This is a genomic window from Aquirufa sp. OSTEICH-129A (assembly GCF_054558355.1).
On sequence record NZ_JBPXKC010000003.1, the window covers coordinates 173,014 to 288,356 of the forward strand.

The 115,343-nt window shown below is 38.2% G+C and carries 91 protein-coding genes and 1 tRNA gene (2 of these 92 only partly in view); 41 read left to right on the forward strand and 51 right to left on the reverse strand.

Going from position 1 to position 115,343, the window contains the following annotated elements; genetic code table 11:
- The 4 genes in view from SKC36_RS07275 to argH are tightly spaced (at most 5 nt apart) and all read left to right on the forward strand, a layout consistent with a single transcriptional unit that may run on beyond the window.
- A protein-coding gene (locus SKC36_RS07275; RefSeq protein WP_459453481.1) for an N-acetylornithine carbamoyltransferase crosses the window boundary here: on the forward strand, positions 1 to 762 show its 3' portion. It extends 213 nt beyond the left edge of the window; only the last 762 of its 975 coding nucleotides appear in the window; its start codon lies off the left edge, out of view; it ends in the stop codon at positions 760 to 762.
- A 4-nt stretch (positions 763 to 766) separates the two neighbouring features.
- A complete protein-coding gene (argB, locus tag SKC36_RS07280) occupies positions 767 to 1,552 on the forward strand; it encodes an acetylglutamate kinase (RefSeq protein ID WP_459453480.1) in 786 nt (261 codons plus the stop codon).
- Positions 1,553 to 2,641 (forward strand): M20 family metallo-hydrolase, encoded by a 1,089-nt coding sequence (locus SKC36_RS07285; RefSeq protein ID WP_459465424.1) that lies wholly within the window; start codon positions 1,553 to 1,555, stop codon positions 2,639 to 2,641.
- Between the two features lie 5 nt (positions 2,642 to 2,646).
- On the forward strand, positions 2,647 to 3,990 hold the full coding sequence (gene argH / locus SKC36_RS07290) for an argininosuccinate lyase (protein ID WP_459465426.1): 1,344 nt from the start codon (positions 2,647 to 2,649) through the stop codon (positions 3,988 to 3,990).
- On the opposite strand, the gene SKC36_RS07295 is transcribed toward argH, so the two are convergent.
- A complete protein-coding gene (locus tag SKC36_RS07295) occupies positions 3,976 to 4,563 on the reverse strand; it encodes a riboflavin synthase (RefSeq protein ID WP_459465428.1) in 588 nt (195 codons plus the stop codon). The two genes, argH and SKC36_RS07295, sit on opposite strands and share 15 nt — an antisense overlap.
- A 49-nt stretch (positions 4,564 to 4,612) precedes the next feature.
- On the opposite strand from SKC36_RS07295, the gene SKC36_RS07300 reads away from it, so the two are divergent.
- Complete coding sequence (locus SKC36_RS07300; RefSeq protein WP_459465430.1) at positions 4,613 to 5,221, forward strand: DUF1684 domain-containing protein; 609 nt, start codon at positions 4,613 to 4,615, stop codon at positions 5,219 to 5,221.
- Here the strand turns inward: SKC36_RS07300 and SKC36_RS07305 are convergent.
- The 3 genes from SKC36_RS07305 to SKC36_RS07315 form a co-directional block, all read right to left on the reverse strand.
- Positions 5,218 to 5,934: a head GIN domain-containing protein gene (locus SKC36_RS07305; protein WP_459453474.1), complete on the reverse strand. Its 717-nt coding sequence runs from the start codon at positions 5,932 to 5,934 to the stop codon at positions 5,218 to 5,220. The genes SKC36_RS07300 and SKC36_RS07305 overlap by 4 nt on opposite strands.
- A gap of 65 nt (positions 5,935 to 5,999) precedes the next feature.
- Positions 6,000 to 8,432, reverse strand: coding sequence for a PspC domain-containing protein (locus SKC36_RS07310; protein ID WP_459465432.1), 2,433 nt, complete (start codon positions 8,430 to 8,432; stop codon positions 6,000 to 6,002).
- A gap of 12 nt (positions 8,433 to 8,444) precedes the next feature.
- Positions 8,445 to 8,786 (reverse strand): PadR family transcriptional regulator, encoded by a 342-nt coding sequence (locus SKC36_RS07315; protein ID WP_223143286.1) that lies wholly within the window; start codon positions 8,784 to 8,786, stop codon positions 8,445 to 8,447.
- Between the two features lie 141 nt (positions 8,787 to 8,927).
- Here SKC36_RS07315 and SKC36_RS07320 point away from each other — a divergent pair, with 141 nt between their 5' ends.
- From SKC36_RS07320 to porT, 4 genes are all read left to right on the forward strand, one after another.
- Positions 8,928 to 10,139 carry a sensor histidine kinase gene (locus SKC36_RS07320; RefSeq protein WP_459465434.1) on the forward strand — a complete coding sequence of 404 codons (1,212 nt, stop codon included), beginning with the start codon at positions 8,928 to 8,930 and terminating at the stop codon, positions 10,137 to 10,139.
- The gene (locus tag SKC36_RS07325; protein ID WP_459453470.1) at positions 10,136 to 11,062 is read left to right on the forward strand and encodes an AEC family transporter; all 927 of its coding nucleotides are present in this window, start codon (positions 10,136 to 10,138) and stop codon (positions 11,060 to 11,062) included. The genes SKC36_RS07320 and SKC36_RS07325 overlap by 4 nt, the downstream gene beginning before the upstream one ends.
- A gap of 72 nt (positions 11,063 to 11,134) precedes the next feature.
- Positions 11,135 to 11,860: a bifunctional demethylmenaquinone methyltransferase/2-methoxy-6-polyprenyl-1,4-benzoquinol methylase UbiE gene (gene ubiE, locus SKC36_RS07330; RefSeq protein WP_459453469.1), complete on the forward strand. Its 726-nt coding sequence runs from the start codon at positions 11,135 to 11,137 to the stop codon at positions 11,858 to 11,860.
- Between the two features lie 4 nt (positions 11,861 to 11,864).
- The gene (porT, locus tag SKC36_RS07335; protein WP_459453468.1) at positions 11,865 to 12,530 is read left to right on the forward strand and encodes a type IX secretion/gliding motility protein PorT/SprT; all 666 of its coding nucleotides are present in this window, start codon (positions 11,865 to 11,867) and stop codon (positions 12,528 to 12,530) included.
- Between the two features lies 1 nt (position 12,531).
- Here the strand turns inward: porT and SKC36_RS07340 are convergent, their stop codons facing one another.
- Together SKC36_RS07340 and SKC36_RS07345 are read right to left on the reverse strand one after the other, a co-directional pair.
- Entirely contained in the window at positions 12,532 to 13,452 is a 921-nt protein-coding gene (locus SKC36_RS07340) for a DUF4249 domain-containing protein (RefSeq protein WP_459465437.1), read from the reverse strand.
- Position 13,453: 1 nt separating this feature from the next.
- Positions 13,454 to 15,829, reverse strand: a complete 2,376-nt coding sequence (locus SKC36_RS07345; RefSeq protein ID WP_459465439.1) for a TonB-dependent receptor — start codon at positions 15,827 to 15,829, stop codon at positions 13,454 to 13,456.
- 198 nt (positions 15,830 to 16,027) lie between these two features.
- On the opposite strand from SKC36_RS07345, the gene SKC36_RS07350 reads away from it, so the two are divergent.
- Both SKC36_RS07350 and nagB read left to right on the forward strand, forming a co-directional pair.
- A complete protein-coding gene (locus SKC36_RS07350; protein ID WP_459453465.1) occupies positions 16,028 to 16,234 on the forward strand; it encodes a helix-turn-helix transcriptional regulator in 207 nt (68 codons plus the stop codon).
- Positions 16,235 to 16,243: 9 nt separating this feature from the next.
- Positions 16,244 to 18,145, forward strand: coding sequence for a glucosamine-6-phosphate deaminase (gene nagB, locus SKC36_RS07355; RefSeq protein WP_459453464.1), 1,902 nt, complete (start codon positions 16,244 to 16,246; stop codon positions 18,143 to 18,145).
- A 9-nt stretch (positions 18,146 to 18,154) separates the two neighbouring features.
- Here the strand turns inward: nagB and SKC36_RS07360 are convergent, their stop codons facing one another.
- The 5 genes from SKC36_RS07360 to SKC36_RS07380 all read right to left on the reverse strand — a co-directional run bounded on the left by SKC36_RS07360 (position 18,155) and on the right by SKC36_RS07380 (position 26,855).
- Entirely contained in the window at positions 18,155 to 21,079 is a 2,925-nt protein-coding gene (locus tag SKC36_RS07360; RefSeq protein WP_459465441.1) for an FAD-binding and (Fe-S)-binding domain-containing protein, read from the reverse strand.
- Between the two features lie 15 nt (positions 21,080 to 21,094).
- On the reverse strand, positions 21,095 to 21,763 hold the full coding sequence (locus SKC36_RS07365) for a lysoplasmalogenase (protein ID WP_459465443.1): 669 nt from the start codon (positions 21,761 to 21,763) through the stop codon (positions 21,095 to 21,097).
- Between the two features lie 2 nt (positions 21,764 to 21,765).
- The gene (locus SKC36_RS07370) at positions 21,766 to 22,776 is read right to left on the reverse strand and encodes a glycosyltransferase family 2 protein (protein ID WP_459465445.1); all 1,011 of its coding nucleotides are present in this window, start codon (positions 22,774 to 22,776) and stop codon (positions 21,766 to 21,768) included.
- Entirely contained in the window at positions 22,724 to 24,316 is a 1,593-nt protein-coding gene (locus SKC36_RS07375; protein WP_459453460.1) for a glycosyltransferase family 39 protein, read from the reverse strand. The genes SKC36_RS07370 and SKC36_RS07375 overlap by 53 nt, the downstream gene beginning before the upstream one ends.
- Positions 24,317 to 24,407: 91 nt before the next feature.
- Positions 24,408 to 26,855 (reverse strand): ribonucleoside-diphosphate reductase subunit alpha, encoded by a 2,448-nt coding sequence (locus SKC36_RS07380; RefSeq protein WP_459453458.1) that lies wholly within the window; start codon positions 26,853 to 26,855, stop codon positions 24,408 to 24,410.
- Positions 26,856 to 27,372: 517 nt separating this feature from the next.
- Between SKC36_RS07380 and SKC36_RS07385 the strand changes: the two genes are divergently transcribed.
- From SKC36_RS07385 to SKC36_RS07405, 5 genes are all read left to right on the forward strand, one after another.
- Positions 27,373 to 27,618 (forward strand): type B 50S ribosomal protein L31, encoded by a 246-nt coding sequence (locus SKC36_RS07385; RefSeq protein ID WP_109323601.1) that lies wholly within the window; start codon positions 27,373 to 27,375, stop codon positions 27,616 to 27,618.
- A 71-nt stretch (positions 27,619 to 27,689) separates the two neighbouring features.
- A complete protein-coding gene (locus SKC36_RS07390) occupies positions 27,690 to 28,826 on the forward strand; it encodes a putative sugar nucleotidyl transferase (RefSeq protein ID WP_459465447.1) in 1,137 nt (378 codons plus the stop codon).
- A gap of 27 nt (positions 28,827 to 28,853) precedes the next feature.
- On the forward strand, positions 28,854 to 29,987 hold the full coding sequence (locus SKC36_RS07395) for a DNA polymerase III subunit (protein WP_459465450.1): 1,134 nt from the start codon (positions 28,854 to 28,856) through the stop codon (positions 29,985 to 29,987).
- 2 nt (positions 29,988 to 29,989) lie between these two features.
- A complete protein-coding gene (hemC, locus tag SKC36_RS07400; RefSeq protein ID WP_459465452.1) occupies positions 29,990 to 30,916 on the forward strand; it encodes a hydroxymethylbilane synthase in 927 nt (308 codons plus the stop codon).
- Between the two features lie 17 nt (positions 30,917 to 30,933).
- Complete coding sequence (locus SKC36_RS07405; RefSeq protein WP_459465454.1) at positions 30,934 to 31,839, forward strand: SDR family oxidoreductase; 906 nt, start codon at positions 30,934 to 30,936, stop codon at positions 31,837 to 31,839.
- Here the strand turns inward: SKC36_RS07405 and obgE are convergent.
- Both obgE and SKC36_RS07415 read right to left on the reverse strand, forming a co-directional pair.
- On the reverse strand, positions 31,836 to 32,921 hold the full coding sequence (gene obgE, locus SKC36_RS07410) for a GTPase ObgE (RefSeq protein WP_459453453.1): 1,086 nt from the start codon (positions 32,919 to 32,921) through the stop codon (positions 31,836 to 31,838). The two genes, SKC36_RS07405 and obgE, sit on opposite strands and share 4 nt — an antisense overlap.
- Positions 32,922 to 32,940: 19 nt before the next feature.
- A complete protein-coding gene (locus tag SKC36_RS07415; RefSeq protein ID WP_459453452.1) occupies positions 32,941 to 33,510 on the reverse strand; it encodes an adenylate kinase in 570 nt (189 codons plus the stop codon).
- Between the two features lie 264 nt (positions 33,511 to 33,774).
- On the opposite strand from SKC36_RS07415, the gene SKC36_RS07420 reads away from it, so the two are divergent.
- The 4 genes from SKC36_RS07420 to SKC36_RS07435 all read left to right on the forward strand — a co-directional run bounded on the left by SKC36_RS07420 (position 33,775) and on the right by SKC36_RS07435 (position 40,614).
- Complete coding sequence (locus tag SKC36_RS07420; protein ID WP_459453451.1) at positions 33,775 to 37,029, forward strand: SusC/RagA family TonB-linked outer membrane protein; 3,255 nt, start codon at positions 33,775 to 33,777, stop codon at positions 37,027 to 37,029.
- A gap of 33 nt (positions 37,030 to 37,062) precedes the next feature.
- The gene (locus SKC36_RS07425) at positions 37,063 to 38,838 is read left to right on the forward strand and encodes a RagB/SusD family nutrient uptake outer membrane protein (protein WP_459453450.1); all 1,776 of its coding nucleotides are present in this window, start codon (positions 37,063 to 37,065) and stop codon (positions 38,836 to 38,838) included.
- An 82-nt stretch (positions 38,839 to 38,920) separates the two neighbouring features.
- A complete protein-coding gene (locus SKC36_RS07430; protein WP_459453449.1) occupies positions 38,921 to 39,847 on the forward strand; it encodes a TolB family protein in 927 nt (308 codons plus the stop codon).
- Between the two features lie 35 nt (positions 39,848 to 39,882).
- Complete coding sequence (locus SKC36_RS07435; protein WP_459465456.1) at positions 39,883 to 40,614, forward strand: nitroreductase family protein; 732 nt, start codon at positions 39,883 to 39,885, stop codon at positions 40,612 to 40,614.
- Here SKC36_RS07435 and priA read toward each other — a convergent pair whose 3' ends face one another.
- The 13 genes from priA to sucD all read right to left on the reverse strand — a co-directional run bounded on the left by priA (position 40,615) and on the right by sucD (position 55,241).
- The gene (gene priA, locus SKC36_RS07440) at positions 40,615 to 43,116 is read right to left on the reverse strand and encodes a replication restart helicase PriA (protein ID WP_459465458.1); all 2,502 of its coding nucleotides are present in this window, start codon (positions 43,114 to 43,116) and stop codon (positions 40,615 to 40,617) included.
- Between the two features lie 59 nt (positions 43,117 to 43,175).
- Positions 43,176 to 43,769, reverse strand: a complete 594-nt coding sequence (gldD, locus tag SKC36_RS07445) for a gliding motility lipoprotein GldD (protein WP_459453446.1) — start codon at positions 43,767 to 43,769, stop codon at positions 43,176 to 43,178.
- Positions 43,770 to 43,778: 9 nt separating this feature from the next.
- The gene (locus SKC36_RS07450) at positions 43,779 to 44,549 is read right to left on the reverse strand and encodes a lysophospholipid acyltransferase family protein (RefSeq protein ID WP_459453445.1); all 771 of its coding nucleotides are present in this window, start codon (positions 44,547 to 44,549) and stop codon (positions 43,779 to 43,781) included.
- A gap of 36 nt (positions 44,550 to 44,585) precedes the next feature.
- Positions 44,586 to 46,058, reverse strand: coding sequence for a pyruvate kinase (pyk, locus tag SKC36_RS07455; RefSeq protein WP_459453444.1), 1,473 nt, complete (start codon positions 46,056 to 46,058; stop codon positions 44,586 to 44,588).
- A 101-nt stretch (positions 46,059 to 46,159) separates the two neighbouring features.
- On the reverse strand, positions 46,160 to 46,420 hold the full coding sequence (locus SKC36_RS07460) for a hypothetical protein (protein ID WP_459453443.1): 261 nt from the start codon (positions 46,418 to 46,420) through the stop codon (positions 46,160 to 46,162).
- A gap of 138 nt (positions 46,421 to 46,558) precedes the next feature.
- Positions 46,559 to 47,461: a type IX secretion system ring subunit PorN/GldN gene (porN, locus tag SKC36_RS07465; RefSeq protein WP_459453442.1), complete on the reverse strand. Its 903-nt coding sequence runs from the start codon at positions 47,459 to 47,461 to the stop codon at positions 46,559 to 46,561.
- A 13-nt stretch (positions 47,462 to 47,474) separates the two neighbouring features.
- Positions 47,475 to 49,070: a type IX secretion system motor protein PorM/GldM gene (porM, locus tag SKC36_RS07470; RefSeq protein WP_459453441.1), complete on the reverse strand. Its 1,596-nt coding sequence runs from the start codon at positions 49,068 to 49,070 to the stop codon at positions 47,475 to 47,477.
- Between the two features lie 33 nt (positions 49,071 to 49,103).
- Positions 49,104 to 49,856 (reverse strand): type IX secretion system motor protein PorL/GldL, encoded by a 753-nt coding sequence (gene porL, locus SKC36_RS07475; RefSeq protein ID WP_459453440.1) that lies wholly within the window; start codon positions 49,854 to 49,856, stop codon positions 49,104 to 49,106.
- Between the two features lie 38 nt (positions 49,857 to 49,894).
- Positions 49,895 to 51,007 carry a T9SS ring complex lipoprotein PorK/GldK gene (gene porK / locus SKC36_RS07480; RefSeq protein WP_459453439.1) on the reverse strand — a complete coding sequence of 371 codons (1,113 nt, stop codon included), beginning with the start codon at positions 51,005 to 51,007 and terminating at the stop codon, positions 49,895 to 49,897.
- A 160-nt stretch (positions 51,008 to 51,167) separates the two neighbouring features.
- Positions 51,168 to 52,169, reverse strand: coding sequence for a PorP/SprF family type IX secretion system membrane protein (locus tag SKC36_RS07485; RefSeq protein WP_459453438.1), 1,002 nt, complete (start codon positions 52,167 to 52,169; stop codon positions 51,168 to 51,170).
- Positions 52,170 to 52,283: 114 nt separating this feature from the next.
- Positions 52,284 to 53,072 carry a uroporphyrinogen-III synthase gene (locus SKC36_RS07490; RefSeq protein ID WP_223143258.1) on the reverse strand — a complete coding sequence of 263 codons (789 nt, stop codon included), beginning with the start codon at positions 53,070 to 53,072 and terminating at the stop codon, positions 52,284 to 52,286.
- A 91-nt stretch (positions 53,073 to 53,163) separates the two neighbouring features.
- Entirely contained in the window at positions 53,164 to 54,351 is a 1,188-nt protein-coding gene (locus SKC36_RS07495) for a hypothetical protein (protein WP_459465460.1), read from the reverse strand.
- Between the two features lie 11 nt (positions 54,352 to 54,362).
- Positions 54,363 to 55,241 (reverse strand): succinate--CoA ligase subunit alpha, encoded by an 879-nt coding sequence (gene sucD, locus SKC36_RS07500; RefSeq protein ID WP_459453434.1) that lies wholly within the window; start codon positions 55,239 to 55,241, stop codon positions 54,363 to 54,365.
- Positions 55,242 to 55,384: 143 nt separating this feature from the next.
- Between sucD and recN the strand changes: the two genes are divergently transcribed.
- Genes recN through SKC36_RS07520 form a run of 4 tightly spaced genes read left to right on the forward strand, consistent with a single transcriptional unit; the run spans position 55,385 to position 58,500 of the window.
- Positions 55,385 to 57,049: a DNA repair protein RecN gene (gene recN, locus SKC36_RS07505; RefSeq protein ID WP_459465462.1), complete on the forward strand. Its 1,665-nt coding sequence runs from the start codon at positions 55,385 to 55,387 to the stop codon at positions 57,047 to 57,049.
- Positions 57,050 to 57,059: 10 nt separating this feature from the next.
- A complete protein-coding gene (locus SKC36_RS07510) occupies positions 57,060 to 57,455 on the forward strand; it encodes a hypothetical protein (RefSeq protein WP_459453432.1) in 396 nt (131 codons plus the stop codon).
- Positions 57,456 to 57,483: 28 nt separating this feature from the next.
- Positions 57,484 to 58,068, forward strand: a complete 585-nt coding sequence (locus SKC36_RS07515) for an SCO family protein (protein ID WP_459465464.1) — start codon at positions 57,484 to 57,486, stop codon at positions 58,066 to 58,068.
- Positions 58,069 to 58,500, forward strand: a complete 432-nt coding sequence (locus SKC36_RS07520) for a c-type cytochrome (RefSeq protein WP_459453429.1) — start codon at positions 58,069 to 58,071, stop codon at positions 58,498 to 58,500. It begins immediately after the preceding gene.
- On the opposite strand, the gene lptC is transcribed toward SKC36_RS07520, so the two are convergent.
- Together lptC and SKC36_RS07530 are read right to left on the reverse strand one after the other, a co-directional pair.
- Complete coding sequence (gene lptC, locus SKC36_RS07525) at positions 58,497 to 59,042, reverse strand: LPS export ABC transporter periplasmic protein LptC (RefSeq protein ID WP_459453428.1); 546 nt, start codon at positions 59,040 to 59,042, stop codon at positions 58,497 to 58,499. The two genes, SKC36_RS07520 and lptC, sit on opposite strands and share 4 nt — an antisense overlap.
- Before the next feature lie 8 nt (positions 59,043 to 59,050).
- Entirely contained in the window at positions 59,051 to 60,334 is a 1,284-nt protein-coding gene (locus SKC36_RS07530; RefSeq protein ID WP_459465466.1) for a hypothetical protein, read from the reverse strand.
- A 143-nt stretch (positions 60,335 to 60,477) separates the two neighbouring features.
- Between SKC36_RS07530 and SKC36_RS07535 the strand changes: the two genes are divergently transcribed.
- Positions 60,478 to 61,566, forward strand: coding sequence for a mechanosensitive ion channel family protein (locus SKC36_RS07535; protein WP_459465468.1), 1,089 nt, complete (start codon positions 60,478 to 60,480; stop codon positions 61,564 to 61,566).
- On the opposite strand, the gene SKC36_RS07540 is transcribed toward SKC36_RS07535, so the two are convergent.
- The 7 genes from SKC36_RS07540 to lhgO form a co-directional block, all read right to left on the reverse strand.
- On the reverse strand, positions 61,563 to 62,702 hold the full coding sequence (locus SKC36_RS07540) for a 2-isopropylmalate synthase (protein WP_459465470.1): 1,140 nt from the start codon (positions 62,700 to 62,702) through the stop codon (positions 61,563 to 61,565). The two genes, SKC36_RS07535 and SKC36_RS07540, sit on opposite strands and share 4 nt — an antisense overlap.
- A 467-nt stretch (positions 62,703 to 63,169) precedes the next feature.
- Positions 63,170 to 64,213: a ketol-acid reductoisomerase gene (gene ilvC / locus SKC36_RS07545; protein WP_459465472.1), complete on the reverse strand. Its 1,044-nt coding sequence runs from the start codon at positions 64,211 to 64,213 to the stop codon at positions 63,170 to 63,172.
- A gap of 51 nt (positions 64,214 to 64,264) precedes the next feature.
- Entirely contained in the window at positions 64,265 to 64,795 is a 531-nt protein-coding gene (gene ilvN, locus SKC36_RS07550; RefSeq protein WP_459453646.1) for an acetolactate synthase small subunit, read from the reverse strand.
- 10 nt (positions 64,796 to 64,805) lie between these two features.
- A complete protein-coding gene (gene ilvB / locus SKC36_RS07555) occupies positions 64,806 to 66,548 on the reverse strand; it encodes a biosynthetic-type acetolactate synthase large subunit (protein ID WP_459453423.1) in 1,743 nt (580 codons plus the stop codon).
- A gap of 89 nt (positions 66,549 to 66,637) precedes the next feature.
- Complete coding sequence (gene ilvD / locus SKC36_RS07560; protein WP_459453422.1) at positions 66,638 to 68,314, reverse strand: dihydroxy-acid dehydratase; 1,677 nt, start codon at positions 68,312 to 68,314, stop codon at positions 66,638 to 66,640.
- A 119-nt stretch (positions 68,315 to 68,433) separates the two neighbouring features.
- A complete protein-coding gene (locus tag SKC36_RS07565; protein ID WP_459453421.1) occupies positions 68,434 to 70,197 on the reverse strand; it encodes an ABC transporter ATP-binding protein in 1,764 nt (587 codons plus the stop codon).
- A gap of 74 nt (positions 70,198 to 70,271) precedes the next feature.
- Positions 70,272 to 71,471 (reverse strand): L-2-hydroxyglutarate oxidase, encoded by a 1,200-nt coding sequence (gene lhgO / locus SKC36_RS07570; RefSeq protein WP_459465474.1) that lies wholly within the window; start codon positions 71,469 to 71,471, stop codon positions 70,272 to 70,274.
- 284 nt (positions 71,472 to 71,755) lie between these two features.
- Between lhgO and SKC36_RS07575 the strand changes: the two genes are divergently transcribed.
- From SKC36_RS07575 to SKC36_RS07585, 3 genes are all read left to right on the forward strand, one after another.
- Positions 71,756 to 72,952: an anhydro-N-acetylmuramic acid kinase gene (locus SKC36_RS07575; RefSeq protein WP_459465476.1), complete on the forward strand. Its 1,197-nt coding sequence runs from the start codon at positions 71,756 to 71,758 to the stop codon at positions 72,950 to 72,952.
- Positions 72,953 to 72,960: 8 nt separating this feature from the next.
- Entirely contained in the window at positions 72,961 to 73,677 is a 717-nt protein-coding gene (locus SKC36_RS07580; protein WP_459453418.1) for an RluA family pseudouridine synthase, read from the forward strand.
- Between the two features lie 12 nt (positions 73,678 to 73,689).
- Positions 73,690 to 73,761 (forward strand) — tRNA-Arg (locus SKC36_RS07585).
- Between the two features lie 616 nt (positions 73,762 to 74,377).
- Here SKC36_RS07585 and SKC36_RS07590 read toward each other — a convergent pair.
- Positions 74,378 to 75,538 carry a helix-turn-helix domain-containing protein gene (locus tag SKC36_RS07590; protein WP_459465478.1) on the reverse strand — a complete coding sequence of 387 codons (1,161 nt, stop codon included), beginning with the start codon at positions 75,536 to 75,538 and terminating at the stop codon, positions 74,378 to 74,380.
- A gap of 799 nt (positions 75,539 to 76,337) precedes the next feature.
- On the opposite strand from SKC36_RS07590, the gene SKC36_RS07595 reads away from it, so the two are divergent.
- Entirely contained in the window at positions 76,338 to 77,546 is a 1,209-nt protein-coding gene (locus SKC36_RS07595; RefSeq protein ID WP_459465480.1) for a helix-turn-helix transcriptional regulator, read from the forward strand.
- Between the two features lie 118 nt (positions 77,547 to 77,664).
- On the opposite strand, the gene SKC36_RS07600 is transcribed toward SKC36_RS07595, so the two are convergent.
- Together SKC36_RS07600 and SKC36_RS07605 are read right to left on the reverse strand one after the other, a co-directional pair.
- Complete coding sequence (locus SKC36_RS07600; protein ID WP_459465482.1) at positions 77,665 to 78,351, reverse strand: alpha/beta family hydrolase; 687 nt, start codon at positions 78,349 to 78,351, stop codon at positions 77,665 to 77,667.
- A 21-nt stretch (positions 78,352 to 78,372) separates the two neighbouring features.
- Positions 78,373 to 79,281: a LysR substrate-binding domain-containing protein gene (locus SKC36_RS07605; RefSeq protein WP_459465484.1), complete on the reverse strand. Its 909-nt coding sequence runs from the start codon at positions 79,279 to 79,281 to the stop codon at positions 78,373 to 78,375.
- A gap of 115 nt (positions 79,282 to 79,396) precedes the next feature.
- Between SKC36_RS07605 and katG the strand changes: the two genes are divergently transcribed.
- Together katG and SKC36_RS07615 are read left to right on the forward strand one after the other, a co-directional pair.
- Positions 79,397 to 81,649 carry a catalase/peroxidase HPI gene (katG, locus tag SKC36_RS07610; RefSeq protein WP_459465486.1) on the forward strand — a complete coding sequence of 751 codons (2,253 nt, stop codon included), beginning with the start codon at positions 79,397 to 79,399 and terminating at the stop codon, positions 81,647 to 81,649.
- Between the two features lie 853 nt (positions 81,650 to 82,502).
- Positions 82,503 to 85,121, forward strand: coding sequence for a TonB-dependent receptor (locus SKC36_RS07615; RefSeq protein ID WP_459465488.1), 2,619 nt, complete (start codon positions 82,503 to 82,505; stop codon positions 85,119 to 85,121).
- A gap of 80 nt (positions 85,122 to 85,201) precedes the next feature.
- On the opposite strand, the gene SKC36_RS07620 is transcribed toward SKC36_RS07615, so the two are convergent.
- Positions 85,202 to 86,053 carry a ThuA domain-containing protein gene (locus SKC36_RS07620; protein WP_459465490.1) on the reverse strand — a complete coding sequence of 284 codons (852 nt, stop codon included), beginning with the start codon at positions 86,051 to 86,053 and terminating at the stop codon, positions 85,202 to 85,204.
- 329 nt (positions 86,054 to 86,382) lie between these two features.
- On the opposite strand from SKC36_RS07620, the gene SKC36_RS07625 reads away from it, so the two are divergent.
- Entirely contained in the window at positions 86,383 to 86,874 is a 492-nt protein-coding gene (locus tag SKC36_RS07625) for a PaaI family thioesterase (protein WP_459453409.1), read from the forward strand.
- Positions 86,875 to 86,877: 3 nt separating this feature from the next.
- Here SKC36_RS07625 and SKC36_RS07630 read toward each other — a convergent pair whose 3' ends face one another.
- The 4 genes from SKC36_RS07630 to SKC36_RS07645 all read right to left on the reverse strand — a co-directional run bounded on the left by SKC36_RS07630 (position 86,878) and on the right by SKC36_RS07645 (position 90,815).
- Complete coding sequence (locus tag SKC36_RS07630; protein WP_459465492.1) at positions 86,878 to 88,167, reverse strand: acetylxylan esterase; 1,290 nt, start codon at positions 88,165 to 88,167, stop codon at positions 86,878 to 86,880.
- Between the two features lie 26 nt (positions 88,168 to 88,193).
- Positions 88,194 to 88,583 (reverse strand): hypothetical protein, encoded by a 390-nt coding sequence (locus tag SKC36_RS07635; protein WP_459453407.1) that lies wholly within the window; start codon positions 88,581 to 88,583, stop codon positions 88,194 to 88,196.
- Between the two features lie 22 nt (positions 88,584 to 88,605).
- Entirely contained in the window at positions 88,606 to 90,162 is a 1,557-nt protein-coding gene (locus tag SKC36_RS07640) for a M20/M25/M40 family metallo-hydrolase (RefSeq protein ID WP_459465494.1), read from the reverse strand.
- A gap of 89 nt (positions 90,163 to 90,251) precedes the next feature.
- Positions 90,252 to 90,815 (reverse strand): hypothetical protein, encoded by a 564-nt coding sequence (locus tag SKC36_RS07645; protein ID WP_459453405.1) that lies wholly within the window; start codon positions 90,813 to 90,815, stop codon positions 90,252 to 90,254.
- A gap of 311 nt (positions 90,816 to 91,126) precedes the next feature.
- Here SKC36_RS07645 and SKC36_RS07650 point away from each other — a divergent pair, with 311 nt between their 5' ends.
- The 3 genes from SKC36_RS07650 to SKC36_RS07660 all read left to right on the forward strand — a co-directional run bounded on the left by SKC36_RS07650 (position 91,127) and on the right by SKC36_RS07660 (position 93,825).
- Positions 91,127 to 91,894 (forward strand): glucose 1-dehydrogenase, encoded by a 768-nt coding sequence (locus tag SKC36_RS07650; protein WP_459453404.1) that lies wholly within the window; start codon positions 91,127 to 91,129, stop codon positions 91,892 to 91,894.
- A gap of 175 nt (positions 91,895 to 92,069) precedes the next feature.
- Positions 92,070 to 92,402, forward strand: a complete 333-nt coding sequence (locus SKC36_RS07655; protein WP_459465496.1) for a hypothetical protein — start codon at positions 92,070 to 92,072, stop codon at positions 92,400 to 92,402.
- Positions 92,403 to 92,478: 76 nt separating this feature from the next.
- Positions 92,479 to 93,825, forward strand: coding sequence for a hypothetical protein (locus SKC36_RS07660; RefSeq protein WP_459453401.1), 1,347 nt, complete (start codon positions 92,479 to 92,481; stop codon positions 93,823 to 93,825).
- Between the two features lie 58 nt (positions 93,826 to 93,883).
- On the opposite strand, the gene SKC36_RS07665 is transcribed toward SKC36_RS07660, so the two are convergent.
- From SKC36_RS07665 to SKC36_RS07685, 5 genes are all read right to left on the reverse strand, one after another.
- The gene (locus SKC36_RS07665; protein WP_459465498.1) at positions 93,884 to 96,217 is read right to left on the reverse strand and encodes a hypothetical protein; all 2,334 of its coding nucleotides are present in this window, start codon (positions 96,215 to 96,217) and stop codon (positions 93,884 to 93,886) included.
- A 52-nt stretch (positions 96,218 to 96,269) separates the two neighbouring features.
- A complete protein-coding gene (locus SKC36_RS07670; protein ID WP_459453398.1) occupies positions 96,270 to 97,103 on the reverse strand; it encodes an HpcH/HpaI aldolase family protein in 834 nt (277 codons plus the stop codon).
- A gap of 78 nt (positions 97,104 to 97,181) precedes the next feature.
- Positions 97,182 to 97,796, reverse strand: a complete 615-nt coding sequence (locus SKC36_RS07675; RefSeq protein ID WP_459465500.1) for an SCO family protein — start codon at positions 97,794 to 97,796, stop codon at positions 97,182 to 97,184.
- 1 nt (position 97,797) lies between these two features.
- The gene (locus SKC36_RS07680) at positions 97,798 to 98,379 is read right to left on the reverse strand and encodes a toxin-antitoxin system YwqK family antitoxin (protein WP_459465501.1); all 582 of its coding nucleotides are present in this window, start codon (positions 98,377 to 98,379) and stop codon (positions 97,798 to 97,800) included.
- Positions 98,336 to 99,082, reverse strand: a complete 747-nt coding sequence (locus SKC36_RS07685; protein ID WP_459453395.1) for a YHYH protein — start codon at positions 99,080 to 99,082, stop codon at positions 98,336 to 98,338. Before SKC36_RS07685 ends, SKC36_RS07680 begins: the two co-directional genes overlap by 44 nt.
- A gap of 619 nt (positions 99,083 to 99,701) precedes the next feature.
- Here SKC36_RS07685 and SKC36_RS07690 point away from each other — a divergent pair.
- The 6 genes from SKC36_RS07690 (at position 99,702) to glmS (ending at position 112,377) form a co-directional block, all read left to right on the forward strand.
- Positions 99,702 to 102,836, forward strand: a complete 3,135-nt coding sequence (locus tag SKC36_RS07690; protein WP_459453394.1) for a SusC/RagA family TonB-linked outer membrane protein — start codon at positions 99,702 to 99,704, stop codon at positions 102,834 to 102,836.
- A 19-nt stretch (positions 102,837 to 102,855) separates the two neighbouring features.
- Positions 102,856 to 104,706 carry a RagB/SusD family nutrient uptake outer membrane protein gene (locus SKC36_RS07695; protein WP_459453392.1) on the forward strand — a complete coding sequence of 617 codons (1,851 nt, stop codon included), beginning with the start codon at positions 102,856 to 102,858 and terminating at the stop codon, positions 104,704 to 104,706.
- 78 nt (positions 104,707 to 104,784) lie between these two features.
- Entirely contained in the window at positions 104,785 to 108,126 is a 3,342-nt protein-coding gene (locus tag SKC36_RS07700; protein WP_459465503.1) for a VCBS repeat-containing protein, read from the forward strand.
- Positions 108,123 to 109,421: a vanadium-dependent haloperoxidase gene (locus SKC36_RS07705; protein WP_459465504.1), complete on the forward strand. Its 1,299-nt coding sequence runs from the start codon at positions 108,123 to 108,125 to the stop codon at positions 109,419 to 109,421. Before SKC36_RS07700 ends, SKC36_RS07705 begins: the two co-directional genes overlap by 4 nt.
- A complete protein-coding gene (locus SKC36_RS07710) occupies positions 109,411 to 110,280 on the forward strand; it encodes a 3-keto-disaccharide hydrolase (protein WP_459465506.1) in 870 nt (289 codons plus the stop codon). Before SKC36_RS07705 ends, SKC36_RS07710 begins: the two co-directional genes overlap by 11 nt.
- A 261-nt stretch (positions 110,281 to 110,541) precedes the next feature.
- Positions 110,542 to 112,377, forward strand: coding sequence for a glutamine--fructose-6-phosphate transaminase (isomerizing) (gene glmS / locus SKC36_RS07715; protein ID WP_459465508.1), 1,836 nt, complete (start codon positions 110,542 to 110,544; stop codon positions 112,375 to 112,377).
- Positions 112,378 to 112,654: 277 nt separating this feature from the next.
- Here glmS and SKC36_RS07720 read toward each other — a convergent pair whose 3' ends face one another.
- The 3 genes from SKC36_RS07720 to SKC36_RS07730 form a co-directional block, all read right to left on the reverse strand.
- The gene (locus SKC36_RS07720) at positions 112,655 to 113,305 is read right to left on the reverse strand and encodes a leucine-rich repeat domain-containing protein (RefSeq protein WP_459465510.1); all 651 of its coding nucleotides are present in this window, start codon (positions 113,303 to 113,305) and stop codon (positions 112,655 to 112,657) included.
- Positions 113,306 to 113,580: 275 nt separating this feature from the next.
- Positions 113,581 to 114,216, reverse strand: a complete 636-nt coding sequence (locus SKC36_RS07725; protein WP_459465512.1) for a class I SAM-dependent methyltransferase — start codon at positions 114,214 to 114,216, stop codon at positions 113,581 to 113,583.
- 150 nt (positions 114,217 to 114,366) lie between these two features.
- Positions 114,367 to 115,343, reverse strand: the 3' portion of a protein-coding gene (locus SKC36_RS07730) for a S10 family peptidase (protein ID WP_459465514.1). 538 nt of this gene lie beyond the right edge of the window; the window shows 977 of its 1,515 coding nt (coding positions 539-1,515); its start codon lies beyond the right edge, outside the window; it ends in the stop codon at positions 114,367 to 114,369.

A 115,343-nucleotide genomic window follows, 5' to 3' on the forward strand; every position in this document is an offset into this window, starting at 1 on the left:
GCTGATTCATGGCAATTAGAAATGAACGAAGGGGTCATCATGAATGGTGATAAAGCAGAACATGTGTCAGAGGCTGCGGCAGTTATTGGTCAATACTGTGACATCGTAGGTTTGCGAAGCTTCCCTAGCTTAGTAAACCGTGAGGAAGACTACTCTGAATTGGTATTGAATCAATTCATGAAATATACAGGTAGACCCATTTTAAGTTTGGAGTCGGCCACCCGACATCCATTACAGTCTTTAACGGATTTAATTACGATTCAAGAACATAAAAAAACAGCAAGACCAAAAGTTGTCTTAACCTGGGCCCCACATGTGAAAGCCTTACCTCAGTGTGTGCCTAATTCTTTTGCTGAATGGATGAATCATTCAGATGTTGATTTTACCATCGCACATCCCAAAGGATACGAATTGGCACCCGAATTTAGTGGTAACGCTCGTATTTGCCATGATCCAAAAGAGGCCTTTGAAGGAGCTGATTTCATCTATGCCAAGAACTGGTCTTCCTACCAAGAATATGGAAAAATTTTGAACTCGGATCCTGCTTGGATGGTAACGATGGAAAAAATGAAATTGACCAATCAAGCCAAATTCATGCATTGCCTACCCGTTCGCAGAAATGTGGTGGTAGAAGATGCCGTATTAGATTCAGATCATTCAATTGTAATTCAGCAGGCGGGAAATCGCGTTTGGGCCGCTCAAACTGTTTTAAAAGAGATGTTATTATCTCTTGCGAAAAAAGAAAGCCCTTATTTATTCTAATGCTATGAGTCATATTTTACCAAAGCTTCAAGTAATTAAAATTGGGGGTAATGTGATTGATAACCCTAGCCTATTAGAAGCGTTTTTAGCGGACATAGCAAGCATTCCAGAAGCAATTGTACTGATTCATGGTGGAGGTAAGATTGCGACTGAAATGGCTAAAGAATTGGGTATTAACAGTCAAATGATTGATGGGCGCCGTGTCACAGATTCTGCCAGTTTACGGGTAGTCACCATGGTGTACGCAGGATGGATCAATAAATCCATGGTAGCCCAATTGCAAGCTAAACATAAGAACGCCATCGGTTTTACGGGACCAGATGCTGGATTAGTGATAAGTAAAAAAAGAAATCCTACACCTATTGACTATGGTTGGGTAGGAGATATTGAACATGTCAATGCACAGGCTTTGAGTACTTTTATACATCAAGGCTATTGCCCCGTTTTTGCCCCCATTACAGCAGATAAACAAGGGCATTTATTGAATACCAATGCAGACACCATGGCACAAGCTATTTCCATAGCATTAAGCGATTTTTTCGAGGTTACGTTAACCTATTGCTTCGAAAAAAATGGGGTTTTAAGTAATCCTGATGATGATAATTCTGTCATCTCCCATATTAACCAAAACTCTTTTTTGGAATTAAAAGAGAGTGGAATCGTGACTGCGGGTATGATACCCAAACTAGAAAATGCTTTAAAAGCCATTTCACAAGGTGTCCATACCGTCAAACTTTGCCATGCCAGTCAAGTATTAAACCCTGGCGGTGGCACTTTAATTAGCGCATAAATGTATAAAGAATCGGATTTTTTAGAAGCTAAATCGCTACTTTCTCAATTGATTGCTTGTCCATCATTGAGCAAAGAAGAAGCCGGTACGGCTAAAATTATCCAAGATTTTTTCACGCGTAAAGGCATTGAATCCCATTTATTTTTAAATAATGTTTGGGCAAAAAATGCCCATTTTGACCCAAATAAGCCAACTGTTTTACTAAATTCTCATCACGATACAGTGAAGGCAAATGCCTCTTGGACATTTGACCCTTGGAAGGCTACAGAAATAGATGGTAAACTAATTGGACTAGGTGCTAATGATGCAGGTGCTAGTTTAGTATGTTTAATTCAAACATTCTGTTCCTTTTATCAAGAGAAAAATTTACCTTTCAACCTTCTAATGGCTGCTACAGCTGAAGAGGAAATTTCAGGTAAAAATGGCATTGAAGCATTAATCAATTCCCCCGACTTCCCTCAAATTGATTGGGCCGTCGTGGGTGAACCTACGGATTGCCAGCTAGCCATTGCGGAAAAAGGACTTATGGTCATTGATGCAGTGGCGCATGGAAAAGCTGGCCATGCGGCTAGAAATGAGGGCATTAATGCCATTTATGTGGCAATGAAAGACATTGAGAAAATTGAAAATTTTCAATTTGAAAAAGTATCTCCGGTATTAGGACCTGTAAAATCGACGGTTACTATCATTCATGCGGGTAAGCAGCATAATGTCATTCCAGACTCCTGTGAATTTACCATCGACTGCCGGGTGAATGAATGTTATACCTTAGAGGAAATTTTGAAGATATTACAAAATGAATTAAGCTCCGATTTAACTCCAAGATCCATCCGATTACAACCTAGTCGAATCGATGAAGATCATGTTGTTTGCCTAGCAGCCAAGAAATTGGGCATTGTAAGCTTTGGCTCTCCTACCCTTTCTGATCAATCACTATTGGCATGTCCATCAGTGAAAATCGGACCGGGGCATTCGGGCAGATCACATACGGCTGATGAATTTATTTACTTGGATGAAATCAAACAAGGTATCCAAACCTACCAAAATTTATTAGTAGAAACCAGTATTCAATACCAACATAAATCATAAGAAACGTGGCAAAACTTTGGCAAAAAGCAAATCAGACGACAGATGCTAAAATTGAAAAATTTACAATAGGGAATGATCCTATTTATGATTTACAATTAGCTCGTTATGATGTATTGGGTTCATTGGCCCATATTACCATGTTGGCAGAGGTAGGCCTTTTAAAAAAGGAAGAATTAAGTCCCTTATGTCGTGAGTTGAAAGTCATTTTAGCTTCCATTGAGGTTGGCGACTTTGAAATTGAACCAGGAATGGAGGATGTTCATTCACAAATTGAATACTTATTGACCAAAAAACTAGGTGATTTAGGTAAGAAAATTCATGCGGGACGTTCCAGAAATGACCAAGTTTTGGTTGACCTGAAATTATTCATGCGCGCTGAAATCCAAGAAATTGCCGAAGCAGTAGAAAAGCTCTTTAATCTTCTACTTCAAAAAAGTGAAGCGCATAAAAAAGATTTACTTCCAGGCTATACCCATTTGCAAATCGCCATGCCCTCTTCCTTTGGATTATGGTTTGGCGCTTATGCGGAGAGTTTAGTGGAAGATGTTGAATTGTTAGAAGCCGCCTTCCGCCTAGCCAATAAAAACCCACTTGGTTCTGGCGCTGGATATGGCTCTTCTTTCCCTTTAGATCGCCAATTAACAACTGATTTATTAGGTTTTGAAAGCCCGCATGTCAATGTGGTCAATGCCCAATTGTCTAGAGGTAAAACAGAATTTTACCTTCTAACTGCCATTAGCCAAATAGCCAGTACCTTAAGTAAATTGGCCATGGACGTTTGCCTATACAACTCACAAAATTTTGGATTTATAGAACTCCCGGATTCACTTACTACCGGCAGCTCCATCATGCCGCATAAAAAGAATCCAGATGTAGCTGAGCTTCTAAGAGGAAAAGCCAATAAATTAAAAGCCCTACCTAATCAATTACACTTATTGACAAGCAACTTACCTTCAGGCTATCACAGGGAGTTTCAATTGACGAAAGAATTATTAATGCCGGCTATCGAAGAAATCTTAGATGGCTTGGAAATTACCCATTACCTAGTAGAGCACATGAAGGTGAAATCGGATTTACTAAATCATGATAAATACGATTTACTTTTTAGTGTGGAAGAAGTAAATCGCTTGGTGGTACAAGGTGTTCCTTTCCGGGAAGCATACCAGCAAATTGGTAAAATGATTGAAGAAAAACAGTTTGATGGTAGCCAACGAAATCTCAACCATACGCATTTAGGAAGTATTGGAAATTTAGGCCTTGATTTAATTCAAGCTCAAAAAGATACGGCATATCAACGTTTTGGATTTGATAAAGTCAATCATGCCATAGCTCGATTATTGGCTAGCTAACATTTTTTGAACATATTTTCCGACAATATCAAATTCTAAATTAACGGAATCGCCTACCTTCAATTGATGAAAGACGGTATGTTCATAGGTATAAGGAATGATGGCAACAGAAAAATCATGTTGGCCTGAATGAACAACCGTTAAACTAGTTCCATTAACACAAATTGAACCTTTGCTAACCGTCATGTGCGCTGTGGATGGAGGGTAATCAAAATAGTATTCCCAAGAACCTTCTTTGGCAATAATTTGGGTACAAATACCTTTCGTATCTACATGTCCTTGTACGATATGACCATCAAATCGGCCTGTAGCAGCAAGACAACGTTCCAAATTAACTTTTTGACCTAAAGTCAAATCTCCTAAATTAGTTTTATTCAAGGTCTCTTCAATGGCTGTTACTCGATATTGCTTGTCTTTGATTTCAACAACTGTTAGACAAACCCCATTATGGGCCAAGGATTGATCTATTTTCAATTCATGAGTAAAAGGAGAACTAAACCAAAAATCAATATTAGTTCCTTGAACGAAGCGATTCTCTAAGGTACCCATGGCCTCCACTATGCCTGTAAACATCGAATTAATTTTTATATTTTTGCCTAAATTCAAAATTACACCCAATCTTATGAAATTCAATAAATGGATTTTGATTCTTATACTTGGCGCCATCGTCTTGGTGTTCATCAGTCTTCCAAAAAATGAAACCAATAAGGTCACTAAGTCTCAAGAGGATTCTTTGGCCCTCGTGAAATATCGAAAAGAAAAAGATATTTCCATGAAAGAACAAGAAGATTCGCCTATAAAGGATAAAGAATCCTTTATAGGTTTACATTATTTCCCATACGAGAGCGCTTGGAAAATTGAATTTGAATTAGAAAAAAATAAGCAGGTTGAAAAAATTTCCATGCCGATGAGCGACGGTACGAAGGAAGAAATCATATATATAGGAGATATTAAAGCTCAAATAAATGGGCAAAATGTCCGATTGAAATTATATCAACATGATAATGGGGACTTTTTTCTTCCGTTTAAAGACAAAACCGCCCCCACAGAAACCTATGGAGGCGGTAGGTACTTAGATATACCCCTAATAAATCTAAACGGTAAAATACTTAAGGCGGATTTTAATTTGGCTTACTTTCCGTTTTGTGCGTACAACCCGGAATATGCATGTCCTGTTCCACCAGCGAGCAATCAACTGAATTTTAGAATACCCGCTGGGGAAAAAAACTAGTTTACTTGGTTAATCGAGGCTGCTCCTGACAAATCTTTTGAAATGTTGGGTACACCCCTGTAAGATACTTTGGAAGCACCAGAGGCTTCAACTCGTAAGGTTTTTTGACTTTGAATACTAACGTGACTTGCTCCACTGGCCTCTACATCCGTATCACGAGCCATTAAATTGCTACCTTCTAAGTGACTTGCACCAGATGCGTCTACATTTAATTTACCCGCACGACCACTCACATTAAGCTTAGATGCACCGGATAATTCAAGGTTTAATTTATCGGCATTAATCTGGGTTAATTGACCTTTGGAGGCACCCGTAAATACCAAATTCATTTGTTCTTCATTTGAAAATCCCTCTACATCAACTTTACAGGCTCCAGAAAACTCAGCATTAGCTAAACGAGGCATAGTGATTACGATTTTGACTCTCTTACGGTTTTTACCCCAATTAAATCCCCAATTTCTATCCTTATAATATACCTTCAAGGTATTTCCATCGATGTCTACTTCTAAGTCTTCAACGTCTTCCTGGCGACCATATGCGGCCAAGGAATAAGCGCTTCCTTTGCTTACTTTAATTTCAAAAGCATGACCTAAGTCTAAATTTTGAAAACCCGATACTTTGAATTTTTTTGAAAAATCCTCTGGAGATGCCAATGCCACTACCGACATAAATAATGCTCCTAGAAAAATGAATAATTGAAATTTTGTTTTCATGTGTTTATTATTTTGGAATGTAGATAAGATGAACGCTTTAGTAAAAAGGTTGCATGTACATTATTTTATTTTTGTGTTTTTAAGATCACCTTTAGATTATTCATGTTCGGGTAAACCAATTGTGCATCTGCCGATTTACTACCCGTCAAATTTTTAATGACATTTAAATCCATTTTAGATTGGTCTTTTAGTGATACCACTGCCTTTTGAACAATTAAATTAGGTGCTATAAGCTCAGCATTTTGGTCCGTAGATGCCACCAATAAATCCGTAGTCCCATCTACATTCACACTATGAAAGTCATGTAAAACCACTTCTAGTTTAGCTTGATTGAATCCTTTTATTTCTGTTCGTGCATTGCCTCCTAACTCAACTTTTGAAAGCTTGGGCGACTGTATTTCAATTTGTACTCCTGATTGAACTTTGTCCAATTTCAAAACACCATTGACCACTTTGGCTTCCGTTACAAAACTAGGTTTATCATTTCCTTCAAACCGAATAACATATTTATCTCCTGGAACAATTTGAATGCTAGCTCCCTCTGTATTCAAGGCTTCAATGCTTTGGAAATTTTCCAAATCCTTACTGATAGAAAAATTAGCTCCTAGCTCATCATTTGAGCGATCATCTTGGAATGACTCATTATTATCCTCAATAGGCTCACGATTAAGACAAGTCAATCCCTTTTCTGGAGTAAAATTCCACATGGAACCTACAAATAAGTCTCCATTACTTTCGTTGAAATATCCACCATCAATTTCGTTTTCAATGTAAGTGGCAAAATCACGGGTCATTCCAAAACTTTGACCAAATGGAATTAATACCTTCACACGAAGTCGTTGATTTCTAAATCGCTGATTAGTAATTCCGAAATGACTATCGAACAAAATTTTGTCGCCTTGAACAGCATAATCATACTTGATACTTCGAGCATTTTTTTCTGCATCTAAACGATCTTTTCCGTTGGATTTAGAAAACTCAATGACTTGAATGCTCGTTCCTGAATATCCTTCGATGGTGATTTGTGCCCGAGTAAAACCTTCACGGTTATAATCATGCAAATCTTCATCATCCAAAATCTCATCAACCAATTCACGGCTTCCGAGCATCTTTTCCCAAATAGATTCTTGAGATTCTTTTTTCACATCAAAGACAAATGGTTTTGCTGTAAGGGAAATATCTTTCACTTGATTCACAGAAGCTGTTCTAGAAAAATTTCTTCCTACAGTAGGCAAGGCTACAAATAAGCCCACCCAACCAATGATGCAAAGAGTAGTAGCAATGTATTTATAGGTTCTATTATAAAATTTACGGTTGGCTAATAATGAAATACCAGAGATAATGATAGAAACTAAAATAGGCAAAATGGCTGCGATAAAGGCTAAATAAGTCCAGGAAGGCAAATCATTTGCTAATAAGTATAGGGGAATGGCTTCTCCAAAAGCAATTTGAACTTGTCCATGATCTAAACCAGAAAATCCTACCGACGAAACCGTAATTAAAGCGATGATACTTCCTAAACCAAATACGGTTAAAATGATTCCAAAGGCTATTTGAACAATCCATCGAATGGCAATAAAAAAACCTTTAAATGCGCCAAAGAAAGCGGCAATTAGTCGGAAAGGCACTAATAAGATACGAGTTAAAGCACTTTCTTCTGCCTCACCTTCTTTTTGGAAATTCTTTTTGATGTTGTTTTCAATGTTTTCCAAGGTGATCGGCTCACCGGTCATTTCCATTTTATCTGTCAGGGTTTTAGCCTCTGGTGATATCACTAATATCACCAGGTAGGCCACAATTCCTGATCCAAAAAACAAGACCGATAGAACAGCTAAAACTCGCAATAATCCTAAATCCCATCCCGTGTAAGCTGAAAATCCAGCGATTACACCACCGATTACCTTCTTTTCTGGGTCGCGGTAAAATTTGCGAAAGGATTTATCTTCTTCCAGGTTTATTTCACCTGGAATCGCAATCCAACAAATGATATAGCCCCAGAAAATAACATTTGCTGCATGAAACAATGGGATTAGTCCAAAAAATCCAACGATCATACACAAACGTACCCAGATGGGATCAGCATGTAGATAGCGAGCCAAACCTGAAGCTACACCACCAATCATTTTTCTTGACAAATCTCTTCTAAATACTTTTTGCTGAGGAATGGTGTTTTCAGTTTGCTTTGAATATGAGCTGGAAGAACTATTCTCTTTTTTGTCCTCTTCGCTTTCCAATGCCTGAAAATCAGCCACAGTACCTAATGATGCAATTAAGGCATTTACATGATCCAAGGATATAGCCTCCGTTTTTTCATCTTCCCGAATACCCCAGAATTTCTCGGCTATTCTTGCTTCAATGTCAGCAATAATTTCTTTTGAACCTTCGAAATTCTCGAAGTATGCATGGATGGACTTGATATATGCATCCAATGTGGCAAACGCATCCTCCTCAATGTGGAAGATAATCCCTGCGATATTAATTGATAGGGTCTTTTTCATACAATGATAGATTTATGAATTGGGGGTGGCGGGATTGGTTATCTGAAGTACAGATCCTTGTAATTCATCCCATGTTAAATGAAGTTCTTCTAAAAATTCTCCTCCTTTTTCTGTTAATACGTAATATTTACGCGGCGGGCCTGAGGAGGATTCCACCCATTTGTAATCTAAAAAACCAGCATTTTTCAAGCGGGTTAACAGAGGATATAAGGTTCCCTCCACGACCATAATTTTTGCAGAGGTTAATTCTTCCAACATGTTGGATGCGTACACCTCGCCTCGCGAAATAATCTGCAGAATACAGAATTCCAAAATTCCTTTCCTCATCTGCACCTTGGCATTTTCAATATCCATCGGTTTCTGTGTTTTAATGTGATACAAAACTACGTAAGGTACTTTGTATTGCATAGTACCTTAGAAACTTTTTTTTGATTTTTGGATAAACGGTGACTATTTTGTGATGAATAGCCTTTTTTAGGTTCGAAAAAAAATACCATGTTCAAAGAAGTCTCCTTACCTCTAGCCTTTTATAACCGCGACACTTGGCTTAAGGTGGCTTTTTTTGCTGTTTGTGTATTCATGGCTGGATTTTCACTGTACTTTACTGATGGATTAGTTACCAAATTAGAGGAAAGAGAAAAGCAACAAATTGAATTATATGCAGAGACTATCCGCTATGTCATGACCAGTGATGAGAATGCGGATATTAATTTCTTTTTCGAAAGAATTAAAAAAATTAATGAGAACAATACCATTCCCGTGATATGGAAAGATGGATCCGGACATTTAAATTCCATCAATATCTCCATGCCCAACCAGCTTTCCACGGAGGCAAAGCAGCTCATGCTTAAGCAAAAACTAGCTGAAATTATTGCTGAAAACAATAAACCCATTGAAATGGACATGGGTTTTCAGAAAGAATACATCTATTATGGAAATTCAAAATTGTTAAAGTTATTACGGTACTATCCCCTCTCTCAATTACTTGTTGTCCTGATTATTGGATTCTTAGGCTATATCTTTTTCTCCTATTCAAGAAGAGCGGAACAAAACCGAGTATGGGTAGGTTTGGCAAAAGAAACTGCTCATCAATTAGGTACTCCCCTCTCATCGCTGACAGCCTGGGTTGAAATTTTAAGAAATGAACCCAAGGTGGATCCCAACATTGTTATTGAATTAAGTAAGGATATTCAACGCCTAGAAACCATTACCACGCGTTTTTCTAATATAGGCTCAGCTCCTATTTTGAAAGAGGAAAATTTAGAAGAGTTAATTAACACTTTCCTGCAATATTTAAAAAACCGAATATCAAGTAAAGTACATATTGAAGTGATTAGTATGCTGGCGCCGGATCAACTAGCAAAGGTCAATCGCTATCTTTTTGAGTGGGTAATAGAGAACATTTGCAAAAATGGAGTGGATGCCATGAGTGGAAGCGGAGATATACAAATTGTACTATCAGAAGGCAAGAACAATCTAATCTATATCGATATTACGGATAGTGGGAAAGGTATTTCCAATAAAAATATGTCCAAAATATTTTCTCCAGGCTTTAGTACTAAAAAAAGAGGATGGGGTTTAGGGCTCACCCTGGCCAAACGAATTGTGGAAAACTATCATGAGGGAAAACTTATTTTGAAATCAACCGAAATTAATAAGGGTAGTACTTTCCGGATATCCTTACCTAAGCCTCCCATTCAAGCATGAATTCCCCCAATTTTGTTTTTGGATCAGCATTAGTTGTCATTTCCATAGGCTACACCTTAAAAAGTCTAGGATATGTTACTACCCATGATGCTAAAAACATATCAAAGTTTTTAATGCACACCACTTTCCCTGCTTTGGTTTTCACCACCATGATCAAAGTAGAATTTACTTCAGAGCTTTTGTGGTTACCACTGATCTGTATATTATTTGCCATACTTTGTTCCTTTGTTGGATTTCATATTTTCAAAAAAGAAGGTCCCGAATATCGAGGAATCTTAACCATGGGATGCTCGGGTTATAATTTAGGTTTATTCGCTTATCCATTGATTGAGGGAATTTGGGGTTGGAAAGGCTTAACGTATGCGGCCATGTTTGATATTGGCAATTCATTTATCAATTTCATCCTTACCTATGGCATGGGAAATTATCTTTCTGCCCAAGCAAAAAAAGGTAATATGTGGAAGCATGTTTTTAAGCGCATTATGTCGCTTTTCCCTTTTCAAGCCATGGTGATAGGTTTAATTGTCAATGTAGCTGAAATCCCATTGCCTGTTTTCCTAACCAGTATCGTTGATACAATTGCCCAAGGAAATAAACCCTTGGTGCTATTACTGATGGGGATTTATTTCAGTGTTAGACTTCCCAAAAAATCATTTTTAAAAGTATTCCAAGTGCTAGGAATACGTTATTTATTGGGGCTATCGATTGGTTTATTATTGTTTTACAGTCTTCCCTTTGATTCCCACTTTAGAAATATGATGTTAATATGCATCATATTACCCGTAGGTATGACACTCATTACCTATTCCGATGAATTAAATTTTGACACCTCCATTGCAGGTGCATTGGTGAATTTTTCCATGCTGATAAGCTTTACTCTCATGTGGATATTGGTAGCTGTATTCAAAATGGCTGCCGCCTAACCAAATAATTTTGGTAATTTGCAGAAACAAATGGCATTAAATTACGTTTGGAAATAAAGCAATCAATCAAAAATGGTAGTACCCTACAAAAATCAATCGCAAGGAAAAAAGGAACAAGTAGCAGAAATGTTTAATTCCATTTCGCCAAAGTATGATTTCTTAAATCATTTACTTAGTGGAGGAATCGATATCATTTGGAGGAAAAAAGCGATTAATTTATTAAAGAATAAGGGTATCAAATCCTTACTCGATATCGCCACTGGAACGGGTGATTTTGCCATTGAAGCCTTAAAAATTCAGCCAGAAAAAATCATTGGGGTGGATATTTCTCAAGGAATGTTAGACTTTGGAATTGAGAAAATCAAAAAAATGGGTTTGGAGGATAAAATCCATTTACAACTAGGTGATTCAGAAAAATTACCTTTCTCTGATCAGAGTTTCGATGCCATAACGGTAAGTTTTGGGGTGCGTAATTATGAAAACCTAGAAAGGGGTTTAAGTGATATGTTGCGTGTCTTAAAACCAGGTGGATATTGTTTAATACTAGAATTTTCCAATCCTAGAAAATTCCCTATGAAGCAGTTATATGCCTTTTATTCGAAATTTATCTTGCCTCTATTAGGGAGAATGATATCCAAAGACCCTGCAGCTTATACTTATTTACCAGAGTCTGTTCAAGCCTTTCCGGATGGTCAAGACTTCCTAGATATTTATAAACGGGTGGGCTATACCAACACTCAATGGATTCCTATGACGGGCGGTATTTGCTCCATTTATTTAGGCCAAAAATTAAAATAGAAAATTGAAAAAACCTTTTCTACTCTTCATTTTCAGTATGATTGGCTTTTTTTCCTTAGCACAAGGGAATAAATACATCCGTATTAATAATGAGTTTTACGACGATAAAAGAGTACACTTTGGATTCCTTTTTGGATTAAGCTCAACCAATTTCAGCATGGAGGCTGATCCTAGTCTATCCCCCTCTATTTCCCCTAGAAATTTTGGATTTCAAATTGGAGGCTTGGCCAATTATTCCTTTAATCGATTTTTGGAATTAAAATCTGGAGTGAATATTGCACTTTATGACAGAGAAGTTACTTTTATACAACCTAAAGAGGAACTGAACATCACAAGAGAATCTACTTGGTTCGAAATACCGGTTTTATTAAAATTCAAATCCATTCGAAGAATGAATCACCGAATGTATGTTTTGGCTGGATCGAAGTTTGGAGTTGAGGCTAATGTGAAAAAAAATAGTGCTGCTTTAAGTGCTCAAACTGTAGATTTTGCATTAGAATATGGTTTTGGCTTCGAGAGTTTTTTTAAGTATTTCAAATTTACCCCTGAAATTAGATTTTCACATGGTTTGGCAAACCTGTATTCAGCTCCGTCTGTTTCAACGAATCCTTATTTCAAAGTAAGTCGACTGAACACCCATAATGTCACCTTGTACATTAATTTCGAGTAGCTTATTTCAAACCTTTTCTAGCCTTTTTGGGATCAACTTTAGTGGCAATAACACTAACAGCAGAAACTCCGAACCATCCTGCACCTTGAATAGATGAATTACTTTTTAGATTTTGAATATTCGTAGGAATATTGGCTGCTGGTCGAGAGAATAATCCTGCATTATTCAATTCCAATCTAGCTTGAGAATAGAAATTATATTGATCCTGGGAAATCGAATACAACTCCACTTTAATGGAATCATTCTCAACATACAACTCAGGGGAGATGGATCTACGAATTGGCAAATTAAACACCAATCCATCGGAAGCTGCTCCTTGTTGAAATGCACCATCATAAATGACAGAAATATTGGAAGGATCATTAAAAAGCTTTCCATTTTTATAGGTCTTAACCCGGTAGCAGTCACCTAATCCCAAAAAGTCTTTGGCAAAAAACTGAGCATCATATCCTTCTTTAGGCTTATCATCACCACGTTGTCTTCCTGAAGCCTCATCAAACTGATACAACAAAGAATCAATTGGTGGCACTCGTCGCATGGTGGCAGAAGCGGTAAATTGCTCGTTGGACCAATTGATAGCTAATTGATAGGTCATTCCCATTTTACCTAGTATATCCGTAGGAGATTTAGGTTGCCAAACATAAGTCCCTGCCTGGTCTTTTTGCTCCAGGAATTGATATTCTTGACCTGCGTTATCTCTAACTTTAACTTCTGCTCCACTGATTTTTGGACTCACAGAATTATCAAAATAAGCTTGCGACTTAGATAAAATAATTTTTTGAGGTCCTGGTAGATTAGTCAATGTTGCTTCTACTACCAGGTAATTATTGGACCTTGGACTTTCTAATTGAACAACGTCCTCACAAGAACTAAGTAGTACAGTCAATAAAATACTTAAGATATAAATAGCTTTATTTTTCATATTAGAACGAGAAGTTATAAGTTACCGCTGGAACGAATGAACCAATAATGGATAATTGAACCGCCTCTGTTTGAGCTACATTTGTTTCATTAGGACGGGTATAAACAGAAAAAGGATTCTTGCGATTATATAAGTTATAGACCGAGAATACCCATTCAGAAGTTCCTTTTCCGAATAAGCCCTTTTTATTTTTCTTGGTAGCAGAAATATCTAAACGATGATAATCTGGAACTCGGATATTTCCACGGGTACCGGGTAAAGTCTGTGGATAGGCTATGCCCTCATATATATATTTTTGAACTGGAATGGAATATGGAACACCAGTTATATAAGCAAAATTTGCCCCAAAGGACCATTTATCACTCAAGGCATATTGCCCTATCAAATTTAAGGTATGAGTACGATCATATCGACTGGTATACCATTCATCGTTATTTATACCATCAATCTTTCTTTCTGTTCTAGCTAAGGTATAACTCATCCAACCTGTCAGTTTTCCGACGTTCTTTTTCACAAAAAACTCCAATCCATAAGCTCTACCTTCACCAAATAATAAATCTTTTTCAAAATAAGGATTCAAAAATAAATTAGCTCTGTCAGCGTAATCGATTTGATTTTGCATTTTCTTGTAATATACCTCTACAGATGCTTCGTAATCATTTCCACTTTCTCCGTAGTTCTTAAAAAATCCTAAAGCTACCTGATCCGCAATTTGGGGTTTGATATTATTCGTTGAACTTGTCCAAACATCCAAAGGCGTAGAAGCAGCAGTATTGGACATTAAGTGAACATATTGCGACAAACGGTTATAGCTAGCTTTTATGGACGCTGCTTCATTCAATGTCCAATTCAAGGCCATTCGGGGTTCAAAATTACCATAAGAGGCAATCACCTGTTCCGGATTTACTTTATTGATCTGCAAAACATATCCTGAAGGATTTTGGGCAGACATGGGAACAGCTATACGATTATAATATTCACCATCTAAACTTTGATAATCATAATGTGAATACCTTAAACCATATTGAGCAGAAAATTTAGGAGAAAACTTCAATTCATTTCCTACATAAAAAGATGTTTCTAATCCCCTTTTGTTAGCTTGCCCAAATTCCCTTTTCTCTCCAATGGAGGATGCTACCGCCTGCCCAGGCTTAAATTCATAAGAAAGAATTTGACCACCAAAAGTAAGTGTATTATCTGGAGAGATATAATAAGTAAAATCCGGTTTAAAACTTAGATTAACAATATTGGAAGTCCAACGAAAGGAATCATTGGGACGCTTATTCTTTAAGTCTGAATCTAATAAATAATCATAATTACTGTAGAAGCTGGTCGCATTTAAAAAAAGCTTATTAGAAAAAACGTGATTCCATCTGGCAGACAATGTCCCATTCCCCCAATTAAATCCGAAGCCTGTTCCGAAAACATCCCTTCCGAAATAACCCGATAAAAAGACGGTATTTTTTGAGTTGATGTTATAATTAACCTTGGCTGTTAAATCATAAAAATTAAATTGAGCATCGGCATTATTACCGGTAAGGAATGGCTTAGCCAAAATATCTATGTATGACCTGCGCGCAGCTACAATAAAGGAAGCTTTATCCTTAATTAGTGGAGCTTCTATGGAAAGTCTGGAAAAAATAACCCCTATACCACCATTCACTTCTAATTTCTTGGTATTACCTTCTTTCATTTTGACGTCCAAAATGGAAGAAACGCGCCCCCCATATTGTGCAGGTATACCACCTTTGAATAATTTGACATCCTTGACAGCGTCAGGATTAAAGACAGAAAAGAATCCAAAAAGGTGCGATGAATTGTAAACAGGTGCATCGTCCATTAAAACCAAATTTTGATCAACCCCACCCCCTCGAACATTAAAACCTGAAGCCCCTTCTCCTACCGTACTAACACCCGGTAATAATTGAATGGCTCTAACTAAATCCACTTCACCCAATAAGGCAGGAATTCTTTTAATGGTCTTTATATCAATTTTGTTGACAGACATTTCTATACTCTTCACGTTTTCGTCTACCGCTTTGGCCGAAACCCGAACTTCCGCTAATTCACTATCGGCTGGTTTTAATTCAATGGAAAACTGCTGGTTTTGATTAGAGAAAAGAATTTTTTTCTCCACCCTTTCGTAGCCAGTGTAAGAAAAAACCAATGTATACTCTCCTGGAGCTAGCGTTAAACTGTAAAAACCATAGGTATTACTTTGATTTCCTACTTTAAGTTCCTTCACGTAAACATTGGCTCCAATTAGTCCTTCACCGTTTGAACTATCTTTGATATATCCGCTTAAAGTAGCTTTTTGGGCATAAATAGTACTGCAAAACAGACTAAATATGGTAATTAATAGATGTCTAAATTTCATTGAATTAGATTATTGAACACTTGAATACGACAGTTGATGCAAAGATAAACCCACAAAACCATAATAAAGTTTCAAAAACTGATAATCTAAATAAATTATCAGTTCGAATATTTTAAAAACAAATCAGTAACATATTACCGATTTGTTTTTATTTTAAAATTATGTAGTACATTTACAGCACAATCGAGAGAAAAAGAGATGGACTTGAAAATTTTTGGGGAAATCATCCGAGAAAAAAGAAGTGCACTTCGACTTAATCAAGATGAATTGAGTGAAAAAAGTGGTGTTGCCATCAAAACCATTCATTCCATTGAATTAGGAAAAGGAAATCCCGCCATTAAAACCATTCTTAGATTATTTGATATACTGGGACTAGATTTAATTGTCATAGCCTCTAAACCTTAAATTTTTACCATGGAACAGGCCATTAGTTTTGAGAGGGTACCCACCCGCATTTATTCCGATTCAGAAAAGGCTTCTAAAGCCGTTGCCCAAGAAATTGCGGCTTTGATTCGTGAGAGAGCAAAAGAAAAGAAACCAGCCGTCTTAGGATTAGCTACTGGTTCTTCACCCAAAAAAGTGTATCAGGAATTAATCCGAATGCACAAGGAGGAAGGATTAAGCTTTAAAAATGTCATTAGCTTTAACTTGGATGAATATTATCCAATGCAGCCAGATGCCATTCAAAGTTATGTTCGATTTATGAGAGAACAATTGTTTGATCATGTCGACATCCCATTAAATAATATCAACATCCCAGATGGCACTTTATCCATTGAAAAAATACCTGAATTTTGTAGGGATTATGATGATAAAATTGAAAAACTAGGTGGTTTAGATTTTCAATTATTGGGAATCGGTCGAAATGGGCACATTGGTTTTAATGAACCTGGTTCTTTAATCAATTCCAAAACGCGTTTAATGACTTTAGACATAAGCACTAAAATTGATGCTGCTATTGATTTTGGAGGCTTAGAGAAAGTGCATAAAAAAGCCATTACCATGGGTATAGATAAAATCATGCATGCCAAGCGTGTGATTTTATTAGCCTGGGGTGAACATAAGGCAGAAAGTGTTGCTCGTGCCGTAGAGGGTCCTGTTACTTCCGATATACCGGCCTCTTATTTGCAACAGCATAATAATGCGACCTTCATTTTAGATGAAACAGCCGCCGCGGCTTTAACTCGCATTAAAACGCCCTGGGTTGTAGATTCGGTAAATTGGGATCGAAAAATGATCAAAAAAGCCGTTACTCATTTAGCCCTACAACTAGATAAACCTGTATTAAAACTAACTAGTAAGGATTATAATGAACATGGACTTTCTGAGCTTTTGTCTCTCTATGGTCAAGCCTATGACATCAATATCGAGGTATTCAATTACTTACAACATACCATAACGGGTTGGCCAGGAGGAAAACCCAATGCCGACGATACGCACCGTCCGGAAAGAGCATTTCCTGCCAAAAAGAAGGTCATTATTTTTAGTCCACACCCTGATGATGACATTATTTCCATGGGAGGTACCTTCCAGCGTTTGCATGACCAAGGACATGATGTGCATGTGGCTTATCAAACCACAGGAAATATAGCTGTAGCAGACGATGAAGCACTTCGTTTTGCTGAATTTGTTGTTGATTTCAATGAAAAATTCGAAAGCTCAACCCCGAAGGCAAATAAAATTTATAAAGAAGCCGTTAAGTTTTTGAAAAGTAAACGGGATTCTGAAATTGATATCCCATCCGTTCGCGAAATCAAAGGTTTAATTCGTAAAGGGGAAGCTAAAAACACTTGCCGATTCGTAGGTATTAAAAAAGAAAATACCCATTTTCTCGAAATGCCTTTTTATGAAACAGGGACAGTACGTAAAAACCCTATTGGAGAAGCAGATATTCAAATTATCATGAATTTGATTGAAGAAATTCAACCTCATCAAATTTATGCAGCAGGAGATTTAGCCGATCCACATGGAACACATAAAGTGTGTTTGGATGCCATTTTGGAAGCTGTTCAGCGATTAAAGCATCGTGAATACATGAAAAATTGCTGGGTATGGTTATATAAAGGTGCTTGGGCGGAGTGGGATATTGACCAGATTGAAATGGCAGTACCGATGTCGCCAGACCAGGTATTTCAAAAACGCATGGGTATCTTCAAACACCAATCACAAAAAGATGGGGTGGTATTTCAAGGAGACGACTCACGTGAATTTTGGCAAAGAGCTGAAGAACGTAACCGTGGAACAGCCAGCATTTACAATAAACTAGGCCTAGCCGAATACGAAGCCATGGAAGCCTTCGTTCGCTGGAGATTTTAAAATAAACCTCTAAACCAACGCATCAAACAAGATTTCGGCGGTATGCTTCGCTTCGCGTTGTGTACCGTCGTGAATCTGGTGCCGACAACTCGTTCCAGAAGCGGCAATCATCACCTCGGGGCCCTGTGCCCGAACAGTCGGGAATAGGACTAACTCTCCTATTTGCATCGACAAATCATAATGTTCTTTTTCATATCCAAAAGATCCAGCCATACCACAGCAGCCGGATGGAATTAATTGAACTTCATAGTTTATAGGTAGTGACAATGCTTTCTTAGCTGGGACTAAAGAGCTGATGGATTTCTGCTGACAGTGCCCGTGTAATTTAATCAAACGTTTTTCCTGTGTAAATTGATTCGGAGATATTCGCTTAGCATCTAATTCTCTCGCGATAAATTCCTCCAACAATAAGGTATTTTTGGCTAATGATTTTGCACGATCTACCCAAGCATCTGACACTAAATCAGGATATTCATCTCTAAAAGTCAATAAAGCTGAAGGCTCAATACCCACCAATGGTACGTCTTGGCTCACCAAATCACTCCATAATTCTACGTTTTTTTGTGCTAATTCTTTAGCTTCATCCAACATTCCTTTGGACAAAAATGACCGTCCAGAAATAGGATGCGCTAAGGTACGAACCTCATATCCCAAGGCTTCTAATAAAAGTACCGCCTTTCTGCCTACTTCAGCATCATTGAAATTGGTGAATTCATCCACAAACAGAAATACTGCTTTTGAGGAAGTGATACTTTTCCTATTTTTCAACCAAGCTCTCAATGTCTGGTTCGCCAATAATGGCATAGTTCGATTCGGATGGAAGCCCACGAGTTGATTAGCCATTCGACGTAAAAATGGGGTACCCATCACCAAGTTATAGGCAAAAGGAATTTTTGAGGCTATAGTAGAGATACTCGAGAAATGACCAACCAACCAACTGCGAAGAGGTAAACCTTTTTCTTTTTGGTATTGATATAAAAACTCCATTTTCAATTTGGCTACATCCACATTGGACGGACATTCTGACTTACAGCCTTTACAAGCTAGGCATAAATCCATCACCTCTTTGATCTCCTCATGAGCAAATCGATTCTCTTGAGTAGAGCGAGTCAAAAACTCACGAAGTATATTGGCTCTTGCCCTGGTTGTTTCTTTCTCATTTCGAGTTGCCATAAATGATGGACACATAGTTCCACCAGAAACAGGTGTTTTTCGACAATCCCCAGAGCCATTGCATTGCTCAGCATGCTGCAAAACATCCTGATCTTGATAACGAAACGCAGTTTTAAATTCAGGAGTAATTTGCCCAGCATCATAGCGTAAAAAACTATCCATGGGAGGCGTATCCACAATCTTATTGGGATTAAAAATCCCTTTAGGATCCCACCAAGATTTCAAACTGCGCATCAATTGGTAATTGGACTCCCCTACCATCCAAGGAATAAACTCTCCCCTCAAGCGGCCATCTCCATGTTCACCAGACAATGAACCTTTGTATTTTTTTACTAATCTAGCAATTTCTTCTGCAATATGTCGGAACATCTGATGTCCCTCTTTTGTCTTTAAATTAATGATTGGCCTTAAGTGCAATTCACCCGAGCCAGCGTGAGCATAATGCACGCAATAAAGGTTATTGGCCGAAAGAATTTCATTAAACTCAGCAATAAATGCAGGTAAATCATTGACATCCACTGCCGTATCTTCAATGACTGCCACAGCCTTTTCATCTCCGGGTAAATTTGATAGTAAACCCAAACCAGCTTTTCGCAAATTCCAAACATTTTTCACCTGATCCCCTGTGATGAATGGAAAATGATAGCCTAAATTCTCAGCCAGCATCGCTTTTTCCACTTCTTTAGCTTGAGTAGCCAATTCATTCGGGTCATCCGAACGTAGCTCTACCACTAAAATAGCCCCAGGATCCCCTTCCACAAAAAAACGATTTTGCCTTTGTTCGGGATTGGCTTTGGTACATTCCAAAATATAATGATCCATCAGCTCGGAGGCGGAAGGATTAAATTTTAGCGCAATTAAATTAGCACGTAATGCTTCGTCTATGGTATTAAAATGAGCACAAACCAAGCCCAAATGCTTAGGAGGCAGTTTATCAACATGCAATTTAATTTTGGTCGCAAAGCAAAGTGTCCCCTCTGAACCAGCAAGCAAGGCACAAAAATTAAAAGGCGCTTTCTGGGAATCAAATGCTTCCGAATTCAATAACATATCGACCGCATAACCCGTATTTCTACGGTGAATACTTGGTTTAGGAAATTCATCTTGAATTTCCTGCTGTATTTTAGGATCTGATAATGCCGCTAAGGTTTGGGAATAGATATGATGTAAACGTGTTCCTTCTTTCAAGCCTTTCAAGGTCTCAAAAGGATTTTCAGCACTGAAATTAACGAGGGTTCCGTCTGACAAATATCCTTCAACCTCCAAAACATGATCACGGGTAGAACCATAAACCACCGAATTTGAACCGCAGGAGTTATTTCCTACCATGCCTCCTATCATAGCTCGATTGGCCGTGGAAGTCTCCGGTCCAAAAAACAAGCCATGCTTTTTCAATTCTACATTCAACACATCCCGAACTACACCTGGCTCTACCCAAACATAAGATTCCTGTTCATTGACTTCCAATATTCGATTAAAAAACTTGGAAACATCCACAATCAAAGCCTTACCTACCACTTGTCCAGCTAGTGATGTCCCCGCCGTTCTTGGTATTAATGGTAAGGCATGCTGGTCCGCAAAACGAATGATGGTTTCTAAATCCTTAGGCGTTTCTGGAATGGCAACTCCCAAAGGCATTTCACGATAGGCCGATGCATCCGTTGCATACAAAGTACGCATCACTGTATCGGTAAATAATGATCCTTGAATTTTCTCAGCTAATTCAGCTAAGATGGGTATTGTTTCAACAGTAGAAAGCATGAAATCAAAATCTAATTAGGAACGCAATTTAACCAAACCTTGCGTGAGTAACAATTGAGCCGAGATATAAGTCGACATCACCCAAAAAGAATTACCAGAAAATGAATGATAAAACTTATTTATTGCCAATAAACTATCAGAAAGAACGAAAAGAATAGCTCCTAAAAATATGGTTTGATAGTTCCAAAGGGATACGCTCGACTTCCTTTGAGATGCGAACCATAGCATGGTTCCTAAACTAATGGCATAGATAACAACAGGAATAGCCAATGCCAAATTCATATTGGGCAAAAGAAGGCTTAATAAACCCAGAACATACATACTGAGTATCACCGTCATTCCATTGACAGGACTTAAGACCTTATTAATTTGTTTTCGAAACATGTCAATGTAAATCCACTGCATGACCAAGAAACTACCTAAGCCTAATTGAAAGAAAATCGGGTTACTTCCGGGAATCATCAAAAAAACATCGCCTAACCAAGCAAAAAATAAAGCTGATAGTAAGGTGGGCTTGCGTTCTACATCCTTAGAAAAAAAGACAAAGGCCATCAATAATAGCATGAGGGCAGGTTTGGCGAGGTATCTGATATCAGAAAATGAAGGAATGAGCATAGGAACCATGACATCCAAGAAGGCGGCAATTCCATATAATAACAAGAACAACCTGGGCCCTTTCATCATGCTTATTTCAAAAATTTACCTTCACAAATTTCTTGGTCAATGATAAAATTGGGACGATTTTTCGATTGAAAAAATATACGAAGAATGTATTCCCCCAATATCCCTATGGCCAATAACTGAATTCCCCCAAATAGGATGATAACGAACAATAAAGAAGTAAATCCTTCAATTACTTGACCTATAAATAACTTCTTGATCACTACATAAAAGAAATAAATCAAAGATGAAGCTATGGCCATAAAACCCGCTGAGGATACAAATTTGATAGGAAATTCACTAAAATTAAAAATCCCGTTCAAGGCCAATTGGACTAATTTAGAGAAGGTATATTTGGAATCCCCAAAAGCGCGCTCTTGTCGATTGTAAGAGATGCCCACTTGTTTAAACCCAATCCAGGTTCTCATTCCACGAATAAACCGACTCTCCTCGGGCATTTGGTTTAAAATATCTACGACCTTTCTTCCTATAAATGAGAAATCTCCACTATCTAGCGGAATGTCCACATTGGCAATTTTCTTTAATATTCGATAAAAGATAAAATAAGCCATGCGTTTATACCAAGGCTCTTTTCTCTTTTCACGAACGGCATAAACCACTTCATAGCCCTCTAAATGTTTGGTATAAAATTCTTCCAATAATTCCGGCGGATCTTGTAAATCACCATCCAATACGAAAACACCTTCCGAACCACGAGCTACAGATAAACCTGCGGTAAGTGCTAATTGGTGACCATGATTACGCGAAAGCAAAACTACATGGAAACGAGGATCAGCTAGAGCTAATTGTTTTAACATGGCTCGAGAATTATCTCGACTTCCATCATCAATCAATACAGCTTCTAAACTTATGTTAGATTGATCCATTATCTTCGTCAACCGCTCCACAAGGGTAGGTAAATTACTTTCTTCGTTATAAACTGGAATCACGAAGGAAACCTGGGGAATTCCATTTGTCATGCGTCTAATATCTATATTTCCCTTTTTTGAAATCAAAAATAAGCAATCTTCTGCCATTTTTTTTCTTTAAAAGAACGGAATCTTGAATTAAGGTATCTATTTTCTGAACGTATAAATCACTAGGCTCAAAGTACACATTGGTTAGTTGGGCATCACTTACATCAGCACTACGAACTTGAAGGTGGGCTGAATTCAAAAAATTATTCATTTTAGAAGGATAAATCACCGTATCACCAAGCTGATATTGTTCCTTGATTTTTTGAGCTATTTCAGGGTAAGGATTTGATCTTCGGTCATGTGCAAAGGTGTATTTTTGAGCTTTATCGGAATAGAGCGGTAAAAATATTTGAACTAAGTAATTTACCTGAATGAATAAAAAGATGCTCGTCACGATTTTAATCCAAATGGTTTGCTGAAAGGCATATTCCGCCAAACCAACAGAAATAAAGATCCCGAAAGGTAAACCAAAGCTGGCGTATCGAAGGAAGAACCCTGTAGTAGTTCCTGCATTGATAGCTGAAAGAATCAAGACAATGATGGGAAATACAGTCTGTATGATTCCAAAAATATAAAAGGATCTAGCCTCTTTACTTAAACTTTTCAACCATGAGATGACACCTGCGCCAAATAACAGCAAACAGATAGCTCCTATTTTGAATCCGTGACGAACATATAAATCATTCGTCCATAAAAACTGATCAGATAAAATCGAAACCGATTTTTTAAATAAATTGATGGCATTAGCTGGTTCTATCCATCCGACAATCGGGCCGCTTTGTGCTAAGAATTCTCTGTATTGTCGAGCAGCATCTGCTTGATAGGCCAAAAAATATTGTCCAGGACCTATTAGCATCCATAATCCGAAAGGTATCAAGACCACTATGCCCCAAAGGATGTGCTTTTGCCAAAACTTCCAAGTATTTCTTTGTTGCAATGAAAAGATTAATTGTCCAATAAACACCAAGGCCGTTAAATAGGTACTAAATAAAGCAGCCACACTACTTATCATCCACATCATCCAGTTCCTGTTGGAATTTTTATGCTGATTTTCAGCTTGCATAGCTGACCAGAAATAAAAATTGGAAGCGGTAGTAAAGAAGATACTGGTGGTATAATTTCTAGCTTGCTGGCTATAAATGACAAAAAATGGCTCAATGACCGCAAGGGCCAAAATGATGATGGGGAAGATTTGAGATTGAGGACGAATTTTTCTAGCCCAATAAAAAAGGAGCCAAAGAGTTAAAATGTTAAAAAAGACCGACACGGCTCGCAATACGCCATCCTCTTTGCCAAATAAAAAGGCAAAAAGCTTTAACATCATATCATGCACTAGGCTATTGCCGCTGACATCCCCTCGGGCATCTGCATCTAACCAGGCCTTGATTCCTCTGGACTTCCAAAAATCTTCCGGAGTAAATGTATTTGGAGGGGCAAGCTGATCTGTCATGCCACCAAAATTGGTATTCCCTACGGCTAGCAGCAGACTTTGTTTTTCATCACCAAATAAACCAAAGTGGCCAATATGGTAAGTTCTTAGTCCCAATGCAAGGAGCATGAGAGCAAAAAAACTCAACACAAACAGACCTTTATTTTTCATTCAACTCACTTAGCTAGAAAACATAAAAATCACTTGATGTTGCCATCAAGTGATTTTTAAACACATTTTGAAACTGAATAACAGCTTTTGATTAAGAACCACAGGCCTCACAAGCTTCAGGATTATCTAAAGAACATGTCATATCGGCTCTGTTTTGCGACTCTGCCTCAGTGAATGAAGCAGCGGATGCGGCTTGCTGTCTGGCATATTGCATTTCAGATTCATGCACGTTATTCGTCTGTTCAATAGCCACCTCTGCTTGTTTTTCAATGGTAAATTTAATGGCATCTGCAGCGGCTTTGGTACGCAAGTAATACATACCCGTTTTCAAACCTAGCTTCCAAGCGTGGAAGTGCATGGATGTTAATTTACCAAAGTTGACATCTTGGATGTGGATGTTCAAACTTTGTGATTGACAGATATAAGCTCCACGATCTGCAGCCATTTCTAAAATGGTTTTTTGCTTAATCTCCCAAACCGTTTTATAAAGATCTTTCAGGTCTTGAGGAATTTCTGGGATATTTTGAACGGAGCCATTCGCTGAGATTAGCTTGTTCTTCATGCTCTCATTCCACAATCCTAATTTGATTAAATCCTTTAATAAGTGCTTGTTAACAACCGCAAACTCACCTGACAACACACGACGTGCGTAAATATTGGAAGTATATGGTTCAAAACACTCATTATTACCTAAGATCTGGCTAGTAGATGCCGTTGGCATTGGAGCCACTAACAAGGAATTACGTACTCCGTTTTCTACAACTAGACGACGAAGTGTTTCCCAGTCCCAACGACCTGATTCTGGAGTTACACCCCACATATCGAATTGGAAAATACCTTTCGAAATAGGTGAACCTTCCCAAGTAGAATATGGTCCTTCTACTTTCGCTAGTTCCATAGATGCTTCCATGGATGCGTAGTAAATGGTCTCAAAAATATCTTTATTTAATTGCTTCGCTGCTTCTGACTCAAATGGCATACGCAACATGATGAAAACGTCAGCCAATCCTTGTACTCCTAATCCTATTGGACGATGGCGCAAGTTAGAATTTCTTGCTTCTGGAACTGGATAATAGTTAACATCAATAATCTTATTCAAATTACGGGTAGCCGCTTTGGTTACTTCGTATAATTTGTCGTGATCAAATGCCAAGATACCTTGCTCGTTCATGCGCACGTACTTAGGCAATGCCAATGAAGCCAAGTTACATACAGCTACTTCGTCTTTGGAAGTATACTCCATGATTTCAGTACATAAGTTGGACGACTTAATGGTACCTAAATTCTTTTGGTTCGATTTTTTGTTGGCATGGTCTTTGTACAACATATAAGGTGTACCAGTCTCTGTTTGTGATTCTAATACTTTAAACCACAATTCTTGTGCTTTTACCACTTGACGGGCTTTGCCTGCTAATTCATATTTTTCATACAATGCCTCGAACTCCTCACCGTAAGCATCTGAAAGACCTGGACACTCATGAGGGCAGAACAATGACCATTCGGCATTTTCTTCCACACGCTTCATGAATAAATCTGGAATCCATAGTGCATAGAATAAATCCCTAGCACGCATCTCCTCTTTACCGTGATTTTTCTTTAATTCTAAGAAATCAAATACATCAGCATGCCATGGCTCTAAGTACACAGCAAATGAACCTTTACGTTTTCCTCCTCCTTGATCTACATAACGTGCGGTATCGTTGAATACACGCAACATCGGGATGATACCATTGGAAGTACCGTTGGTACCTTTGATGTAGGAACCCGTAGCACGAATATTGTGAATGCTCAAACCAATACCACCGGCAGATTGAGATATCTTAGCCGTTTGTTTCAATGTATCATAAATACCTTCGATGGAATCATCTTGCATAGTCAATAAGAAGCAAGATGACATCTGAGGCTTAGGAGTACCTGCATTGAATAGGGTTGGTGTGGCATGTGTGAACCAACGCTCCGATAATAAATTATAGGTATCAATAGCTGCAGCGATATCTGCTCCATGAATACCTACCGCCACACGCATCAACATGTGTTGAGGACGTTCAGCGATTTGTCCCTCTAATTTTAAAAGATAGGATTTCTCTAATGTTTTGAATCCAAAATAATCATAACCAAAATCACGGTCATAGATGATAGCTTCATCTAGCTCGACGGCATTCTTCTTAATGATATCATAGATTTCCTTAGAAAGAAGGGCTGCATTTTGACCAGTTTTAGGATCAACATACGTATACAAGCGTTTCATCGTAGCCGAAAACGACTTCAATGTGTTCTTGTGTAAGTTAGAGATCGCGATGCGGGCTGCCAGCACAGCATAGTCTGGGTGCTTGGTGGTTAATGAAGCCGCTGTCTCAGCCGCTAGATTATCCAACTCGGTGGTCTTAACACCGTCGTAAAGCCCTGTAATCACTTTTCTAGCAACCTCTAGGGGTTGAACAAAAAATGGATCCAAGCTGTAGCAAAGCTTCTCAATTCTTGCTGTGATTTTATCGAACTTGACAGATTCGCGTCGACCGTCTCTTTTAATTACGTACATACTTTATATATTAGAAAATTAGCGTCTCAATAATTCAGCTTACAACCCTTTTAAAGCACAAAAGATTCCCGCTCTAGAAAATTTCTCATCTAAAATATTCAAGTTTTTATGACTTGAAAAACGGTTGGCGGTTTTGTTTGTAAGCTTTAACTTCATCCAAGGATTGCATACTCCTTGGGGGGTTGGGCACTACGTAAAATTAGAAAAAAAGAACCCCGCTTGCAAACTATTTTTTCATCAAAAAAAAATAAAAAAATAGGCTTATTTGAAATGCAACATTCAATTAACCTAATGTCAATTCGTTACGACATTTGCGTCTTTGAAAAGTACCAGAAAATATTTTTTAAGATTTTTTTAAGCCTCAAAATATTGGCAAAACACCTAAAAAATTGTTACGCATTTTTTTGGATTTACTTATTAAATCTGTAATTTTGCATCCCAAATTGATGGAACTACATCCCACAGATCCATTTACAAAATAACGAGACGGCAGGGAATCGTCATTATACTACCCAACATGAAAAAAGACATTCATCCGGAATACAAAGAAGTTGTATTTCACGATTTATCAGCAGATTACAAGTTTTTGACTCGTTCTTGCGTTAATACAACTGAAACAACAGAATTCGAAGGAGCTACTTATCCTGTATTTAAAATTGAGGTTTCATCTCAATCACACCCTTTTTACACAGGTAAAAACGTGTTATTGGATACTACAGGTCGTGTGGATAAATTCAACAAGCGTTACGCTCAGAAAAACTAATCCAAACAAAATCATTACCTTGGCCTCCTCGAACTTATTTCTTGGAGGCTTTTTTATTGTATTTTTGTCGCATGTTGGAAAACATCAACTTCTTTAATGACCCTCTCTTGGTGCAATCCATGCGGCCATTAAGTTATTACCGCCCCCTCCATCAATTATGGCTTGGAACAAGCGCCATACAAGATAAATGGGGCAAATTTAATCAGCTATCATCTACATCAGCCACCCATGTGACCATTCTCGGTTCACTACTGCCTGATAATCAAATAGCTGAAGCTATTTCGCAATTACCCGATAATGTCCAGCTGGTTCAAGGTCAACAGGTTTTAGCCTTTACTAGTTCAAGCGCCAAAAATGATTTTGCCCCCTCATCCTCCCGCAAATCCATCGAATATTCTGGAAAAGCGCGTTGGATACAGCATCCAGAGGATTTATTGCTGCATCAACAGCTGAGCCTTGTCCAAGAAATAGAACCTGCGCCTTTTGATATTGAAAAATACCAGTCTTTAGGTAATATCATTCTATCTCCTGAGAATTGTTTCATTCATGCCAGCGCCCAACTTAAGGGATGCATGATAGATGCCAGCTCGGGGCCTATTTATATCGGTGAAGATGTTAATCTACAAATGGGGACGATCATTCAAGGACCTGCAGCCATTTTAAAAGGGGCAACTAGTAACCTAGGAGCCAAAATAAGACCAAATACCACCATTGGCCCTGGTTGCAAAGTAGGAGGAGAAATCAACCACTCCATTTTCTTTCCTTATAGTAACAAAGCCCATGAAGGATATATAGGAAGTTCTGTGATTGGATCCCACAGCAACTTGGGAGCTCTCACCAGTAATTCCAATATAAAAAATGATTTAAAGCCTGTTTCAATTTTTGATTACCCAACATCGTCACACAGAAATACAGGATTGTCGGCCCTAGGCCTCATCATGGGCGATTTTGTCACAACAGGAATCCATAGTAAGTTCAATACAGGTAGCATGATTGGTTGCCATTGTAACATCAGTAGCCAAAGCTTTTTACCGAAATTCATCCCATCCTTTACTTGGGGAGAATACCCCAATATTCATACCTATAAAATGGAAAAGGCCAGGGAAGTGGCTCAACAATGGATACATTTAAAACATCAAACCATTCCGGAAAATCTCGCCGCGGTGATGGAAGAAATTTGGAAAGAGGAGGCTTCTTTCCGAACTTAGCCTTTTCGTTTACTCATTTCCAAAGGCATGCTTTTTAAGGATATTCCAGGCTTATCTGAAATCAAAAAAACTTTGAGTTCAGCCGTGCAAAATCAGCACATTGCCCATGCTCAATTGTTTCACGGCCCCTATGGTGGTCCACAATTAGCCATGGCCCTGGCATTTACTACGTATTTATTCTGCACCAACAAACAAGGAGATGATGCCTGTGGCGTTTGTGCAAGTTGCCAAAAAATGAAAAGAGCCGTTCACCCCGACTTGGTTTTTCTTTTCCCAACCATAGTAACTAAAAAATTTAAAGAGCCTGAATCAGACTTATTTTTACCTGAATGGAGAAATTTCATTGCAGAATCCTGCTACCGTACATTACCGGAATGGTTGGGATTTTTAGGAGTTGAGGGAAATAAACAAGGAAATTTCCCTGTGGAGGAAACGCGTAAATTAATCCCTAAAATAAGTCTCAAGCCTTTTGAAGCTCCTTTCAAGGTGGTGATTTTATGGAACCCTGAATCTTTAAATGCTTCATCGGGCAATGCCTTATTAAAAACCTTAGAGGAACCACCTTCTACCACCTTATTCCTATTAGTATGTTCAGAGCCTCAGAAACTATTGGCCACCATACTTTCTAGAACGCAACGTATTAAAATCCCGATGGTGGAGGAGCAAGCTTTGGCCGATTTTTTAGTTGAACAATCGGCCATTGATCCTGAAAATGCCCTGCAATTGGCCCAAAGCTCAGAAGGGAATATTTCTTGGGCTCTGGAAAAATCCAAAACAGAAAATTTAAGTACATCCACCTGGTTTGCGGAATGGATGAGAGCCATCTATTCAAAAAATTTAAGTAAGTTGGTTATTCTGGCAGAGCAGTTTGATGGTTTTGCCAAAGAAGAGCAAAAAGGCCTTTTGGAATATGGATTGCATATTTTAAGGCAGTGTTTATATCAAATTTCTGGAACTCCAGAACTGATTAAATCATTGGAAAAAGAAAAAAAATTCATTGATAATTTTTCAAAAACTTTAAGCCAAGAGAAAATAGAAAAGATGTCCAACAAGGTCTCTGATGTACATTACCATTTGGAAAGGAACGCCAGAGCAAAAATGGTTCATTTGGATTTATCCTTACAATTTGTCCGCATTTATCATGCACCCAAAAACGCCTAGTCATGCAACATATAAGAATAGGAACTAGAAATTCAGCATTAGCGCTTTGGCAAGCGAATCACATTGGCCATCTGTTGGAAAAAGTAGGCTTTAGCTATGAACTCAGGGCAATAAGTACGATAGGAGATCAAGTGCTGGACCGATCCCTTTCCAAAATAGGCTCCAAAGGTGTTTTCACGGAAGAATTGGAAACCATGCTGCGTGAGGGCGAAATTGATATCGCTCAACATTCCGCCAAAGATTTACCTTCCCATTTACCCGAAGATTTAGAATTAATCGCATTTACGGAGAGGGAGGCAGCTCATGATGTGGTACTTAGTTTAGACGCTAGTCTGCAATTACAAAGCCCCAAAAAATTACGTATAGGAACCTCCTCTACTAGGAGAAGGGCCTTTCTACAACATTTTTACCCTCAACATGAATTGGTAGAAATGCGCGGCAACCTTCAAACGCGCCTTGAAAAACTAAAGCAAGGAACTTGTGATGCCATGTTACTGGCCTATGCTGGGGTTCATCGCATGGATATGGGTGCTTACATCACGGAGCATTTATCCATTGGCCAATTTGTTCCAGCGGTTGGCCAAGGTTCTGTAGCGATTCAATGTTCTATCCATTTAGATCCTAGCCTAAAAGAACAAATTAGGTTGGCTTGTAACCATACTACCACTGAGACCTGTTTATTGGCAGAGCGAAGTTTATTGTATCAACTTGAAGGCGGATGCAGCGTTCCTGTATATGGACATGCCATCGCCACAGGAGAGAATATAGCCTTGACGGCTGGCGTATTAAGTTTAAATGGACAAGAAAAATTGGAATTCACCCAAATTGGAACGAATCCTCAAATTTTAGGTGAACAATTAGCAGGAGATTTGGTAAATTCGGGTGCTAGAAAAATCCTTCAAGCTATTAGGGCGGAGTTAAATCCATAATCTTGTTGAAATTTCGCATGAAAAAAAGAATATTAATTACTGGTTCCAATGGCTTATTAGGTCAAAAGTTAGTCCAATTGCTCATCAAGCAGTCGGATGTTGACTTATTAGCAACTGCCAAGGGGCCAAATCGACTTGCGTCTACTACAGGGTATACTTACGTATCCTTGGATATAACGCAAGAAAGCGAAGTAATGGATGTTTTTCAGACCTATCGACCAGATGTATTGATTCATACAGCAGCCATGACCAATGTGGATACTTGTGAAGTTGACCCTGCTGGTTGCGAATTACTGAATGTGACTGCCGTTAGGTATTTAATACAAGCTTGTGAGGCGCAGGGCACTTTTATGTGTCATTTATCCACGGATTTCATTTTTGATGGAGCAAATGGCCCCTATGATGAGGAGGCTCAACCAAATCCTATTTCCATTTATGGAGAGAGTAAATTAGCTGCAGAAAAATTACTTCAATCTTCTTCAATTCGTTGGGCCATCGCCAGAACTGTGCTTGTATTTGGCATTGTTCAAGATATGAGCCGCACGAATATTATTTTATGGGTAAAAAAATCTTTGGAGGAAGGTAAAACCATTCAAGTCGTAACCGATCAATTCCGTACACCTACCCTAGCCGAGGATTTGGCCATTGGCTGCTGGTTGATTGCACAAAAAGAAGCAGAAGGAATTTTTAATATTTCGGGTTCAGATTTTTTAACACCTTATGAAATGGCCATCAAAACGGCCAATTTCTTTTCATTGCCATTGGAATTAATCAAAAAGGCTGATTCCTCTACTTTCCAACAAGCTGCCAAGCGACCACCGCGAACCGGTTTTATTTTAGAAAAGGCAAAAAAAATCCTAGGGTATCAGCCTAGGAGTTTCGATGAGGGAATTGCTTTGGTTGCAGAACAAATACGTACTTAGTCCTCAGAAGATGAAACTTCTTCATCTGTATAAGTAGTGGCTTCTTCCTCGGAAGATTTAGCTAATAAGGTATCTGCTTGAAATTTGGCATTTTCTTCTTGTAAGGTTTTCCAAAGTACATCTTTTAATTCTTGTATACCTTCTTGAGTAATAGAAGAGATGAACACTACCGGTAAATCTGATGGAAGGCTAGCTCGAATTTCTTCTTGCATTTCTGGAATAGAAATATCCATTTTAGAAACCACTAATACACGTTGTTTCTGTAATAATTCAGGATTAAATTTCTCTAGTTCTCCTAAAAGAATTTCGTATTCTTTTCCCCAATCTTTGGCATCCGACGGAATCAAAAAACAAAGAATGGAGTTCCGTTCAATGTGACGTAAAAAGCGAAGACCTAAACCTTTTCCTTCGGAAGCCCCTTCAATAATTCCTGGAATATCTGCTACTACAAAAGATTTATAATCACGATAGGCCACCACACCTAAATGAGGTACCAAGGTGGTGAAAGGATAATCAGCAATTTCAGGCTTGGCAGCAGAAAGCACGGAAAGCAGTGTGGATTTCCCTGCATTTGGGAAACCTACTAAGCCTACATCAGCTAATACTTTTAACTCCATGATAACCCATCGATCTTGCCCTTCTTCACCCGGTTGAGCATGTCGAGGAGATTGATTGGTGGAAGATTTAAAGTGGGTATTCCCCATACCCCCTCTTCCACCTGGGAGCAATAATATCTTTTGACCTTCTTCGGTAACCTCCGCTAAAAACTCATTGCTTTCTGCATCTTTGACGATGGTTCCCAAAGGAACTTCGATATAAATATCTTCACCTTCAGCACCTGATCTTCTACCTCCTTCGCCACCTTTACCATTATCGGCAATGATGTGTTTTTGGTATTTTAAATGAAGTAAAGTCCAGAGTTGAGAATTCCCAACCAAATAGATATGTCCTCCTCGACCGCCATCACCACCATCGGGTCCACCTTTAGGCACGTGTTTTTCACGGCGGAAATGGGAAGATCCGAACCCTCCTCTACCAGAGCGGACATTTATCTTGACGTAATCTATAAAATTGGATGTCATAAGGTATTATACCAGGCTATTAACCTTCAATGATGCGGACAATTTGTCCAAATATTTCTTCAATTTCGCCGATACCATTGATTCCTTGGAATTTTCCTTGGGAGGCATAGTATCCTGCTACTGGAGCTGTCTTTTCTCCATATTCTTGTACTCGCTTACGAATTAAGTCTTCGTTTTGATCGTCAGGTCTTCCTGAAGTTTTGCCGCGTTCTAATAAACGCTGGGTTAACTCCTCCTGATTTACTTCCAAGGAAATCATGTGTTTAATGGAAAGCTGATGACCCGCTAATAGCGTATCCAATGCCTCAGCTTGGGCTACAGTTCTAGGAAAACCATCAAAAATAAATCCAGAAGCACCTTTATTTTCATTCAATTTATTCTCAATCATCCCAATAACTACTGAATCAGGAACAAGAATACCTTGATCCATTAATTTCTTAGCTTCTAGACCTAAGGTGGTCCCTGCCGTAATTTCGGCACGCAACAAATCTCCTGTAGATAAATGGATTAAACCATATTTATCAATCAATTTAGCTGATTGCGTTCCTTTTCCAGCCCCTGGAGGCCCAAATAGTACAAGATTTAACATAAAGTATGAAAATGGTTGACTGTTAAACAAGATTAAAAATAGAAGAACAAAGGTAATCAATGCCAAAGGATAAAACCACCTTTATCTAAAATATACCTTGTTAGCCTAAGTTGCTGATAGTAAGAAAGGTATATTAAATAAGTGTAATTTTTTTACGCTTATGTGCAATACTTTAGGCTGAAAAGGCTAACTTGCAGGCGATTGAGTAGATAAAAGAACATTTTTTATCGACAAAATCAAATTTTCACTCAAATCTTATACTAAATGAAAACAAATTTCTACGTAAGCAGAGTGGTCTTCTTAATGGCTTTAATGCTATCCCTTTCTTGGGTAGCTTGGGGTCAGGACCGAAAAGTATCTGGTACTGTACAGGACGCTAAAGGCGACGGTATTCCAGGAGTATCCGTCTTAGTTAAAGGTACAACCACCGGAACTACAACCGATGGTAATGGAGCATTCTCCATTAATGTAAAAACAGCCAATGCTGAATTAACATTTAGTTCAGTTGGTTATGTGGCAAAGACTGTTGCAGTAGGTAACAGATCAAGCATCAGCGTTTCTTTGGATGAAGATGTTAGCCAATTAAGCGAAATCGTTGTGACAGGTTATGCCTCGCAACGTAAAAAAGACATCACTGGTGCGGTAGCAGTAGTTGGTTCGAAAGAATTAACGGCTGTTCCTTCTGCTTCAGTTACCCAAATGTTACAAGGCCGTGCGGCTGGTGTAACTGTAGGTAATGATAACTCTCCAGGTGGTGGTACGATGGTGCGTGTACGTGGTTTTGGATCCATCAATAATAACAGTCCACTGTATGTTATTGACGGCGTTCCAACGCAAGGTACTTTGAACCAAATCAACCCAAATGATATTGAGTCCATGCAAGTATTGAAAGATGCCTCTGCGGCTTCTATCTATGGTGCTCGTGCTGCAAACGGTGTTGTGATTATCACAACTAAACGTGGTGGTGAAGGTGAGCCAAAAATCAACTTTGACATGTACACTGGTACACAAGATGTTGGTAAAACATTGGACTTATTGAACACGAAAGAATTAGGTCAGTACTACTATGAGTCTGAAATCGGTGCAGGTAAGCCAGCTGGAACTTCTCCATCTGTTCAATACCGTTTTGGTGCTGATGGTACACAAACAATTGCCGATTATATTTATCCAAACGTGTATGGAGCTTTACCAGCTAACTATACTTACACCAACGATATTACTGATCCAAACTTAGGTAAAACAGCTTGGAACATTACCAAGGCAAATAAAGAAGGTACTGATTGGCAAAAAGTTATTTTTGGACCTGCTAAAATCTCTAATTATCAAATTGGTGCTACAGGCGGATCTAAAAATGGTAAATATGCTATCTCTGGTTCATATTTTAGCCAAGATGGTATCATGAAATATACTAGCTACCAACGTTACTCTGTTCGTGCAAACACTGAGTTCAAAAAAGGTAACTTGACTTTCGGTGAGAACTTTACTGTTTCTTATGATGAAAGAGTAGGTGTTCCTTCAGGAAACAACAACGAATCAAACCCAATCATGTTTGCTATTCGTATCCAACCAATCATTCCGGTTTACGATATCACAGGTGGACCAGTTGCCTTAGGAGGCACGAACTCATCTAACTTGAATGGATTTGCAGGTTCTCGTGGTTCTAACTTAGGTAATGCTCCTAACCCATTTGCTCGTCAGTGGAGAGAAAAAGACAACCCAGTAAAAGGTAGCCACATTTTTGGTAACGTATTCTTAGAATATGAAATCATCAAAGATTTGAAAGCTCGTACAAGTTTAGGTTTTGAATACAATAACTTCAACCAATCGGCATATTTTAACCGTGATATTGAAGCTGCTGAAGCTAGAAATGCTAACAGTTTAACTGTTTCTAATTCTTATGATCGTGCCATTACTTGGTATAATACCTTGAACTACAACAAAACGATTGGAGATCATACCTTCAACGTATTGGTAGGAACTGAAGCTGTATCAACTTATGCATTTGGTTTTAGTGCCGCTCGTTCAAACTTTGCTTTTGATGATTTGTCATACCGTTATTTGAATAATGGTTCTGCAGCAGGTTTATCGAATGCTGGAGCGGGTGCAACTCAAACGGCATTGTTCTCTCAATTCGGAAAGGTAAACTACTCATATAAGGACTTCTTATTGGCAGACTTTACTTTACGTCGTGACGGTTCATCTCGTTTCTCTTCGGCATACCGATATGGTACTTTCCCTGCATTCTCAGTGGGTGCTCGTTTGACAGAATTGGCTTTCATGAAAGATTTAACTTTCATCAACGACTTGAAAGTACGTGCGGGTTGGGGTAAAACTGGTAACCAGTTAATTCCAAACGTATTCAACGCATATACTTTGTTTACTCCAGATCCTAACAATAACGCATACGATATCTCAGGTTCTAGTAATTCAATCTCGTCAGGTTTCGACATCGCTCAATTTGGTAACTCATTTGGTCGTTGGGAAACAAATACATCCACTAACATTGGTTTTGATGGTAGTTTGTTCAACAACAAATTGGATATTGCTTTTGACTGGTACTCACGTACTACTTCAGATATGTTAACTCAAGTGCCAATTCCAAGAACTGCTGGTACTGCTTCTATTCCTTATGTTAACATTGGTGAAGTAAACAACACAGGTATTGATATCAACGTAACTTACCGTAACCAAATTGGTGATGTAAGATATTCGATCTCCGGTCAATATAGCCAATACAAAAACAACGTAGTGAAATTGAACGATGATCCTAAAGCTTCTATCTTTGGATTCTCAACACGTCTTCCTGCCATCTCAGTAACAAGAGCTGGTTTGCCAATTGCTTCTTTCTTCGGATATGTAGTAGATGGTGTTATCAAGGATGATGCTGAAGCTGCTTCTGCTGTTCAAATTCCTGGTTATACTCGTGCGGGTGTATTCAAATTCAGAGATGTAAATGGAGACGGTAAAATTAATGCTGATGACAGAACAATCATAGGTAACCCTCACCCAGACTTCACTTATGGTTTGAACTTAAACGTAGGTTACAAAAACTTTGACTTGACTGTATTTGCTCAAGGTGTTCAAGGAAATGAAATTTTCAACTACTTGAAATACTGGACAGATTTCAACACATTCCAAGGAAACCGTTCTAAGGATATGTTATACAACTCTTGGAAGAAGCAAGGTGACGTAGCTCAATTGCCACGTTTAAACTCAAATGACACTTTCAGTCAGCAGATTTCTACTTACTTCGTTGAAGATGGATCTTATACTCGTATCAAGAACATCCAATTGACTTACACTGTACCTTCTAGTGTTACTAAGAAGTTAAAGTTAAGCTCTTTACAAGTGTATGTTCAAGGTCAAAACTTGTTCACATTTAGTAAGTACAAAGGCCTAGATCCAGATATCAACTTGAGAACTTCAGGTAATGACAACCAAGATATCCACATGGGTATTGATGAAGGTGCATTCCCTGTGGCTAAATCATACAATGTTGGTTTAAGAGTAGGATTTTAATCTAGATATTATTTGAAAATAAATCATAAAAAAATGAAAAAGTTAATCATATTCGCATTAGTAGCGACCGTCGGACTGAGCACTTCTTGCTCAGATAGTTTCTTCGACATTCAGCCACAAGGAGCGGCTTCATTAACCTCCTTGAGCAACAAGAATGGAGTGAATGCATTATTGATTGGAGCGTACTCATTATTAGACGGAGTTGGTGCCGGTAATACAGGTCGTCAATCAACTATCTCCAATTACGTATTTGGTGGAATCACTTCTGGTGATGCCGTTAAAGGAACAGATGCTGGTGACCAGCCAGAACAAAGTTTCATTGAGCAATTTAACTGGTTGTCAGATAATACCTATTTCCTAGGTAAATGGCAACATACATACGATGGTGTTGCTCGTGCAAACGAGGCTATCCTTTTAGCAAAAAGTACTGACGTAAAAGACATGACTGATGCTGAAAGAACTCAAGTAGTTGCGGAAGCTCGTTTCTTACGTGGTCACTATCACTTTGAAGGTAAAAAGATGTGGAACATGGTTCCTTACATCGACGAGACTATCTACAAGCGTGATGATCCTAACTCAACTAAAATTCCAAATGATAAAGACATTTGGCCAAACATTGAGGCGGATTTCAAATTTGCTATGGAAAACCTTCCAGCTGTTCAAGCTCAAAAAGGTCGTGCTACAAAATGGGCTGCCATGACATATTTAGCTAAAGCATATATTTTCCAAAAGAAATGGGCTGCTGCTAAAACATTGTTAGAAGATGTTTACAAAAACTCAGGCAAGAAGTTAGTTACTAACTACCATGATAACTACAGAAATACAACGAACAACAACATTGAGTCAATCTTTGAAGTTCAATTCTCTGTAAACGACGGTTCTACTGGTAACAACGGTAATGTAGGTGATAACCTAAACTGGCCATATTCAGCTAATGCTCCAGGTCGTGGATGTTGCGGATTCTATTTACCATCTCAAAACTTGGTAAATGCATTCAAAACTTCTTCTGATGGTTTACCATTAATTGGAGATAAAGCGGATGGTACAGCAGATACTTACAACATGGTTGACCTTCCTAACGATCAAGGTATTCGTTCATCTACCATTGAATTCAACTTGAATAAATCTATTCCTGTTGACCCTCGTTTAGACTGGACAGTGGGTCGTCGTGGTGTTCAATTCTTAGATTGGGGTGTAATGCCAGGTTTCCCTTGGATTCGTGACCAAAACTACTCTGGTCCATATACAGGTAAAAAATGGATGTACTATTTAGCTGACGAAGGTAGTTCAACTCACTCTACTTCTAAGCGTGCAGTTAATAACAACTACCGTTTGTTGAAGATGTCGTCTGTTATCCTTTGGTTAGCTGAGTGTGAGGCTGAATTAGGTAACTTAAGTGGTGCTGAAACTTACGTTAACATCATCCGTAACCGTGCTAAAAATGGTTCTGTACAAGATCCAACTGTGAATTATGTTGTTAATCCTTATCCAACAGGTACATTCGTTGCTAAAGGAAAAGATTATGCATTGAACGCAGTACGTATGGAAAGCCGTTTAGAATTTGCCATGGAAGGTCACCGTTTCTTCGACTTAGTTCGTTGGGGAATTGCAGGTCCTTACTTGAACAAGTACATGGCTGAAGAAGCTAAAAACGGTACTGATATGTCAGGAAGAACCTACAACAAGAGAGGTTACTTAGCTGGTAAATCATTTACTACTGGTAAAAACGAATATTTCCCTCTTCCAAATGATGAGATCTTAAACTCACAGAAAGACGGAAAGCCAACATTGAAACAAAATAACTACTAGTCGTTTATTTCATGTTAATTAAAAAAGTCAGGACAGCCGTCCTGACTTTTTTTTGTACATTTTACACATCAAAATTTAGACTATGAAATATTTACCCATTTTCGCAATTATGGTATGTAATCTTACTGCCTATTCCCAAATCCCAGCTGGTAAAAGTGTCATCAGTTCTTTGCATATTTTTGATATTAAAACAAAAAAAAGCCAAGAGATTCTGAAAGAACATCGTCACTTTGAAGCGCCCAATTGGTCCGTAGATGGTTCTCATTTACTTATCAATAGTGCCGGTTTAATTGAAAAAATTAGTCCATCAGGTGATAAACTTGGGATTTTGCCTACGGGAAGCATCCAAAAGTGCAATAATGATCATGGTTATAGTTTTGATGGGAAAACACTTTACATTTCCAGTTCAGACCCGAGCTCAGGCATAAGTGGTTCCCTTATATTTAAAGTAGGAAGTCAAGGAGGTCAACCCATCCGATTAACGAATCAAGCTCCCTCCTATTGGCACGGCATCTCACCAGATGGAAAGACCATGGTCTATTGTGCCGAGAGAAATAAAAACTATGATGTATATGCCATGGATACACAAGGAGGACCAGAAATTAGACTAACTACCGAAGAGGGTTTAGACGATGGGCCGGAGTATAGTCCGGATGGAAAATACATCTACTTTAATTCTTTTCGTACGGGTAAAATGCAAATCTGGCGAATGCGTCCAGATGGCAGCCAAGCCGAGCAAATGACATTTGATGATTATTCTACCTGGTTCGCACACATCAGGCCTAATGGAAAAGAGGCTGTCGTGATAAGCTACATAGAGGATCAGAAACAAAGCCATCCATTTGGCCATCAAGTCAAACTCCGATTGCTACATTTGAAATCTAAAAAAATCCAAGATTTAACCGAGGAATTTTATGGAGGTCAAGGTAGTATCAATGTTCCATCTTGGTCTCCTGATGGTTCTAAATTTGCTTATGTTCGTTACGAACTCGAAGACAAAAAACCTTAATCATCAGCTAATTCCGTATATTTACGACTAAATATATGTCGATGAATCTAGCACAAGCTTTTGATGAAATAGTACAAAGAAGAAGATCAAACAGGAGGTTTGATACGGATATTCAAGTCCCAAATGAGGTCATTCAAAAAAGTCTTGAACGTGCCATACTTGCACCCAACAGTAGCAATATGCAACTTTGGGAATTTTACTGGATCAACAGTCCTGAAGAAAAAGCAAAATATGAGCAACTTTGTTTAGGTCAGTCAGCCGCAAGAACGGCTTCCCATCTGATTGTATTTGTTACTAGGCAAGACCATTGGAAAAAACATGCTCAATGGAACATCGACAAGATAAAAGCATCGATACAAGGTGAGCCCTCTAAATCAGAAAAAAGAGCATTGGATTATTATGGCATACTAATGCCTATTTTGTATCGAACAGATATCTTAGGTCTAAGTACCCTTGTTAGACGTGCCATCACCTTTGTTAAAGGTTTCAATAACCCCTTCATGCGATTTGCTGGACTAGCAGATCAGCGGGTCATGGTGCACAAGTCCTGTGCGCTGGCTGCCCAAACTTTTATGCTTTCTATTGCTGCTGAGGGTTATGATACTTGCCCGATGGAGGGATTTGACGCCAAGCTGGTTAAAAGAGCCTTAAATCTCCCAAATGAAGCCGAAATCAATATGATTGTGGCAGTAGGTAAAGGAACAGAAGAAGGAATTTATGGACTTAGGCATCGTTTACTGCTTGATGAAGTTGTATTCAAGCGTTGATTATAAACAATCCACATCAATGATAAGCTGAACACCTTTACAGGCTGGGTTAGATGATTGTATATCTAATTCTTCCCTTAAGGCTTCTTTAAACTTGGCTAAGGCTAAACCTTTCTCAATTTTTATTAAAATCTCCATGGCGTATTGGTTCCTAATGCGTTCAATCAAAGGTTTTTCTGGCCCCAATACACGACCATGACCAAACTTCTCTTTTAAAGCCATCCCCAAATGCCTAGCAGCCGTTTCGACACGGGCTGCTTCCATATTTCGAAGAGTCAATTTAATCAAGCGACTAAAAGGAGGATAATGATAACCTTCTCTTTCTATGATTTCCTCAGCATACATGGCCTCAAAATTATTCTGCAAAATATGATCAAATAAGGGATGGGTAGGTTGATTAGTTTGAATATAGACTTGCCCTTGTTCTTCTCTCCTACCTGCTCTTCCTGCCACCTGACAAATCAATTGAAAGGCCCGTTCATGTGCCCTAAAGTCAGGGAAGTTGATGGCCTTATCTGCATCGAAAATTGCCACCATGGATAAACCTTCAAAATCCAAACCCTTGGCAACCATTTGAGTTCCCACCAACACATCAATATTTCCAGACGTAATTTCTGCTAAAAGTGAACTAAAAGCCGTTTTAGAGCGAGTGGTATCTAAGTCCATTCGCCCAATTCTAGCATCCGGCATATGAAGTTGCAATTCTTCTTCCAACTTCTCCGTTCCATAGCCCATGGTTTTCAATTGTGTACTACCACAGGCGGCACAACGACGCAATAAACCTTCCCGATAGCCACAATAATGACAACGAAGCTCTTGATCTCGTGCGTGAAAGGTTAAGCTCACATCACATTGATTGCAACTAGCTATCCAATCACAATCTTGGCATTGAATATATGGGGAATATCCTCGCCTATTTTGAAACAATAAACTTTGCTTTCCCCGGTTAAAATTATCCTCTAAAGCAGCAATCAAATCCACCGAAAAGCCCCCTTTCATTTGCTTCATTTTTTGAGCATACTTAGTATCTAATAAGGTGATTTGGGGTAACTGAGCTTTACCAAAACGCTCCTTCAAGGCAACTAATCCATATTTGCCTTCCTTTGCCTGGTAATAGGATTCTATGGAAGGTGTTGCAGAACCTAAAAGTACTTTAGCCCCTTGTTGCTTAGCTAATACAACCGCCACATCACGGGCATGGTAACGAGGGGCTGGATCAACCTGCTTAAAGGAGGACTCATGTTCTTCATCCACGATCACTAAACCTAAATTGGAGAAAGGTAAAAAGACCGAAGACCGAACACCCACGACAAATGGATATTTTCCCTCAACAATGGACTTCCAAACTTCCACCCGTTCATTATCAGAAAACTTGGAATGATAAATTCCAACTTGCTCACCAAAAATTCGTTTAAGTCGTAATACAATTTGGGTAGTAAGGGCAATTTCTGGCAATAAATAAAGTACTTGATTGCCATTAGCTAGCGCTTCTTGAATTAATTTAATATATATCTCTGTTTTACCACTTCCGGTAATTCCATGCAACAATACCACGTCCTTTTCTTGAAATTGCTTTAAAATGGAATGGTAAGCCAAATTTTGTGCATGATTTAAATCAAAAGCCGCAGGGATGAAATCCTCCGAGTCTTGTCCAAAGCGAGAAACTACTACCTCAAAACTCTCAAAAATCTGATTTTTTAGCAGGGTTTGTAGTGAACTCTCCGATAATTCGGCTTGCGTAAAACTCGATTTTTCCAGTCCTTTTTGATTGATTTCTGGATTCCGTAAAACTGGAATAAATTGAAGATAATGCAAGAGTATACCCAATTGCTTAGGCTTAGATTCCAATTGCTGAATAAGCTCCACCAACTTTTCCTTATTTTCAAAAGGTTCTGCCAAGCGAATTTTCCGCAACACTTTTGGTGTGTACCGATCTTTCAATTCATCAAATATCAAAAGAGCTTGTTTGGCTACTAGGGATTTTATTAGATGATACGGACTTTTTAATTCGGCAATTTGAGCTACCTCATCGTAGGATAAAGAACCTTTTTCTTGAATCGCCTTAAAAACAATCTGTTCCTTTTCATTTAATTGGGTTTCTTCTGAATAGGCCGGATTAATTTGAACTTTCGATTGACTAGAAATCTTCAATCCTGCAGGTAAAGCTATTTGAAAAACCTCTCCTGGATAACACATATAATAATCTGCAACCCAATGAAATAGCTTGATTTGAGAAGTAGTCACCAATGGACTATCATCTAAAATTTCTAAAATATACTTAGCCTGATATTGCTTGGGAGGTTGATGATGCACCTGAACAATCACGGCAGTTAGCACTTTAGAGGAACCAAAAGGAACTACAATTCGAATTCCTTCTTGCACCAAATCAGCCCATTGCCTAGGAACACGGTAGGTGAAATACCGTGGAATAGGTAAGGGAAGCAGTGCATCCACAAATACCGTTAATTCCTCTGAAGACGACAATGCTGTTGACTCGATCATGTTGACTACAAAGAAAAGGAAAGATTCGGGTACTGGCAAGCTTGGCTATTTAGCCAAGTCTAAGGTTTCCATTGCAGGGTTTGAATTAAATGCATGGCATCTTTTTTCAAAAACTGAATGACTGGAGCTAAAGAGTCATTTTGCGTTGCGGTTTTTACATAAACAGCTCCACGTAAATAATGATGTATACTATCGGTAGTAAAAAATTGAAAGGAGGTAGCCACTTCCCCATCCAATTCAATGATTCCAGCTTTTCTTCCAGAACGAGTAGTCATAACATACTCTTGAATTCCTCTTGCCTTACCTTGGTGTTTAGAGGCCAAAGTATAGGCATCATTGATGAGATTAGCCAATTTCTTTTGATCCTTATTCAAAGGTTTATAAGTAAGCTGAATAAAAGCATGCCATTGAGGATAATAAATATATAACCAATGAGGCTCCGCCCAAGAAACCGTATCAGGCATCACTCGGGCATATTGGGAAACTTGAAAACTAAATGGATGACCTTTTTCTAGATCTTGATACTTAGCCTTGGGTAAGATGATTCGGTTGTAGCCTTTTGGACGTGGTAAATCTGCTTTATCCTCTTTATTCTGTTGAGAGCAAGAAAAGCAAAAACCCATAACAACAAACATATAAATCCAGTGGCGCATAAGACCCGATTATTGAGGTTCGTCTAATTGATAGTATTTCAAAATGGGATCTTGAATAATATGGTATAATTTCTCCCGTAACATGGGAACATCTTCCATACTTAGCCCCTTGGTGATGATGGGAGGATGTATTTCTGCCCGAATAACACCGGGACGAATCATCAAAGGCTTATCTGAAAATATTTGATAATTATTAAATAAACTAATAGGGACTAAGGGAACTTGTTGCTGAATAGCCATAATTAAAGCCCCATCTTTCAATGGTTTAGCCATGTATGGATATTTTTTGGAGACAATGCCGCCTTCAGGAAAGATGGCAATACTTCTCCCGGTTTGCAAGGCTCGAAGGGCTTTGGATAAAGAACCCGCTCGACTGGCATTGTCAGAACGATTGACTAATATATTCAATCGAGCGTACATGTAACCAAAAAGAGGTAGTTTCCCCAATGAACTTTTCCCGACAAAAGCGGTATAATGTTGCAACAAATAAACGATGACAGGAATATCCAAAAATGAAAAATGATTGGCACAAAAAACATAATTCTGCTTCTTATCGGGAACAAAATGATGTTTTACCTCAAAACGGATAAAGCTGAAAAAGAAAAAACACTTGGACCATACACGCACCAATTTGGCAGCGTATTTACGGTAACTGATTTTCTGAAGTAAAATGAATATGAATGGATAAAAAAGCAAGAAAATGGCTATGAACCAAAACATGGACCATAAGGTAAAAAGCCCTATGAATGGACTAGCAAGAAATGCATTCTTTTTTTTCATGCTTAATGAACCAAAATATAAACAATTAGGGGTTGATTATTCAACCACCCCTAATTGCACTGTATTGGTCTTCTTACCCGAATGGGCAGGAATTGACAAGGTTGTCACAAAAACATCCCCGGCAGATAATAATTGATCTTGCTTTAATTTATCCACCATGGCAGCTACCGTCTTTTCAGCACTATCAGCCGATGGATCATAAAAGAAAACTTTCACTCCCCAAAGTAAGCCCATGGTAGACATTAATTGCTTATCGGAAGTAAAGACGTATAAATCCGCTTTGGGGCGGTGAGCTGATAAACGGAAAGCCGTATGACCAGAATTAGTAATACAAAGAATCGCTTTGGCTTTGGAGTCACGAGCTAAACGACATGCACCGGCAATCAAACGATCGGTTAATGCAACCTCTTTTGAACCTTGAGCCAAGGCATGGTTTTTAAAATAAATGGCTACCTCATCTCCTTTAACTACAGAAATTGCATTTTGCTGTTGCTCCACTATTTCGTGAATATGAGCCATGGTTTCCACCGCTTTAATCGGATATGAACCAGAAGCTGATTCTCCACTTAACATGGTGGCTGATGCTCCCTGAAGTACGGCATTGGCTACGTCAGAAGTCTCTGCACGAGTAGGAACCGGGTTTTGAATCATGGATTCCAACATTTGAGTGGCCACAATAACCGGCTTACCAGCTGCTGTACATTTCTCAACCATTACTTTTTGTAAGTATGGAACTACGGCTCCATCCATCTCCACACCCAAATCACCACGAGCTACCATGATACCATCCGTAGCTTCAATAATTTCATCTAAATGATCAATAGCCTCCGGCTTTTCAATCTTAGCAATAACCCGTGTATTTTTACCGTAGGCTTTAATTTTTTCTTTAATATCCCAAATGTCTGAGGCCTTACGAACAAAAGATAAAGCAACCCAATCAACACCATGGTCTAAACCAAAATATAAATCTGCTTCATCCTTAGGAGTTAAACAAGGCAAAGAAACCTTCGTACCAGGTAAGTTGATACCCTTCTTAGATTTCAAAATACCTCCATAAACCACTTCAGTAAGTACTTCTTTCTTTTCTTTATCGATAGCAAGCACTTTCACCTCTAAATTTCCATCATCCATCAAAATGCGCTCACCTACATTGACATCTAAATACATAGAAGTATAGGTCGTTCCTACTTTCTCGGATGTTCCTAGCAGGTTTTCGTCCATCGCAAAGATGAGTTGTTTACCTGCTTCTAAAACCACACCATTATTTTCCACCATTTGCGTCCTAATTTTAGGACCTTGCAAATCTTGAAGAATACATAAATTCATTCCCAATTCTTCGCTAATGGAACGAATGGTTTTTAAGCGCTCTAAATGATCTTCATGAGTTCCGTGAGAGAAATTAAGACGGAATACATTTACTCCAGCTTTGGCTAATTGAATTAAGGATTCTCTTGATTCAGATACTGGACCTACAGTGGCTACTATTTTTGTCTTGCGTTGATACGACATATATACTTAATTATTCAATTTACCCTGCAAGTTACAGTTTAGTCATCAAAAAATTGAATAATTGTATTAAATCATACCCAAAAAACACGGTAAACTCCCTTTTATAAAGAATAAACCAATTTTTCCGAGACAAAAAGCCTTAATTCAAAATCAAACTTGACAGGTGAACTATATTTATAGCTTTTACTAAATGCACAAAAGGTAATGGGGGCACCCATATCTTTCAAAACTTCAAGATAAGAGTTTAACTGACGGGGTGACATCTGTAAATGCTCTGCTAAAGAGGCAGCGGAACCTGTAGATTCATGTTGAATTAATCGATGAATTCGATGAAGTCTTTCTAATTGTTTAAGGCATTGCATGGTTAGGTATTTAATGCCACAATTTCGGTTTTAAAAGTTGATTTGGATATAAAAAAATTGGTAAAAAAATAGAAATATCAACTTCTTGAACAAAAAAAGGAGGCCTTAGCCTCCTTCCATTTAGATATGTTCTATTAATTAATTCTCCCACATGTCGTGCTCCAATTCCAACAATTTATACTCTAATTGTTGAGACATCAAAAGGCCCTCACGATCTGAACTATAGATATCAGTCAAGAACTTATTTTCTGGGTTACCTTTCTTAATAATTCTTGCTTGAAACATCCTTAAATCAAAGGCATCCGCCATATTTTTATGTTGAGTTTCATTTTCAGAATTATACCAAATACAATTTGGGTTACTTCTAAACAATTTATAAACATCTTTATAACGGAAGGAAGCTACAGGTTTATCAAAGCCTGCCTTGGTTTTAGAAGCCGGAATAATCAAGGTTAATGCTTGGATATCAAAATATAACCTAGAGCGCTGACGGTCAATAATGGCATCTTCCTTAATCTCGATGATGGACAATTCCTTTGGAAAGAAATACGAATCTAAATTTGCCACAGGTTTAGTATCAAAATCATCTGTTTTTTTAGCTGCATCACCTGGTTTGGTCGTGGTACCCCAGCCATCATCTACTGCTGTTTTCTTCTCTCCACCTTCAGCTCCAAAGCCGGCAGCTTTTTCAGCTTCTGAAAGACTACCTTCACCTATGGAATCATCCATACGAAGTTTTTCTTTAAACTGAGCGGCTGTAAGTTTAGTCACTAAGGAATCATTCACATAAGGAATCAAAATACCTGCTTCAACCCATTCAACTAAGAATTTAGAAATCTCATTATTCACTGAGAAAAATGGTTGGTTGATTTTTTCATTCAAATCCATGCGACGCCATAGGCGAGCCTTATAATGAATATTAGCTGGATCAATGGGACGCACTGAATTCAACTTTGATTCATCTAAAGGTTTCTCCTGAGCTAGGGCACTAAATCCACAGATCAGAGAAATTAACAACAAAAACTGATTAAATGATTTCATATACAGGGTTTTCCTAATCACTCAAAGGTATATTTTTAACCATGGAAATAGGTATGGTCTCAATAGCTCCTTTGAAATTCTTTCTTTGAACTTCTTTCACTTCAATATAATAGCGATCCCCTGGCTGTGCCTGAGAGGCTAACTTAGCTATTGACCCAGAACCAGGTAAATTAGCTATCTCGTCAATTTTTCTTTGACCACGCACTAAAGCAACATAAACTGAAGCGACACGGTAATTCGCATCATCTGGATTCGTATTTTTAAATGATTCATCAGCAATGGCGCGGGCATCTAAGGTTCTTAAACCAGATGCACTTGTACCTCTCTTCTCATTTAATTCACCACCATTTCCAAAGATTCGTACTTCTGGTCTAGGAACACGACGCACTTTAAAAGTCTCTTTTCCTAGTAAGGTACCTCCATTATTCACATTTAAGGTAATTGTAGCTGAAGAAGGAACAATGGTTACTTTACCTCTGTTTTGACCAGGAATTACCTCTCCACCTTCGGCAGAGAATTGTGGATTCCACAATGCACCTAAACCTGGACTAACAACACTTAAACGATTAGCACATCCCAAATAAAGCGCTGGTAGTGTTGCTGTTTCAATGTTGTAGGTTGGTTTCAAAACAAAATATTCTTTTTGAATGGATTCAGTTTTAGGACCAGCAGGACTCATGTAAGCCACTGTAGCCGTGTATGTCTTTTTGGATAATCCATTGGCATCATACCCTCCACCTGATGTTTTGAATTTAATCTGGCCACGTCCATCCACTACTGGAATAGATGCCCCATTGAAACTCATACGAGGGGTAAAACCTGAAGAGGTAGCAGCTATAAAAACTTCAGCTTGATATTCCATACCTGCAACAACCGTGTTGGCATTGGCAGAAACTTGGGCAAAAACCTTATCAAACTTAATTTCTTTGGCCCCTACTTTAGAAGCTAACTGACTAAGTACTTCCGTCTCATATCTTCTAATCTCAGCCTGCTTCTGACTTAATGTAGCTAAAGCAGCTGGAACTGGAGTATGTTCAAAATTCAATTCTGCAAAATCTTTGTTGGATTGTGCAGCATCACGACTAGCCACAGGATCGTCCTTGGCAGCTAAGGCTAAGGATGGGAATTTGGTCCCTGGATCTGCAATCGTTTGTAATTTCGTTACATACTGATCAAACATAGGAACTAATTGGTAAGCCTCTCCTTTGGAATTGGCCCCAACCATTAATTCAAATACCTTTTCTTCTTCCTTTGGATTTTTGATAGTACCCGTTTCTGGATCAATGCCTCCTCCTGTTTCAATTACCTTTGCTTTTAATCCATCAATGTGATTGACTAATTCATCCGCTAGTTTACGAACCTCATTCGCTTTTCTAAGGATATCTGCATATGCAGCCGGATTAGGAAGATCTTTGATTCGCTCTTCAATGCCGGTTACCATACTTTTATTCTTTGAACTTGCAGACTGATTCGCAATTTCCAAACTATTATTTAACAAGGTAAACTTCTGTAAAAGGGCATCACTGACCTGTAAGGCTAACAGGGCCGTGAGTACCAAATACATCATCCCGATCATTTTCTGCCGGGGGGTCTCTTTTAAACTTGCCATATACTTATGAGATCAAAGCTAAAGTGGATAAAATTAGCCTTTCATAGCCGTTAACATACTACCATATACTTGGTTCAATGACTGAATATTAGCATTCAATTTAGCTAATTCCGTCTTGAACAATTCTGCATCTTTTTGAGTAGCAGCCATTTGTTCAACCGTTAAATTAACATTACCATAGTAACTATTGATAGCTTTCAAGTGTTTAGTGGCTTCTTGAATCTCCGTTTCATAAATCGTATTCAGCGTAGACAACTGGTCACCTGCTTTGGCATATTGTTGTGCATATTTAGCTGCTTCTGCAGAAGAAACAGATATTGCACCTAAAGAATTAGCTGCTTCAGAAACAGATTTATTCAAGGTTCCTAATGATTCTGAAGAAGAAGACAAAGACTTCACAAAATCTTGTGTAGCTACGGTAGCTTTAGAAATATCTTGTAAACTATTCGCTGTTTCTGTTAATCCTTTTAAACTTTTGGTCAACCCTTCTACCACCTCTGGTCCTAAACCTTTCAAGCTTGATAAAGCATCTACACCGCCAGTCGAACTAGGTCTAGCTACTGGAGCTCCGCCCATTAACTCTGGATAAACCTTTTCCCAATCATACGTTTTTTCAGGTTTTGCTTGTAAGTACAATACACCAAATAAAATAAAAATGGCCGCTTCGGTAAACATACCAACCATTAACATTTCGTTGGCACCGTCCCAGTGAACAATTTTAAATAAGGCTCCTACAATTACGACTGCCGCACCAAAACTAGCGATGACATTGATTGATTTTTCCATGTTAAAAAGAATGTAATATAGATTTTAAAAGGTATAATTTAGTTTTGTTTAGGACGACCCAAATAGCGCATCATACATCTAAACCCAATATATGACCGTTTGTTTTGTTCTAATTCGTAAGCCCTAGTTCCTGTTTCTAGGTAATAAGCTATATCTTTCCAAGACCCACCACGAGTTACTTTTCTGGGTTCATCTGCATCTTTGTTGACGGTGTTCAAATCCCAAGTTACAGCTACCGCATTATCTGCATAGGCATCTTCACACCATTCTGCCACGTTACCAGCCATATTATATAATCCAAAATCATTAGGATCGTAGGCATTGGCAGGGGCTGTATAAGAATAACCATCAGCATCATAATTACCTCTGTGAGGTTTAAAATTAGCTAATAAACATCCTTTAGCATTAGAAATATAAGGATTACCCCAAGGGTATTTGGCTGAAGCCCTTCCACCACGTGCTGCCCATTCCCACTCAGATTCAGATGGAAGCTCAAAACGCGGCAAAATAAATTGACCTTGCTTTCTACGATAGTCGTTCATCAACTTACTTCTCCACAAACAGAAATATTTAGAAGCTACCCAGCTAACACCTACTACAGGGTATTGATCAAAGGCAGGACTAGAAAAATAATATTCTGTCATTGGATCACCATTGTGATACGTAAAATCACGCTTCCAAACGGTAGTGTCTGGATAATACTCAGACATGATTTTATCTTCTCCTAGAACAGAAACCGAATCTTTCAATAAGGCATACGTGAATTGACGATACTCATGATTGGTAATTTCGGTATCATCCATGTAAAAGGCTGCTACGGTTACTCGCTTATTGAAGTTAACACCTGCACGAGAAACTTCCTCATCCGCTTGACCCATCATGTAACTACCTGAGGGTACTAAGACCATTCCGTAGGGAGTTGGTTGTGACCATCCTTTACGAGTAGTGGCTACAATTTCTCCATTCTGCACACCTGGAACCTCTTTACTGGATTTTCCAATTCCTAAGATTCCTTTGCCCGAAGAGCCTTTTTTACTACTCAGTGTCTTGGAACCACCTGAGTTTTTGGAACCACAACTGTTTAAAACGACAGCCATAGCCAAAATCGAAAGTCCTAGTATTAATCTCTTTTCAACAAATTGAAAATTCATAGAAGCAAATTAAAATTACTGTTTGTTAACGTAACAGGGTTTAAAATATTGTTTTTATCTACTTTTACCCAACTCACACTCATTCAAATTCCTCAAATTTAAAGCATTTTCTAAGAATATTTCAGCAAAAGTACAAAATTTTATGCCTTAACATGAATTCCTATAAAATCTTAAACCTGGGAGTTCTTACAGGAAGTCCCTTAATTCCACTGGATTGAAATGAAGGTAATTGAAACCGAACAAATATCTCATGCGTCAAAGGAGCTTTAACCGCTGCTTGTACCAAGGATACATCGATCGAATAACCAATATCTAATTTTTGCTGCAATAAAGAAACTCCAGCCATACCAATCGCAGCATCATTTAAACGAAACGAACCTCCCAACCAGAATAAATCCTTATAGCCAAATCTTGTTCCTAATTCGGGCAAAATCTTACCTGAATAATAACGAACTTGAGCAAATGGCATGGCTGCCAAACTTTCAGATAAAATCAATTCTGCCGAACCATGAATTGCGGCCACCATATTCATAGGCATATTTCCCTGCGGAGTATCCATGGTAAATTTAGGCGAAGTCAGATGGTCAGCAGACAAACCGATTTGCCAATTATCTTTGGAATAAAGCAAACCAAAACCAAGATCAAACTGATTTTGGCTAATCACCTTACCTGATAATTGACTAGCAATGGGGTCATTTTCATCACGAATCCGATAAACACGTCCATCAAAAGATTTCCCCTGCAATCCACCTCGTAGGCCAGCGGATAACATAGCCTCTCCTATTGCGTAATGATAAGCTAATTGAATTTTCATGGATTGCTGACCCACCCCAGAAGGAGTTTTGTCAGACATCACCAAAAGTCCCACACCTAAGTTCAATTTACTTATGGGCAGAGAAGCACTTAAGATTTGAGTACCTAGGTTACCCGGACCTTCCACAGTAGCTTCATACTGCGTCCATTGATTTCGGTAATGTAATTGAGCAAAAGAGGCACCTCTCAATCCTGAATTGGCAGGGTTTTGATAAACGGCATTCATTTGAAACATGCTCAAACCTGGGTCTTGTTGTGCCAGCAAACTCGGCCCACAAAATAGAAGTAAGATGCCCAAGCATACATAAAACCAAGAAGGCAATAAGAGCAATTGCTTGTTGAAGCGCATGTTAAGTGAATAGCTTGTTAGGCGTTTTGATGGCTAAAAATAAGCATTATTTTCAAACGAGAAATATTCCTGGAAATATATTAATAAAAAAGCCCCGATTTGGGGCTTTTTTATTTAAGCGTTTGCTTGCTTTATATAATGCTCGAGTGCACCCGTCATGGATGGAGCATTAGGCATTGGAGCCTGAATATCTAAAAGTAGTCCCGCATCAGTAACTGCTTGAGCCGTGGTAGATCCAAAGGCTGCAATCCGGGTGTTATTTTGCTTAAAATCAGGGAAATTCTCAAAAAGAGAAGTAATTCCTGATGGGCTAAAAAAGGCCAAAACATCATAAAAAACTTCTTCTAAATCGGATAAATCAGCTGAAACTGTTTCATACATAACAGCCTCTGTTAATTGAAAATCATTGGTTCCCATGTAGTCAGGCAAATCTTTCTGACGCTTGTTCGAGCAAGGGAATAAAAATTTCTCTGATTTATGTTTTTTAATGATTTCCAATAAATCTAAAGCCGTCTTCGTTCCTGTAAAAACCTTACGTTTACGGATAACGATGTATTTCTGCAGGTAATTGGCAGTTTGCTCCGTGATACAAAAGTACTTCATATCAGAAGGAACCTCAATCTTAGCTTCCTTACAAATACGGAAGAAATGGTCAATGGCATTACGGCTCGTAAAAATGATGGCCGTATGCTCTAAAATATTAATCTTCTGCTTTCGGAAATCTTTGAAGGCTATTCCTCGCACCTCAATGAATGGACGAAAATCCACTTTAACACCATACTTTTTTTCAATCTCAAAATAAGGAGATTTGGCATCCGTAGGCGCTGCTTGAGTAACTAATATACTTTTTACTTTTTTCAACCGCTTGATATCCGGCGTAGCAACGTTAGCTATTTCACTCATAAATCAAATTTGTATTAACTCGACAATCTAGAATAGTCAACTTTATGTTGCAAATATACAAAAAAAAATCTTGATTATCACTCTCTTAGGTCTAGCTGTATTGTGGAAATATCAATTCACGTATGCCAAACAAAATGACGATGGCCTCGGTAATAATCAAATACGCATATAGAGATAATCGATTGACTGATAAGACCTTATTAAACACTTGGGTAAAATATATAAAACGAATGAGTAAATAAATATTCAATAAATAGGAAACAATTTCCATGTCAATGGAATAAGCCGGTCCTTGGTAAATAGCGTATAATCCAATTCCTACAAATACGATGATAAAGAATTGAATATTAGCTTGTATGGATTTAAAGAAATGTAAATTGGCAACCGATTTTAGTTTGAATAAATTGGCAAAAAGTTGGAAAATGAAATACTGTATAATAAAAATGAAGTAAGCCAATAAAGTCCGAGAAAAAACAAACCACAAAGAGGGTATCAGGGTATTGTAATTTTCTTCATTCACAAAAAATGCATCGCCAGAACGATAGGTAATTCCATTGTAGAATGCCATCAAAGAAATTAAGAGGCTTAGAATAAATAGTATATATAAATTGGCCAATGAGAAGGGGCTTTTCACCATGGCATTCTCTTTTGTTTCCCAGTTAATCCAATCCGTAAAACGGAAATAGACGATAAAATACCTTGGAAAAATAGCAAACAATAAGCCCATCAAAGCTAGAAGCGACAAAAAGCCCAAGGTGAAAAAATGGGTATAAACGGCAGGTGCACGATTCAGAAACAATTGTACCTCCCTGTTTTGTGCAATTACTTGATCAAATTTTTTCTCAATACTTAAATCTCCGGGTAAGCCTTCCAAGCTACTACTATAAAATGTAGCGATGACTTGATCCTTATGATGAACTTTCAACAAGCTATCTAAAGACATTCTGATTAATTCTCCTTTGGCTAATTTCCTTTGAAATGCCCCATCAATGAATAAGTGATAGGTTTCTTTGGGCTTAATAGTCAAATAAGCTTGATAATAATCCCGATTTGAGAGTTGAATGGATTTAGAATGATAGGAATAATGTTGGCTAGGAATATAAGGCAAGAAACTATTCCATCCGGATTGATAAACCAACCATTCCTTTTCAACAGAATGCATGGGTTTCCAAACAGCCGCCTTTGCACTGGTGGTGATTAAGATAGCCCACAAAAAAAATCTGCTCCATCGTAGCATGAATGCGTGGAATGAAGCAGATTTTTCAATAAAAGGAATCATCCTTTAGTATTTTACTTAGCAGATAATGCTTTTAACATAGTTTCGCCAATGTCAGCTGGAGAGTATACCACGTGAATTCCACATTCTTGCATGATTTTCATTTTTGCTTCAGCAGTATCATCAGCACCACCAATGATGGCACCAGCATGACCCATACGACGACCCTTAGGTGCTGTTTGGCCAGCAATAAAACCTACGACAGGTTTTCTATTTCCATCAGCTTTGATCCAACGTGCTGCTTCTGCTTCCATTCCACCACCAATCTCTCCAATCATCACGATACCTTCTGTTTCTGGATCATTCATTAATAGTTCAACCGCCTCTTTGGTAGTAGTTCCAATGATGGGATCTCCTCCAATTCCAATAGCGGTAGTCTGTCCTAAACCAGCTTTAGTTAATTGATCTACTGCCTCATAGGTTAATGTACCTGATTTAGACACAATACCCACTTTGCCTTTTTTGAAAATAAAGCCTGGCATAATACCCACCTTACATTCCTCGGCAGTCATGACACCTGGACAGTTAGGTCCAATTAATCGACATTCCTTAGTAGAAATATATTCCTTGGCAACAATCATGTCTTTGGTGGGAATACCTTCCGTGATACAGATAATCACTTTAATGCCAGCGTCAGCAGCTTCCATGATGGCATCTGCGGCAAATGCCGGTGGAACGAAGATAATGGATGTATCAGCACCAGCTTTGGCAACTGCTTCAGCAACAGTATTGAAAATAGGACGATCTAAATGCGTTCCTCCTCCTTTTCCTGGAGTAACACCACCTACAACGTTGGTTCCATAAGCGATCATTTGCTCGGCATGAAAACTACCTTCCGTACCTGTAAAACCCTGAACTATAATTTTGGAATTTTTATTTACTAAAACACTCATTTTGTCTGGTTTAATTATTCTAAGGCGAAAAATTTTTCCAAAGGTACAAATTATTGATAAATTAATTTAAAAAGGTTTAAGAGCAAGTAAATAAATATTTCAACAAATAATTTTATGTAAATTTAAGAATCCATTTCAAATTCATGCTTAGGCACTTAGAGGTTCAAAATTATGCATTGATTGACCAGCTTGATTTACATCTGGCGGAGGGTCTCACTGTGATAACTGGCGAAACAGGAGCAGGTAAATCCATCCTATTAGGAGCTATTTCACTGCTTTTGGGGCAAAGAGTCGACAGCAAAAGTTTGTATGATGATCAAAAAAAATGTGTCATTGAGGGTACATTCTCGGTTGCTGCTTACCCACATTTAAAGGAAATTTTTCAACAAGAGGATATTGATTTTGAAGATCCTTGCATCATTCGACGTGAAATAAATCCTCAAGGAAAGTCTAGAAGTTTTATCAATGACAGCCCAGTTACACTGGAAAGCATGAAACGGATAGGGCAAGAGCTGGTTGATATACATTCTCAACAAGATAATGGTTGGATGGGGCACCCAGATTTTGCCTTGGAACTAGTGGATGATTTTGCCCAAAATCAGCCTTTGAAAGCATCTTACGAAAAAGCTTATAAGGCTTTTCTTGCGGCTCAAAATCATCAAGAGCAATTGGCTCAAAAGGCTCGACAAGGCAATCAAGCGATTGATTTTCTTCAATTTCAATGGGAGGAATTAGATAAGGCCCAACTGATACCTGGGGAATATGAACAACTCAGCGAGCAATTACAAAAACTACAAAATTCAGAACAAATCTTAGAAAAGCTAGCTCAATTAGCAAATTACCTGAGCTTATCGGAAACAGCAGCCATGGAGCAAATTGGCCAAGCTCGCCAGTTGAGTCAAAGTTTATCTAAGTGGGCTCAGTCATTTGATCAGTGGAATCAACGAATTCAATCCTTATGGATTGAATTAAAAGATCTATCTGCCGAAGTAGAGGCTGAGGCTGAATCGTTTCAATCAGATCCAGTGGCATTGGAAAAGTGTCAAAAAAGACTGGATTTATTAAATCGGCTTTTAGTCAAATATCAGGCAAAAGATGTGGAAAGGCTCATGGCTCTTCGGGAAGAAGTGGAAGAGGAATTATCCCAGCACGAAAACCTTGATCAAGCCTTAGCCGATGCAAACCAGGCGCTTCAATTGGCAGAAAATCTAGCTTTAGAAAAAGCCATTGAACTACATGAAAGTAGAGTAGAATGCTTGGATTCGATCGAACAAACATTACTAAATTCCCTACAACAATTGGGCATGCCCAATGCAAGTTTAGCCTGGGATATTCAAACGGGTAAATTATCTAAAACAGGACAAGATAAAATCCAATTACTCTTTTCTGCTAATAAAGGGCTAGCTCCCAAGCCATTTAAACAAATTGCTTCTGGTGGTGAATTAAGTCGATTAATGTTATCTATTAAGCATTTATTAGCACAAAAAAGAGCATTACCTACGCTTATTCTTGATGAGATTGACACAGGGGTTTCGGGAGAAATTGCCATTAAAATGGGCCAAATGCTCACTCAAATGAGTCAAAAGCACCAGTTGATTGCCATCACCCATTTACCTCAAATCGCTGTAACAGGTCAAACGCATTGGTTTGTTTACAAAAATCATGAAGGGGAGAAAACGGTTTCCAGCATAAAAACCTTAGTTGGAGAAGAAAGAATTGATGAAATCGCTAAAATGATCGGCGGGCAATCCGGCTACAAAGATTTAAAAGAAAATGTTCGAAAATTAATGAAAACCAATACCATTTAGATAAGCCAATATGAAATCGATCCCATTATTTAGCCTAATTTTACTAGTAGGATTACTTGTTTCTTGTAGTCAATCGGAAGAAACCGCAGTCAAGGAATTAAATGATTCAGTGATGACATTGCATGATGAACTTATGCCCAAAACTGAGCAAATTATTCAATTAAAAACTAGTTTGGACAGCATGAGTAAAGGCCCAGATTCTGTTCATGTGAAAAAACTTATTCAGTCCTTGGATAAAGCTGACAATGAAATGATGAACTGGATGCATCAATATTCCATTGATTCTTTGTCTAATATGGATTTCAAAGCAAAAATGATTTATCTCCATGACCAATTTACTAAACTTAAGAGCGTAGAAACATTAACCGACTCCACATTAAATGCCGCCAATCAATATAAAAAATAGATTTTGGTACCTATTAATCTTCTCCTGGGTGCTACTTGCCGCTTGCCAGGAAAAGAAAACATTACCCATTTTGGGAAATAAGGAGACCATCATCAAACAGGGAAAAGTAGATACCCTTTATCGGCAAATTCCCGCCTTTCAATTTTTAAATCAGGATTCTTCTTGGGTCAGTGATCGAGATTATGCGGGAAAAATTTATGTGGCAGATTTTTTCTTCACATCATGCCCAACTATTTGCCCAAAAATGAAAACGCAAATGCTGCGTTTGTATGAACGATACGCCAATGAAAACCAATTAGCTTTATTATCGTTTAGTATTGACCCAGACTTTGATCAGCCCCATGTCTTAAAAGCATATGCTGATAGATTACATATCAAGTCGCCGAAATGGAATTTGGTCACAGGGGCAAAGGCTAAGATTTATGAATTGGGACAAAAAAGCTTTATGGTGACTGCACAGGAGGACAAAAATGAAGCGGGAGGATTTGTTCATAGTGGTGCATTCATTTTAGTAGATAAGCAAAAGCATGTTCGCGGAATTTATGATGGAACGAAGGAACAGGAGGTCAACCATTTAATTGAGGACATCGAATTATTACTGAAAGAAAAATAAATGAAACAAATACCTTCTTTTTTAGGCTTGATGGCCATTTTAGCTGTATGTATTGCTCAAACTTCCTGCCAAAGTAAGGAGGAAATTTTTAGGCAACAATACGTGGTGGAAGGCATGATGCAGTATGAGAAACATTGTGAAAATTGCCATCAGAAGGATGGATCGGGATTAAAAGATTTATATCCTCCTCTTGCTAAAACAGATCTTTGGAAAAGATTAAATGCAAATCAAATTGCCTGTATCATAAAGAATGGACAAAAAGAGGCCATTTTAGTAAACCAAAAACCTTATCAAAATTACATGCCAGGAAATGCTAAATTGGAAGCATTGGATGTGGCTGAGATTATCACTTACCTGCGGGATAAGTGGGGGAATGATCCTCGAATATTTCCTTTGGATAGTGCTCGTTTGGCCCTAAAAAATTGTCCTTAGTCGGTTGGCAGACTTTCCACCGTCAGCACCGAATTCGTTACATGACGTAAGGAATAATGGGTGAAATCCTGTGCGGCATCCATCCCTACACCATAAATAATCTCTTTCTTGGTCCGTATTTGAACAGGCTTTTCGGTAAATACTCGCTTTTCTTCTGGCAACCAGATAAATTCTTCCGTCTTTAATGTTTCATTTTGTTGCACATTAAAAATCTGAACATTCCCCATAAGTTTATAGGAATTTTTCTGTTTAAAAAAATGGGCTGAATCCCCTCGGATTTGAGAGGTAACATTTCCCATTTTATCATAAAACCAAAGCTTTACTTCTTTAGGATAAACTCGGTCTTCCGAATATAAGGTGATTTGAGAGGGTGTGACCATTCGGACTACGGTCCTAGCCGAATCTGAATAGACCATATCGATGTCGGACAATTCAGATTTAGGACCTACATAAATGAGATTTTTGGCCGTTTTCTCTTCCCGACAAGCCAGAGAAACAATCGACAAAACAAGCAGCAAAAAGAGATTTCTCAAATCGCGCATGAGGGAAATTAGTTGAGTTTCACCTTTTGGAACCAAAGGTCACTGAGTGTTAAGCCAATGGTAACTTTTTGGTATTGCTCTTCTAAACCATTCTCAGCAAGTACACCACGTTTACCAATTTGATAAGCGATATTCAAATAGGATAAATTTCTCAGTGGTAAAGATATTCCAAGGCTAACATATTTATCAACGGCATATTTACCATTTCCTAGATAATCATAGGGAGTAGTGGCATAACTGAATCCAGCCCGATAAGTTGTTCTTTTGAAATAATTAGAGATAGCTTCAAAATCGGGAGTATATTCTCCACCGATTGACCAACGAGTACTCACCGGTAGTTTAGATGAACGGCCTAAGTTATTATCTACTTTAGTCCAATCTGTTCTTGAATAATCAATTCCGATCATCCATTTTGCCAACTTTTCAAGACTAATTCCAAAGTGCTGAGACACTGGTAAATTTTGCGAAAATGGTGTGGATTTGTTCAAGGTATCGGCATTGATTGTCGTAATTCCTGAAAGATCCATAATGGCAAAGCGCTTCAATTGTTTGGAACTTAAGGTAGTGCTAATATCAAAAGAAGTACCAAGATTAAGGTATAGATCATTTTTTAATTGTTTCCTATAGGCCAAACCACCTCTAAAAAGGAAATCTGAATAATCAATACGATTTTCTAATTGTATCTTATAATATTGTCCATCAGATAAATTCTGGGTAGAAACATTCCGATTTACGGTTCCAAATAAATAATCAATTCCTAAACCTAGGTAGAATTCTTTACCAATCCTCACGCCATTGTTTATCGTCAACTTGGTCACTCCACCTTTTCCGTCATAGCTATAAATTAAACTATCTACACCCAATAAATTCAAACGACGGAAAGATCGGGTAGCATATTCTACGGAAGAATGTGGACGAAAACCGATGGAAGCTGTCCAACGACTTGTAATAGGTAAGGTTAAATTAAGGGAATGATAATTACCTCCAAAAACTTGTTGGCGTTGACGAGTATCCTGTAATTCTTTAAGTTCTAATCTTGCCCCCACCTCAAATACCGTATATCGGTTTCTTGCTAAAAGTGCAGGGTTAAGCATGTTGGTATAGATACCATTGGAATTGGAAACACCTAGGCCTCCCATCATGGCATTTGTTGGACTTCCACCCTCATCCAGCTCACCCATTCCGATGTAGGATAATGGTGAATTCAAGATAGTTTGAGCTGAAGACTGAAAGCTACCAAAGGCACTAATTAATAAGCTAAGTGCTAAAAACAAGCCGTAACTTGTTTTCAATGTAGAAATTTGGATAAACAAAGGACGAAGAATCATAAAATAATTTACCATACAGCTTAGCCTGTAAGTCTGCAAAGGTCGTACTTTTTTTTCACATTCGACTAAGTTATTCTCTATATTTGGGGGCAAAATTGATAATTCAGATGAGAGAAGCATTGGCTAATTGGTATTTATTGGAAAATTCGGCGGAGGATATATTATTTTTTGTTGGGATATTGATTATTGGCTTGGTCCTGAGAAGGTTCTTCTCTAATTCCTTTTCAAAAATCATCTTTCGATTTTTACCAAATCAGTTTATTCAAGTTCAAGATTGTATCCAATTATTGAGAAAGCCCGTTGAGCTTTTATTATTCTGGATTTTTCTCTATTTCAGCATTCAATATTTACATGTGCCGAGTAGCTGGCATTTTAATCCTGTAGAGAAATTTGGCTTGCTTTTTTTATTACAAAAAGCATTTGAAACGGCGGTCATTATCACTTTTACTTGGTTAATAGTTCGGATGTTGAAAGTCATCATTTTGATTGCGCAACAAAAGTGGCAGGGTGTTGAGCAGAAGTCGAAACAACAATTCATTCCCTTCCTGAACGACCTAGGCATGGTGTTTATTATTGCAGGATCTGGATTTGTCTTGTTGGGAAGGGTATTCCAAGTAGATGTGATGGCACTCATAACAGGATTAGGATTAGGGGGATTAGCCTTAGCCTTAGCTGCCAGAGAAACCTTAGAAAATCTATTCGCATCCTTCACCATTTTCTTGGATTTGCCTTTTGTGGTAGGTGATAGCATCCAAGTAGGAAGCATCTCAGGGGATGTTGAAAAAATCGGATTTAGAAGTACGCGATTGAGGGCCTTGGATGGTAATCTAATCATGATCCCTAACCGCTTGTTAACTTCGCAGTCATTGGAAAATATGAGTGAGCGGCAATTCAGAAGGGCAAAATATACTTTATCATGCTCGCTTCAGAGCAAGCCTGAGCAGATACAAACTGTGCTTCCGCAAATAGAGCAAATAATAATATCAGAACCTCTATGCAAGAAAAAAGCCCCCAAAATAATATTTGAGGGCTTTGGTACCTATTCTTTAGATATCTCTGTGACTTATTTTGTTCAAACAAGTGATTTTGGGAAATTCCAAAACGTGAAACAAGAGATCAATTTAAATATTTTACATTGTTTACATGAGGCGGGCATCAACTTGGTGAGCAGTGCTACCGCACCCAACATGCATTAACCAACTAGTTCTTTCAAATCTTCATCATGAATCATTTTACGCTCGTCGGCCATCAATAGGAAACGTGTGTATAATTTATCTAACTCTGATTTTTCTAATTCAAAACCTAGTAATTGTAATCGGTGACGTAAGGCAGCACGGCCAGAACGTGAAGTCAATAAGATGGCAGAAGATGGCACGCCTACATCTTCAGGATTCATAATCTCGTAATTCTGTGCATGTTTCAAGAAACCATCTTGATGAATTCCAGAGGAATGGGCAAAGGCATTGGCACCAACTACCGCTTTATTCGCTTGAACCGGCATGCCCATTAAATTGGAAACTAAATTACTGATCGGATATAAATACTTAGGATTAATCCCTGTGGAAAATCCTAGGTCCTTGTGAACGTTTAAAATCATAGCCACCTCTTCCAATGAGGTATTTCCTGCTCTCTCACCAATTCCGTTAATGGTTACCTCCACTTGACGAGCACCTGCCTGAATTCCTGCAATGGTATTCGCTGTTGCCAAACCTAAATCATTGTGATTGTGCATGGAAATGGTTGCTTGGTGAATGTTATCTACATGCTCAAAAAGGTAAGAAATTCGGTGATGCATTTGATGTGGCAATAAATAACCTGTGGTATCTGGCAAATTTACTACCGTAGCACCCGCTTTTATGACTGCTTGAGTAAGTTGAGCTAAAAAAGGTAAATCAGCCCGGCCAGCGTCTTCTGCGAAAAACTCGACGTCCTCTACATAGGATTTGGCATATTGTACCGCCCAAATAGCTTGCTCAATAATTTTTTCACGAGTAGAATTGAATTTATGCTTGATGTGAACATCAGAGGCGCCAATTCCCGTATGAATACGAGGTTTACGTGCCGGCTTCAAAGCTTCTGCAGCAGCATCTATATCTTCTTTTTTTGCTCGAGTCAAACCACAAACCGTAGCTTCCGTAATTACCTCAGCAATAGCTTTAACAGATGCAAAATCACCAGGAGAAGAAATAGGGAAACCAGCCTCGATGATATCGACACCTAATTTTTCGAGTTCTTTCGCAACTTCAATTTTTTCCTCACGGTTTAACTGACAACCGGGTACTTGTTCTCCATCGCGTAAAGTTGTATCAAAAATCTGTATACGATTATTCATAGGTTTGTTTCTGTTAATTAGTTGGCAAAACTAGCTTTAATTACATTATTTACCAAAAAAGAATAGACTCCAAACATTCGTATTTTAGATTAAAAATCCACAAAAACCAGAATAAATAGAATTATAAAGTATAATAATCTTTTTTATATGAAATTATTAGACTAAAAATCCTTTTACACACGTAAGTCTAGAATAAAATTTTATTAAATAAAATCAATTTTTATGTGATAAAATGCCGGCAGGCTCAACTCCAACCTATTGGAGGAACAATTAGACTTAATTTTAAGGGAGATAATATCAATAACTTGATTGAAATTAGACAATAAAAAAGTTTTGAAAATCGTTAAACGCTCAACGCTGTCAAGGTTTGAAACCTTGACAGCGTTAAAAAAAATGAGCGTTATTTTATTTTTTACCCATAAAAAAAGGGGCAATAAATTGCCCCTTTTTTTCAAATAAGCGATAAACTAGCTACGCTCAGGACGAAGGCTACGTACAGCAGCACCTGCTCTCCACATTTCTGATTCACGTAACTCTGTTAATTCAGCTTCTAATTTCACACGGTAGTCTGGCTGAGAGTTCAAATCAATTGAACGAGCAGCTTCCGCTTGAGTCTTTACTGAATTATATAATTTTTCAAATACTGGCTTAGTAGCATCTTTGAAAGGTCTCCACCAATCTAAAGCTCCGCGTTGTGCGGTAGTAGAACAGTTGGCATACATCCAATCCATTCCATTCTCAGCCACTAATGGCATCAATGATTGAGTTAATTCTTCAACTGTTTCATTGAAAGCTTCTGAAGGTGAGTGACCATTCTCACGTAATACTTCATATTGAGCAGCAAAAATACCTTGGATGGCTCCCATCAAAGTACCACGCTCACCTGTTAAGTCAGAAGTTACTTCTTTGTAGAAATCTGTTTCAAATAAATAACCAGAACCTACCCCAATAGCCATAGCGATACATTTCTCGCGAGCTTTTCCAGAAGCATCCTGATAAACAGCAAAAGATGAATTCAAACCTTTACCTTCTACGAATAAACGACGTAAAGATGTACCTGAACCTTTTGGAGCAGCTAAGAATACGTCTACGTCTGCTGGAGGAATAATCCCTGTTTTCTCCTTGTAGGTAATACCGAATCCGTGAGAGAAGTACAATGACTTACCTGCAGTCAAATATTTCTTCACTGTAGGCCACATTTCAATTTGAGCCGCATCTGAAAGTAAATAACAGATAATCGTTCCTTTTTGAAGTGCTTCCTCAATTTCAAATAAGTTAACACCTGGAACCCAGCCGTCAGCAACAGCTTTGTCATAAGTCTTTCCTTTACGTTGACCCACAATCACATTCAAACCATTGTCTTTCATGTTCAATGCTTGACCTGGACCTTGTACTCCATAACCAATTACTGCGATTGTTTGATCAGCCAATACTTGTCTAGCTTTCTCTAATGGAAACTCTTCTCTTGTTACTACATCTTCAACAACCCCACCGAAATTAATCTTTGCCATTTTCGTTTTTGTTTAATTTATATTCTTTTCTAATCTATTATACTTTCAATTTTATACAATTTCCCAATCTCCTTCTGGCAAATATTCCACCAGGCCTTTTTCGGTCTTGCCTACTGCCACTCGTCCAGATTTAATGTATTCCAATATTTCCCATTGCTTTAAATAGGCATAGAATTCATTGATTTCTTCCTCTGAACCGTTTTTTTCCACCACCACATATTCTAAACCCCAATGCACCACTTTGGCATTCCAATCCAAATTAATGGTTTTAACGTCCAAAGCGGGGGAACCTAAAGGTGTAGCTATCTTAAATAATGCAATTTCATTGAATACAATTTCATCATCCAAATAGCCAAAAACCGCCAATACATCCGTAATCTTACGAATTTGACGTACCAATTTCTCTACGATCTCCCGGTTCTCATTGCGAATCACAATGGTAAAACGAGATACCCCTTTACGTTCAGTCTCTGAAACCGTCAAACATTCAATATTTAACCTTCTGCGGGTAAATATGATGGTGATACGATTCAAAAGTCCAATCGTGTTGGTGGTAAATACCGATATAGTGTAAGTTGTCAACATATAATTTCTACTCAAGCATTACTTTGGTTACACATGCACCTGCAGGTACCATAGGGAACACATTCTCTTCTTTTTCACAAATAATTTCTAATAAATAAGGCTTTTTAGAATTCAATAATGTGTCTATTGACTCCCCTAAATTATTTCGATCACTCACGGTATGTCCATCTATTCCAAAACCCTTGGCAATGGTAATGAAGTCGGGGTTTTGTAATTCAACAAATGAATAACGATTATCAAAGAACATGGATTGCCATTGACGAACCATACCTAAAAAGTTATTATTCAAAATAATAATCTTTACCGGTAAACCACTTTGAGTAATGGTTCCTAACTCCTGTAAAGTCATTTGAAAACCACCGTCGCCAATCACGGCAACAACCTCACGATCTGGTACCGCCACTTTAGCTCCAAAAGCGGCAGGAAGAGCAAAGCCCATGGTTCCCGCACCACCACTCGTTACGATAGAGTTATGTTTTTTGAAACGGTAATAACGATTGGTAATCATCTGGTGCTGTCCCACATCTGTTACCACAACAGCCTCCCCTTTGGTCTTATCTGACAATAAAGCTACCGCTTCACCCATTTTGATTTGATTACCTTCATGATAAAGATCTTTCTTGGTAATCTTTTCATATTCCTCATCATCATACTTCTGGAACTCAGCTCTCCACTCGGTATGTTCAGCCTTTTTAACTAAAGGTAATAAGGCTTTTAAAGCGGCTTTGGCATCACCTACTACAGGTGCATCTGCCTTCACATTCTTATCAATTTCACTTGGGTCAACCTCAATGTGCACTACCTTAGCCTGTTTGGCATAGGTACTCAAATCACCAGTAATACGGTCGTCAAAACGCATACCAATGGCAATCAACACATCGCAAGAATTGGTTAAAACATTGGCTCCATAATTTCCATGCATGCCTGGCCAACCTACAAAAAGCGGATGGTCAGCATCCATGGCTGACATACCCAATAAGGTTGTTGCTACAGGAATACCTGTTTTTTCCACAAATTCCTTTAATTCATTTTCTGCCTGCGCAATTAAAACCCCATGACCTGCCAAAATGTAAGGGCGCTTAGCTCCATTAATCAATTTGGCTGCGGCCTCCACATGCTCTACTTTGGGCTCTAACCTAGGCTTGTAAGATATAATCGATTCACATTTCTTGTATTGAAAAGGAATTGTCATCTTTTCTGCTTGCGCAGAACGAGTTATTTCAATTAAAACGGGTCCAGGTCTTCCGCTCTCCGCAATGTAAAATGCTTTCGCAATAATTTCTGGTATCTCGTTTGGATCTACAATCTGGTAGTTCCATTTAGTTATTGGCATGGACATTCCAATGACATCACATTCCTGAAAAGCATCTGTCCCCAATAAATTGGCTCTCACTTGACCTACAATGCAAACCATAGGTGTAGAATCCAACATGGCATCAGCAATAGGCGTAATTAAGTTGGTAGCTCCCGGACCTGAAGTAACTAGGCAAACACCTGCTTTATTCAGCATACGGGCATAACCCTGAGCTGCATGTCCAGCGCCTTGTTCATGGCGAACTAAAATATGCTTTAATTGATCTCGATAATCAAATAAGGCATCATAGGTAGGCATAATTGCACCACCTGGATATCCGAAAATGGTACTCACCCCCTGCTCAACCAACGATTGCATAACCGCTTGAGCCCCAGTTTTAATATTTGAGGATTGAGTTGATGTAGGTTGAGTAGTTTCTAATTGGGTTTTTCCCATGATATTAACAGATCTTTATTTTGTTTCATTTAAACGGTCCGACTAATTTAAGTCATACACATCTAGAAAAAAATTGAATTGGTCATTTTTTACAAATCAGTGACACAACCCAAGCTGGCGGAAGATACATTTTTGATGTATTTTCTTAAAACACCAGAAGTATGCTTTGAAACCATAGGTTTCCATAACTTCCGACGCTCTGCCAATTCTTCATCAGATACATGTAAGATAATGCGATTATCCACGGCATCGATGGTGATTTTATCCCCATCCTTCACCAAACCAATATTACCTCCTTCTTGCGCTTCTGGTGTTACGTGACCTACGACAAAACCGTGTGTTCCTCCTGAGAATCGTCCATCGGTAATCATCGCCACACTATTTCCTAAACCAGCTCCCATCAATGCGGAAGTTGGTTTTAACATTTCAGGCATACCTGGTCCACCTTTTGGCCCTTCATTTCTGATAACTACCACATGACCTGGTTTAATTTCTCCTTTGGAGATAAATTCTATCACTTCTTCCTCGGACTCACATACTTTAGCTGTTCCTTCGAATCGCTCGCCTTCTTTTCCTGTAATTTTAGCTACAGCCCCTTCAGTAGCTAAATTACCATATAATATTTGTAAGTGACCGGTTGCTTTTATTGGGGTAGCTACTGGATATATAATTTTTTGAGTTTCAAAATTCAAATCTGGAGCTTCGGCTAAATTCTCAGCCATGGTTTTTCCGGTTACAGTCAAACACTCCCCATGAATATACCCTTCTTTCCACAAGTACTTCAAAATAGCTGGCATTCCTCCGATTGCCAAGACATCTTCCATGTAATACTTTCCAGAAGGCTTTAAATCAGCCAATAATGGAGTGCGGTCAGAAATATCTTGAATATCTTTCAAGGTAAATTGAATACCCGCAGAATGAGCTATCGCTAAATAATGTAATACGGCATTGGTTGACCCTCCTAATGCCATAACTACTGTCATCGCATTCTCAAAGGCATGGCGAGTCATGATATCTCTTGGACAAATATTTTTCTCCAATAATACTTTCATCGCGGCACCTATTGCTAAGCATTCTTCCTTTTTACCTTCATGAGTGGCCGGGTAAGTGGATGAATTAGGCAGTACCAAACCCATGGCTTCCATGGATGAGGCCATAGTATTGGCGGTATACATTCCACCACATGCCCCTGGTCCAGGGATGGAATTACGAATCACTCCTTCATAATCTTCATCTGAAATACTTCCAGCAAATTTCTTTCCCAAAGCTTCAAATGCCGATACTATATCTAATTTCTCACCTTTGTATAAACCCGATTTAATGGTTCCACCATAAACCAACATGCCTGGGCGGTTTAAACGTGCCAAGGCCATCATGGCTCCCGGCATATTCTTATCACAACCAACCACAGCTATCACGCCATCATACCATTGCGCACCAACCACATTCTCAATGGAATCGGCTATGATGTCACGAGATGGCAAAGAATAACTCATACCATCATTTCCATTAGTCATTCCATCTGATACACCGATAGTATGAAAAATCAAACCCACCATGCCGTTCTCTTGAATTCCCTTTTTCACATGAACCGACAATCCGTTTAAATGCATATTGCAAGGGTTACCTTCGTAACCTGTACTAGCAATTCCAATTTGTGCTTTTTGCATGTCCTCAGAACTTAATCCGATTCCATATAACATCGCCTTAGCTGCAGGATTTGTAATCTCTTGAGTAAGAGTTTTGGAAAACTTATTTAATGACATAGTCTTTTGGTATGAAATTTTTTCAAACAACAAATATACGCAATCCTATTTGTTCGAAACAAAAGTTTCCCAAATAATGTATGGGTAATCAAGGAATTGCAAAATTTTTTAAAGGTTTCTTACAAGCTTTGGTCAGATTTATTTTCTCCAACTTGCTGACGCCACATCGCATAGTACAAACCTTTACTTTCAATTAACTGTTCATGCGAACCTTGCTCTACAATACGCCCCTTTTCCAAAACGTAAATTCGAGTAGCATGCATAATGGTTGATAAACGGTGCGCAATCAAAATCGTTAAGTGCTCAGCCTCCTGAGATATAGCCCGTATGGTCTCGGAAATTTCCTCTTCCGTCAAAGAGTCTAAAGCCGAGGTTGCCTCGTCAAAGACCAATAAATTAGGATCACGCAATAAGGCCCTAGCTATACTTAATCGTTGTTTTTCCCCTCCCGAAACCTTAACTCCACCCTCACCTATTAAGGTATCTAAACCTTTATCAGCACGGGCCAACAGGGTTTGACAGGCTGCTTTTTCTAAAACTTCTAAACATTGGGCATCGGAAGCATTCGGATTTACAAACAATAAATTTTCACGAATGGAACCTGAGAATAATTGAGTATCCTGGGTCACAAATCCAATTTTCTTTCTTAGTTGATCAAAATCAATTTGCTCGCCCTCTTCTCCATTATAAAAGACTTTGCCTTTCTTTGGACGATATAAACCCACCAATAATTTAACTAAAGTTGATTTACCTGCACCCGAAGGCCCCACAAAAGCGATGGTTTCACCACCTTTGACATCAAAACTGATATTGTTCAAGGCCTCCGAATTGGCTGATTGATGCTGGAAGCTTACCTGGTCAAATTGTAACGTTTGAATGGAGGAGATTGCTTTAGGGTTATCTGGTTTTTTCTCCACGGGTATATTCAAGATTTGCTCAAAATTCTGCAGGGAAACTTCTGCCTCCCGGTAGGTATTAACCACATTTCCAATCTCTTGCAATGGATTGAACAAGAAGAAAGAATAAATATTTAAGGAGTAGAATTGACCTATGGTAATTTGACCTTGATATATCAAATAAATCAAAACCACTACCATCAACATACGCAATAAATTCACACAAGTACCTTGAACAAAAGCCATGGACCGCACATAACGTACTTTCTTAAGCTCCAACAACAATATTTTTTCTGTAGTTGCATTTAAATGTCGAATTTCCTGATCTGCCAATCCTAGGGATTTAACCAATTCAATATTACGTAAGGACTCAGTGGTAGAACCCGCCAATGCCGTTGATTCCTTGACAATTTGAATCTGAATGGTCTTAATTTTTCTACTCAAGACTGAAGAAACAAAAGCGATCAAGGGACCCGTCACCAAAAATAAGGGCAATATCATCCAATGAACCGAAAAGGCATAGACAGAAATAAAAATGAGGGCAATGACTGATTGAAAAAGGATATTAATTCCTACCGTAATTAATTTCTCCACATCTATCCGCACCTTTTGAAGCTTACCTAGGGTTTCACCTGAGCGCTGATCTTCGAATGTTTCATAAGGTAACTCCAATGAGTGACGAATACCATCGGAGTATAGATTTGCTCCTACTTTTTGAGTTACTGTATTGATGACATAATCCTGGAAATTTTTGGCCACGCGAGAAACAAATGCCACACCTACGGAAGCCAATGCCAAAGGCCAAATAGCCTGTATGAATTGATCCATCGTATGGGTATTCGAACGATATACCGCGGCTACATCATCGATGATTTTCCTAAAAATATAGGGATCCATCAAGGAGAAAATCTGGTTAGTTGCAGCGAGGGCCAAGGCTCCCACCACACGCCAGCGGTAATGACTTAAATAAGTAAATAATAATTTCATGGATTACGTCTAATGGTGAAGGTAAAATACTTGAACAATTTCAAGCGAATTGGGTTCCTTACGCCCATTTAAATTTAAAATCTGGTCAATGCCATACCCGCAACTGTTTTGCCAATGGATAAGGAAGAGGTCGCGGCAGGACTTGGTGCATTTAAAATATTGATGATTTTGGCATCTTCAATAATGGAAAAATCATCTAACAGACCTCCATTACGATCACAAGCTTGAGCCCGAACACCCGCTCCACCTTCTACTAAGTCTTGCTCTTGAATTTCAGGAATTAATACTTGCAAAGCCTTGGTAAATGCTTCTTTAGAAAAGCTTCGATACATTTCTCCTAAACCCGTCTCCCAGTATTTAGTAGCCACTTTTTGAAAACCTGGCCAAGTAAGGGTATTCCAAAGCTCTTTGAAATCCACTCCCAATTTCTTGTAACCTTCCTTTTTAAAGGCCAAAACGGCATTCGGACCGGCCTCCACGCCACCCCGCATCATGCGCGTAAAGTGCACGCCCAAAAAGGGGAAATTAGGATCAGGAACCGGGTAAATCAGATTTTTTACTAAATATTCTTTATCTTTTCTTAGCTTAAAATATTCGCCTCGGAAGGGAACAATACGCACATCTAAAGGTTCTCTTTGCGATAATTGGGCCACTTCGTCTGAGTACAATCCAGCACAATTGATAATCAATTTAGCTTCATAAACACCTTTTACTGTTTCGACAATCGAGTAACTAATACCTTTGGTGATACCGATAACCCGTTCACTCAAATGAATTTCACAACCTGCTTGTTGGATTTTTTCGGCTAATTTGGCGGCAACAACGCGGTAATCGACAATACCTGTTTGAGGAACCCACATCCCCTCTACACCCGTTACATAAGGTTCGTGTTCTTGCATTTCGGCCAAGGAAAGCTTTTTTAAACCTTCCAATCCATTTTGCTGACCTCTTTGATATAAATTCTCTAATTGACTTCTTTGTTCATGGGTACTTGCCACAACAATCTTTCCCGTTAATTCGAATGGTATCGAATTTTGTTCACAAAATTCAATTAACTGATGATAACCTTCAATGCAATTTTTGGCTTTTAATGAACCGGATTTATAGTACAATCCAGAGTGGATTACCCCTGAATTATTCCCTGTCTGGTGCAGAGATACCATATTTTCCTTTTCAAAAAGGGCGATTTTTAGTTCGGGTTTTGCTTCCAATAAACGCAGCGCTGTAGCTAAACCAACGATTCCTCCACCAACAATAATTACATCTAAAGCCATGAATGTCAAATTGTTTAAAAAATGATACAAATATACAAAATCAGGAAGTGGAATTATCAATAAATTATCGATTGATAGATAATTTATATCATCCGAAAAGTCGCTTTTTTTGTACCTTCGTTTCAGATTTGAGCTTCAGATTTGACAACTTTTGAAAAGTTGTCAAATCTAAGAGTCACTAACAACCAATAATCAACAACCAATAATCAACAACCAATAATCAACAACCAACAATCAACAACCAGCAATCAGCTACTTATAACCAATAAAAAGCAAGCATCAAATTGAATCCACAAATCGCACAGCTGTATCAGATTTCCCAAAAACCTAGTCGGATGATTTTAGGTTTAATGTCTGGAACTTCCCTAGATGGTTTAGATTTAGCACTTTGTCGGTTTAGTGGATTTGGCTTACATACCCAGGTGGAAGTGGTGCATCATCAGACTTTAGCTTATTCAGAGGAGATTAAAAATTCCATTCGGGAGGTATTTGCCAAAGATCAAATCCATTTTCCTAGTTTATCCACTTTGCATGCACAAATTGGCCGATTGCACGCTCAATATATTTTACAAAGTCTAAATACTTGGGGAATTAATCCCCAAGATGTGGATGCCATCGCCTCGCATGGACAAACAGTCATGCATCGTCCCATGCGAACGGGTCAATTACCTGACTCCACCTTACAAATAGGTGATGGTGACCACATTGCCCATTTAACTGGTATTATAACCTTATCCGATTTCCGACAAAAACATGTGGCGGGAGGTGGCGAAGGTGCCCCCTTGGCAGTGTATGGAGACTATTTTTTATTTTCAAAAAAGGGAGAACATCGAATACTGCTGAATATTGGAGGAATTGGAAATTTCACTTATTTGTCGGCCAGCCAAGACCCCAAAGACATTTTAGTTACGGATACTGGGCCTGGCAATACTTTATTGGATGCCTATGTTAGGCAACATTTTCCAGGTTTTCATTATGACAAAGATGCTAGGTTAGCCCGCCAAGGCATATTACATATTCCTTTATTGGATTCTTTATTAAACCTCGCTTTTTTCCAAGAATCTTTCCCAAAAAGTACAGGTCCAGAATATTTTAATATAGATCTTTTGAATCAAGTCATCCAAGAAAACGGATATTCCTTGACTCCCGTGGATACCTTAAGAACTTTAACTGAATTTACCGCCCAAAGTATTTCCAATGCCATGCAATCTTATATTCCAGGTATTGAGGATAAATTATGCCAATTAATTGTGAGTGGCGGAGGAAGTAAAAATCCATTATTGATGGAAAGATTGGCTAAAATCAACCCCCAAATGAAGGTCACAGAAAGTGATCACTTAGGCATAGCTTCAGAAGCCAAAGAAGCTGTCCTTTTTGCCTTACTAGCCAATGAGACTTTCATGGATGATCAAGTTGCTAGTCATAGACGATTAGGGGATTCCCCTTGGCTAAGTTTAGGAAAAATTAGCCTGCCAAACTAAATTTGTCTATGAAATGGAAAATAGAGGACGCTATCCTTTTCGAAAACAGCGATTTTTTTGTCATCAATAAACCTTCTGGCATCTCCACTTTAGATGAACGAAAAGATGTTTATGCCCCCAACATCTTACGACTAGCTAAGGCTTATTCGGACGATGCACAAGTTGGACATCGCTTAGATAAAGAAACTTCAGGAGCCTTGGTCATTGCCAAAAACCCAGAAGCGTATCGACATATTTCGATGCAATTTGAACATCGTGAAACAGCCAAACGCTACCATGCCGTAGTGGAGGGCATGCACGATTGGGATGGCATGTTAGTCAATTTACCCATACTTCCTTTAAAGGATGGTATCGTGGTCATTGACCGAGCGAAAGGTAAACATGCGGAAACTTGGTTTCAAACATTACGCGTATACAAGAATTATACTTTGGTGGAATGTATGCCGATCACCGGTCGTATGCACCAAATTCGCATTCACCTAGCCTGCTTGAAAGCCCCGATAGTGGCAGATACCATGTATGGTGGGAAGGATATTTATTTATCGGAATTAAAAAAGAAATTTCATCTCAAACAAGACACAGAGGAACTTCCCTTGATTCGTCGAGTGGCATTGCATGCACATAGTTTAAGTTTCAATTTGTTGGATGGAAGTCCGATTACCGTTGAAGCACCCTATCCAAAAGATTTCGGAGTGCTTGTCAAACAGTTGGAGAAGTTTTCGTAATTTTGACCCCTTGGCTCCGTAGTTCAATGGATAGAATGTAGGTTTCCGGTACCTAATATGAAGGTTCGATTCCTTCCGGAGTCACAAAATGACCCATGGTCAACAAAAAAGGACATTTCAGAAAGAGATGTCCTTTTTTATTTGAAGTGAAATGGGAACTTGTGTAGCAGATTTGTGTAGCAGAACACCCATTTTGTAGTCGCGTAGGTTTCCGGTACCTAAGATGAGGCCGGGGTCGCGTTCGACTCGATTCCTGCCGGGGCTACAAAACGACCCGTGGTCAAATAAAAAAGGACATTTCACAAAGAGATGTCCTTATTTATTTGGAGTGAAATGGGAACTTGTGTAGCAGATTTGTGTAGCAGAACACCCATTTTGTAATCGCGTAGGTTTCCGGTACCTAAGATGAGGCCGGGGTCGCGTTCGACTCGATTCCTGCCGGGGCTACAAAACGACCCATGGTCAAAAAAAAAGGACATTTCACAAAGAGATGTCCTTATTTATTTGGAGTGAAATGGGAACTTGTGCAGCAGATTTGTGCAGCAGAAAACCCATTTTGTAATCGCGTAGGTTTCCGATACCTAAGATGAGGCCGGGGTCGCGTCCGACTCTATTCCTGCCGGGGCTACAAAACGACCCATGGTCAAATAAAATTTATGAAAGGTGGTCTAGAATCGAAAATAAGCAACAAGTCAATAACTTACAATTGAGCCAAATAATCTTTTGGAACCATTCCAGTCCTTTTTTTAACCGCCGCTACAAAGGATGTCCTAGAAGCAAATCCAATGGAATTACCAATATATTCAATCGAATAATTACTGAAATTTGGATTATTTTCCTTTAGGATTTTTAAATAATTAATTCTTGCATCATTAATGAATTCACTGAAATTCTTACCCGATTCCTGATTGATTACAGCTGAAATTAAATACATGGGAATATTTATTTCTTCAGAAAGTTCATTTATCGTATATCCTTTCTTTGTATATGGATGATTATTTTGGAAGTGCTTGGATATTGTTAACCAAATATCTCTTCCTTTGTGAATACTAACATGCGGTATTTCCTCATCCTCTTCTTCGATTTCACCCAAATCTTGTATGCTTCTTATTGGATTTTTAATTTGTACCCAACCAGCCAATCCATAAAGAATTTTAGGTTGAATAAATAAGTAAATACTAATTACTAAAATTTCAACCCAAATACATATTAGTGTCACTCTACTTGCGTGGTTGTCATGTTTCAATTGAATCAAACCTCCCCAAATAGCTGCTATTACACCAAAAAACAATATCGTAATAATTACCCAATGAAAATTATAGATTTTCTTATTCCTCTCGTCAAGAATACTAGGATTAAAAATTTTATCTCTCGAGTTTATTAATTCAATCAAGGTCATGATCGAAAAAATTATGAGAAAGAAAAATCGGATTACTGGAGCCCATTTTATTGGCAATAAGCCTTCAGGCTCTAAAATATATAGAGATTCATCTAACAATGTACTTAAAACAAACTGCTTCTTTTCTTCAAAAGTGAGTAGATAAAATGGAATTCTATTCAAAACATAAAGTACCGCAGGAATAAACAACAATAAGACCTTACGGGGTAACCTAATATATTGATGAAGCACAGATTTTACATATAAATATGCAAATGGTCCGATACAAAAAGGAGCCCATGAATAAATTTTAAATGTATTTGGATATTCTAAATTTAACTTAGTATATGGGATAACATTTCCTAAGGAAGTTAAAACAAGGGATAATAATAATCCAGCTAAAAGTTTAGAACTCAAAGAAGGTACCGATTGCCCAAAAAACAGAATGAAACAAACTGTAAAACCAAGTACGGAAATACCCAAGGTTATGGAAAAAAACACAAAATCACTCAAAATCTATATTATTTTAAATTAATTCAAATAGGTCGCCCCACTAAACGTTGATATAAAATTTAAAATTATAGAACTCAGAATCTTTCCAAAGATTAACATACCTAAAGAAACAATCTTAGAATGCAAATTGAAAAATCTAAATTTAGATTTCAGTAAATTTCAATTTATATCTTGAAACTTCAAATTAAAAAATGAATCAATTATCTAATGGTCAATAAGTTATCGATTAAATTTTAATCAAAATGTAACATGTTCACAATCAAAGAAAATGAACGGCAAGTCTTTTTTGATTTGTTGTTTGATAGGTAGCTTTACGATCCTTTAATAATTGAAAAAGTAATTAAAGGAAAAGAATAGAACACAGTATTACTTAAAGTCCTTTAGTTTTATGGCTGAAGGACTTTTTTTTGAGAATCAAATCAGGGATAAAATTGACAGAGTAAATCCAATTTTAAATTGCATTCTCCGCAGCCCTCTTACACGTTCTAGACCTTAAAATATCATATTTCAAAAACCAAAATAACTATTGATTAAGCAGCAGACAAGGATACAGACCGCTTGAATACCTTTTAAATTCTAAATTTATTATTATTTTTGTAGCATATAATCATATAAATTTTCATTCAAAATGTATTCTAATTGGATGAAAATCAACCAAGTATACTAGATTTTTTTAAATCTATTTAGGTTCTATAAATGTATCAATTGAAAGGCGCAAAACTTTGACACCGAGAAGTTAAGCCAATATTGATTTGTAATATTTATAGCTTTGAACCAATTAACTTTTATTACAGCCAACTTAATCATTTCAACCATAGGCTTGGTTGTGAGTTATTTACTTTTTTGGGGGCAAACTATTCCTTCCATTAGCTCTAAAATCTTATCGGGTTTAATGTTAAGTTTAGTAATAACAGCCCTGGGAAATTTACTTCCCTTAACCTCCATCTATGTAGAATTCCCTGAATTATATCGTATACATGCCTTTGCTCCATTATGCATAGGCCCTTTTACCTATTTATACATCAAATACGTATTACGACAGCACTTCAGATTTCTTAAAAAAGACCTGTGGGTATTTTTACCTATGGTATTATACCTTCTAAATAGACTTCCATTTTATTTCTTGTCGCATCAAGAAAAATCAGATTTTGTATTAAAGACATTGAAATATAACCATGCCTATATTTTGGAACCAGATGGATGGCTACCTACGGGTTGGATTGCCATTTTTCGAGTATCTATCTTATTGTTTTTTTTAACTTGGTCTTTACTTATTCTGTTACAATGGAGAAAAAAAATCTTACACGGAAAAGATATCATTAAAAGAAATATCCACATTTATAGATTCCTTTGGGCGCTCGTTTTATTCCTTTTTGTTGGCTCATGCATCGTGTATGCTTATACTATTACACAAGTAAAAGCAGGGATTTCTGAAGGCCAATCCAGTATTTTAGCTGGAGAACTAACCATTATTGTCATATTGATTGAAATCCTATTAATCTGTTTTTACCTTCTCACCCAACCAAAAATTCTCTACGGAATGATTGGTTGGATTCAAGTAGACAAACCCGTTCGTTTCTTAAAAGAACATACCGAATTAGAGGAATTGGAAAATGATCAATTCATTAGTGTGTATCGAGGTAAACGAATCTTAGATTCCATCAACCAGCATTTTAATAAAAAGCATCCTTTCACTAAAATTGGCTATACCATCACTGATTTATCTAAAGAAATCAATATCCCTTCCTACTTAATTTCACCGGTGATTAATCAGGAATTTGGAAAGAAATTTAGTGAATATATCAATGATGCTAGAATAAACCATTTAACTTATTTAAAGGAAAATGACCCCCAATTTGACAATTACACGATTGAACATATTGGTCAGGCCATTGGATTTGGATCTAGGACTTCATTCATCACGAATGTGAAAAACAGAACAGGTTTATTGCCTAAGGAGTATTTGGCTAGCTTGTAGGATACCCTTATTGAGCAAATGCTTTGCTTCTCTTGACCCAAACTTATCGCAAAAAATCATTTCGGGTTCCTTCCATAAATCCCTACACGATCTCAATATTTTTCATAGAAATTGAAGTTCAAGAACTTTTTAATAATACCTTTTCTATCTCTGACTTTACCCGCTTTAAATCAGCTTGGTTCAAGTTGAAATCGTGATCCACATCTACAAAAGCTACCTTAATTTGTGGTGAAAGAGCATAATTTTCTACTACTTCCCTCCCACCGTAAGGATCCCTTAGTCCCTGAAAAATCAGCATTGGCTTCTCTAATTCAGCTAAATGGGTTACTCTAAATGACTCGTCAATCTCATCCGGGTGCTTAAATGGGTATCCCAAACAAATAATATCATCTACTGCTAGTTGATTGGCTAATCGACTAATCACGAGTGAGCCGGCTGACCTGGCTAAAACAACTAAATGAGATGTATTTGCTTGGTTTGCTTCAATGTAACGAGCCACCACCCTGGTCCTAAATTCAAGACTTGAAATACGACCAAGAGCAAACCAAAGGAAATCAATTAGCTGCCTCTGTATTATCACCACGTATAATGCGCGAAAAAAAGGAAGAAGTAAATGATTTACCAACAGATTCTTAGTTCCCAATCTCCTCATAAAGGCAAAGCGAATGCGGTCCATCGGATCAAATTTGACTTCGAATCCATGTAATTGTAAATCGTTCAATAGTTGTTGATACAAAAAACTATCTCGATCCAATGCCTCCCTTCCTAAAACTAATAAGTACTTCTTTTTACTTGTTGAAATCATTCAAAAAGGAATCCTCTGATATCAAACAGGATCCTGGTTTATATGTTGATTGACTAATTGGGAAATGTCCACAGAAAATTGCTTGACGATGTTCCATTTGGCGTATGGTCGGTAAAAACATAAACTTACCTCACGAGAAATATTCCCATCTTCAATGTCTAGTACCTGCAATTGACGTGGAGCACTCAAATTTCGTAAATATAATTCAGGAAGTAAGGTCATCCCTTGAAATTCATCCACCAAATTAAGTAGGGTATCAAACGTATTGGACTCAAAAAAAAGGTTGGAGGGCAAATGTTTATTCTTTTTCAAGTCGCACCATTGAATAATTTGATCCCTGAGACAATGACCTTCTTGCAACAGGAATATCTTTTGTCTGGATAACTCTTCTTTGGTAATGCTCTTTTTACCAGGTTTCAAATGTCCGTAAACATGTAAAGGTTCATGGTACATGAGCATGGTCTCCAAATCATTGGAGGCAATAGGCGTACTTAAAATTCCCATATCCAGTTTTCCCTCTCGGAGGTTTTTCATGAGTTGATTCGTGGTAACCTCATAAATTTCTAAGACTAATTGAGGATACTTTTCAAGCAAAGGCTTGAGAATAATGGGCATCAAGGAATTAGCAATGGTGGGAATAATTCCCATTTTCACCCGACCTTCTACCTTATTATGTATGGATTTAGATGAAGCTAGCAGTGCATGAGCATGGGCTACCACCTGTTGGGCTTGCAATAAAATCTCTCTTCCATTTTCCGTAACAACGATGGGATTAGCTTTTCGGTCAAATATGACGATGTCCAATTGCTCTTCCAACTTTTTCACCATGGCACTCAAAGTGGCTTGGGTCACGTGACAATAATCAGCTGCTTTACTAAAACTTTTAAACTGGTCTACAGCTAAAATATACTCCAATTGATGAATATTCATGATTATAGATTTTGTCTATGACAAATATAGAAAAATTCAGTTTTATCTATCAAAAAACATAGTCTAACTTCACATCATTAGCGCTTTAAAATAAAATCACAAAATTCCATTTATCATGAAAAAACTGTTCTTATTGAGTGGATTGTTACTTTCCACAGTCATGCAGGCACAAGATTATAATCCGCACCATGCCGGTGCAGGAGCACATCCAACAGGACCCACTGCATCAGGGACTACCAACAAAGATTGGTGGCCAAGCCTTTTGAATGTAGGTATGCTTCGTCAAAATTCCGAAAAGTCTAACCCGATGGGGCCAAACTTTAGTTATATCAAGGCCTTCAACAGCTTAGATTACTTTGCTCTGAAAAAAGATATTGCTGAGGTACTTACCAAATCCCAGGATTGGTGGCCAGCTGATTTCGGCAATTATGGCCCACTATTCATTCGAATGGCCTGGCACAGCGCAGGTACTTACCGTACAGGAGATGGCCGTGGAGGTTCTCGAGCAGGTCAACAAAGATTTGCACCATTAAATAGCTGGCCTGATAATGCCAACTTAGATAAAGCAAGACGCCTTTTGTGGCCAATCAAACAAAAATATGGAGATAAAATTTCCTGGGCAGACTTAATGGTTTTAACTGGAAACGTATCCTTAGAGCAAATGGGCTTTAAAACATTTGGATTTGCGGGAGGTAGAACAGACGTTTGGGAACCAGAAAGTAATGTTTACTGGGGATCAGAGAAAAAATGGCTAGATGATAAGAATCGCTACTCGGGCGACAGAAAATTAGAAAATCCTTTGGCAGCAGTTCAAATGGGCTTAATTTATGTCAATCCAGAAGGACCTAAGGGAGTACCAGATCCGGTAGCAGCAGCTAAAGATATTCGGGAGACATTTGGCCGAATGGGAATGAATGATGAAGAAACGGTGGCATTAATTGCAGGTGGTCACACCTTTGGAAAAACCCATGGTAAGGGTCCCGCAACTCACGTTGGACCAGATCCAGAAGCAGCGGGTATCGAGGAACAAGGAATGGGTTGGAAAAGCACCTATCAATCTGGAAAAGGAAAAGATGCCATTACTTCAGGTTTAGAAGTAACCTGGACTTCCACTCCGATCAAATGGGGTATTGGTTTCTTGAAAATCTTATTTAATAACGAATGGGAATTAACCAAAAGTCCAGCTGGCGCTAACCAATGGGTAGCTAAAAACGGGAAAGCCATCATTCCAGATGCCTTTGATCCCAATAAAAAACAATTACCTACCATGCTTACTACGGATCTTTCCTTACGCATGGATCCTGCCTATGAAAAAATTTCTAAACGTTATTTAGAAAATCCAGAGGAATTTGCCAAGGCCTTTGCGAAAGCCTGGTTTAAATTAACACACCGTGATATGGGACCAAGCTCTACCTATTTAGGTCCCGAAGCCCCTAAAGAGGCGTTGATTTGGCAAGATCCTATCCCTGCAGTGAATCATCCATTGATCAATGCGCAAGATATAGCTGCATTAAAGGTTAAATTATTGAATTCGGGTTTAAGCATCAGCGAATTAGTAAGTACATCCTGGGCTTCAGCCTCCACTTTCCGTGGATCTGACCGTCGCGGAGGTGCCAATGGAGCACGAATTCGTTTATTACCTCAAAGAAATTGGGAGGTAAATAATCCTAAACAATTAGAAAAAGTGTTGGCGGTTTTAGAGAAAATCCAACAAGAGTTTAATGCTAAGTCTGGCAAAAAGAAGGTATCCTTAGCTGACTTGATCGTATTAGGTGGCAATGCAGCCATTGAAAAAGCTGCAAAAAATGCAGGTCAAACCGTGCAAGTTCCATTTACTCCAGGAAGAATGGATGCTAGCCAGGAACAAACCGATGTTAACTCGTTTGCTGTCTTAGAGCCAATGGCCGATGGTTTCCGTAATTATTTGAAAACCAGATATACGCTTTCAACGGAAGAATTATTAATTGACAAAGCTCAATTATTAACCTTAACAGCCCCAGAGATGACGGTTTTGGTGGGTGGAATGCGAGCTTTAAACACTAATTATAATGGTTCGAAACACGGAATATTTACGACCAAAAAAGATGCCCTAAGCAATGACTTCTTTGTTAATCTATTGGAGATGGGAACCACTTGGAAACCTAGCTCAGATACGAAGGAAGAATTTGTTGGAACAGATAGTCAAAGCGGAGCAGTCAAAGCAACGGCTACTCGGGCTGACTTGATCTTTGGTTCTAATTCTGAACTAAGAGCTTTAGCTGAAGTATACGCCACAAAAGATGCGCAAGGCAAATTTGTAAACGATTTTGTTAAGGCTTGGACGAAAGTGATGAATTTAGATCGCTTTGATTTAGTCTATAAAAAATAATTATTTTTGAAATGGTTAACAGGAAAAGCCGACCCCCTTGGGGTCGGTTTTTATGTTTTTAATATTTAAATACCATGGAGAATGTTTGTTATTCAGCGAAGTAAACCTACATTCAATTTTATAATTTTTCAAAGCCAACATATTTTTCATAATTCCCAATAAAAAGAGTTAAGACTTGTTAATACCATAAAATATTGCGACCAAATCAAGCTTTTAATCTACCAGGTTACAAAAGATACACTCTCGATAATATCCTATTTTCATTTCAAAACAAACTCAATTAAGCCTTATTCCCTTTTAATAAACGCTTAGCTCTCAAGCAGGTGTGGGGCAAACAAAATATCCCTTTACGCCCAATTTCAGGCTTTTTGAAATTTTCATACTAGAATTCCAATTACCTAGCATGAAAATAAACCATTAGACACAATTTTGAGATTTAGGCAAATTGTTCAATTATTCATCCCTACCTTTGCTATCCAAAAGGTCAGACATCAGCAAATAATTTAAAGCCTTTGATCATAGCATATAAAGTAAAAAATTAAAAAACATTAGCTCTATTGCCAGAATAAATTTTCATCAAATTAGTACAAATCCAATTTTTCGTTCTCTAATGTTATTTTCTTTTCTCAACAATTTCATCTTTCATCGATACATTTCCCAGCTGCGAAGAATAAAAATTCAAAGAAGAAAGTCCAATGTACCTTTGCGATACATTTAATTAAAAGATAAACACCGAATTAAACCCTATCCTATTTTATTGTTCCATTCTCTCTCAAAAAATAAAATCTGTTCTACTCAAATTTTGATACAAAGCCTTCCTTCTAAGTAGACAAAAACATTAAATAAACATCTTATGAAAAAGTACATTATCTCCTCCTTTTTTGCCTTACTTACTTTCATTAGTATGGCCCAAGGACCTGCAGGAGCTGGAGCTCCCAACTTAAATCGTGGACACATATTTGGAAAGGTTATCGATGAGCAGGGAAAACCCGTAGAATTTGCCTCAGTGGTATTATTAAAAACCGTGCTTGACCCAGCTACCAAACAAAACAAAGATATTTTAGTCAAAGCCCAGCAGGCTGAGCTTAATGGTGATTTCAATTTTAAAGAGATTCCAGTCAACGTTCGCTTAAAAATTAAAATCAGCTTTGTTGGCTACAAAAATTACGAAGCTCCTATTCAATTCGCCATGCCTAAAATGGACCCTAGTTCGGCTCCAAAACCTGGACAAGCGCCAGATCCAGCTTTTTTAGCTAAAATGATGGCAGCTTTTGAAAAAGACTTGGGAAACATCAAATTATTATCGGACACCAAAGAATTAGAAACGGTGACAGTAACCGCTACTAAGGCTTTATTGGAAATGGACATTGATAAAAAATCATTTAATGTGAGCCAAAACTTGGTGACTTCAGGCGGTACAGCGGTAGATGTGATGAGAAATATACCATCAGTTCAAGTGGATATTGATGGCAATGTAAAAGTAAGAAATGCCAATCCCACCTTATTCATTGATGGAAGACCTACGAGTTTAAGTATGGACCAAATCCCAGCCGATATCATTGAAAAGGTAGAAGTAATCACCAACCCTTCAGCCAAATATGATGCTTCAGGTAGCATGGCTGGTATCATCAATATCATTTTGAAGAAAAACAAAAAAAATGGATACAATGGTATGTTGAATTTAAGTGCTGACCGTTTTGGTGGTTCTAGCATCATGGGTAACTTCAGTTATCAACAAAATAAGTGGAGCTTGACTGTGATGGGCATGAAAATGAACATGAGAAACAACACAGAAGGAAATAGCTTAAGAAATAGTACCATAGGTGGTGTAGAATCAAGCGTTTACCAAGACATCAATAGTAAAACCAAGGGATCTATGTTTTTCCCACGATTCAGTGTTGACTATGCTGCTACCAATAGAACTACCTTAACCTTAGCTGGATTCTTTGGTGGAGGGGGTAAGTTCTCTCCTACGGAAGATATTAAGATCACCAGTGTGGTCAATAATTTTACTTCTTTAAGCAATCGTTTATCCAATTCTTCTCGTGAGTTTAACCCTAGTGGTTTACAATTAGGATTCAAACATACTTACCCTAAAGCGGGCGAGGAGTTAACGATGGACTTCAACTATTTTGGAGGTACCAATAAAAATGATGCTACGTTTACTACCAACTATTTAAACAACGCTAACATCACAGGCACTCAAATTCAGAAAAATATTGGATCAGGAAGTAATAGCTTCATGACTTTTCAAACAGATTACGTGAAGCCACTAAAAAATGATGGAAATATTGAAATGGGTGTTAGAGCACAGCTTTTTGAATTGGTGAATGAAAACTACAACACCTTGAAAGCGGTAGGCTCTGATGTGTACAAAGTTATTCCATCGGCCTCTACTAATTATGAGAACAAGAATAATGTATATGCGGCCTATGTTTCGGTTTCTGGAAAATCGGTCAATAAGATTTCTTACAAAATAGGCTTACGTGCTGAGAGCTCAAGTTATGATGGAAAATTGTTGAATACCAACCAAAGCTTCAGCAATAGATTCCCATTAAGCTTGTTCCCATCCATCTTTTTAAAGAAAGATCTGACAGCTACCGACCAATTGCAATTAAGCATCACCCGTCGTGTAAGTCGCCCGAATTTCTTCCAAATTATTCCATTTGTTGATTATAGTGACAGCTTAAATATCTCCAGAGGAAATGCTGATTTAGTGCCAGAATTTACCACTTCAGGAGAGCTTTCATACAGCAAAACTAAAGGGTCGGCTACTTTCTTATTATCAGGATATTATAAGTATACGGACAACTTGATTACTCGCTTTTTAAGTCAGGAGATTAACCCGATCAGTGGTAGATTAGATTTGATTAACACTTTTGTTAACGCAAACTCGAGTATCAATTACGGGATTGAAGGAACCTATACTAACAAACTTCAAAACTGGTGGGATTTAACGGCCAATTTGAACATGTATAATTCTAAAATCAATACCTCAAACATTGAAAAAGCTCAGATTACGGATGGAATTTGGACGGTATTTGGTAAAATCAACAATACCTTCTTACTTCCAAAAAAATGGTCTATCCAATTATCAATGGATTATCAAGGAAAAACCAACATGCCTATTAGCCAGAACCAAGGACAAGGTGGTGGCGGAGGTGGCCCAATGATGCAAGCGCAAAGCTCATCTCAGGGATACATCGAACCATTCTACGGTTTTGATATGGCCATCAAGAAAACATTCTTGAAAAACGATTTAGCTTCCTTGACCTTAGCGGCTAATGACTTATTCAGAACAAGAGGAAATACTAGATTCTCATACGGCGAAGGATTTTCGCAGAAATACTATCGATTGTCAAACCCTCAAATGATTCGTCTTACTTTGTCAATTCGTTTTGGACAATTTAACATGAACAACATGAAGAGAAATAACAACCAGAACCAAGATGGTATGCAAATGGGTCAATAAGATTTTTGTAGGTTAGTGATATTATACATAAACGGGTCAATCTTTGATTGACCCGTTTTGATTTGCCTCGACTCAGTTTATTACTTCGAAATGCACCAAATAATGGCTTGCTCAATCAATTGCTTATAGGCGGAATTTCCCCAAACATCTTTGGAGTGTCCCATAGAGGTATAAAATGTTTTACCCTTTCCAGCCCTTTTATGCCAAGCTACCGGATGGTACTTACCCATACCAAAATTCTTATCCTTCATCCAAAGCATATTTCCGCTAGGTAAAATCTTTTCCCCATCGATGTAATAAACCACTTGGGCATCTTTAGGTTGATCAAAAAAGACATACCATTCATCATTCCCTTCCCAAGAAGCAGGAAGCTTGGATTTGAAACTAGAATCGGCACTTGTTTCTAATTGAACTTGCGCCTTTTGAAATTGTGGATTTAGCGGATGATGAGAAAAGGTTGTGCCTAATAAATTGGCTACATACCAATCCCAGTGGTGTGAATTATCCCCAGCCCCATGAATTCCCATCAAGGACCCACCATTTTCTACATATTTTTCTAAAGCCAATTGCTGTTCATCATTCAATACTCGACCCGTAGAATTATTGAATAGGACTAGATCGAATTTAGCTAATTGTGCTTCATTGAAAACCCCTCCTTCCTCGGTTTCAAATACAGTCCAATTATTTTTCTTGGCCATTTCTTGAACGATGGGCTTGGATGCATCGATGGATTCGCCATGTCGGAAACCCGTAGTTTTTGAAAATAAAAGAATAGCTGGCCGATTTTCAACCAATGTCAGTTTGGGCATTTCTGTTTCATAAAATACAGGGAAACCATGTTGAACTTTGTACATAAACAAAGCTCCGAGAGCAAATAGACTTATGACTAAACCAACTACAGTCCAAGCAAAGATTTTTAAAATTCGTTTCATTTGATTTTTTGTTATAACAAGTAATATCCTCCAAAATGGCCTCTAAGCAATTTGAGCATAGAGGGAAAACTAATTTAATGATAATTGTCAGAATCCGGTAAACTTTCAATTCAAGTAATCGATCTTTATAAAGTCTTATACGAATATCTGAACTGGGGTGAGACCAAGCAACATGGGAAGGGCTTAAATAGAATCCTCTTGGAAAATCAAAAACCATCCACTCTATGCGGCAACCTAGAGCAATCAGTGTCCAGACAGATATTTGTACAGAAAATGAAATACCTTTGAAAAAAAATAATGTACTTAGAGCTAAATAAGAATATCATTTCATGAATCCATCTTTTGATAAGTTTCAACGAATTATTAGAAACCCGTTTTTATTTAAATTTTTTATCCTTCAAAAGTTGTCAGCCGCATTTTGGGCAGGCTTATGCATCCACTATTTTGATGCACAAATTTGTGTGGTGCGCGTAAAAAAATCATGGTTTAACCAAAACCCTTTTAATTCCATGTATTTTGCCGTGGAAGCAATGGCTGCAGAAATGAGTTGTGGTATGTTAGCTTTTTCGCAGATCTATGAAAGAAAGCCCGCCGTCAGCATGTTGGTTGAAAAAATAGAGGCTTCCTTTTTAAAGAAAGCCTCTGGTACTATTTTGTTTACATGCAATGATGGCGATGCCATTCTGAGTACCATCCAAGAAGCCATCCAAACGGGCGAAGGCACTAAAATGGTCTGCAAGTCCACTGCGACCAACGAAGATGGGATCATTGTCGCAGAATTTTTATTGACTTGGTCATTTAAGGTGAAGAGTAAATCCTGAGATTTACTTTATTAAATTACTAGTTAACCAATTCGTCATTTTTTCTACCTGCTCGGGGTAGTTCCAATGGCCTGTATCCAAGGCCAAATACAACTCTTTAGGAGCGGTAATCACATTATAAGCCGCATACATGGAAGTTGGAGGACAAGTTTCATCATTAAAACCCCAAGAATAAAAGCCAGGTACTTTCAATCTACGGGCAAAATTGACCACATCATAATAGGCTATGGTTTCTAGCTTTGCTTTAGTTTCATTATAGCCTCGGTTGTTTTTATCAAAATAATGTGGCCAACCACCAGCACGATTAAACAAGTAACCTGTCACGTCTGACAAGGCCGGATAATAGGCCCCTAAAAATTTCACACGATTGTCCAAGGAAGCCGTTACAATGGAAAGAGCTCCACCCTGACTACCTCCAGTTACAGCTAAATTTTGACCGTCATATTGAGGTAAGGAGGTTAAAAAGTCATTGGCACGTACGCAACCTACATAAACACGCTTGTAAAAGAAACGATCTTTGTCGTCCATATTATAGGTAGGATATCCGCTCAAAATACCTGCTCCTAAATCAGTATACACGGATGGATCCAGGTTAACAGGTATACCATGAATACCAATCTGAAGCGTAATGATTCTCTTCTCTGCGTTGGTGATATCCCCCGCATAGGGTCTCACTCCGGCACCCGGAACATGCAATAAAGCAGGGTATTTGCCTGGTTTTTTAGGAACACAAAGGATACCATATAATCGAGCACCTATACGGTAATTCTGAATATTGACATGATACACATTGGTTTTCTCCGTACATCTCTCGGGCATTAAGGTCATTTTAGCATCCAAAGGAATTTTGGCTAAATCTTGTTTGGCCTTATCCCAAAAGGCATCAAAATCGCTTGGATTAGTCACTGTTGCTTGTAGCAAATTGGGAGAAAAACCGACTGTAGCTAAATTTCTATACTCCTTTCCTTCCAACTCGGCAATAACCACACAACGAAGAAATCCTGCAGAAGTCAAGGTTCCTCCATCCAATACCATAGAACCATTAGCCAAAATTTGAGAATCCTTCTTCCAAGGTTCTTGTTTCTCAGGACCAATTTCATATCGAATTTTGACTTGAGGAATGGGACTTCCATTTTTTGAAACCACCACAGAAAAATTTACTTTTTCTCCTGGTTTATAGAGCCAATCTGGGTGGTCAGCTGATACTTGAACTTTGATTTGTTTTTCCGTGGGTTGGGCAAATGCCAGGTGGACGGAAAAAAGCAAACATAGAAGAAACGGTATTTTTTTCATGTAAATAGGTTTTATTTTATCAATCATTATTCTTTGCAAAGCCCAACAATTGCATGAAAAACATCATGCAAGGCTGTTAGTTCGGATTTCAATACCTCATCTTTTAGTCCTTGGCGCATCTTAATTTGTAAGGCTTGAGTTCCCTTTACTAAATTATCTAACTGCCATTTTATGTCCTTTTGATTTTTAAAAGCAGAAGGAATGGAAGATTTCTGCCAAGCCTGGGCCTTGGCAAGCATCTCATCAATTCTTGCACGAATGGGTTTAAAATTTCCCTCTTCGGCTGGATGAAAAGTTTGACTCATCACCGTATGAAATTGGTCTTTTTCTTTCCAATCCGTTTTAGTTTGAGCATCGGCAAAGGTATTTACAAGAAATAATAGACTACTCAAAATCAATAATTTCAAATATTTCATCGGTAAATTTTAGGTTAATGATTTAATTATTTCCTCCGCTTCGTTTAGATTTAACTTGACTTGGCCACTTTTGACCAGCAGGTAATACGGCTTTTTCGGTAGAAATTTTCTCAGGTTCCTCACAGGCCATATAGACCATAATCGCCGTTAAAATAGCATTGCTTTGTACATCATCGAATACAATTTTATCATAGGTATCTCGGTTGGTATGCCAAGTATAGGTTCCATATGACCAACTTAAAGAACTTAAATTGAAGCCAGGGGCACCCGCGGCTACAAAAGAAGCAAAGTCAGAACCTCCTCCACCTGGTGTACCAGGAAAATTGGTCTTTATTCTATTTTTAATCGTGTCGGGAGCTGCCGCTAACCATTTACTTAAATAGTCTTTCGCTTTAGCAAAACCAGAACCTCCTAAGTTAACCACACGACCTGTACCGTTATCTTGGTTAAATAATGCTTGTAAATTTGCCACTATTTCAGGGTGATCTTCTACAAAGGCCCTTGATCCATTCAATCCTTGCTCCTCACTTCCCCAATGCCCCACTAAAATTGTTCGTTTAGGATTTGGATATACCTTTTTTAAGATACGCATAGCCTCCAGCATCACCAAGGTCCCAGTTCCATTATCGGTGGCCCCTGTAGCGCCATCCCAGGAATCTAAATGAGCAGATAACATCACATATTCATTCGGTTTTTCAACTCCCTTGATTTCAGCATGGGTATTGAAGGTAGGTACATTTCCTAGCTCCTTTGATTGGGTATTCACTGTTATTTTAGGTTGTCTACCTGACTCGGTTAAACGGTATAAAAGACCATAATCTTCCAAGGCAACATTGACTGTAGGAATCTTTTTTGTGAAAGCTGCAAATATTTTATTTACCCCAAAGCCATTGGACCAAAGACTAGAAACTATTCCTAATGCTCCAGCCTCCTCCAAGGCTAATGCTAACTTGGCATTAGTCAAACCTGTTTTTGAGATTCGTTTTCTCCAAGCTTCTGTTTGGATTTCGCGTTCTTTTTTCATGGCTTCAAAAGACTCTTTTTGAGCAAACTCTTGCCAATTATAATCTGGCCTACCCGTCATTTGTGGCATAGAAATTAAGACAAATTTCCCTTTTACTTGAGGTAACCAGGCCTTGAAAGCTATGGAATCAGATAGGTCAGCTAAAATGATAGTCTCCCCAGTTTTGGGTTTTTTAGTAGCAGGACTAAAAGCGAGTTGAGTGCCCTCCAATGATTTTATCCATGGAGAAACCATATCAATGGAAGAAATTCCCCGGTCCCATCCACGCCAAGTACCATAATTCTCTCTACGAGCATCTATACCCCACTGTTTATACTGATCAATGGCCCAATCGCTCGCTTGAAGCATTTTGGTAGAACCAACTAAACGAGGCCCTATACCATCAATTAATTCATGAGCCATGCGCTTGAGTTGAGAATTTTCCGTAGCCTCTTTTACAATTGCATTGACGGTTGAGGAAGGATTTTGTTGGGCCAATACGGGTGTGGCCAAAAGGTTTAAGCCAAGTAGTAGTAGGCTCAAACGAGATTTTAAGTTATTGATAGAAGTTTTCATAAGTTAATAATACAAAAGAATATCTGCCCTGCCAAAATTTACAATGAGGCATAGTTATCAAAAATAAAAACTTGGACCAATCAAATTGCCTAAGCACCATTTTTACCCAAAGAGGACAATACCTGAGCTATTTCTATGGGTTGCTGAGTGCCAATTAACAATTTAGCGCCGTCTTTACACTCAAGTTGTAATCCTTTATTTCCTGAAACATTGTAAGCTTTTCCTTTTCCGAAAAGGCCATATCGAAGACCCCAACCTCCATATTCCCATAAAGGGGAATAACTACGAACATACGATTTATCTATTTGGTCAAAAGAATAATAATTGAATTTTAGATGGAAGGGGAAAAATCGCACATAAATACCCTCCGTGGTGATATGTGTTTCTAATTTCAAAATCAAGAACAATATGACGATGGAGGCAAAAAGAAGGGTAGTCAATCCTAAGCCCAAATTGCTCATAGGATTATCTCCAAAAGGAATTCCTAGAAAAATTTGTTGATATGCACCCCAAATAAAATAGGCAAAAAAGCAAAACAGAAACACCCAAATCCACCATTGGTTAAACTTTTGAGTTTCTGAAAACAATATTTTTTTATTATCCATTTTTGAATTTTTACTGGTATTCAAGACCGAATGTATCAAAATTTTCATTATCAACTATTTGGACAACAAAGTTAAATGGCTGTTCGTTGTAACGCTGTCAAGGTTTCAAACCTTGCCAGCGTTGGGAAAATCACCATTTTTTATTTAGATTCGAATCATATTTACTTCAAATAAGATTGTCTTTATTCTTACTCCGTGTTCTAAATTTCACCAAGGAGAAGAATTAGTCAAAATTTCCCAGTATCATTCGATATTTTTTAAGGGAAAACCTAATCAAAATCATCCTTTTCCAAGCCTGATAAAGTTTAAAATGGCCTATATTTCGTAATATATTGGGTAGTTTTTAAAAACGGAATTATATGAAAAAGTTAGAAAATAAAGTTGCCATCATCACAGGAGCTGGCGCAGGAATGGGAAAAGCTATAGCTATTCTTTTTGCTCAACATGGAGCCAACGTTATTGCGGGAGATATCAATCCCAGCCGATTGGATGAATTATCAAAAGAAGTGAAATCTCTGGGAGGCGAAATCACCACCGTTGTAGCCAATATGAGCATAGAATCAGATATTGATCAGCTCATTAATGCGGCTGTAAGTACCTATGGAACATTAGACATTTTGGTAAATAATGCTGGAATAATGGACCATTTTCAACCAGTAGGTGACGTAGAAAATAGCATGTTAGAAAAAGTGATGAAAATTAACTTCGAAGGCCCATTCAAAGCCATGAGAAGTGCGGTAAAGATTTTTTTAGCCAAGGGCAAGGGAAATATTATCAATGTTTGTTCCATTGGTGGATTGAAAGCAGGCGTGGCAGGTGCAGTTTACACTTCCAGCAAACATGCCCTGATCGGACTCACCAAAAGTACTGGCTACCTATACAGCAAATCGGGCATTCGATGCAATGGAATCGCCCCTGGCGCAGTGAATACCAGTATCAGCGAGACCATTGATATGACAAAAATTACCCCATTGGTACAAGACCGAATTATGACAGGAATTGCATTAAATCCGAGAACTGGAGAATCATCCGAAATTGCCCAGGCGGCTTTATTTTTAGCCAGTGATGATTCAAGTTTTGTGAATGCACACATCCTAACAGTAGATGGAGGCTGGAGTGCTTATTGATTCTTAATCAAATACAACATAAAAGGGTCCTATGCCAAAATCCTCTTTATTAATTCATATTCTCCGATTCTGAACTTTGAAATGAACACCCTGAAAGACAATTTCTTAGGAACTTTCAATTGGAGTTGATTTATTCAGATTCTACGTGCAAATTTGCATGATGTCAAACAAGAAAATGAAAATTTTCCTGATTATTTTCTCTACGTTAGTTTTAACTTTCGTGGGTAAAAGTGTTTTGGCACATACCTTTACCAGCTCCCTAAAGGCCAAATTTACGCCTACTGTTGATGGCAAGATTCAATTTTTAAATGCCGTAGAAGAAGAGGATATTTCAGAAGACTTGCAAGATGAGCAAGACCCGAATACTGGTAAATATTTAATTCGAATCATTTCTCCTACTCCCTTCTCATCAGAAAGACCTGTTCAAATTTCTTTGGCAGATAAATTTGAGATTATTAAGTCTAACTTTCTTGCTTTATTTAAGCAGCATGCCAACTTCCGAATATAGACCTCGGCGTTTTCTCTCCATTACCATTTTTCTATTTCATTCTGAACGCTAAAACCGTTCTAAAAAAGATTCCGCCATGAAAAACAAGTTCATTTTGTGGGTAACTATGCTTACCTGCTTCTCAAGTTTAGCACAAAAAACACCTGATAATGAAGCCCTTAAGCTGAATTTAAACGAATCAGGCTCTCGATATTTTCAAGCAACATTTTTGAATCAGGCTTGGTTTAGATTCAATGATAATAATCCAGGAACCACCGTCAATGGAAATCTTCAACAACAATCCTTTGACATTGGCTTACGAAGAACTAGGATGCAGATGTTCGGACAAATTACTGACCGAACCTTCATGTATTTTCAATTTGGACAGAATAACTTCAATGCTCAATACAATGTCACAGGTAATCGGAAAATAGCCCCATTTTTTCATGATGCATTAGGGGAATATCGAGTTTCTTCCAAAAATCAATTAAAAATTGGAGGTGGTTTAAGTATCATCTCAGGTATATCACGATTTTCGCAGCCTAGTATAGGTACAATTATGACCATGGATGTACCTGTTTTTGCGCAGACGACGGTGGACCAAATCGATCAGTTCTCAAGAAAATTAAGTATTTATGCCCGAGGACAAATCGGTCATTGGGATTATCGGTTTATTTTAAGCGATCCATTTCCTATCACTTCCAATGGGCAGACTCCTCCGCCAATAAGTTCTAGTTTTGCCAATTTTTCTCAAAAGGGTCATTCATTACAGCAACAGGGCTATTTGATTTATCAATTCTTTGACCAAGAAAATCATACAACACCCTACATGACAGGTACTTACTTAGGCAGCAAAAAGATTGTTAATATAGCCATTGGGGGAGCCTACCAACCTAAAGCCATGTGGCAAAAATCGGCACAAGGTGATACGTTATACCATGATATGAAACACTTTGCGGTAGAAAGTTTTGTGGATATCCCCTTAAAAAACCATGCTGCCCTGTCAGCATACCTCGGCTACTTCAACACTCAATATGGTCCTAATTATTTACGCTATAATGGCTTAATGAATCCTGCCACAGGGACAACTTTAACTGCATCAAATTCGATCACAGGACAAGGCCCAGTTTATGGTAACAGTTATCCGATGTTTGGTACAGGGTCTTCGATTTACACACAATTTGGCTACCTATTACCCTCACATCGCGCTGATTTAGGAAATAGATGGATGCCTTATGTGGCAGCTACATTCGCTCAATTTGACCGTTTAGGGAATCATGCAACTCAAACTTTCAACCTGGGCTTAAACTATTTCATACAAGGTCATAAATCCAAACTCAGTTTAGATTTCCAAAGTAGACCTTCCTATCAAGTCAATCAAGGTGAAGTTAGTACAGGCAGTCGTTTAAACAGCCTAACCCTACAATTTCAAGTTTTTATTTAAAATTGTGTACTCTTTATTACAAGAAAAAGACCCTCTTTTGGAGGGTCTTTTTATGCAGCTATTTTTTCAATAACCAAATATCAAATACTTTAGAATGCAATCGCCAATTTAAATGAGACTCTTCTGGCTCATCAAAAGATATGGCAATTTTCCCATCACTGACGAATTTTGGGTTCAATGGAAACTCCTTAAACTCCTCTACCCCTTTATTATATAGAACGGGCCGAACACGCTCACCATCTACCCTCAGCAATGCTTCTCCTTGGCCAGAAATCCGAATGGTATATGAGCCTTTAGGGTCCAAATCCGTGTACTCCAATTGGGGAAAATTTTGAAATAGTTGCGTGGATAATCGGCGCCTACTTAAACCATTGTCCCACCACGCCACATCGGTGGCATCTTCGGTTTTAGTCTTCACACGAGGACCTTTAAGCTGATCTGAAATATTATCATAATAACTCCCTGGTCCTGGATTTTCCCAGCTTGCCAAAATCTGTAATCGCTCTAATTTGGCAGATTCTTGGGGCATTTTTCTGATTTTCTCAAACTCGTCGTGTAACCACCAGCGATTATTCAATGGATAGTCAATGAAATCTAAAATTGCCCCCCTTTCAGCGCCACTTGCCTTATATTTAGGCACACTGGTTTGTAATCCAATCGATTGAAATAATGCTTCACAATAATCCACCACTTTTTGTCGCAATTCTGGAGAATTAGGCTTCAAATCAGCCTGGTTTACCTTTTCCAAGGCCAATGCCATCGCTTTTTCAGTACCTAAAATAGAAGCTTGACTTAGAATCAGGTTGGCATCTTTCTCCAATCCTTGCTCATACATTTTCCTTCTTTTAATGAAGGTATCATAATAAGCACGCATGACTAATTGCTGCCATCTCCAATTTCCCTTTAATTCTGGATGAGATTTTTCTAAATTTTGCCAAAAAGCAAAGGTGGTTTCAATGCCCCCATTTTCTTCAACTGGACCTACCCAGTTTCGTTCTAAAGCCAAAATACCATCTGCAGCTGCTTCAGCTACCGAATTTCCAAAAAAATACCGAGCATATTCCACCATGACTTGACGAACTTCTTTTTCCGGATTCCATGCCATTTGACTCCAAACTACTTTATTTACATCATCGTGAACCCCATCTGAATAGGATATAAAACCATCTGTAAACGGAGCAAATCGATTATGGATTTTGGCATAATAAGCGGGTTGAGGATTAGTTACTTCTCTTCCTTCAGTTAAGGCAAAGGCTTGATCCCAGTTTTCTGTGGGATATTGACAACGAACCGTATGGGTTATATCTGGATAATGACGATGTTGATATTTTTTATCCAACCTAAAACGTGTAGAGGCCAAATCAGGGCTGCTGGGACCAGTGACAATTCCGGTAAACCAATCTGGTTTATTTTGCTCTAAATAGTCATAAAAATAATTAACCTCTTCGTCACTAAATCCTTGAAGTGATAACCAAACCCCAGCCTTAGGATGGTATTTTTTTAATTCTAGGGCCACAGCCTTTAAAAATGGCAAAACGTACTTTGGGTGGTTCTCCCCAGGGTCTCCACCAGGGAAAAATACACCATCAAGTCTTGGACAATTTTTGTAAAATTCGACATGCGATTTTAATTCTTCTTGAAATTTCTTGGGATCAGCCAAATCAACATCCGCTGGCGTCCAAACCCAATAATCTAAATCATAGGCTTGGCACAAGCGACTCATATGAATATGCATTTCTTCCCGATTTATTTTCATGTGCGGACTTGCTGCTCCATCTTGAAAAGGAATATTTTCAATGGCATTTGTCCCAAAAAATGCTAATTCCCTGAAATACCGTTCAAACTGTTTTACATCCCAGGCATCCCATGAATTAGCCGTATTCCGATATCCAATTTGATGACCTCGAATGGCATACATGGGTGAACTACATTTTTCATATTTCTTATCAAATAAAATTTTCTGTTTGCTCAAATCAGCTGAACGCAAAAACTCCCCTATGGCAAATAAAAGTCCTCTTTGATCTGCACCAATAAACCACAGCAAATCCCTACCTGCGATGTGCTGGTGAAGCAATCGAAATCCCTCTTTTTTAGTAGAAACATGATCATCTGATGTAAATTCAGGCAAGGAATAGCCATGGACTTCCCGGCTATCTTGGGTGGCTAACAAAAACAAAGGGAATTTTTCTAAGGGATTAGTCCCCAATTTCAAGCCCGTTTTCATGGCCAATTCCTCTTGTAAAACACTGATCATTTTTTCCTTAAATGTTGGCTGAAGAGAGACAGAAGTGACAATACTGGCTTTAGAAAAATCAATAATTTGGGCGTACAAACCCTGCTCTAGGAATAAAAAAAGGGCAATAATAATACTTCGAAAATGAAAAATCTTCATGTTATTTATAGGTAAAAGGTTTAGTAAGGTAAAGCAAAGGGTAATTAACTAATTAAATACTTTCAGCATGGGTAGTTTGAAAAGGAACAGCACCTTGAATCAATCGTAGTTCGTTCAAATCAGCTTGAAGCTTATCTGCAAATAATAGCATATCCGAACAATGTAAAATTATATTAGCTCCAGCTTGAACCCATCGTTTTTGTAATTCTAAACTTCCTCGATAACCCGTATGACCACCTACCGAAATTCCCAAGGATTTAGCTTTTTTGATGATGGATGTGGATAGGCTTAGAAATGCCTCAGAATCGTATTTTTCAGGCATATTATAGGATGTCGATAAATCATGTGGCCCAATCACAAAACCATCAACTCCTAGACCATCTAAGGTGGGGATTTGGGCAAAATGTTCCAAATTTTTGACTGCTGCCTCACTTTCGATATTCAGCAATAAGGTATTATTTCGATTATGATGCGTGAGGTATTGGGCTAGTTCATCAGATGGCTTTTCTTCCCCATGTAAAATCCTAGCAAGCTTTTTTCCCTTGAGAGGTCGATATTTAACGGCCCCTATTAAGGATAAAACCTCTTCTACCTCTTCAACGTAAGGCACCAAAATAGCACCGGCACCTGCATCCAATGCCTGAGTCGCTAAATAGGGGCTAGGTTCCAATATACGAACAACTGGATTAATGCCGGCGGCCTTGAAGGCACGACACATCCAACTTAATGTCTCTGGATTATATGCTACGTGTTCAGTACATAAAAAAACAAAGTCTAGGTGTAAACTAAGTACAACATCAAAGCTTTTGGGCGAAGTAGAAGTCAATAGGGTTCCGTAAAGTGGATTCCCTTGATGCAAGGCATTCCGAAAATCTTGGCCAATCATTTAAACAGGTTTATTGGCCCAAAGGAAATAAAATTTGCCAAATATATGGTCGCTATCCCCCATTAAATCAAGAGAATTTTAATTTTCAGAAAGCAACTTTTCCATATCTTTCACGCACTGCTCGGCTTCCAATGGCAATGTACCATTATAGACACCTCTTATTCTTCCATTACGATCCACTAATATCATGTGTTCGGTATGTAAAAATTCGGTACTATCCTTAGTATATCCTAATTCTTCCTCAGCAAAATAGGACTTCCTAGCCAGGTTATAAATTAGGGATTTCGAACCTGTTAATAAATGCCAATTGGGGGCATCGATTTTCTTATCAACAGCAAATTTCTTTAAAGTAGTCACATCATCTATCCAAGGAGTAACCGAATAAGATAACAATTCCACTTGGGGATTTGCCTTGAATTTTTTGGCAACAATTTTCATTTGAGAAATCATTTCCGGACAAATATTTCCACAGCGAGTAAAAATAAATTGAGCTAAATGGATTTTACCTTGCACATTGTCGTGAGAAAAGGTTTTACCATGTTGATCTTTCAAATAAAAATGACCTATGTGGTGCTTGATTCGCCCTTGGGCCTCTATTTTATTTAAAAAATGTGGACTAAAATCCGGACTATTGTAATAGGGAATGGAAGAAACCTGTTCCTCATTTTGGCAGGCTATTAAAATTCCAAACAAACTAATTACGAAAGACTTTCTCAGAAATATTGCGACAGTTTTTGGTACCCAATAAGCCATAACGTCTGCCTTCCAATACCAAGTAATTTGACCTAATTTTTCCATTATCATAAAACATTTTTTGAGCACCTTGCTCATGCCCTTTGTCATAATGCATTTCTCTAATTAATTGACCTTCTGAATTCCACTCCCTGCAAAGCCCTTGGTATTCGTCATTTTCAAATTCAAATACCCGCATCCGCTTTCCATTTTCCCACCAAGCCTCATAGGTTCCTGTTTTCTTGCCATGATCATAGGTCCTGATTTCAAATAGTTGGCCAGAAGGGTAATACTTTCTCCAAATTCCATCTTCTAAACCATTGACATAGTGTTCTATGCTGGCCGTATCTTGTGTATTGGGAAAAATTTGAAAAATAGCCCCTGTATAAACCTGTTGATTTACGTTCATTCTCCCTGATACCCATGCTGTTTTAGCTTGGGTGGCATTGACCATGATTTCTTCATCAGACTGACAGCCAATAATGCCCCCAGCTAAGATGCTACTGAGAAACAGTACCCGCACTTCCGTAAAATCCACTGCCATTTATATAAGGATCTGTATTGGTAATATGATAATGATAAATACCATTGGGGTAATCAACCGTACTATGAGCATGTCCATGATAAGCATCAAGGGAAGAATTTTGAACCACTTGACCTCCTTCTTCGGGACCATAAACCGGAAATCCATCCAATAAAAAACCTATTAAAGAGGATTTAGATGCTTTTACTTGGGTCAAATACAAAGGCTCAACATGGTAATGATAAGAACCCGTTTGCTGAGGGTGCCCCCAATACTGATCGAAACCATTCACTTCATTTGTTAAAGGTTGACTTGGTCCTGCGTATTGATTAAACAGAGGAACCCCATTAAGAGCTACACCAATGGGACCAAGCGGAGTAGCTTTGTGGGCGGCATCTACTTTTGGGTTCACAGGTATTTTAAAAGTAAATGATTGGGCGGAAATAGCATTAGGGTTTTTCGCAAAATTATTTCCCCCGAATGTTTTCCCCGAAAAAGCCTCATACAGAGCATTAGTGCTGGCAAAATAAGCACTTTTGTGATCAGGAACGCCGGTTGTTTTAATGGTAATATAGGTTCCATCGTTACTTATAGAGGTAGCCCCATAAATTTTGGCATAAACCTCAGGCACAGCCGCACTCGAAGTTGGAGTTATGTTTTCACTGGTATTTTTACAAGCTAAACATATACTTAAAGCAGTCAAACTAATGAGAATAAGTTTCATAGTAGATTATTTTTATGTAAAAGTATCAAGTTAAAATTGAATTAAACTTAGCGCTTATCTCCCCATATAACAGGATGGTCGATTTAATCCACGAAGAGATTCATTTCCAATTAAAAACCCAATTATACCATTCCATTTATCAGGGACTTGATAAAGGCAAAGAGGTGTATAATAAACTTAAAATAAAAAACGTTTTTCCAACGCTGTCAAGGTTTGGAACCTTGCCAGCGTTAAAAAATTTAAACTTTTCGTAACCGAGGGTAAAAAACTTTACAACAAATTCTAAATTTTGTACTAAAAATTTCACTTGAATTGATTTTTGAAAAATTCAAAGTCAAGTCAAAAACATAGCATATATATACCTACGTTCAAAATCGTCTTAAGTAGCTGAAAAAAGGGCAGTTAGGATTATATTTCAAAGTGGCAAACACATCACAAATGCTATTATTTATTGCACTATTCTTATAAATTACCGCCAAATCAACCAATCCGTTTAATAAATATGCTTTTTCAAGCCCACCTTTGGCAGTAAAAAATTCAAAAAGTTGACTTATATTTCAAACTTATTTCGTCGACCAAATAACACAATGTGTCGATTAACCATTTAACCATCGTTTGTATGAAAACAAAATTTATTAGCAGCAATGCGGTTTTGCTTTTGGCATTTTTGCTGTCGATGTCATGGATTTCCATGGGTCAAGCAAAAGTGTCCACAGTAACTGGTAAGGTTACTGATGAAAAAGGTGAGCCGCTAATCGGTGTCAACATCATCTTAAAAGAAACAAGTAAAGGAACTACGACCAATGTTGATGGTAAGTATTCCATTAACGTTACCAATGCTCAAAGTAAATTAATCTTTTCTTTCGTTAGTTACGAATCCAAAGAAGTAACTGTCGGAAATCAGAGCGTAATCAATGTAAGCTTATCCCCAGACGCCAAAAGTCTATCCGAAATTGTGGTAGTAGGTTACGGTGTTCAGAAGAAAGCAACTGTATCGGGTTCTGTAGTTTCTGTGAAAGGAAATGAACTACAAAAATCACCTAGTGTTAACTTAAGTAACTCCTTAGCTGGTAGAATGGCTGGTGTGGTTGCTGTAAACCGTAGTGGTGAGCCAGGATATGATGGATCTTCTATTCGTATCCGTGGAGCCAATACATTAAATAACAATGATGCCTTAATCGTAATTGATGGTATTCCAAACAGAGCGGGTGGTTTAGATCGTATAAACCCGGCTGACATTGAGACCATCTCCGTTTTGAAAGACGCATCAGCTGCTATTTATGGAGCGCGTGCTGCGAATGGGGTTATCTTGATCACTACCAAAAAAGGAAAATCAGGTAAGCCAGAATTATCTTACTCATTTAACCAAGGTTTTGCTGATCCTACAGTTGTTCCTCGCTTAACCAATGCCGCTCAATATGTGAGTATGTTGAATGACTTGGATATTTATCAATTACCAACCAACCAGTGGAAAGATGCTACTGCAGCATACAAATCTACAGGCGTTTTTAATGGTAGAAAAGCACCATATAGCCCAACAGACATCCAAAAATATGCGGATGGATCTGATCCATGGTTATACCCAAATACAGATTGGTATAAAGCTACTTTAAAATCATGGTCACCTCAGTCGCGTCACAACGTTCAAATGAGCGGGGGTAGCGAAAATATTAAGTACTTAGCCTCTTTAGGCTATCAAAACCAAGATGCGTTTTACAAAAATTCAGCAACAGGTTTTGAGCAATATGATTTACGTTTAAATCTAGATGCTAAGATCAATGAAAACGTAAATTTATCCATTGGCGTTTTAGGTCGTGAAGAATTCCGTAGATTCCCAACCCAATCTGCAGGAGCCATTTTCCGTATGCAAATGAGAGGAAAGCCTCAAGAGCAGGCATTTTGGCCAAACGGATTACCTGGTCCAGATATCGAGAACGGACAAAATCCAGTGGTTATTACCACAAACCAAACAGGTTATGACCGTGATAAACAAAGTTATTTTCAAACCAACGGACAATTGGATGTTAAAATTCCATGGATTCAAGGTTTAAAATTAACGGGTACTGCTGCCATTGATAAGCGTTTCCGTGCTACTAAACGTTGGGAGACACCTTGGACATTATACCAAAGAGGATCTGGATTCGAAGCAGATGGAAAGACTCCAATATTGGTGGCTAACAAGCGTGGTCCAGCTGAGCCTCGTTTAACGTTAGGTGATGAAAACCAATTGAATATCCTATTGGGAGCTATTGCTACGTATGAGCGTAAATTTAATGCACATGGAATTACTGTTTTAGCAGGAACCAACAGAGAAACCATTGACGGAGATAACTTCAATGCATACCGTCGTTTCTTCATTTCACCAGCATTAGATCAAATTTTTGCCGGTGGTGATTTAGAGAAAAATAACGGTGGTGGTGCATTTGAAAGAGCTCGTTTGAACTATTTCGGTCGTGTGGCTTATAACTACAAAGAGAAATATTTAGCGGAATTCTTATGGCGTTATGATGGTTCAGATATTTTCCCTGAAGCAACCCGTTACGGATTTTTCCCAGGTGGTATGTTAGGATGGGTGATGTCTGAGGAAAGTTTCATTAAGGATCAATTACCAGCCATTAACTTCTTGAAATTGAGAGGTTCTTGGGGTCAAATGGGTAATGACCAAATCGCGACTTACCAGTATTTATCTACGTACGGATTTAGATCTTACATCATTGGAAACGTAGAGACTAAAACCTTATTTGAAACCAAAATCCCTAATAATAACATCAAATGGGAGGTGGCTACTAACTCGGATATCGGTTTAGAAGGATCCTTATTCAATGATAAATTGACATTTGAATTAGATTATTTCTACAATAAAAGAACAGATATTCTTTGGGTAAAAAATGCCTCAGTTCCACAGTCAACTGGTTTAACTCTACCTGCTCAGAATATTGGTGAAGTAGAGAACTCTGGTTTTGATTTTACCTTAGGTTACCGTAGCCAAATTGGTGAGTTAAAATACAATGTTGGAGTGAATGGAGGTTATGCTAAGAACAAAATTTTATTCTGGGATGAGGCACCGGGTGCACCAGAATGGCAGCGTTCTACTGGCAGACCAATGAACACTTTTGTAGCTTATCAGTACGACGGAGTATTTAAAGACCAAGCTGAAATAGATGCAAATACGATTAACTATAAGGCTATAGTTAATACATTACGTCCAGGTGATATGAAATACAAAGACTGGAATGGAGATGGTAAAATTACCCCAGATGATATGGTACGTAATGACTTCACTCAATTACCAATGTTCCAAGGCGGTATCAATATCGGCGCTACTTACAAGAATTTTGATTTAACCATCTTATTCCAAGGAGCTGCTGGAGCGAAGCAATACATCAGTGCAGGTGAAATGGGTAACATTGGTAACTATATATCTGATATCTATGAAAATAGATGGACGGTTGAAAACCCAAGCAGCGTGCACCCTAGAATTGCAAACCGTAACGATCAATATTATTCTGCCAACAACACCTATTGGTTACGTAGCTCAGATTATATTCGTTTGAAAAACTTTGAAATTGGATATAATTTACCAGAAACAATTTTGACCAAAATCGGTTTAAAAAACTGCAGATTGTACACCAACGGCTTAAACATGTTAACGTGGGATAAGTTAAAAATCTTCGACCCAGAAACAGTAAGCTCTACAGGTCAGTATTATCCGCAATCTAAGATTATCAACTTTGGATTAACAGCCACGTTTTAACAATTAACTAGACAAAACAATGAAAAAAAGAAATTTAATCATTGCGCTATCGGTTTTGGGCACTGTCTTTACGAGCTGTAATGACGATTTTGTCAACACCAAACCTTTAGATCAACTTTCTGAATCTGTCGTATGGACAGATCCAAGCTTAGCAGATGCATTCGTTACTGAACTTTATGGAGGATTAGGTAACGGGGGATTTGACGAGCAAATGTTAGCTTCTCTAACGGATGAGGCATCATTTACTCACCCGGGACGTGGTATTACTACCATTACCGAAGCACGTTCAAACCCTGCAGATCCAGGTTGGATTAACGGTACGATAAGCTGGCAAAACATGTACTCACGTATTCGTGCATGTAATCTAGCATTAGAGAATTTGAAAAAGGCAACTACCTTCCCAGCAGCTACCGTGAACCGGTTAAATGGTGAGGCTAAATTCATGCGTGCCTATTTCTATCACCAATTAGTTCGCTATTATGGTGGAGTTCCTATCATAGACAAATCTTTCTCTTTAGCTGATACCGAATTCTTATCGAAAAGAAATACGATGAAGGAGTGTATCGAATTTATTGTGAAGGATTGCGATGAGGCAGCAGGCCATTTAAATGGTTTATCCCTGGCAGCAGGTCGTGCTTCAAGAGCATCAGCCTTGGCTTTAAAATCGCGTATTTTATTATATGCAGCAAGTGATTTGTACGATGCGGCTACAGCTAAGGCTAAGTCATCGGCTATGGCAGCGTACACAAATCCAGAATATTTAGCTTATGTTGATGGTTCACGTACAGAACGTTGGACAAGAGCTAAAGATGCAGCAAAAGCAGTATTAGATTTGCCAGGTTTAGGTAACAAATTAAACCTTACTGAGCCTGCTTCGAAGGATGATGCAACCACAAATTATTTGAACAATTCACTATCAAGAAATGGTGGAGAGAAAGAATTAATTTTTGCGCGCTATTTCATCAATGCTAAAGCTGAAAATGGAGGACGTGTGGGCTTGTTTAATGGTCCTAATGGATACAATAACTGGGCTGGAAATGCACCTATTCAAAATTTTGTGGATGACTATGAAATGATGGATGGTTCTAAATTCTCTTGGTCTAACCCAGAACATGCTTCTGCACCATACCAAAATAGAGATCCTCGCTTCTATGCAACCTTGATGTATGACGGTTCTTCTTGGAAGCCTCGCTCACCAAGTGCTGCAGCCAAAGATCCATTCAATCAAATTCAAACTGGACAATATGAAGTTAGTTCAGGTTCAGGTAAAGTTGCATACTTTGGATTAGATACGCGTAAAAGTTCAATTGAAGATTGGAACGGAAGTTACACGGGTTATTATTTCCGTAAATTTACTGATCCTAACCCAGCGATTGTTGACCAAAACACATGGCAACAAATTCCTTGGCCATTCTTCCGCTACACCGAAGCTGTATTGAACTACGTTGAGGCTTGTATCGAATTAGGACAAGATGCTGAAGCTCGTGCTTGGTTGAACAAAGTTCGTTTCCGTTCAGGTATGCCAGCTATCACCGAAAGTGGCAATGCTCTTCGTGAGCGTTATCGCAATGAACGTCGTATTGAAATGGCCTTTGAAGAGCAAAGATACCATGATGCACGCCGTTGGATGATTGCTAGTTCTACCCTAGGAAGAAAGGTTCAAATCATTAACGTGATAGGAACATTGAAACCAGGTAAAACTGTTACTCTATACAGAAATGACCCTACTAGCTACGATTATCAATATAAGGTAGTTGAAATGGACCCAGGTAAAGAAAACCGTGCTTGGTTAGATAAGATGTATTTCTTACCTATTCATCGCGATGAAATGAACCGTAACAAGAATTTGGTTCAGAATCCTGGATATTAATCTAGTATATTTGTAAGGAAATGGTAAAGTAGAAATGCTTTACCATTTCCTTTTTTCATTAATTATCTATATTGTATCGTGAAGAAATATTTTGCTCTCTTACTACTAATCCTCAGTTTTTCATGCCAAAAGGCAGAAACAAATGAAGAGAGCAATCCTGAACCTCAACTTTTCCAATTACTAAGTCCGGAAAAAAGCCATGTCAATTTTGAAAACAAAATTGAAGAGGGCCTCAATACCAATGTCTTGATGTATGAATATTTCTACAATGGAGGGGGTGTTGCCACAGGTGATTTAAATGGAGATGGAAAACAAGACATTTATTTTTCCAGTAATATGGAAAACAACCATTTATACCTCAATCAAGGTAAATTGGAATTTCAGGAAGTCGCGGAAAAAGCCGGAGTAAATGGCAGACCCGGACCCTGGAAAACTGGGGTTTCATTGGTTGACATCAATGGCGACAAAAAACTAGATATTTACCTATGCTACTCAGGAAATTTGCCTCCTGATAAAAAAAGAAATCAATTATTTATCAATCAAGGAAACGATACGGCGGGTATACCGATTTTTAAGGATGAGGCCGCAGCCTATGGCTTGGATAGCCCTGCCAATAGTACTCATGCCGTTTTCTTTGATTATGACAAAGACCAAGATCTAGATATGATTTTGGTGAATCATAACCCTAAATCACTACCCATATTAGATGAATCTAGTACCGCTGATTTACTTCAAAAAGAAGATCCCAACAGCGGCTTACGCTTCTTCATTCAAAAACAAAAAGGACATTTTGAAGATAAAACAAGCTCCTTAGGTATTACTAGTTCCACCCTATCCTATGGTTTAGCCGTAGGAATTTCTGATATCAATGCCGACGGCTGGTTGGACTTTTATGTATCCAATGATTATACCGTTCCTGATTATTTATACATCAACCAACAAGGTAAAAAATTCAAAAACGTCATTCAAAAAAGCATGGGGCATACCTCCCACTTTTCCATGGGTAATGACATTGCCGACATTAACAACGATGGCTGGTCAGATATTTTCACCTTGGATATGTTGCCGGAAGACAATTTGAGGCAAAAGAATTTGATGGCTCCAGACAACTACGAGAAATTCAATTTCAATGTAGCTGTTGGTTTTGGGCATCAATACATGAGAAATATGTTGCAAGTCAATCAAGGAATTGACCCCAACACACAAGAACCTAAATTTCATGAATTAGGGCAATTAGCCGGAATTTCCAATACGGATTGGAGTTGGAGTGCACTCTTCGCTGATTACGATAATGATGGTTGGAAAGACCTTTATATCACCAATGGTTATTTGAGAGATTATACCAACCTGGATTTTCTGAAATACATGGGTGATTATGTTCAAAACAATCAAGCTGCTATTCAGAGGCAAAATGTGTTGGAACTCGTTCAAAAAATGCCTGCTTCCAATATTAGCAATTACATGTTTAAAAACCATCAAAATGGTAACTTTAAAGCGGTGACCCAAGCTTGGGGAATGGAAACCACATCCAATAGTAATGGTGCTGCTTACGCTGATTTAGACGGAGATGGGGATTTGGAATTAATTGTAAATAACATCAATAAACCAGCCTTTATTTTTGAAAATAAAAGCAATGAGCTAAAAAAAGAAAACAAAAATCTTCAAATTGAATTGCAAGGTGAAGGTTTAAACACCTTGGGATTAGGGGCTAAAATTTGGGTATACCAGGCTGGTAAAAACCAATATGTAGAACAAAACTTATATCGTGGTTATCAATCCAGCGTATCTCCTCTCTTACACGTAGGTTTAGGTAATAAGAGCATGGTGGACTCTATTGTCATCACTTGGAATTCAGGCAAATCACAAACCATAAAAAAACCACAAAAGACCCTCATTGTTTTAAAAGAATCAGAGGCTAAGCTAATTGCTAAAAAAGCCCAAATTCAAGAGAATACGTTTTTTGTTCAAACAAAAACACTTCAATCTTTTGAGGATTCCAAAGTGGATTTCAATGATTTTAAACGTCAAACCCAAATCACCTTGCCTTTGTCCTTTGTAGGTCCATGCCAAGCAAAGGGAGATGTGAATGGAGACCAATTAGAAGATTTATTTGTTGGCAATCAAGGCGGTAAAGGAGCTAACCTATATATTCAAAAGAATTCGGGTGATTTTACACGTATGCCTTCAGCCATGAGTCAAGACCAGGGTTTTGAGGATAGTGATGCCCAGTTTCTGGATGCCGATGCCGATGGCGACCTAGACTTATGGGTGGTCAGTGGTGGTTATGGATTGATGGAAGCGAATGACCCTCACCTAACGGATCGCTTGTACCTAAATGATGGTCAAGGGAATTTCAAAAAATCCCTGGTTCCTCTGCCTAGTCAGGGCATAAGTAAATCCTGCATTCAAATCATTGACATCAACCAAGATCGACTACCCGATGTATTTGTAGGTGGTCGCGTTATTCCTGGAAACTATCCTGTTTGTCCTAAATCCTTTATTTTGATGAATCAAGGTGCGGGTAAATTTAAGGATATCAGTGCTCAGTTTCCAAGTATTCAACAAGCGGGCATGGTAACAGACGCTTCATGGGATGATTTGAATCAAGATGGAAAAAAGGAATTAATTTTGATAGGGGAATTCATGCCGATTAAGATTTTCACTTGGAATAAAAAGACTTTTGAAGAAAGTACCAACCAATTCTTTGAAGAATCACCGCATGGTTTATGGAATACACTTCGCGTGGAAGACCTGAATCGAGATGGTAAAAAAGAATTATTGGTTGGCAATTTAGGCTTAAATAGTCAATGGAAGGCATCAAGCCAACAAGCCATGGAACTTCATTTTAAAGACTATGACCAGAATGGCTCCATAGACCCTATTTTGTTTACCTATGTCAAAGGTGAATCCGTACCCTTTATGACGCGAGATGAATTACTGGATCAAATGAGCATCATGCGTACTCGGTTCACCGATTACCAAAGTTTTGCAGAAGCAAAATTATCGGATATCATAACAGAAGAAGAACAAAAAGGGGAGCAAGTTTTGAAAGCAAACGAATTAAAAACATCCCTATATCAAATGAATTCCAAAGGTAAATTTGAATCTGTTGCCTTACCTTGGGAAGTTCAGGCCTCGCCTATTTCAGCCATTGCTATACTTGATATCGATGGACAACATGACCTGGATTTGGTACTAGCTGGGAATATGAATCATGCCAAATTACGCATTGGTAAAATGGATGGGAATTCTGGTTTACTACTCAAATCAAAAGGAAACTTAACATACGAGGCTGTTTCTGCACAAAAAACGGGTCTTTGGTTACAAGGTGATGTGCGTTCAATGCAAGTGATTGGAAACCAACTTCTCATCGGTATCAATCAGCAAGGCCTATTTCCTTATAAAGTGATAAAACGATGAAAAAAATCATCCTATTTCTATCATTCTTGATCTTTTGGGCTTGTCAATCCGAGTCCAAAAAAATCTCATTTTCTGGAACGGAAATAGATAAAGTTATCCAAGAAATGACGGAAATGATGATACATGATGTCAGTAATCCTCCCTTGGCCATGCGGTTTTTTTCCTATGCCTGCTTGGCAGGATATCAGGTTATGACCGAATCTGATACTAGTTTGAATGCATTCCAACATCAATTCAATGCCTATCCTGCCTTTACCATAGATAAGCCATTGGAAGCTCCTGAATTTACGGCTATCCTAGCCATGATGGAAGTATCTCAAAAAATGCAGCCATCAGGAGCTCGGATGAAAGAATTTGAGAAAAGGTATATCGACTCATGTAGGCGAGTAGGGTTGTCCGACCAAATCATTGAAGCGTCCACACAGAAAGCTCAAGCTATTGCCAAGCGTATGTTAGCCTATGCCAAAGCAGATGGGTACAATAAGTTAAGTAATTTTCCAAGGTACACCCCCAAGAAAACACCTGGATCTTGGTACAGTACCCCTCCAGGCTATTTTCCCGCTGTGGAACCCTATTTCTATCGAATTAGAAGTTTCAGTTTGGATACCAATAAAATTGAAGAAATTCCTGCCCCGGCGCCTTATTCAGAATCTAATTCCTCGACTTTTTATCAATTAAGTAAGGCCGTTTACCAAGCCGATAAATCGGAAGAAAACCTCAAGATTGCAGCCTTTTGGGATTGTAACCCATTCGCATTAAATGACCAAGGGCATTTATTGATTGGCATGAAAAAAATATCACCTGGTGCTCATTGGATGGGTATAGCAGGAATAGCCAGTGCCCAAAAGAAGGAGAATTTTGGTAAAAGTTTAGAAATCAGAACGGCATTAGCTACCGGTTTAATGGATGCATTTTGGTTATGCTGGAGAGAGAAATACCATAGTCACCGCATTCGCCCAGAAACAGCCATCCGAAAATTGATTGATCCTAGTTGGAAACCCTTTTTACAAACACCGCCATTTCCTGAATATCCGAGTGGCCATTCTACGGTATCGACCACGGCAGCTATTATCTTAACCCATTATTATGGACCTAATTTTGCCTATACTGATACGGTAGAAAAACGATACGGAATAGATGACCGTTCTTTTAAATCCTTTGAAGCAGCAGCAGAAGAAGCAAGTATTTCCCGTTTTTATGGAGGAATACATTATATGGACGGCATTAAGGCTGGACAAACCCAAGGCCGAATATTAGGCAAACATTTTATAAACTTATTGCAACATGAAAATTAAGTTATGGCTCATCATTAGCCTCCTAGCATTTCAGGTAAAGGCTCAAAATCCAAACAAAGAAGCATGGGAATCCATGTTTAATGGTAAAGATTTGACCAATTGGACACCTAAAATCAGACATTCACCAGCTGGATTGAATTATGGAAATACCTTTCGGGTAGAGGATGGTAAATTAGTAGTACGCTATGATTCAGCCGCTTATCCAAGTTTTGACGAAAGATTTGGACATTTATTTTACAAAAAGAAGTTTGGCTATTACCGCATTCGTTTGAATTACCGCTTTGTAGGCAAACAAGCCATCAATGGACCTGGATGGGCTACGCGAAATAGTGGTATCATGGTACACGGACAAACTGCTGAGAGCATGGGTTTGAAACAAGATTTTCCTGTATCGATTGAAGTTCAATTATTGGGAGGAAATGGGAAAGATAAAAGAACCACCTGTAACTTATGTACACCGGGAACCCATGTCGAAATGAATGGAAAATTATTTACCCCGCATTGCATTAATTCTCAATCAGAGACCTTTCATGGCGACCAATGGGTACAAGCGGAAGTATTAGTTTTAGGTGATTCATTGATTCGTCATTATTCTAACGGAAAAGAAGTTTTAGCTTATCAAAAACCACAAGTAGGTGGCGGTAGTGTCAGTGGGCAAGATGTGATTTTCGGGAAACCCGGGGAATTAATCAAAGAAGGTAGCATTTCCTTACAAAGTGAAAGCCATCCTGTCGAATTCAAGGACATTGAAATCCTAAATTTAGAAGGCTGTATGAATCCTGAGGCATTGAATTATAAGACCTATTTTGTTAAATCGAAACCAGAAGATTGTCTTTTTAAGAAGAAAAAGAAAAAATAACCGCCTTGATTTGACCATAAAATAAGAAAAAGCTTGTTTGATGCTATCATTTTAAAGAAAAATGAAGATATTGAACTTCAATTAAATTTGCTCTAAACCATTTAGCGATAATATAAAAAAAGTACTATTATTGGAAAACCCGATTGGTAATTTAATACCTGTAAACTTGGTAAAATAAATGAAATTTGGGTAATTTGGCTGTTTGAAAAAAAAAATTCATTTGGCCTAATTAGAATAATTCAATTTTAAATTTTATATCGCATGTGTGGAATCGTAGCTTATATAGGTCATCAAGAAGCCTATCCAATCATTTTAAAAGGTTTAAAAAGATTAGAATACAGAGGCTACGACAGTTCGGGAATTGCCTTGTATGGCAAGCAAATAGAATCCTATAAAAAGAAGGGCCGGGTAAGTGAATTAGAAACATGGGATGCCCCAATTTTACAGGAAGCCCATGCGGGAATTGGTCATACGCGTTGGGCTACCCACGGAGAGCCTACCGATGCCAATGCGCACCCACATCAATCCAACAGCGGAAAAATCACTTTAGTGCATAATGGCATTATTGAAAATTATGCCTCCCTAAAAGCTGAATTAATCCAAAAGGGTTACACCTTTAAAAGTGAGACCGATACTGAGGTATTGGTTAATTTCATCGAGGATATTCAGATCAATAATCAATCTACCTTGGAAGAAGCCATGCGCATTGCCCTTAAAAGGGTCGTGGGGGCTTATGTGATCATCGTTTTGGAAGAAGGTTTCCCAGACCGATTAATTGCGGCTCGAAAAGGAAGTCCTTTGGTCATAGGTGTGGGTGAAGGAGAACATTTTTTAGCTTCAGATGCCTCCCCTATTATAGAGTATACCAAGCGAGTTATCTACGTCAATGATTATGAACTGGCCATTATTTCCAAAGATGATATCATCTTAAAAAATTTAGGAAATGAGCCTGTAACGCCTTATATCCAACAATTGGATATGGAATTGGCACAAATTGAAAAAGGTGGTTTCGATCATTTCATGTTGAAAGAAATTTTTGATCAACCAGCCAGTTTAACGGATTGTTTACGCGGTCGACTAGACATTTCTAGTTTGAGTTTGACATTAGCAGGAGTTGATCAACATTTGTCGGTTTTCACCCAAGCCAATCGCATCATCATTATCGCTTGCGGAACGAGTTGGCATGCAGGTCTTATTGCAGAATACATGATTGAAACGATTTGTCGGATTCCAGTTGAGGTAGAATATGCCTCTGAATTTCGATATCGCAATCCAATTATACATACGGGAGATGTCATTATTGCTATCTCGCAAAGTGGAGAAACAGCTGATACTTTGGTAGCCATAGAAAGAGCCAAAGAACAAGGTGCCTTTATTTATGGGGTGGTTAATGCGGTTGGATCGTCCATTGCTAGGTTATCACATGCAGGTGCCTATACCCATGCAGGTCCTGAGATTGGGGTGGCTAGTACTAAAGCTTTCACAGCTCAATTAACCGTGTTGGCCATGATGGCTTTGAAAATTGGAAAAGCAAAACAAACTATCACGGATGCTGAATACAAGCATTATTTGGTCGAGTTATCTCAAATCCCAGAAAAGGTGCAGGTGATTTTATCCGGCCATGAATCCATCAAAGAAGTGGCTAAGGTATATGCGGAGGCCAATAACTTTTTGTTTTTAGGAAGAGGATATAACTTCCCTGTGGCATTAGAGGCTGCCTTAAAATTGAAAGAGGTGAGTTATATTCCATGCTCTGGATATCCATCAGGCGAAGTAAAGCATGGTCCAATAGCCTTGGTGGACGAAACTTTACCTACTTTATTCATCGCCACGAAAGACAAATATTACGACAAGATTGTGAGCAATATTCAGGAAATTAAAGCCCGAAAGGGCAAAGTAATAGCCATAATCAACCCAGATGATACGGCCATACGAGGAGTATCTGACCATGTGTTGGAAGTGCCCGAAACGGATGAATTGCTGGCACCCTTATTAACTGTGATACCTACCCAATTAATGTCCTATTACATTGGCGTTTTCCGCGGTTTGGATGTAGATAAACCAAGGAATTTGGCGAAGAGTGTGACCGTGGAATGATTTGTTTGATTGAAGAGGTTTTCTAATGGAGATTTTCTTTTTTCCTCCAACGCTGTCAAGGTTTAAAACCTTGACAGCGTTAGGTGCAAACCTAACATTTTTCAACCAAAAACACGGTCTTCTCCCAGCAGATTATTAATAACTTGATTATTTGAGTAGCACGATAAGTCATTAAATTGGTCTTGTACAGATCAATAATGCTTTCCGAAAGCGTAGATTAAACAACAGAAAATGGGATTTGAGAAAACCCCAAAAAGGATGGAAAAACTATTTTAAATTAAAATCTAATTTTAATTCCAATACCTTGTAGTTCATTAATCATATTCGGGATTTTGAACTTATTATCATGCAGGTCCAAATATTTCAAATTCTTCAATCCCTTTATTTCTAATGGGACATTTTTAAATTGGTTATTATTGAGGTACAGGGACTCCAATTTATTAAGCCTGAAAATATTTTTAGGCAATTTTTCTAAGCCGTCATTTTCTATATGTAGCGATTTTAGATTCGGTAATTTGCTTAAAACAGAGATATTCTTTTCAAATTGAAAATATTTATCATCATTTAGATATAGCTCTTGTAGATTAGATAATTTGTTAAATGATTTTGGTAGTACGTTAAAATCATTACCACTCAAATCAAGAACCCTAAGATTCTTAAGTTCACTTATTCCTTCAGGTATATTTTTTAAATGATCATTTTTTAAACTCAGGTACCTAAGATTGGTGAATTTTGCCCAAATCGAACTATTTAAATGTAAGTTTTGGTTACTTAGGTTCAGTCTAAACACATTTTGAGGATTTTTTAGGGCTTCATCTAAACTTCGGAATTCTTTGTTGATTGCTGTTGAATCTGTTGATATTTGCGACTTAACACTTGGTATTGAAATAATCAATAGTAATAAAATTACACCGAAATATTTTTTCATTATTTTGTTTTTATATGGATTAAAAACTTGCTATTTAACCTGTTTAGGTTCCTAGACTTCGGTATAAACTGAAAGGTCGCGTCAAACGAAATTCAATAGGGTTTTTGTAGGCACAAGTTAAAAATAAAAACTTACAATACGTGTTTCATACAAATCTTGCTTATCACCATGCACCTCTAATTTTACCGAACCCTTGTGACCTGAACCTAGAGGAAATTAGGATTTTTTGTTAATATGCCAATGAATTTAACAAAGAGCATGAGGCTAAAATAGAGTTAGGCCGACTGAGGATTCTCGTTTTTCTTAAGTAAGAATAAGGTGTGCCCAATATCATTTTCAGGAATAAACTCCATTTCAAGTTGAATAAACCCGATTTTTTCAAACCATTCAGCATAGGTCTTTGAATCAACATGACTCCAATACATGGCAACATCTTTCATAATCCAATCCTTTTCTACACCCGTCCAATGGCTTGCCCCAACAATACATAAAAAAATACCATTGGGAGTAAGCCACTGATAAATATTTTTCAAAAGTTCATATTGTTCGCTCGACGGGATGTGAATGATCGAGTATAAGGCAATAATGCCATTAAAAGAATTTGAGGGGTAACTGATGGCTGTCATGTCTTTAGCCATAAATGCTGCATTAGGAACATTCTTTTTTGCATTTTCAATTTGAACCGTAGAAATGTCAATTCCCCAATATTTACAGGTAGGGCTTAAAATTTGAGCAAGGGGTATACCATCTCCACAACCTAATTCTAAGATACTCGGGTTGTTTGGCAACAAACTTAAAAGGGTCTGCGTCCATTTTTTATACAATTCATTATGAGATTTAGAAAAGTGTTCTCGATAATGAACAGAAAGTTTATCATAACCTTGCCGTACAATTTCTTTGGGATTATTCATGACTTAAAGGACGACAAGGGGCCTATGACGTAGTGATTATTTGACCTAAAATTCGACATATAATATTCAACTCCCATATGGTCCTGCGAAAACCGAAGGGGCGTGTAGAACAACAAATTTTTGCTTCAAATTGAATCCCTTCAAACTTTATCAAAACTTGGCTGGAACACCTTGTTTGGGAATACTATGCTTGATAAAGGCTCTCAGGTGGTCGTTACTTGTAGCTAAATCTTCTTTACGCAGGTACATCATATGGCCGCTGCGGTAACCTTCCCAAAACATTCTATCTTGAATTTTACCTGCTGGATCCATTTGCCACATATTGTACTTTGCATTAAAATAATCACATGCTCCATCATAATAACCGGATTGGACTAGAAGATTCAGGTAGGGATTCTCCATCATGGCCATACGTAAATCCTCTCCTGTATTATTATTGCTATTATCCCAAGGCTGCACTGGTCCAAAAATATAATAATTCAAATCGGTTTTATATCCCAACTCATCTCGGAGATACATGTTAATTGCCGGAGTAAAGGAATGTTCCCAGGATAAAAGTTCCGCATTATAATCAGGTCTTTGACCTGCATCTTTTTTATCCATTCCAATATACCTTGAATCCAATCTTCCCACAGTTTTACCCTCGCTTCGAAGCAATTCCTTCCAGAAATAATCAAAGGGTATTTCCATATTTTGCTCAGCTACTACGGTTTCATTTAAACCGATATAATTGGCAATTTTTTTGACCATGCCTTTGCGCTTATCTGCTGATAATGCACCGCCTTGCGCCAATGCAGGCATTAATTCATTTATCGCAAAAGTTTCAACTTCAGGGAGAAATTTCTCTAGTTCTTTGGACTGATATACTGGGGCCAATTTTTTATGGTGCCACGCCGTAGCTGCCATGTATGGAATGCGCAATGCAGTGCTTGATACTACATCACGTTTTAACCCAAGGTCAGTAGGTGAAACTAAAATCACTCCGTTCAAAAACATCCAATGTTTATTTTGTAATTCTAATGACAAACCTGAAACTCGGTTGGTGCCATAACTTTCACCAATTAAAAATTTGGGTGATGCCCATCTTTTTTGCCTTCCTACAAATGTATTAATCCAATCAGCTAAGT

Coding starts and splice junctions, on each gene's coding strand:
- SKC36_RS07630 (WP_459465492.1), bottom strand. CDS start 88,167: ATGAAAAAAATACCGTTTCTTCTATGTTTGCTTTTTTCCGTCCACCTG.
- SKC36_RS07605 (WP_459465484.1), bottom strand. CDS start 79,281: ATGAATATTCATCAATTGGAGTATATTTTAGCTGTAGACCAGTTTAAA.
- SKC36_RS07340 (WP_459465437.1), bottom strand. CDS start 13,452: ATGAAAAATAAAGCTATTTATATCTTAAGTATTTTATTGACTGTACTA.
- SKC36_RS07655 (WP_459465496.1), top strand. CDS start 92,070: ATGAAAATTTTCCTGATTATTTTCTCTACGTTAGTTTTAACTTTCGTG.
- SKC36_RS07690 (WP_459453394.1), top strand. CDS start 99,702: ATGAAAACAAAATTTATTAGCAGCAATGCGGTTTTGCTTTTGGCATTT.
- SKC36_RS07360 (WP_459465441.1), bottom strand. CDS start 21,079: ATGCTTTCTACTGTTGAAACAATACCCATCTTAGCTGAATTAGCTGAG.
- SKC36_RS07670 (WP_459453398.1), bottom strand. CDS start 97,103: ATGATTGGCCAAGATTTTCGGAATGCCTTGCATCAAGGGAATCCACTT.
- SKC36_RS07435 (WP_459465456.1), top strand. CDS start 39,883: ATGTCGATGAATCTAGCACAAGCTTTTGATGAAATAGTACAAAGAAGA.
- SKC36_RS07310 (WP_459465432.1), bottom strand. CDS start 8,432: ATGAAAAAGACCCTATCAATTAATATCGCAGGGATTATCTTCCACATT.
- lptC (WP_459453428.1), bottom strand. CDS start 59,042: ATGCGCGATTTGAGAAATCTCTTTTTGCTGCTTGTTTTGTCGATTGTT.
- katG (WP_459465486.1), top strand. CDS start 79,397: ATGAAAAAACTGTTCTTATTGAGTGGATTGTTACTTTCCACAGTCATG.
- SKC36_RS07345 (WP_459465439.1), bottom strand. CDS start 15,829: ATGAAATTTAGACATCTATTAATTACCATATTTAGTCTGTTTTGCAGT.
- ilvB (WP_459453423.1), bottom strand. CDS start 66,548: ATGGGAAAAACCCAATTAGAAACTACTCAACCTACATCAACTCAATCC.
- SKC36_RS07405 (WP_459465454.1), top strand. CDS start 30,934: ATGAAAAAAAGAATATTAATTACTGGTTCCAATGGCTTATTAGGTCAA.
- SKC36_RS07695 (WP_459453392.1), top strand. CDS start 102,856: ATGAAAAAAAGAAATTTAATCATTGCGCTATCGGTTTTGGGCACTGTC.
- SKC36_RS07325 (WP_459453470.1), top strand. CDS start 10,136: ATGAATTCCCCCAATTTTGTTTTTGGATCAGCATTAGTTGTCATTTCC.
- SKC36_RS07315 (WP_223143286.1), bottom strand. CDS start 8,786: ATGGATATTGAAAATGCCAAGGTGCAGATGAGGAAAGGAATTTTGGAA.
- SKC36_RS07295 (WP_459465428.1), bottom strand. CDS start 4,563: ATGTTTACAGGCATAGTGGAGGCCATGGGTACCTTAGAGAATCGCTTC.
- SKC36_RS07660 (WP_459453401.1), top strand. CDS start 92,479: ATGAAAAACAAGTTCATTTTGTGGGTAACTATGCTTACCTGCTTCTCA.
- glmS (WP_459465508.1), top strand. CDS start 110,542: ATGTGTGGAATCGTAGCTTATATAGGTCATCAAGAAGCCTATCCAATC.
- SKC36_RS07710 (WP_459465506.1), top strand. CDS start 109,411: ATGAAAATTAAGTTATGGCTCATCATTAGCCTCCTAGCATTTCAGGTA.
- SKC36_RS07430 (WP_459453449.1), top strand. CDS start 38,921: ATGAAATATTTACCCATTTTCGCAATTATGGTATGTAATCTTACTGCC.
- SKC36_RS07385 (WP_109323601.1), top strand. CDS start 27,373: ATGAAAAAAGACATTCATCCGGAATACAAAGAAGTTGTATTTCACGAT.
- porN (WP_459453442.1), bottom strand. CDS start 47,461: ATGAAATCATTTAATCAGTTTTTGTTGTTAATTTCTCTGATCTGTGGA.
- SKC36_RS07490 (WP_223143258.1), bottom strand. CDS start 53,072: ATGAGTGAAATAGCTAACGTTGCTACGCCGGATATCAAGCGGTTGAAA.
- SKC36_RS07395 (WP_459465450.1), top strand. CDS start 28,854: ATGCTTTTTAAGGATATTCCAGGCTTATCTGAAATCAAAAAAACTTTG.
- SKC36_RS07625 (WP_459453409.1), top strand. CDS start 86,383: ATGAATCCATCTTTTGATAAGTTTCAACGAATTATTAGAAACCCGTTT.
- SKC36_RS07620 (WP_459465490.1), bottom strand. CDS start 86,053: ATGAAACGAATTTTAAAAATCTTTGCTTGGACTGTAGTTGGTTTAGTC.
- SKC36_RS07390 (WP_459465447.1), top strand. CDS start 27,690: ATGTTGGAAAACATCAACTTCTTTAATGACCCTCTCTTGGTGCAATCC.
- SKC36_RS07305 (WP_459453474.1), bottom strand. CDS start 5,934: ATGAAAACAAAATTTCAATTATTCATTTTTCTAGGAGCATTATTTATG.
- SKC36_RS07485 (WP_459453438.1), bottom strand. CDS start 52,169: ATGCGCTTCAACAAGCAATTGCTCTTATTGCCTTCTTGGTTTTATGTA.
- porK (WP_459453439.1), bottom strand. CDS start 51,007: ATGAATTTTCAATTTGTTGAAAAGAGATTAATACTAGGACTTTCGATT.
- SKC36_RS07460 (WP_459453443.1), bottom strand. CDS start 46,420: ATGCAATGCCTTAAACAATTAGAAAGACTTCATCGAATTCATCGATTA.
- SKC36_RS07285 (WP_459465424.1), top strand. CDS start 1,553: ATGTATAAAGAATCGGATTTTTTAGAAGCTAAATCGCTACTTTCTCAA.
- SKC36_RS07510 (WP_459453432.1), top strand. CDS start 57,060: ATGAAATCGATCCCATTATTTAGCCTAATTTTACTAGTAGGATTACTT.
- SKC36_RS07580 (WP_459453418.1), top strand. CDS start 72,961: ATGAAATGGAAAATAGAGGACGCTATCCTTTTCGAAAACAGCGATTTT.
- lhgO (WP_459465474.1), bottom strand. CDS start 71,471: ATGGCTTTAGATGTAATTATTGTTGGTGGAGGAATCGTTGGTTTAGCT.
- obgE (WP_459453453.1), bottom strand. CDS start 32,921: ATGACATCCAATTTTATAGATTACGTCAAGATAAATGTCCGCTCTGGT.
- SKC36_RS07495 (WP_459465460.1), bottom strand. CDS start 54,351: ATGATTCCTTTTATTGAAAAATCTGCTTCATTCCACGCATTCATGCTA.
- pyk (WP_459453444.1), bottom strand. CDS start 46,058: ATGTCGTATCAACGCAAGACAAAAATAGTAGCCACTGTAGGTCCAGTA.
- SKC36_RS07685 (WP_459453395.1), bottom strand. CDS start 99,082: ATGAAACTTATTCTCATTAGTTTGACTGCTTTAAGTATATGTTTAGCT.
- SKC36_RS07425 (WP_459453450.1), top strand. CDS start 37,063: ATGAAAAAGTTAATCATATTCGCATTAGTAGCGACCGTCGGACTGAGC.
- SKC36_RS07635 (WP_459453407.1), bottom strand. CDS start 88,583: ATGAAATATTTGAAATTATTGATTTTGAGTAGTCTATTATTTCTTGTA.
- SKC36_RS07600 (WP_459465482.1), bottom strand. CDS start 78,351: ATGATTTCAACAAGTAAAAAGAAGTACTTATTAGTTTTAGGAAGGGAG.
- SKC36_RS07665 (WP_459465498.1), bottom strand. CDS start 96,217: ATGAAGATTTTTCATTTTCGAAGTATTATTATTGCCCTTTTTTTATTC.
- ilvC (WP_459465472.1), bottom strand. CDS start 64,213: ATGGCAAAGATTAATTTCGGTGGGGTTGTTGAAGATGTAGTAACAAGA.
- SKC36_RS07720 (WP_459465510.1), bottom strand. CDS start 113,305: ATGAAAAAATATTTCGGTGTAATTTTATTACTATTGATTATTTCAATA.
- sucD (WP_459453434.1), bottom strand. CDS start 55,241: ATGAGTGTTTTAGTAAATAAAAATTCCAAAATTATAGTTCAGGGTTTT.
- argB (WP_459453480.1), top strand. CDS start 767: ATGAGTCATATTTTACCAAAGCTTCAAGTAATTAAAATTGGGGGTAAT.
- SKC36_RS07380 (WP_459453458.1), bottom strand. CDS start 26,855: ATGTACGTAATTAAAAGAGACGGTCGACGCGAATCTGTCAAGTTCGAT.
- nagB (WP_459453464.1), top strand. CDS start 16,244: ATGGAACAGGCCATTAGTTTTGAGAGGGTACCCACCCGCATTTATTCC.
- SKC36_RS07415 (WP_459453452.1), bottom strand. CDS start 33,510: ATGTTAAATCTTGTACTATTTGGGCCTCCAGGGGCTGGAAAAGGAACG.
- SKC36_RS07640 (WP_459465494.1), bottom strand. CDS start 90,162: ATGAAAACTTCTATCAATAACTTAAAATCTCGTTTGAGCCTACTACTA.
- priA (WP_459465458.1), bottom strand. CDS start 43,116: ATGATCGAGTCAACAGCATTGTCGTCTTCAGAGGAATTAACGGTATTT.
- SKC36_RS07365 (WP_459465443.1), bottom strand. CDS start 21,763: ATGATGAAAGGGCCCAGGTTGTTCTTGTTATTATATGGAATTGCCGCC.
- SKC36_RS07450 (WP_459453445.1), bottom strand. CDS start 44,549: ATGAAAAAAAAGAATGCATTTCTTGCTAGTCCATTCATAGGGCTTTTT.
- SKC36_RS07420 (WP_459453451.1), top strand. CDS start 33,775: ATGAAAACAAATTTCTACGTAAGCAGAGTGGTCTTCTTAATGGCTTTA.
- hemC (WP_459465452.1), top strand. CDS start 29,990: ATGCAACATATAAGAATAGGAACTAGAAATTCAGCATTAGCGCTTTGG.
- SKC36_RS07615 (WP_459465488.1), top strand. CDS start 82,503: ATGAAAAAGTACATTATCTCCTCCTTTTTTGCCTTACTTACTTTCATT.
- SKC36_RS07320 (WP_459465434.1), top strand. CDS start 8,928: ATGTTCAAAGAAGTCTCCTTACCTCTAGCCTTTTATAACCGCGACACT.
- porM (WP_459453441.1), bottom strand. CDS start 49,070: ATGGCAAGTTTAAAAGAGACCCCCCGGCAGAAAATGATCGGGATGATG.
- SKC36_RS07535 (WP_459465468.1), top strand. CDS start 60,478: ATGAGAGAAGCATTGGCTAATTGGTATTTATTGGAAAATTCGGCGGAG.
- SKC36_RS07565 (WP_459453421.1), bottom strand. CDS start 70,197: ATGAAATTATTATTTACTTATTTAAGTCATTACCGCTGGCGTGTGGTG.
- recN (WP_459465462.1), top strand. CDS start 55,385: ATGCTTAGGCACTTAGAGGTTCAAAATTATGCATTGATTGACCAGCTT.
- SKC36_RS07370 (WP_459465445.1), bottom strand. CDS start 22,776: ATGGCAGAAGATTGCTTATTTTTGATTTCAAAAAAGGGAAATATAGAT.
- SKC36_RS07725 (WP_459465512.1), bottom strand. CDS start 114,216: ATGAATAATCCCAAAGAAATTGTACGGCAAGGTTATGATAAACTTTCT.
- ilvD (WP_459453422.1), bottom strand. CDS start 68,314: ATGTCATTAAATAAGTTTTCCAAAACTCTTACTCAAGAGATTACAAAT.
- SKC36_RS07300 (WP_459465430.1), top strand. CDS start 4,613: ATGAAATTCAATAAATGGATTTTGATTCTTATACTTGGCGCCATCGTC.
- SKC36_RS07645 (WP_459453405.1), bottom strand. CDS start 90,815: ATGAAAATTTTGATACATTCGGTCTTGAATACCAGTAAAAATTCAAAA.
- porL (WP_459453440.1), bottom strand. CDS start 49,856: ATGGAAAAATCAATCAATGTCATCGCTAGTTTTGGTGCGGCAGTCGTA.
- SKC36_RS07650 (WP_459453404.1), top strand. CDS start 91,127: ATGAAAAAGTTAGAAAATAAAGTTGCCATCATCACAGGAGCTGGCGCA.
- SKC36_RS07680 (WP_459465501.1), bottom strand. CDS start 98,379: ATGGCAGTGGATTTTACGGAAGTGCGGGTACTGTTTCTCAGTAGCATC.
- SKC36_RS07520 (WP_459453429.1), top strand. CDS start 58,069: ATGAAACAAATACCTTCTTTTTTAGGCTTGATGGCCATTTTAGCTGTA.
- ubiE (WP_459453469.1), top strand. CDS start 11,135: ATGGTAGTACCCTACAAAAATCAATCGCAAGGAAAAAAGGAACAAGTA.
- SKC36_RS07540 (WP_459465470.1), bottom strand. CDS start 62,702: ATGAATAATCGTATACAGATTTTTGATACAACTTTACGCGATGGAGAA.
- SKC36_RS07375 (WP_459453460.1), bottom strand. CDS start 24,316: ATGAAAAATAAAGGTCTGTTTGTGTTGAGTTTTTTTGCTCTCATGCTC.
- SKC36_RS07350 (WP_459453465.1), top strand. CDS start 16,028: ATGGACTTGAAAATTTTTGGGGAAATCATCCGAGAAAAAAGAAGTGCA.
- SKC36_RS07705 (WP_459465504.1), top strand. CDS start 108,123: ATGAAAAAAATCATCCTATTTCTATCATTCTTGATCTTTTGGGCTTGT.
- gldD (WP_459453446.1), bottom strand. CDS start 43,769: ATGCGCCACTGGATTTATATGTTTGTTGTTATGGGTTTTTGCTTTTCT.